Source organism: Corynebacterium argentoratense (assembly GCF_021491455.1).
GTDB lineage: Bacteria > Actinomycetota > Actinomycetes > Mycobacteriales > Mycobacteriaceae > Corynebacterium > Corynebacterium argentoratense_A.
In genome coordinates this window covers 115,344-230,686 of sequence record NZ_JAKETN010000001.1, presented here as the reverse complement: position 1 = coordinate 230,686, position 115,343 = coordinate 115,344, and the positions used below count along the sequence as shown (strand labels likewise).

Genomic DNA, 115,343 nt, shown 5'->3' with positions numbered 1-115,343 from the left:
AAATACCGTTTGCTGCAGACACTCGACGCCAGTGTTTCCGGCAAGCAATACTTAGATGCTTCCGTAGCCGAAGGACGCGGCGTCATCCTTGTGTTAACCCACTCCGGAAACTGGGACATGGCGGGCCTATGGTTGGCCAATTATGCCGGGGAATTTACCACCGTGGCCGAACGCCTCAAACCGGAAATTCTCTATCAACGTTTCCTCAGGTTTCGCCAAGGCCTAGGATTCCGTGTGCTGCCGCTCAGCGGGGGGCAACCCGCATACCCACAATTGCAGAACGTCCTTCGTTCTGGTGGAATCGTCTGCCTACTGGGAGAGCGAGACCTCAAACATAACGGTATGCCCGTAGAGTTCGGCTCTATGAAGGCAACCATGCCAACCGGTGCCGCAACCCTAGCCGCCGAAACCGACGCAGCCCTCCACGTTGCGCACTGCTTCTTCCAAGGACAACAGGGCTGGGGCTTCGACATCTCGCCGGAGCTCGATCGCCAGCTAATCCAACAGGGGACGGGTGCCACTCTGCAAGCCATCGCTGACCTCATGGTCAAACAGCTACGCCATCACCCAGAAGACTGGCACGTGCTGCAACCCCTCAGCCGACCGAACCCGAGCGCCCTCACCCGGGAGCAGGGATGAAAATCGGAATGGTGTGCCCCTATTCTTTCGATGAACCAGGGGGCGTTCAAGCGCATATCATTGACGTTGCTCAACACTTCATCAACAAAGGCCACGACGTCCGCGTCATCGGACCATGCAGCCCAGAAACCCCCGTGCCAAGCTTTGTTGTCAAAGGTGGCAAGTCCCTACCGATCCCTTACAACGGCTCCGTGGCCAGGCTATCGTTGGGTCCAGCAGTCGACCAAAAAATCGCCCAATTCATCGACGAAGGGCACTTCGACATCCTCCACATCCATGAGCCGAATTCCCCAAGTTTTTCCATGCGGGCGCTGAAACTAGCCCAAGGGCCCATTGTTGCCACCTACCATGCGTCCAGCTCGGGCTCGATGCTCCTCAAAGCAGCCGCACCGATGCTCCGCCCCCTCCTAGAAAAGGTACGTGGCGGTATCGCGGTGTCCGAAATGGCCAGGCGTTGGCAAGTACAGCAGCTCGGCACCGACCCCGTTTTAATCCCCAACGGAGTCGACACCTCGTTGTTCGTCGCTGCACGAAGTGAAGAAGAACCTACAAACGCTGGGGTAGTGCGCGTTGTTTTCCTCGGACGCATTGATGAACCACGCAAAGGACTTCAACTGTTGTTGGAAGCTCTAAGAATCGACCGCAATCGAAACAACCGCTCCGGCACGGAACCTGAACTTACAGTCGACGTCATTGGATCAGGAACTCCCATTGACGCCCCCGGGGTCACCTACCACGGGAAAGTTAGCGACGAAGAAAAAGCCCGATTGCTCGGGAAAGCCGACATCTACGTTGCCCCCAACACTGGTGGCGAAAGCTTCGGTATCGTCCTTGTCGAAGCCATGGCGGCAGGTTGTGCCGTCATAGCCAGCGACATCGAAGCGTTCAAAGCTGTGTGTAACACAGACAGTGACACACCAGCAGGCCTGCTATTTCGCAGCGGAGATAGCGAAAATTTGCAACAAGCATTGCGCCGCGCTGCCAACGACCCAGCCCTACGGCACCGACTAACACACGCAGGGCGCACCCGAGCAGAGCAATTCGACTGGGACCACGTAGCTACAAGTATCATGCGCGTCTACGAAACGGTCGCCGACGGCAGTGTCGTTAGCCTGGAAAAACCCCGCGAAAAAGCACTGAACGTACTCAAAACCGCGCGACTACAAGCTGCCTCGCCACCCCCAGCATCCGATGCCCACTGCCAGCGCGAGGAGGATAAACAATGAGCCCCACTGAAACCTCCACAGTTCTCGCAGCTGGCACCCTAGCCAACGCAGGGGTCATCGTCGCCACCCTCGCCCTCGTCGTGGGACTGACACTGCTTGCCACCTGGATGATTTTTAGCGCACAAAGGCTCAACCGTCTCCACGTGCGCACCGACGCAGCGCAGATCAAACTCCAAGCAGCACTAGACCAACGAGCAGCCATCATCGCCGCCATGGAACCCGCCCTACGAACACAAGCCCAAGCAGTGTCCCAACTACGCTTCGCAGACCACGGAGTAGAAGCCAGGGCCAACAAAGAACGAATATTCAACCAAGCCATAGCCCAGTCAGCTGTCGCCGACCACCCCGCAGTCGTCGACAGCCAAGCACGCGTCGACCTCGCCTTCCGCTTCTACAACGAAGCAGTCTCTGACACACGATCCCTACGACTCCGTCCAATGGTCAGGTTCCTCAAGCTCGCAGGAACCGCACCTTTGCCTGAATACTGCGACCTCAACGCGGCGTCATGAAACACAAACACTACAATCAGACACCGCCGCACACGCCAGATTCAAGCACAACCTAGTACACACAGGTGGGGGGAGACAGGGCTTCGATCCACGCGTCGGGTAGCATATTGTTCGTCACAGGACACGGGCAGCACGGTGAATGCGTTTTTGGCTTCTAAATGCCGCGCAGGATCCTGCCCCGCACGAGTAAAAACACCAGCACAGGAGACAGATTCCTTTGAGCACCTCCGCCGATCAGGCTGCCAACAACGCCCCCAACCGTGGTACCGCGCGCGTCAAGCGTGGGCTAGCTGAAATGCTGAAGGGCGGCGTCATTATGGACGTCGTTACCCCCGAACAGGCGAAAATCGCGGAAGATGCTGGCGCCACAGCAGTCATGGCGCTTGAACGCGTCCCCGCCGACATTCGCGCACAGGGCGGTGTCTCCCGCATGTCCGACCCCGACATGATCGAAGGCATCATCAACGCCGTATCCATCCCCGTCATGGCGAAAGCACGCATCGGCCACTTCGTCGAAGCCCAGGTGCTCGAATCCCTCGGCGTTGACTTCATTGACGAGTCTGAAGTTCTCACCCCTGCCGACTACGCCAACCACATCGACAAGTTCGACTTCACCGTCCCGTTCGTCTGCGGTGCTACCAACCTCGGCGAAGCACTACGTCGCATCAACGAAGGTGCCGCGATGATTCGCTCCAAGGGCGAAGCCGGCACCGGCGATGTCTCCAACGCGGTCACCCACATGCGCACCATCCGCGCAGAAATCAACCGTTTGCGCTCCATGGCTGAAGACGAGCTTTACGTCGCTGCAAAGGAACTGCAGGCACCCTATGAGCTCGTCCGCGAGGTTGCAGAAACCGGAACCCTGCCTGTCGTGCTGTTCACCGCAGGTGGTATCGCAACTCCCGCTGACGCCGCGATGATGATGCAGCTCGGCGCCGACGGCGTTTTCGTCGGCTCCGGCATCTTCAAGTCCGGTGACCCCGAGAAGCGCGCACGCGCCATCGTTCAAGCAACCCAAAACTTCGACGACCCTGCCACCGTTGCCCGCGTCTCTCGTGGATTGGGCGAAGCTATGGTCGGCATCAACGTCGACGAAATCCCCCAGCCCCACCGCCTTGCGGAACGTGGCTGGTAGAAACACGCTGTGTGCTATCAACCGCCGGTGGCTTTTGCCGGCGGTATGTGAGGTGAATTTTTATGACGCCATCGGATATGCGCTTAACAAAAACGCTCCGAGCGCTGCAGCTCGACTGCGTTGAAGAGTGCGTGCCCGATGGCGGGGATCAGACGCATCCGCTAGGCAACCTCATCAGCGACCAAAACCGGGGCGTTTTCCAAGTATATCGGGGGCGCCCCATCGAGTCCACATTGTGGAGGACCTTCGGCGGGCAGGTCGTCGCTCAAGCCCTGACTTCCGCTTTGCGCAGTGTGCACGATTCTTTTGCCCCGCAATCACTGCACGCTTATTTCCTTGCGCCCGGTAACCCCACTATCGACACCACATATGAAGTGGAAAAACTGCGTGACGGCCGTGGTTTTTGCTTCCGAAGTGTACGTGCCTACCAGGACCGTTTGGACGCCGAAGGCCAGCCGACGGGGCTACGGCGACTCATTTTCACCCTCCAATGCAGTTTTAAAAAACCGGGCGACGTCGGGCCTGATCATGGTGTTAGGCCTCCGGCGGTGTTTTTCGCTGGACCGGAATCTGTTGAGTCCGACTTCAGCCGCTTGACTCCAGAATTCGTGCAGCTGTTGCTACATGAGTGGACGGATTGGGATATACGTATCCTACCCAAACAACAACCCGACGATGACAACCTTCAGGCCTGGATTCGTTACAAGGGGCCGCGTCCGGCTGGCGACTTTCAGTACTTTGATGAAATGGCGTTGGCCTATTGCTCCGACATGACGGTGCTGCAAAGTGGATTTGTTCGTGCTGTTGAGGCCGCCGAGCACCCGGAGGCACTCAATGTTGATAAGGCCAGCTTGGACCATGCTGTGTGGTTCCAGCGTCCGATCAACGTGGGGGAGTGGCTGTTTTTGGACAAGCGCAGTCCGACGGGTTTCGGAGCGCGCGTATTTACAGAGGGCCGCTTCTATGACGCCCAAGGGAACATGGTGGCGGTGGTAACTCAAGAGGGGCTCGGTCGCTACACTTAGTGGCATGCTCATTGGTATTTTGGCCGTGCAAGGCGGCGTTCGGGAACATCAGCGCACTCTGGATGAATTGAACATCGAGCATAGGGCTGTGCGTCGCGTCGAGCACCTTGAGGGGCTCAACGGTTTGATTTTGCCGGGGGGTGAATCCACAACAATGTCGAAGTTGTTGGAGCTGGGTGGCCTTTTGGAACCGTTGCGATTGGCGCTGGCTCAGGGATTGCCTGCGTACGGAACGTGTGCGGGGATGATTCTTCTTGCTTCCCAGGTGCTCAACACACGTCCGGATGCGCACTGGTTGGGTGCTATTGATATGGACGTTCGGCGTAATGCTTTCGGGCGTCAGGTGGATTCTTTCGAAGCTGACTTGGATTTCGCCGGTGTCGAGGGCACAGTGCCTGCAGTGTTCATTCGTGCTCCGTGGGTTGAGCGTGTTGGTGATGACGTCGCGGTGCTCTCCCGCGTGCCGTCGGGTGAACACGCCGGCGCGATCGTGGGGGTGCAGCAGGGCAACGTTATGGCGACGAGCTTTCATCCCGAGGTGTCTGGCGATACTCGAGTGCACGCGTACTTTGCCTCTTTAGTTGAGCAAGCGGGCTATACCCATCCCTGATGATAGGTTCGCGGGTGCTGCCCGCGGCCTGGCGCGCGGGTTGGTTTCCTGGGCGCGCTATAGTTAACGGGTTAGAACGAGTGAAACATATATCGGAAGGTGACGTTACTTAATGTCCGGACACTCAAAATGGGCCACAACCAAGCATAAGAAGGCCGCTAACGATGCTAAGCGTGGCAAAGAGTTCGCCAAGCTGATTAAGAACATTGAGGTAGCGGCCCGCACCGGTGGCGGCGATCCTGCTGGAAACCCGACGTTGGATGACATGATCCGCAAGGCCAAGAAGGCCTCGGTTCCCAACGACAATATCGAGCGTGCCCGCAAGCGCGGCGCTGGTGAAGAGGCCGGCGGCGCCGACTGGCAGACCATCATGTACGAAGGCTACGGCCCTGGCGGCGTAGCCGTTCTGATCGAGTGCTTGACCGATAATCGCAACCGCGCAGCCACCGAAGTTCGTACCGCTATGACGAAAAACGGTGGCAACATGGCCGAGTCTGGTGCGGTGTCCTACCTGTTTACCCGCAAGGGCGTGGTTACCGTCGCCAAGGGCGATCTGACCGAGGACGATGTCCTTTTGGCAGTGTTGGAAGCTGGCGCTGAAGAGGTTAATGACCTGGGCGAAAAGTACGAAGTGGTTTCTGCTGCCGGTGACATGGTTGCGGTAAAGGAAGCACTGGTCGCCGCCGATATTGAAATTGACGAGGCGGATTCCGATTTCCGTGCATCGGTCGAGGTGCCCTTGGATGTCGATGGCGCCAAGAAGATGATCAAGCTCATCGACGCCCTTGAGGATTCCGACGATGTGCAAAATGTCTTCTCCAACATGGACCTCAGCGATGAGGTCGTCGCTGCACTTGACGCCTAGATCAGCCTCGTATTTCCCCCACGACAACTGCCAGAGGGTTGACCATTTATGGCAATGATGAACCTTGAGGGTCTGCGTGTAATGGGTATTGACCCTGGTCTGACACGCTGCGGACTGTCAGTTGTGCAGGCGGGCCGGGGCCGACAGGTTTTACCGATTGCCGTGGGGGTCGTGCGCACGCCGTCCGGTGATGATCTCACCGATCGCCTGCTGGGTTTGAGCGAAGGCGTTAACCAGTGGATGGACGATTACCAACCTGAGGTCGTAGCCATTGAGCGCATCTTCGAACGCAGCAACGTCTCGACTGTGATGCACACGGCACACGCAGTCGGGGTGCTTGTCCTCGCAGCAGCGCAACGGGGGATACCGGTACACATGTACACCCCCAGCGAGGTAAAAAAGGCCATTAGTGGAAACGGCCGGGCGGATAAAAAACAGATGACCGCCATGATCACTCGAATACTTGGGCTCAGCGAACCCCCACAACCTGCCGACGCAGCAGACGCCCTCGCGCTAGCAGTCTGCCACTGCTGGCGGGCGCCTCTACTAGCCACCGTTAAAGGATCAACGTACCAATGAACATGATCGCTTCCCTTCGAGGCACCGTCCTCTCGGTCGGGCTAAACAGCGCCGTCATCGAATGCGGTGGGGTCGGCTACGCGATTCTCGCCACCCCGCAAACCCTCGCCGCACTGCACAAAGGCCAAGAGCGTCATATTTTCACACAAATGGTGGTTCGTGAAGACGCAATGGTTCTCTACGGTTTTGCGGATACAGCAAGCCGAGACATTTTCAACACCCTGCAGTCGGTATCCGGGCTCGGTCCGAAACTAGCCCTCGCAGCTTTGAGTGTGTACACGCCTGAAGATCTCGCCACCCGCATCTCAACTAGCGATGTAAAAGGCCTGCAAAAAATTCCCGGTGTCGGCAAGCGAATGGCCGAACGCATGGTGGTCGACCTGAAAGACAAGGTCAAACTTTACGCAGCAGCACCCAGTACAACGAACGACGCTGGCTCGTTTGCGGCGAGCCCCGCGACGTCATTAGTAACAGAGTCAGTCGTGGAGGCACTGACGGGTCTAGGATTTACCGCAGCGCAGGCCGACAAAGCCGTAGCGACAGTGATCGCTAACCAGCCGGACGCTTCGACTTCAGAGGCGCTGCGCGCCGCCCTGAAAGTTCTGGGCAAATAAGCACACAGTGGAACCGCCCCATCCGACATCGAGCGAGGACATAACCACCAATGGCTGAGATTGAACGCACAGAATTCAACATCGCCCCCAGCGCGCGCACGCCCGCGTCGCAAAGGATAGACGGTTCCTCGCCCATCGAACCCACTGCCCAGAGCGAAGACAACGACATCGAATCCGGCTTGCGCCCGAAGAGCCTGTCGGAGTTCATTGGTCAGCCCAAGGTGCGCAACCAGCTTGACCTAGTGTTGACCGGTGCTAAACGACGCGGCGTCGTACCGGATCACGTGCTACTGTCTGGCCCCCCTGGCTTGGGCAAAACCACCATGGCGATGATCATTGCCCAAGAGCTTGGCTCGAGTTTGCGGATGACCTCTGGCCCCGCATTGGAGCGAGCCGGTGATCTGGCGGCGATGCTATCGAACCTGATGGAGGGCGACGTGCTGTTCATCGACGAAATTCACCGTATCGCCCGACCTGCGGAAGAAATGCTCTACATGGCTATGGAGGACTTCCGCATCGACGTGATCGTCGGCAAAGGCCCCGGGGCGACCTCCATTCCGCTTGAGATCGCGCCTTTCACATTGGTTGGGGCGACCACCCGCTCTGGAATGCTGACGGGCCCGTTGCGTGATCGATTTGGTTTTACAGCGCAGATGGAGTTTTATGACGTCGCGGACTTAACGAAGGTAGTCACGCGTGCGGCCCGAATCCTTGGGGTGGGCATTGACCCTGATGCAGCGGTTGAGATCGCCTCACGCTCGAGGGGGACACCGCGTATTGCCAACCGATTACTACGCCGCGTCCGCGACTATGCGGAAGTTCATGCTGATGGTCACATCGATTTGTCCTCCGCGCAGGCAGCGCTGGTGGTGTTTGACGTAGACGAGATGGGGCTTGATCGACTGGACAGGGCAGTACTGGATGCGCTGATCAATGGGCATGGGGGAGGGCCTGTGGGTGTGTCTACCCTTGCGGTCGCTGTGGGTGAGGAGCCCGCCACGGTTGAGGAGGTGTGCGAACCCTATCTGGTGCGTGCGGGCATGGTTGCACGCACCGGGCGTGGTCGTGTTGCCACTGCTGCTGCATGGCGACACTTGGGTTTGGAACCGCCCGAGGGCGCGATCGGTCTTTAGAATTCGCCCCCGGTGGGTAAAGCTCTGGCCAAATAGGGTAGGTTAAGTGTTTGGTCTTTGTCTTTTTTATAGACATTCTCTTTTCTTTATAAGGAGCTTTTCCCTTGGCACTCAATGATCGACAAGCCGGCCGTCCGGCGAGCGGGTCAGCTGCCTGGCCGAAGCGCGCGATCGCTTTGTTCGTCTTGCTTTTGGCCGTTATATATTCGCTGGTGTTTTTCACGGGTAACAAGCAGGCTATGCCGAAGCTCGGTATTGACCTTCAGGGCGGTACGCGCGTCACCCTCGTACCGCAGGGCGAGCAACCCACCCAGGACCAGCTCGCACAGGCCCGTGCGATCTTGGAAAAGCGCGTCAACGGCATGGGTGTTAGCGGCGCCAGCGTGGTGACAGACGGTAACACCCTCGTCATCACGGTGCCGGGTGAGGACACCTCTCAGGCTCGCACGTTGGGTGAGACATCCCAATTGGTCTTCCGTCCGGTGTCTGAGGGGGCTGGCGTTGATTATCAGTCTCTACCCAGTGCTGTTGAGCAGATGGCAACCCGCTGGGTCGACGCAGGTGTCATTTCCAAAGATGCTGCGCAAGAACGCGTCAACGCTATTTACGACGAGTTGAACTCGGCGCTTGCGAATGCCGCAGCTCAGGCTGGGGGAGAAGCCCCGGCGCAGCCAGAGAAATCCAACATCACTTTGAATGCTGAGGAACCTGCAAAACCGGAGAACTCCATCGAAGCGGCCGAGTTACGTTCAAAGCAGCTTGAGGTTCTTAAGGCTGATCGCCAATCGGAAAATCCAACCACACTGGCTGCTGCTTCTGCACTGATGGTGTGCAACGATGATCCCGATCCGCTGGCTGGTGCTGATAGCCCGGCCTTGCCCCTGGTGGCTTGTGATCCCACCTCGGGCCACAATCTAGTGCTGGAAGCATCACCATTGTTGAAGGGCCAGCAGGGTGTTGATGGCCAGCGACTGACTGGTTCCCAGATTGACACAGGTTCCCCGATCACCGGTGGTTTCAACCCGCAATCGGGCCAAAACGAAATTACCTTCCGTTTCAAGTCCTCTGATGGCAACGAAGGTGCGGCCACCTGGGCCCAGTTGACCAGTGAGAACATTGGCAAGCAGGTTGCTATTACCTTGGACTCCAAGGTGATTTCGGCCCCGGTGATGCGCTCGGCCATTCCGATCGGTTCCGCTACCTCCATCGACGGTAGCTTCACCACCGAGGAAGCAATCGCCCTGGCTAATAACCTGCGGTACGGTGCACTTCCGCTGTCCTTCGCCGGTGAAAATGGCGAAGTTGGTGGCACCGCCACCACGGTTCCTGCAACCTTGGGCTTGGCATCGCTTAAGGCCGGTCTGATCGCCGGCATTGTCGGTTTGATTCTGGTGAGCTTGTTCGCACTGGCCTACTACCGTCTGTTTGGCACCCTTGCCATCGCCTCCTTGTTCGCATCCGGTGCGTTCATTTACGGTGCGCTCGTGTTGCTGGGACGCTGGCTTGGTTACTCGCTCGACTTGGCGGGCGTTGCAGGTCTGATCATCGGTATTGGTACAACCGCCGACTCCTTCGTCGTGTTCTATGAGCGCATTAAGGACGAGGTTCGTGACGGTCGTACGTTCCGCTCCGCTGTGCCGCGCGCATGGAACCGCGCAAAGCACACGATCATGTCTGGCACGTTCGCATCGCTTATTGCAGCCGTCGTGCTCTATGTCGTTGCGGTTGGAGATGTCAAGGGCTTCGCCTTCACCCTCGGGTTGACGACGATCTTCGACCTCGTGATCACCTTCTTGGTCACGGCTCCGCTGCTTGTATTGGCTTCTCGCCGCGCGTGGTTTGCTCGCCCGGCAGTCAACGGCCTGGGCCGAGTGATGAAGGTCGCCCAGAAACGTCGCTCGCGTGGCGAGTCCTTCCCAGGCGACGCAGCGGTGTCTTCGACGTCACCAGCAACTGATGACCCCTCCACGTCTGGTACGGCCGGTACCACCGGTGCTAAGTAGAAAGGGGAGTAGCGATTATGAATACCACTCCTGACACAAAAGTTTCTGTCGCTCAAAGGATGCTGACCGGTGCAGGCGGTCTGGACTTTGTCGGACGCAGGAAGACCTGGTACTCGATCACCGCAGTCGTGATCGTAGTGTGCTTCGCCGCGATCATTCTGCGCGGTTTTTCCTTAGGAATCGACTTCTCCGGCGGTACTAAGATAAACATGCCGGCGGGCGGCATCAACCCAAGTTCGGTGTCGCAGACTTTTAAAGAGGCCACCGGTATTGAACCCGAGCAGGTTCAGGTCGTTGGTTCCGGCGAGTCTCGCATTTTGGAGATTAATTCTCAGCGCCTGGATCAGAGTCAGATTGACGCTGCGCGTCTTGCGCTATTTGATGCCTACCAGCCGAAGGATTCCACCGGCAAGGCAAGCCCGGACGCTATCGGCGATTCGACGGTGTCTGAGTCGTGGGGTTCTACGATTACCCACCGTATGCTGTTGTCGCTTGGCATTTTCCTCGTTTTGATCTTTGGGTACATCACCCTGCGCTTCGAGCGCGACATGGCTATTTCTGCTATCGCGGCTTTGGGCGTTGATGGCATCGTGATCGCCGGTATTTACGCGATCACCGGTTTCGAGGTAACCCCGGCGACGGTTATTGGTTGGTTGACCGTTCTGGCCTTCTCCCTCTACGACACGGTCGTGGTTTTCGACAAGGTGAAAGAGAACACCGCTGGATTCCTTGGGTCACGCCGTCGGACGTATGCCGAGTTGGCTAATACGGCGGTCAACCAGACTGTTATGCGTTCGATTTCTACGACACTATTTTCTGCTATCCCGATCGCGTCTTTGATGGTCGTGGCTGTGTGGTTGATGGGTGTGGGCACGCTGAAGGACTTGGCTTTGGTGCAGCTCATTGGCGTTGTTGAAGGTACGTTCTCTTCAATCTTCCTCGCCACCCCGTTCCTTGTATCCTTGAAGTCTAGGCAGGCAAAGATCCGTAAGCATGACGCTGCGGTGCTGCGCGCTCGCGGGGATATTGCTGACGAGTCAGGCGATTCGGTGGATGAGTCCGTGGATCTCTTCGAGGATTCGGACAAGCGTCATGTCTCGCTTGCTCAAGATCCGGATGCAGGTTTGACGTGGCGCCCCTAAAAGGCTTGCTTCGGCCTGTGCTTGCTCTGTGTTCGGCTGCCGCGTGTTTGTGTGCAGCGGCATGTTCGGAGCCAGAACCGGAGCGCCCCGATCAGTTTGGTTATGCGACGTCCGCCCAGTTTTTAACTGTTAATGCCGGTTCGGAGCTGGGGGCAACCACCGGCGCCGATGTTGTCGCTTCGCGGTTGTTTCCGGGCGTGTTCGTGCATGGCCCTGAAGGGCAGTTTATTCCCAACCGAGATTTCGCGACTGCTTCGGTGGTTGATGTTCCCGGTGTGGCTGGGCCTGCGCCGTTTTACAGCGGGGAGGGCCCGGTTCCGGATGCTCCAGCAGGTAGCGTCGTTGACTATGAGATCGCGCAGGGGGCGCGTTATTCCGATGGCGTCGAGGTGACCTGCGATGATTTTCTTCTTGCCTTCACTGCGGGGGTGATGAAGGAAACCTTCCATAGTTCCGTGCCTTTGATGCATCAGGTTGATCATGTGGATTGCGCACCGGGTGCCAAGAATTTTCGGTTGTTTTTCAAGCCCGGTTTGGGGTCGCGTTGGAGAGAGCTGTTTGCTCCCGGAACGGTGATGCCTTCCCACGTTGTGGCTCAGGCGGCTGGGCTGGATTCTCAGCAGCTCGTTGATGCTTTGGACCGACGTGATCCGGATGAGCTTGCCGCTGTGGCTGAGGCCTATGGTGCGGCGTTTAGGTTGGACGCACCGGAGGGGGTGTCTATCCCTTCGAGTGGGCCTTTCACGATTGAGTCCCGCACCCCAGAGGGGGCGTTGGTGCTGGTACGTAATGGGTCTTATCCCGGTGATCCTGCGGAACTCGACAAGGTGTACCTGTGGCCAGCGGGGACAAATGTTGCGGACTTGGCGGCCAATAATACTCTCGAGATCGCTGACCTTGTCGGTAGTGGTTTCCCAGAGTGGGTTGATCGCGACGATCCGAAGAATCGTTTCGATGTGCACTCTGTTGAGGGCGATCTTAACGAGGTGTTGGCTTTGGGTAACGCCGGCGTTTTTGCTAGTAATGCTGCCCGACGGGCTTTTGCTGCCTGTGTCGATCCGGTTGCTGTCGCAGCGGAGTCTTCGAAGGTCTCTGGCGTGGAGGTCGCGCCGATGGGTTTGCGTTTGACCACCGCGGACGATCCTATCAACGACAATCTTTCTGATATCTCCCAGGCGCACATCAGTGCTGACGTCGCGGGGGCTGAGGTTTTGAGGGACGCAACGGTGCGCATTGGGTATGTGGGTCCGGACCCGCGGAAGGCTGCAATGGTTCAGGCTATCGCGGCGTCATGCGCCCAAGCAGGTATTACGGTGGTCGATGTTTCTGATCAGGCGTCTTTGCCGAGTGATGTGATCAGAACTTCGGATGCATCCGATTATGGTTTCGGTGCAGCTCAGCCGGAGGACTCGGATACACAGTGGTCGCAGTCGTGGTCTGTGAGTGAAGTCATTGATGGGCCCGCGGACGCATTGTTGGTTGCTATTGACCCTTATTACTCGTATCCCACATCGAATGCCACGGTCAGCGATGTGGAGTCCCTGAGGGCAGAGGAGCAACGGCTGTGGTCGACGGTTCCCACCGTGCCCTTGGCTGCGCAACCGCGCACCGTTGTGTTTGACAGAAGGGTTGCTAACGTGGTGGCCCACACGGCTCTGGCCGGCATTGGTTGGAATATGGATCGTTGGGCTCAGGCCCAAGAAGGCGAGAAGGAATAGCATGAGCTTTTCTTGTGTACATGAGGCCTTGGACGCGCGCATACGGCGGGTCCCCGATTTCCCCGTGCCGGGGGTTCTTTTCGAAGATCTCACACCGGTTCTAGCAGATGCTGAGGCTTTTGCTCTGGTGGTTGATACGCTGGCTGAGCGTGTGAAGGAATGCGGCGCTGACTTGATCGCAGGCCTTGACGCCAGGGGTTTCCTGCTCGGTTCCGCAGTGGCGTACCGCTTAGGCCTAGGGATTCTGGCTATCCGTAAGGCCGGTAAGCTGCCCCCGCCAGTGTTCTCCCAAGAATATGCCCTGGAGTATGGCACTGCAGCGTTGGAGATTCCCCGGGACGATTCTCTTGTCAAGGGCAAGAGGATTGTGCTTGTTGACGACGTGTTGGCTACAGGTGGCACCCTCAGTGCTGCAGCGTCGTTGTTGGAACGGGCAGGTGCTGACGTTAGTGCTTGTGCCGTCGTGCTGGAGGTACCTGGCCTCGGCGGGCGTGAGGCCCTGGGGCAGACGCCCTTGATCGTAGTTGGTAATGATGACAGCAACGCTTTCCCCAATGTGTAGCGCTATCCAGTAGCGCGGTAGTGTGTAAGTGTAATATCCGTCACCTGGAGGTGGGTTGCCTGCATCCAGGGCTGATGGGGCCGCCCTATCGAGTGAAGAAAAGCAGGGGATAGTGATGCCAGAAGGTACAGGATCGCAATCTTCCCCACGGACTGGGAACAGCCGCGGCCACAAGGCCTTGCAATCGAAGCAGCAGGCAACCATGCTGAGCATGTCCGCACGCCTAGCGCGGAGCCTCACCGGGTCGCGTGTCAAGGCAAACCCTGTCCTTGACCCATTGGTGAGCATTCACCGCAGTATCCACCCCAAGGCCGACATTCAGGTTATTGAACGGGCCTACGAGACTGCCGAGCGCCTACACGAAGGGGTGTATCGCAAATCGGGTGACCCTTATATCACCCACCCGCTAGCGGTTGCGACCATTGCAGCGGAGATTGGCATGGACACCACCACGGTAGTCGCAGCATTGTTGCACGATACGGTGGAGGACACAGATTACTCACTCGATGACCTCACCGCCGACTTCGGGCCAGAGGTAGCCCGGTTGGTCGACGGGGTCACCAAACTGGATAAGGTGGCGCTCGGCGCAGCGGCAGAGGCCGAAACGATCCGCAAGATGATCGTTGCGATGAGCGAGGATCCCCGGGTACTCGTCATCAAAGTGGCCGACAGGCTGCACAATATGCGCACCATGCGTTTCTTGCCGCCGGAAAAACAGGCGAAGAAAGCCCGACAAACTCTTGAAGTCATCGCGCCGTTGGCTCACCGCCTGGGTATGGCTTCGGTGAAATGGGAGTTGGAAGACCTCTCCTTTGCGATCTTGTACCCCAAGAAGTACGAGGAAATTGTGCGTCTTGTCGCCGACCGTGCACCCTCGCGCCACCGTTATATGGAGGACGTCATCGATTCGCTATCGCGGGTGATGTCAGACAACCATATTGCAGCCGAGGTCATGGGCCGGCCGAAGCACTATTGGTCGATCTACCAAAAGATGATTGTCCGCGGACACGATTTTGACGAGATTTTTGACCTTGTTGGCATCCGTATCTTGGTCGATAACGTCAATAATTGCTACGCAGCGATCGGCGCGGTGCACTCTTTGTACAACGCGATGCCGGGCCGTTTCAAAGACTATATTTCCGCACCTCGCTTTGGCGTCTATCAGTCTTTGCACACGACAGTCATGGGCCCAGGTGGCAAACCGCTCGAGGTTCAGGTCCGCACCCACGAGATGCACTACCAGGCTGAATTTGGCATTGCCGCCCACTGGCGTTACAAGGAGACCAAGGGCAGCCACAAGGGTGATCAAGCAGAAGTCGACCAGATGGCATGGATGCGACAACTGCTGGATTGGCAAAAAGACGCCGCAGACCCCAACGAGTTTCTGGACAGTCTGCGCTACGACCTCACAGCAAAACAGATTTTCACGTTCACTCCAAAAGGTGACGTGGTTAACCTGCAGGTAGGCGCAACACCGGTGGACTTTGCCTACGCGGTGCATACAGAGGTTGGTCACCGCTGCATCGGCGCAAAAGTCAACGGTAAGCTTGTCGCCCTAGAGTCGTCGCTAAAGTCAGGCGACAGGGTGGAGATCTTTACCTCAAAGGATGTTCATGCCGGCCCCTCGCGGGACTGGATGGCTTTTGTGGTGTCCCCGCGGGCCAAGTCGAAGATTCGACAGTGGTTCGCAAAGGAACGCAGGGAAGAACACCTTGAAGAAGGCCGCGAGGCCATGGCATCCGAAATCAGCCGTGGTGGTCTACCGCTGAGTAAGCTCTACACTTCGCAGTCTATGAAAACGGTGGCGGGCGACCTTAACTACAACGATGTTGATGCACTCTACACAGCAATTGGTGCGGGTAGTATTTCGGCCCAGCACGTTGCACAGCGACTGGTCGCATTGTTCGGCGAAAAATCCTCTAACGATGTGGGAGCGGCCGGAAGCGGTATTCTGCAAGACCTGGTCAAGCAGCGGAAGGCTGGTGCGGATGATAGTGGTCTGTTAGTACAGGGGCAGCCAGATGTTCTCGCCAAGGTGGCCCAATGCTGCATGCCGGTGCCTGGGGACAAGATCTTCGGTTTTGTCACCAAGGGCGGCGGCGTTTCGGTTCACCGCGTGAACTGTACCAATGCCGAAAGGCTCCATCAGGAGCCCGAGCGCCTCATCGAGGTTACGTGGGCGGGGGAGTCTGGAAGCTCCGTCTTCGCCGCGACGCTCGGTGTTGAGGCATTGGATCGTCAGGGCTTATTGTTCGAACTGACGAGGGTTATTAACGAGCAACGCGTGGCCGTAGTAGCGATGACGAGTCGTTCATCCGACGATCATGTGGCTGTATGCACGTTCACTTTCGAAGTATCTGATACTAAGCAACTTGGATCGTTGATGACGCAGTTACGTAACATCGAGGGGGTTTTCGATGTCTACCGTGTGGCGTCCCCGGCGTAGCCGTTAAGTAGGCGGTGCCGCTATCAGAAGTGCGGGTCGGGAACCTTCCCAAGACATGAAAAAGCCGCGATGTGTGTTTACACATCCCGGCTTTTTAGGCGCTTTTAGAAGCGGGGTGCGAAGTTCTTGGCGAGCTTCTCAATAGCGGTCTGCATGGAGACGACTGCGGTGAACAGGGAAGCGATGATGCCGATGAGCTTAACGACCTCACCGATCTTGTCGGCCCAGCTGGTCACCTTGGACTTGCCGTCGTTGTCGCCGTCCTTGGAGGTCTCGGAGGAGCCCAGGGCGCCGGAGATCTTGGAGGAGGTGGAGTTATCCTTGTCCTTATCCTTATCCTTGTCCTTACCGGACTGGTCGTCCTGAGCGGCAGGAGGGGTGGCTGCGTTGCTCGGAGCAGCTGCAGGAGGGGTGGCAGCGTTGCTCGGAGCAGCTGCAGCAGGCTCGTCAGCGAAGGCCGGGGCAGTGTGAACGGTGCCAGCGGTCAGAGCGACCACAGCGGTAGCTGCGGTGAGGGTCTTGCGGATGTTGAGCTTCATGTAAAGCGTCCTTAAAAGTCGTAAAAACCGAAGTGGGCTGCTATCAAGGGTAACTGGTTTCTTAAAATCTTCAACCCTTGACGGGCCCACGGGTGATTCTAGCCTATCTTTTCCTGCGATGCAGTGCATCTAAGGCCGCCTGATGCCGAAAGCCTCCCTACACCTAAAGTCGCTGGTGACTGCTGGTTTAGGTGGGGAGGCTTGTCGGTGGCTTGGATGCTATTTGACGCTTGCAGAGTTGATTGTCACAGACTCGGCGGGGGTACCGTCGGTGGCGCTTTGACCATCACCGGATCCCGGCTCGATGCCGGCTTCTGCAACCTTGTCGATGACCTTCAGGCCCTCGTCGGAGATCGTGCCAACGTAGGTGTAATTGGGCGCCAAGGGGGAGTCTTCGTAGTTGAGGAAGAACTGTGAGCCATTGGTGTTTGGGCCACTGTTTGCCAGAGCGATGCTGCCGCGGGGGTAGGTCACCTGCGGGCTGGTGATACCTGCGTCGCCCACAGGGTATTCATCGTTGTAGCTAAAGCCGGGCCCGCCCACGCCATCGCCGTTGGGGCTACCGCACTGGAGGACGTAGATGCCATCAGTGGTCAGTCGGTGGCAGGTTTTGCCGTTGTAGAAACCAGTCTTTGCGAGGTGCTCGATAGCGTTAGCTGCGCAGGGTGCAGCGGCACGGTTCAAAGTGACGGGGATGTCACCCTGGTTGGTGGCGAAATCGATAGCCACCGTGCCGGTTGCCGGTACGTTGGTGCCGTTCGGTAGGTCTGCACTGCCTGCGTCCCCTGAGGGGGTGTATTCGCAGCTGACGGTCTCGGGCAGGGCCTGGCTGGGTTTCCCATCCAGTACTGTTGCTGCATCAGGTGCGGTGGACTCTGCGGCTGCGGTGTCTTGCTCGTTGTTGTCTGAAGAATCGCGGGTTGCGGCGAACCAGATGCCTCCGCAGATGATGACAAGCACTGCCAGGGCTGCGAAGACGACACCGAGCGGTTGTGTCTTCTCAGATCGATCGCGTGCTTTGAGTTCCTTGTTTAGTGCGTCCATAGCTTGGGCGCGGCGTTCTCGGTTGTTGCTCACCTGTTGGGCCTCACTGTGTTGGTTATCGTCTGGGTGGCACCCGTGTGTCCACGAGCTGTTGCACGAGCTTCGGCATGCATCCCATGACATCTTAGCGGCAGGCGGTCTATTGTTTTGAAGCATGGGAGAGTTGATCAAAGATGTGTCCATCGCTTGCGCGCCGTTAGGTCCGTTTCAGACGAACTGCTATGTGCTGTTTGTGGAGGATTCTTCGGGGGCTAAGCGTTGCGCGATTATTGACCCCGGGCTCGGCGCGCTGGCTGCGATCCAGGAAGAGATCGCTGCACAGGGTGCGGAGGTCACAGATGTATTTCTGACCCATGGGCACATTGATCACACCCGCGGTGCTGCCGAGGTTGCGCAGTTCTATGGCGTCGCTGTGTCGATTCATCCCGATGACGAATTCATGCTGACCAACCCTCACGAAGGTGTGAGCGCGCAGACCGCAGCATTGTTTGACGCCGCGTCGATGGACACGCCCCCGAATATTGTCCATGTGGTTGATGGTCAGCGTATTTCTCTTGCTGGTGTGGAGTTTCTAATTCGGCACGCCCCGGGGCATTCACCGGGTTGTGTCTTGGCGGTGGGCGAAGACCTAGTGTTTTCAGGTGACGTGTTGTTTAAGGGCTCCATTGGCCGCACGGATCTTCCGTATTCGGATCCCCAAGCGATGGAGCATTCTTTGGAAACGGTGGTGAAGAACCTACCCACCGATCTGCCGGTCCTGCCTGGCCATGGTCCGGCTACGTCGGTGATCGCCGAGCTGCGTTCTAATCCTTTCCTCGGAGCCCGCTAAGCCAAGTAGCACCGGTGGCGGGGCAGCAGGTTAGACTGTGTGCTTGTGACTGACGATGCTTCTAAGACAACTGCCCCCCAGGTAGACGCTGCGCGATCTGCCAAGAAGAAGAACAAGAGCTTTTCCGCGCCGAAGGGTGTTCCGGATTATGTGCCCTCCCGTTCAGCAACGTTTGTAGCGGTGCGTGAGGCCTTTGCCCAGAATGCGGCAGCAGCGGGTTTTGGCCACGTCGAGCTACCGGTCTTTGAAGACACCGAGTTGTTTGCCCGCGGCGTGGGGGAGTCCACCGATGTGGTGAGCAAAGAAATGTACACCTTTGAGGACCGCGGTGGGCGTTCCGTCACGCTGCGTCCCGAGGGCACCGCTGGCGTCATGCGCGCGGTGATTGAGCATGGCCTAGACCGCGGCCAGCTTCCGGCGAAGTTGTCCTACACGGGACCTTTCTTCCGCTATGAGCGTCCCCAAGCTGGGCGTTACCGCCAGTTGCAGCAGTTTGGTGTCGAGGCCATCGGCGTTGACGATCCAGCGTTGGATGCCGAGGTTATTGCTCTGGCGGATCGGTGCTTCCGTTCCATTGGCTTAGACGGTTACCGTCTGGAATTGACCTCTCTGGGGGATTCGACCTGCCGGCCCCAGTACCGACAGAAGCTTCAGGAGTTTCTGCTTGGACTGCCCTTGGATGAGGAAACCCGCCGTCGTGCTCAGATCAACCCGTTGCGCGTGCTCGATGATAAGCGCCCTGAGGTCAAAGAGATGACTGCGGAAGCTCCGCTGATGCTTGATCACTTAAGTGCCGATGCTGCCGAGCACTTCGATACCGTTCGCTCCTACCTGGATGCTCTAGGCGTTGATTATGTGGTTAATCCCCGTCTTGTTCGTGGTTTGGATTACTACACCAAGACCTGTTTCGAGTTCGTGCACGATGGGTTGGGTGCGCAGTCCGGAATCGGTGGTGGTGGCCGCTATGACGGATTGATGGCGGAGCTTGGCGGCCAGGATTTGTCCGGTATTGGTTTTGGTTTGGGGCTCGATCGCGCTCTGCTCGCCTTGGAGGCTGAGGGTAAGAGCTTTGGCCCGCAGTCGCGCGTTGATGTGTATGGCGTCGCGATGGGGCGCGATGCAAAGGCACAGATGGTGCACTTGATCAACCAGATCAGGCAGGCGGGTCTCCGGGCGGACATGTCCTATGGGGATCGCGGCCTGAAGGGTGCGATGAAGGGTGCTGATAGGGCGGGTGCCCGTTATGCTTTGGTCTTGGGGGACCAGGAGCTCGAGCACGGCACCGTGGTGGTTAAGGACCTTGCGGCCCACGAACAGGTTGACGTCGCGTTGGTTGATGTTGTGCAGGTTCTGCGGCGTCGTATGGGTTAATCCCGGTCGCGCTGTGGCGGTGGGGTCTGAAGCCCTGCTGCCAGGCCGCCAAGGTAGAGGCTGACCAGCTGATCGGTGATGCGCGGTTCCAAGGCTAGAATTCCTGGGACTGGGGGTCGGGTGACGGTGATCAGCCCGATGATGAAGGTGTTGTAGCTGATGTTTTCTGCTACAAGCCCATGGTCTTTTGCCTTGCGTAAGATGCGCTCGCCGTTGTGTTGCGTGTGATGGCGCAGTTCCGCGACGTTATCGGGCAATTTGCTAAGGTCATCGGGGGCGAAGGTTGATACGAGGTGTGAGATCCCCATATCGACTAGTTCGTTGACGTAGGTATTCCAGCTATCGGCGGGGTGCTCATCGAAGGATTCCAAGATCTCCTGCTGCAGAGCCAAAGCCTGTTCGAAGAAGTAGGCTCCACAGGCGTAGAGCAAAGCGGAGCGGTCGGGGAAATTGCGATAAAGGGTGGCGATCCCGACGCCGGCGCGTTCTGCGATGGTTTCAAGTGCAACGGTTTCTGGCTGCGTACGGAAGAGCTCGGCGGCTGCGGTGATGATACGTCGTCGTCGTTCGAGTGCGTCGCTGCGCATGCTGGCTCCTTGGTGTTGGTACTTGCGGCCGCACAAAAGTGATAGTTGCGCGTCCACTTATTGTGTTAGCTTAGGCGTCAATCGCCAATGCTGCAACGCCGGCTGGCACAATAGTGAAGATATGAGCACTTTTAACCGATCAGCATTGCAGCAGATCCGTGAGCAGGCCCAAGCAATCCTCAGCAACCGCGCGGAAGCGACCGCAGTTGTGTGGGAGCTGCAGCGCAACCCGCTGCCTGCGGCACTGCAGCAGCGACGCCGCGTCGGAAACGATAGTGCAAGCATCGAGGTCATTGCCCCCTGGGAGGTGACGTGGCCGGATTCCCTCTACGCCCGAGTCGAATTGGAACAGGGCAGTGTCGCCGGTTCAGGTGCCAATGTGGAGGTTGCGGTGAACGTGCTGAAAGCGTTTATCGAGCAGACTACTGGAGTGCAGCGGCTAGTCGACGATCTGTCTGCCGCCGACACCGTCGGCATGATGATTCCCCAGGTGTTCCACGGCTTCATCTCCGACGATGTTCTTGATGCTAACGATCTCAAAGGTGTAGCCATACGGGGGTTATCATGGTTGACCGGCTCCAGCAGCTCCAAGAAGCGTTCCCGCACCACCAGGTCGTCAGGTTCACGATCCGGTGTCTCAGCGGCCCAGGAAGCCGCATCGCAACTCAATTACCTGATGGGTAATCCCTCTTTCCGCAGCACAGAGAACGCTGCAGTTAGGGTGCTTGAGCTCGTTCGGCGCTCGAAAGAGATGCAGCGCAGGGTGCCGCCCACCCCCATTCCCAGCGCTGACAGTTTGGGATCTAGCTTCCAAGCGGCAGCCGCTCAAAGTCTTGGCACTGCGGTTGATAATCCGGACGTTGCCATCGAAGCCTTGCCACTGGATTCAGCTGGGCACGTCGTGCAGCAATTGGCTGAATTGGCGGCATCAACCGATTCGGAAGCCCGGCTCAAGTCCGAGGCCGAAGAAGTGCTGAAGCAACTCTATGAGCAGCACGCAATAATACTGATGGAGCAATTGCCACTCGACGCGCTGAAGGCTGTCACCAACGAACGTCTTCGCTTTGACGGTCTCGACGCTATTTCTGTACGCACGGTAGCGGATGTTTTACGCACGCCCACCCCAACGCTCATGAATGCACATGGGGTGGGGGAGCAGACTGCCAAACGGATGCGTGCTGCGGCGACCACCTTGTTCAAAGAGGCCTCGTCGACCGGCAGTCAGGCAACGAGCTTGAGCACCTTCGCCGATCACACGTCGCAGGTATCTCCCTCAGCTGAAGCGACCGCCTTGCTGCGCATTCTTGCGCGTTTCGAGCAGGTAAACAGCCTTGATCCCGTGCAGCGGGAGCGTCGCATGCGTCTGCAGCGCTATTTCTTCGGTTTGCGCCCTGATCAACTACTCGCCAGCGGATCGCCCCACCTATGGGTGTTGTCTCACGGTCATGGCGCGCTGGAGCAGTTCTATGATGACTTGTTGTGGGCGCGCAGTAACACAGAAATGCTGGCTGCCCGTAGCGCTGTGGATCCGGGGATAGGGGTGTGGCAGGACTACCGCACTAATCCGGCCCGATTCCAGCATCTGTTGACTTTGCTCCTTGACGAACCTGGGCAGGCTAAAGAGGATGGCGCTGTCCTTCATGACGCCGCCATCGTTGACCGGATACGCAGCTTGGAGCTTGATACGCGGCTGCTCAAGGACTTGTTCTTGCGTGGTTACCAATCGTATGGTGCCCGCTTTGCCTTGGTGCAGAAAAAGACGGTGCTGGGTGACGAGATGGGCCTGGGTAAGACTGTGCAGGCCATCGCGTTTGCGGCACACGTGTGCGCCACTGAGGCAGTGCCGGAGCTCAGCAGTCCGCTGGCTGGCGCATCAGGGGCTCCGGATTTGTCCGGGGTGGTGTTGCCACGGGTGCTGGTGGTGTGCCCCGCGTCGGTGATTATCAACTGGGTGCGCGAGGTTGCGAAGTTTAGCTACATGCCTGTGTTCAAGGCTCATGGGGACACGAAGGACGCAGCCGTGGCGGCATGGTTATCCCAGGGTGGTGTGCTGGTGTGTTCCTTCACGGGTTCGCGGACGCTGACGTTGGAGGGTGTGCGTTGCGTCATTGTTGATGAGGCGCACTATGTCAAGAACCCAGAGGTTAAGCGCAGCCTGCGGGTAGCAGAGCTTGTCAAGGATGCTGAATATGCGTTGCTGATGACTGGCACTCCGCTAGAAAACCGGGTGGAGGAGTTCGTCACCCTGGTGCGCTATGTGCAGCCCGAGTTGCTTAAACGGGGTATGGGCTCGATGGGGGCAGAGGACTTCCGCGCGGCTGTGGCGCCGGCCTATTTGCGTCGCAATCAGGCGGATGTTCTTGATGAGTTGCCGGATCGTGAGGATTCGATCGACTGGGTGGAGTTAAGTGATAGTGATGACGCCGCGTATAGGCAGGCGGTGGCGGCGGGTCACTGGATGCAGATGCGCCAGGCGGCCTACTTGGGCGATGGTGCTTGCGCGAAGGTCGAGCGCATCGCTGAGATTTGTGCTCAGGCGGGGGAGCACGGCCGCAAGGTGTTGGTGTTTAGCTTCTTCTTGGAGCCGTTGAATCGCATTGCGCAGGAGCTTGGATCCGCTAGTGGTCTTGAGGTTATTGGGCGGATTTCTGGCGCGCAGTCGCCGGCTGCTCGGCAGCAGCTTGTTGATGCGTTCACGCAGTTTGATGGGCCGTGTGTTCTACTGTCCCAGGTTCAGGCTGGGGGCGTTGGTTTGAACATTCAGGCGGCGAGCGTGGTTATTATTGCCGAGCCGCAGATTAAGCCTTCTGCGGAGTCGCAGGCGATTGCCCGCGCTTATCGCATGGGGCAGGTGATGAGTGTGCAGGTGCACCGGATTGCTGCTGCGGATACTGTGGACGAGCGCATCATGGAGATCTTGAAGGTTAAGTCGCAGGCTTTTGATGAGTTCGCCCGTGAGTCCGTGTCTGCGGATATTGATGACGCCGTGGATGTGTCGGAAGGCAAACTCGCCCGGGAGATTATTGCTGCCGAGCGAGAGCGTTTGGGGCTCCAACCCTAGGTTGGCGCCAGCGCAGGCTCTTGCCTGGCCCAAAGGGTGCGGCTTAGTTGTAGACGCCGCGGTTGAAGAAGTCACAGGATGCCATGCGGCCGCTGGTGTAGCCGGCGAGGAATGCCTGTTGGCGCTGCTCCGAGCTTCCGTGTGTGAACATATCGGGTCGGACTTTGCCGCTGGTGCGTTGTTGAATATTGTCGTCACCGACGGCCCGGGCTGTCGTTACCGCATCGTAGACTTGCGCTTCGCTGACGGGTTCGAGGAAGGCGTCTTGTCCCTTGTCCGCGTAGTGGGCCCAGATACCTGCGTAGCAGTCAGCTTGCAGTTCCACTTTGACTGCGGCGGAGTCTGCCCCGGGATTGTTGTAGTCGCTCAGCCCTAGGGTGCCTTCGATGTTTTGGATGTGGTGGCCAAATTCGTGGGCGACGATGTATTCCTGGGCGAATGGGGCGTCTTTACCGCCGAGCTGCTTGAGTTGGTCGAAGAAGCTCGTATCAAAGTAGGCGGTGCGGTCGCTGGGGCAGTAGAACGGGCCGGTGGCGGAGCTGGCCGCGCCGCAAGCAGTCTGGGTTGCACCCTTGAACAATGTGAGGCCCGGTTCGGTGTATTTCAGCTGCGCTTGTTGCGGTAACTGACTGGACCACACCTGGTCTAATGACGCCGCGGTGAACCACAGTCGACAGTCGTCGTATTTGTTTGCATCGGCGCCTGTTTGGCAGTGGTCGAAGGTTGAGGCATCCCCGGAGCCAACTTCGGCCGGCCCGGCTTGCTGCTGGTTGGAACCAAGGATCTGATCGAGATCTGCCGGGTTACCACCCATCAGCAAAAATAGTCCCACTAGTACCAGTGTGCCGATGCCGCCGCCCGTTGCGAGTTTTACCCCACCGCCCCCGCCGGATACGTTGCGGGTCGGCCGATTGAGCTCACCACGAAAAGTCATAAGCGTAAGCATATCAACCACCTATGCATTCGGAGGTGTAGTTCGTGCGGTAGGGTGGTGCGTTAGTGTTCATTTTGCGTGAAAGGAAGTAACAACGTGCTGCGCACCCATCTTGCAGGCGAACTGCGGAAAGAAACAGCAGGCCAGTCCGTCACCCTGACCGGCTGGGTTTCCCGGCGCCGCGACCACGGCGGCGTCATCTTTATTGATCTTCGCGATCGTTCGGGTGTCGCACAGGTTGTGTTCCGTAACTCCGAGGTCGCCGAGGCCGCCCACCTCCTGCGTAGCGAATACTGCATTCGGGTGACAGGCATAGTTGAGCTGCGTCCTGAAGGCTCCGAAAACCCGAACCTGAGCTCCGGCGATGTCGAGGTCAACGTCACTGACCTAGAGGTTCTGAACGAATCCACCGCGCTGCCCTTCCAAATCGAAGATGGTTACTCCGGCGAAGTGGGCGAGGAGACCCGCCTGAAGTACCGCTACCTGGATCTGCGTAGGCCTGCTCAGGCGGAAGCCCTCCGCCTGCGCTCGGCAGCTAACCGTGCTGCACGCGCAGTGCTCGACAAGCACGATTTCACCGAGATCGAAACACCTACGCTTACGCGCTCGACCCCCGAGGGTGCCCGTGACTTCCTGGTGCCCGCACGACTCAAGCCCGGTACTTTCTACGCATTGCCGCAGTCGCCCCAGTTGTTTAAGCAGTTGTTGATGGTTGCCGGCATGGAGCGCTATTACCAAATCGCCCGCTGCTACCGCGATGAGGACTTCCGTGCCGACCGCCAGCCGGAGTTCACCCAGCTTGATATCGAGATGAGCTTCGTGGACCAAGAGGACGTCATCGCCCTAGCGGAAGAGATCCTCAAGTCCCTGTGGGCGCTCATCGGCTACGACATTGCTACGCCGATTCCTCGCATGACCTACGCGGACGCGATGCGTCTGTATGGCTCCGACAAGCCCGACCTGCGTTTCGACATCCAGATTGTCGAGTGCACCGAGTTCTTCAAGGACACCACCTTCCGCGTGTTCCAAAACGATTATGTCGGCGCTGTCGTTATGGAGGGGGGCGCATCCCAGCCGCGTCGTCAGCTCGATGCTTGGCAGGAATGGGCTAAGCAGCGTGGAGCCAAGGGTCTGGCCTACATTCTCGTAGGCGAGGATGGCGAATTGGCTGGCCCGGTCGCAAAGAACATCACCGAGCAGGAACGCGCAGGCATCGCAGAGCACGTGGGCGCCAAGCCTGGCGACTGCATCTTCTTCGCCGCTGGCGATGCAAAGTCCTCCCGTGCGCTGCTTGGTGCTGCCCGTGGTGAGATTGCTCGCAAGCTCGATCTGATTAAGGAAGGCGATTGGGCCTTCACTTGGGTGGTCGATGCCCCGATGTTCGAGCCTTCTGCTGACGCCACTGCGTCTGGTGACGTTGCGCTTGGCCACTCTAAGTGGACTGCGGTGCACCACGCGTTCACTTCTCCCAAGCCCGAATCTCTGGACAACTTCGACACCGACCCCGGTTCTGCGCTGGCCTACGCTTACGACATCGTGTGCAACGGTAACGAGATCGGTGGTGGCTCGATTCGTATCCACCAACGCGATGTGCAAGAGCGTGTCTTCAAAGTCATGGGCATTACCGAAGAAGAGGCCCGCGAAAAGTTCGGCTTCCTGCTGGATGCTTTCGCTTTCGGCGCACCGCCTCACGGCGGCATTGCATTCGGTTGGGACCGTATCGTGAGCCTGCTCGGTGGTTTCGAGTCCATTCGCGATGTCATCGCCTTCCCGAAGTCCGGTGGCGGCGTCGATCCTCTCACCGATGCGCCCGCTCAGATTACCCCTGAGCAGCGTAAAGAATCCGGTATTGACGCACGTCCCAAAGCCGTTAAAAAGGAAACCCCTCAGCCTCAGTAGGTTGGGTAAAACCAAGGGTGTTGATGTGAGTTCTCTTCCTTCCTCCGAGCAGATCGCTGCGATCGCTCGCCAACTGTTGAGCGAGCGTTACGGCGAAGACATCATGTTTAATGACGTCGCTGAACTGACGGGATCATCCTCGTCGGTGGTGCTCCGCGCGAAGGTGGCCCCGACTGCCGTGCTTCAGCAGCGTTCCATCGTCATCAAGTACAGTCCCGCTTCTGGGGATCCGCTTGATGACGCCGCGCTGATCCGGGAGGTTGTGTCCTACCAGTTCACCACGGCTCTGCCGGAGGACGTTCGTCCTGGGCCGGTGCTGCTGGCTTACGATATTGACCACCGGATTCTGGTGATCTCGGACGCTGGTGAAGCCGATACCTTTGACCACCTGCTCGACAATGATGACTCTGCCGCTCGCGTGGCCTTGCTGAGGATTCTGGGGCAGGCAGTGGGGCGTATGCATGCGGGTACGGCACAGCGGGAGCAGAACTTTGAGATCCTGCTCAGCCGGATGCTTCAGCGGTACCCGGATACTCGGGAGCTGCACGAGCTCCGCGACGCTTCTTTGCTGGGTGCAATTGACGTCGGTATTGACTTGCTGAAAGCCTCACAGGTCCAGATCAGCCCGACCGTGTTCGAGTTGGCCCAGCAAGCCAAACGTCGGCTTTCCAGCGGTCAGCACCGAGCTTTCACGCCCTTCGACTTGTCTCCGGACAACATTATTTACGCTGATCGCACCGGCACCGAGCGTAGCGCCGTGGAACGCGTGAAGTTCCTCGATTACGAATGGGCGGGATTCCGAGACGCGACGTTCGACGTGGCTTGCGTGATCGCCGGGTTCCCGCAGTACTTGTTCAGCCGAACCCTCAATGCCGCAGAATCCGACGCGTTCATTCGAGCCTGGACTGATGAGGTTCGCGAGTTGTGGCCGAACGTTGACAATCGCGAGCGTCTTAATGCGCGCATCATCACCGCGCTGCTCGGGTGGGCCTTCGCCAGCGTGTCGTACCTGTATTACGGATCCATGTCCCAGTTGGTCAATCAGATGTCTTCCTCTTCCCAGGTGCAGTCCGGGCAGGCCGGAGACATCCCCTCTGCACAAGCCGAGGCGCTCGCCACCGCCACCTACGCTCTTGATGACGTTGACTACGATATCTTGATCGGCGGCTCCCTTGATTCGGTACTGAACGAGGGTGGAGATGCCCGCAAGGATCTTCACGAGACTTTCGCCGCGATTGTTACCTTCGCGCGTCGATGCGCGGAGGAACCGGCCGGCGATGACGCAGTGCTACACCAACAGTTCCTCGAGGTTGCCGATTTCGCCGCTGTTGTGTGCGCGCGTCTAGAGCAGCTGCGCTCATAGACACCTGCCGGGAGGACAAGGAGGGCTCGACATGAACACCCGCAATGGCGGCCGTGCCAGCGAAGACGATCTTTTCGGATCAACGTTGGCACAGCCCGACCAGCCTGGCGGGTCAGCACCACGAGGTTCTGCCCACCAATTTTTCTCCGCCGGTGCGAATGCGCCGTTGGCCGCCCGGATGCGACCTCGCACCATCGACGAGGTGGTCGGTCAAGAGCACATCCTCGGTCCGGGGAAGCCCCTGCGTCGCCTCATCGAGGGAGCAGGCGACACGTCAGTGATTCTGTATGGTCCCCCCGGCACGGGTAAAACCACTCTGGCGTCGTTGGTGAGTTCCGCCACCGGCCGTAGTTTCGTCGCGTTGTCTGCGTTGAATTCTGGCGTCAAGGAGGTTCGCGAGGTCATTGAGGACGCTCGTCGACGTTTGATCCACGGCGAACAAACTGTGCTGTTCATCGACGAGATCCACCGCTTCAGCAAAACCCAACAGGACGCCTTACTGGGCGCTGTCGAAAACCGTACGGTTCTGCTTGTAGCTGCTACGACTGAGAACCCGAGTTTTGCGGTCGTTTCGCCATTGTTGTCTCGCAGCTTGTTGTTGCAGCTGCATTCTCTTGACTCCGACGCCGTGGGCAAGGTGCTCGACCGCGCGGTGGTCGATGAGCGCGGGCTTGGCGGCGCTGTGTCCCTCGATCCGGCTGCACGCGATCACATCATTGCTTTATCCGGTGGGGACGCGCGACGCAGCTTGACGTATTTAGAGGCGATCGCCGAGACCGTGATGAGCAGTTGGGATTCCAGTGATGCTTCCGGCCCCATTATCACGGTCGAGGACGTTCGCTCCGGGATTAACAAGGCGGTCGTGCGTTACGACCGCGACGGCGATCAGCACTATGACGTCGTGAGCGCCTTCATCAAATCCATTCGGGGAAGCGACGTTGACGCCGCGTTGCATTATCTTGCGCGAATGATTGAGGCTGGAGAGGATCCCCGCTTCATCGCGCGCAGGCTTGTTGTTCAGGCCAGCGAAGACATCGGCTTGGCCGATCCCACTGCATTGACCACTGCGGTCGCAGCTATGCAGGCGGCTCAGTTTGTGGGGTTGCCCGAGGCGCGCCTTAGCCTCACTCAAGCAACAATTCACTTGGCGACGGCACCTAAATCGAACGCGGTGATCGCCGCGATCGATTCCGCAATCGCCGACGTGCGACAAGGCCTTGTTGGACCTGTTCCTCCTCACTTGCGCGATGGCCACTATGAGGGGGCGCAGCGATTAGGCAACGCCCAGGGCTACGTTTATCCCCACGATGACCCACGCGGCGTCGTTGCTCAACAATACTTGCCGACGCAGCCTGTGGAGCTCCATGAACGCACCTATTACACCCCGACCGGCAGGGGAAACGAAGCCACACTGACAAGCATCATTGGGCGCGTTAGGCGCATCATTCGCGGACACTAGAGGTATACGGGGTAGAGTAGTGCCGTTATATGTTGGCAACGACCTACCCCAAAGCGAGGACTATTCGCCGTGCAGACCCATGAGATCCGGGAACGCTTTATCCAACACTTCGTTAAGGCTGGACACCAGGAGGTCCCCAGTGCCTCCCTCATCCTTGACGACCCGAACCTTCTGTTCGTCAACGCCGGCATGGTGCCTTTCAAGCCCTACTTCCTCGGCCAGCAAAACCCGCCTTTCCCCAACGGCACCGCCACAAGCATTCAAAAATGTGTCCGTACCCTGGACATCGAAGAAGTAGGCATTACCACCCGCCACAACACCTTCTTCCAGATGGCTGGTAACTTTTCCTTCGGGCAGTACTTCAAGGAAGGCGCAATCACCCATGCGTGGGGACTTCTGACTGGCAGCCTTGAAGAAGGCGGTTTCGGCCTCGACCCGGAACGCCTCTGGGTCACGGTTTACCTCGACGACGACGAGGCGGCGGACATTTGGGAAAAGAAGATCGGACTGCCGGCCGATCGCATCCAACGCCTCGGAATGGCCGACAACTACTGGTCCATGGGCATCCCCGGCCCCTGCGGACCCTGCTCGGAAATTTATTATGACCGCGGCCCCGAGTACGGCAAAGAAGGCGGCCCCATCGCCGATGACAACCGATACATGGAGATTTGGAACCTAGTGTTCATGCAGAATGAACGCGGTGCAGGTATCGGTAAAGACAATTTTGAAATTCTCGGTCCCCTGCCGAAGAAAAACATCGATACTGGTCTTGGTGTGGAACGTGTCGCCTGCATTCTCCAAAACGTCGACAACGTGTACGAAACCGACCTTCTGCGCCCCGTCATCGACGAGGCAGAGAAGCTAACCGGCTCCACATACGGCGCCAAGCATGAAGACGACATCCGCTTCCGAGTGATCGCCGACCACTCCCGCACGGCGATGATGCTCATCCTAGACGGCGTTGTTCCCGGCAACGAGGGGCGCGGTTACATCCTCCGTCGTCTGCTGCGTCGCATCATTCGCTCCGCGCGACTACTCGGTGCACAAGGCGCGACCATGAAGCAGTTCATAACGACCATCATGGACACCATGACGCCGTCCTACCCCGAGATCGCTGACAACCGCGAGCGCATCCTCCAGGTCGCCGTCAACGAAGAAAAAGCCTTCCTGCGCACACTCGAATCCGGCACGCACCTGTTTGAACAGGTCGCCGCATCCACATCTGCTGAAGGCAGCACTGTGGTCCCCGGTGAGCAAGCGTTCACCCTGCACGACACCTATGGCTTCCCGATCGACCTCACGATGGAGATGGCAGCAGAAGCCGGCCTTACCGTCGACCGTGACGGCTTTGAAAAACTCATGGCCGAACAGGTCGCCCGCGCTAAGGCAGACTCCCGCGCCAAGAAGCATGGCCACACCGATCTCAGCCTGTACCGAGAGTGGGTTGATGAGCATCCCACCCGCTTCGTCGGGTTCGACACCCTCAGCAATGACGCCCGTGTGCTTGGTCTCGTCAAGGGCGGTGCAAAGACCTCCGAGGTGACCGCCGGCGACGAGGTTGAGGTCATCCTGGATGAATCCTCGCTGTACGCGGAAGCCGGCGGCCAGTTGGGTGACCGTGGGCTTATTCGCACCGGCGATGGCCTGGTCCGTATTAACGACGTTCAAAAAATCGGCAAAAAGCTGTGGATTCATAAGGGTGTCGTCGAGGACGGCCACCTGGAGGTCGGCCACCAGGTTCGTGCCGAGGTTGACCCCGCGTGGCGTCACGCAGCACGCCAGGCGCACTCCGGCACACACCTGATCCATGCGGCGCTTCGCCAGGTTCTGGGGCCCACTGCGGTACAGGCAGGTTCCTTGAACAAGCCGGGTTACCTACGCTTCGACTTCAACTATGCGGAAGCCTTGACGCCTTCGCAGCTTGAAGAGATCCAGGCCATCACCAACCAGGCTGTCGATACCGACTACCAGGTAAACACCATCGAGACCTCTCTGGAAGAGGCCAAGGCCATGGGTGCCATGGCGCTGTTTGGCGAGAACTACGGCGACATTGTCCGCGTGGTCGAAATCGGTGGGCCGTTCTCTATGGAGCTGTGTGGCGGTACCCACGTGGCTCATTCTTCACAGATCGGCCCTGTGGCAGTGCTGGGTGAGAGCTCCGTCGCGTCTGGTGTGCGCCGCATTGAGGCGTACTCCGGCCTGCATTCCTTTGACTATCTGGCCAAGGAACGGGCGCTGGTCAACGGTGTAGCCGGAATGCTGAAGACACCCAGCGAAGAACTCCCCGAGCGCATTGCGCAGCTGACGGACAAGCTCAAGGCTGCAGAGAAGAAGATCGCCGAGCTCGGTCGCCAGCAGTTGCTCTCTCAAGCATCCCGCTACCTGGATGACGCACGAGTGGTCGGCAACGTCACCTTGGTTTCTGCGATCGTGGAAAATGCCGCAGATGCCGGCGATCTTCGCCAGCTGGCCACCGACTTGAAGGGACGCTTGGCTGCTCGCAACGACACCGCTGTGATCGTTCTCGGATCCAGCAACGGGGAGAAGCTCCCCTTCGTGGTCGCGGCAACCCCCGCTGCCGTCGAAGCAGGAGTCAAGTCCGGTGACTTGGTCAAACTTGTTGGTGGTTACGTCAATGGTCGTGGTGGCGGTAAGCCCGACATGGCCCAAGGCTCCGGTTCAGCTGCTGGCATCGATGATGTTACTGCGGCCTTCCGCACAGCTTTTGACGCGGTAGCAGACGCACTCGCAACCTTCTAGCCGCAACCTGAGGATTGTTAACGATGAGCCGAGGCCGTAAGCACACGTTCCCAACGCCCGACACTCCCGGCGCAGGCGACCCAGGTAGGGGCCGCAGGATTGGCATCGACGTCGGCTCCGTGCGCATCGGCGTAGCCTATTCCGATCGTGATTGCTTGATGGCTAACCCTTTGGAAACTGTTCAGGCAGGGCCCCACGCCGCTGATCGAGTCGCCGAACTCATCCGCACCTACGAGGCAGTGGAGGTGATCATCGGCCTTCCACGTACGTTGAAAGGGCGTGGTTCTGACAGCGTCAACAAAGCGGTTGAGTTTGCTGATGCTTTGAAAAAAGCACTTGAGCAGCGTGGTGTAGGTCCCATACCTAGCCGGTTTGCAGATGAGCGCCTGACCACAGTGATTGCCCAACAGGCCCTCAAAACCTCTGGGCGCAGTCAAAAGAAGGGCCGGGCGGTCATCGACCAGATCGCGGCTACTGCCATCCTGCAGCATTGGCTGGATTCTCGCTCCCGCTATCTCGCACAACAGTCCACCGCGGAAAGGTCCATCGATACCCATGAATAGCAACTCGCCCAAGCGGCAAACGATCAGTATGCATCCAGTGCATGTGAAGCGGCGGCAGCGCGGACTTGCGGTGATCATCGCGACCCTCATTGTGCTTATCGGCGCGACAATCTACATCGCAGTGGAGCGTTCCAACGTGAGAAACCCTGGTGATTTCGAAGGCGATGGCAATGGGGTAGTGGAGATGGTCGAGGTCGAACCCGGTTCCTCTGTCAGCGCCGTCGGTCCCGAGCTTGAACAACGCGGGATTGTTAAGTCCAATGCCGCGTTCCAGAGTGCTGCCGCTAATGAGCCGAAGGCCGCACAGGTGCCACCAGGGGTGTATCGCCTGCAGCAGCACATGTCCGCTGCCGCTGCAGTGGCCGCATTTGTTAACCCGGCCAACAGGGTGAAGTCTCTGGATATCGCCAACGGGGCCACATTGATGGATGTTCGTGTGGTTGGAGGCAGCGTCCGACCCGGTATTTTTAGCCAGATTCACGACGTCATGTGCGCCCAGGCACCCGATAATTGCCTGAGCGTAGATGAACTCGAAGACGTCGCGGCCAATGTTGATCCGGCCGCGCTCGGTGCACCGCAGTGGGCACTAGAAAAGGTTCGCGCCCAGGGCGCTAACCCGCGCCGTTTGGAGGGTTTGATTGAACCCGGCGAGTATGTGTTGTCGCCCAATTCAACTGCCCAAGAGATCCTCACGCAGCTACTGACTGCCTCGACCAAGTCCTACAACGAGACAAACATTGTGGAGCGCGCGCAGGCCATTGGCTTGACCCCCTACGAGTTGTTGACCGCGGCGTCATTGGTGGAGCGTGAGGCCCCTGCGGGAGACTTCGACAAGGTTGCCCGCGTGATCCTCAACCGCTTGGACGAGGACATGCAACTGGAATTCGACTCGACGGTTAACTACGACCTCGAAGACCAAGAGGTAGCAACCACCGACGAGGATCGGGCCCGCGAGACCCCGTGGAATACCTACGCCAAGGTGGGGCTGCCGGATACTCCGATCGCTTCCCCCTCCTTGGATGCTATTAAGGCGATGGAAAACCCGGCCGATGGCGATTGGTTGTTCTTCGTGACCGTTGATCAGAAGGGCATGACGGAATTTAACCGCACCTTCGAAGAGCATCAGCAGGCGACCCAGAAGTCAATCGACAACGGTGTGTTGGATTCCAACCGCTAGATTCGCGCGCGTCTGCGGCAGGATACACTTTTGTCATGTCGACAGCTTCGGATGATCTTTTTCAATTGATGACGCCGCGTCGGGCTGCGGTGCTCGGTAGCCCGATTGCTCATTCATTGTCACCGTTGCTGCATAACGCCGGCTATGCAGCAGCGTGCATTGAGTCCCAGTGGTCATATGGTCGCGTGGAGCACACGGGGGAGGGACTCTCGGGTTTCCTTGAGGGACTTGGGCAAGAGGTTCGGGGTCTGTCTGTGACCATGCCGGCAAAATTCGCCGCATTGGAGTGCGCCGATCACGTCAGCGATGTGGCCCGTACGGTGGGTGCTGCGAACACGCTGGTGCGGGATGGCTCGGGGTGGTTTGCCACCAATACTGACGTCGCGGGCGTACGTGGCGCGATTGAGGAACTGTGGTCGTGTGCTGAGCGAGATGCGAAAGGCGCTGCTGTTCAGGAGCTGCGTGGTTCCAGGGTCGTTGTGGTGGGTGGGGGCGGGACGGTCCGGCCGGTGTTGTTCAGCCTGGGCATTGATTTTCGCGTTGGCGAAGTCGACGTCATTAATCGGAGCGATAAATCGGCAGATTTACGTGACGTCGTCGAGGCCGCTGGGCTGAACATGCGTTTCCACACTTTCGATCAGTTGTGCTTGTCTGGGGCTGAACCCTCGCAGGGCCAGCAAGGGTTGGCAGAGTTGGTCAAGGGCGCAGCACTGGTGGTTTCTACGGTGCCTTCCGCTGCGTTGAAGGGCTTGGAGCAGGACTTGGCGCAGGCCCCGGTATTCGATGTCATCTACGACCCGTGGCCCACCCCGCTGGTGCTCGCGGCTCGCGCAGCTGGGTGGCCTGCTGTGGGCGGTCACGCGATGCTTGCCCACCAGGCTTTTGAGCAATTCGAGTTGTTCACCGGGGTGGATGCCCCGAGGGCTGCGATGCGTGCAGCGTTGGATCACCACCTGGGCACTGCGGGGTAGTTCGTGGATGTTCCTGGGTGGGTGTTGGCGGGGGCGGCGGCCTGTGTGGTGGTGTGGGCCGTCGTGCTTAGTGCTTATGACATCATGCGTAGGCGTTTGCCGAATATCGGAACATACACCGGGGCGGTTGTCGCGCTCGTTGCGTCAGTGGGTACGGGCAATCCACGGTGGCTGCTCGGCGGCCTGGCGTGGGCTGGCCTGTACGCGTTGATGCGCGCTCTAAGCCGCCTGCGCAGTCGGGTGCGAAGGACTAGCCGCCGCGCTCGCCGTGCCGCAGCGTATTCGTCTGCGTTCGGGTTGGGCGACATTAAACTCGGTTTTTCTACCGGTACCTTGGCCGCCGCCGTGTCACCCGAAGCTGTGGTAGTAGCAATCGTTGCGGCACAACTGTTGACGGTGATTGTGGGTGTAGTGACGCGCAGGGCAACTGTCGCCCACGGACCTATGATGCTGCTGGCTGCACTGGGCGTGGCGGCCTACGGGTTAGGGTGGGGAGCCCCCGTTGATGCGCTCGCCCCGGGCTTCGTGAGACAATAGCGGACATGCTTCGATGGACAACTGCCGGCGAATCGCACGGACAAGCACTCATCACCACGATCGAGCACATGCCTGCAGGTGTTCCCGTTACCCGGGAGGACATCTCTTATCAGCTTGCGCGCCGCAAGTTGGGTTATGGGCGCGGTGCTCGCATGAAGTTTGAGGCCGACGAGCTCACCCTTCTGGCGGGCATTCGTCATGGTCTGACCTTGGGTAGCCCCATTGCGATCATGATCGGTAACACCGAGTGGCCCAAGTGGACGACCATCATGTCACCCGATCCGATCGACATGGAGGATCCCGATGTCCGCGCGGCGATGGAGTCTGGTCGCGGCGCGTCGCTGACACGGCCTCGCCCGGGTCATGCTGACTTTTCCGGCATGCTGAAGTACGGCTTTGACGAGGCCCGCCCGGTGTTGGAGCGTGCTTCTGCTCGCGAGACCGCCGCCCGCGTCGCCGCAGCAACAGTCGCTCGCAATTTCTTGCGCGAGACTTTGGGCGTTGAGGTTTTCAGCCACGTGTTGTCAATTGGCCGCTCCGAGCCTTATGCCGGGCCGACTCCGACTTTTGATCAGCTTGAAGCCATCGACAGTTCACCGGTGCGCGCCGCAGATGCGGCAGCGGAGCAGTCCATGGTGGAGCAGATCGAGGTGGCGAAGAAGGCCGGCGATACTCTCGGCGGCATTGTCGAGGTTGTTGTCGATGGCCTGCCGATTGGCCTGGGGTCGCATATCAGCGGCGAGGATCGTTTGGATGCCCAGCTTGCTGCTGCCGTCATGGGCATTCAGGCGATTAAGGGTGTGGAGATCGGCGACGGTTTCGAGGAAGCTCGGCGTCGCGGCTCTGAGGCTCATGATGAGATGGTGCGTACTGATGACGCCGCGTCGGTTACGCGTTTGAGCAACCGTGCAGGCGGGCTGGAAGGCGGAATGACTAATGGTCAGCCACTTATCGTGCGTGCTGCGATGAAGCCCATCTCTACGGTGCCCCGTGCGTTGAAGACGGTGGACATGGCCACTGGGCAGCCCGCGTCTGCGATTCATCAGCGCTCTGATGTGTGCGCCGTTCCTGCCGCTGGCGTTGTGGCGGAGGCGATGGTCGCGTTGGTGCTGGCGCGCGCTGTGCTCGCCAAGTTTGGGGGCGATAGCCTCGACGAAACTCGCCGAAATATTAATAGCTATCTTGAGGAAACTGATCGTCGTCTCCGTTTCGATAACGGTGCATAGGTCCTCCTAGGAGTGATGGAAGATGCCCAAACCTGTAGTGGTGTTGGTCGGCATGCCGGGCTCTGGCAAGACGACTATTGGTCGTCGTTTGGCCACGGCGCTCAATGTGGCCTGTGTTGATTCTGATGTGTTGATCGAGCGGCGTTTTTCCTCCCCTTGTTCCGAGGTGTTCAGCTCTTTGGGCGAGGAGAAATTCCGCGAGGTCGAGGCGGAGGTTATTGCCGAGGCCTTGACGATCGGTGGTGTGTTGTCTTTGGGCGGCGGGGCGGTGCTTACTGAAAGTACCCGTGAACTGTTGTTGGATCATGACGTCGTGTGGATCGACGTCAGCGTGGAGGAAGGTGTTCGTCGCACAGCTAACGACACCTCCCGTCCCGTGCTGGCGGCCGCTGATCCGAAGGCCCGTTACCGTGCACTTCACGAGCAACGGCGCCCGTTGTATTCCGCCGTTGCGGGTTACCGGGTGCGCACCGATGGCAAGCGCCCGCAGGCGATTGTTGCCGATATCCTCGCGCAACTTGATGCCGTGAAAGACTCCCTCAAAGATTCAGTAAAGGACGACCATGCCGATCGTTAATGTTAGGTCCGCTTCTGCCTACGAGGTGGTTATCGACCATGGCTTGGCGCCGCGCATCGCTGAGTGTGCTGCCAAGGCCCCGGGTGCAACCAAGGTGGCTATCATTCACCAACCGGGCGGGGCTACTGACCTATTGTCTCGGCTAGAGGCGGCCATCCAACACAACGGTTTGGAATGCCATATGCTGCCCATCCCCGACGCAGAGGCCGCGAAAACCGTTGCTACCTGCGCCACCCTGTGGGACGCTTTGGGCGCTGCGGGCTTTGGGCGACGCGACGTCATTATTGGTTTTGGTGGGGGAGCGGCCACAGACCTTGCCGGGTTCGTCGCAGCAACCTGGATGCGTGGAATCAAGGTGATCCAGGTACCGACCACGCTGCTGGCAATGGTTGACGCCGCGGTCGGCGGGAAGACAGGAATCAACACAGCGGCAGGTAAAAACCTCGTCGGTTCCTTCCACGAGCCCTATGCGGTGTTTATTGACCTTGATGCCATCGCAACCCTGCCGAAGGACGAACTCGTTGCCGGTTCGGCGGAGATCATCAAGACCGGTTTCATCGCAGATCCAGTGATTTTGGAACGTTACGAATCCGACCCACAGGCCTGCCTGCGTGTTGATGGCTACCTGCCGGAATTGATCGAACGCAGCGTGTCGGTGAAAGCCAGCGTTGTGGCGAGCGACCTGAAGGAATCCGGCCTTCGGGAAATCCTCAACTACGGCCACACATTCGGCCACGCCGTCGAGCTGCGGGAGAAGTTCCAATGGCGCCACGGTCGTGCTGTCGCAGTCGGGATGATGTTTGTGGCCAACCTTGCGCATGGCCGCGGCTTGATCGACGATGCTTTGCTGCAGCGGCACCGCACACTGCTCCAGGCCATAGGGCTGCCCACCACCTACGAGCAAGGCTTTTTCGAAGAGCTCTTGGACGCGATGGGCCGCGATAAGAAGAATCGCGATGGTCATATCCGCTTCGTCGCATTGACAGACGTCGGTGAAACCACCCGCATTGAGGATGCCAGCCTTGATGAACTACGCGATGCATACGCGGCCTTAGCCGACTGACCCACACATATGCCCATGAACATTTTCCAGCGTTAAGGAACCGCATGCTGATCTACGTACTCAATGGACCAAACCTCGACCGATTGGGCAAGCGCCAGCCGGACATCTACGGCAGCACCACGCTTGAGGACGTACTCGAAGGGGTACAGCAGCGAGCAGCTGAGCTCGGGGCGGAGCTTGTCTGCGTGCAAAGCAACCACGAGGGTGTCTTGATCGACGCCGTGCATGAGGCCGCCGACAAGCAGGCTGCGGTAATCATCAACCCCGGTGGTTTTACGCACACCTCGGTGGCTCTGCGTGACGCGCTGGCGGAAATTGCTGATGGTCAGGGGTTCGTGGAGGTGCATATCTCCAATGTGCATGCCCGCGAACCCTTCCGTCACCACAGTTACCTAAGCCCGATTGCCAGGGCAGTGATCGCTGGATGCGGCATTCATGGATATGAGTTAGCATTGCGTTACTTATGTGCCGAGTGCAGCTAGTGCACCACTAGCCCGCACTTTGGCCACAACTTTTAAAGAATGGACCCCACGATGACGATGCTTGCAGACACCCGTTTTTCTAACCGCCGGCGCGCCCTTGCCGCGCAATTGGCTGCGTTGCGGATCGATACGGTACTGGTCACCCACCTTAAACACGTTCGCTACCTGTCCAACTTCAGCGGCTCCAACGGTGCCGTGTTGCTTAACAAAGACCTCTCCGCAACGATCGCTACAGATGGTCGCTACCTGACGCAGATCGAAGAGGAGGTCCCCGACCTCGAAAAAGTCATCGTTACTAAAGCTGTCGACCTCGAACTGCTCAGCAGCATCGCAGGGCCCCGCAGAGTCGCCTTCGAGGCTGATTTTGTCAGCGTCAAGCAGTTGGAAGCCCTGCAGGAGGCAGCCCCCGAGGATGTCACCCTGGTGCCGATTTCCGGTGTCATCGAGGACATCCGCCTGCGCAAGGACCCTCTCGAGCTGGATCGCTTGCGTGGCGTTGCAGCGCTCGCATCCCAGGCATTTGAAGACATGCTCGCCGCAGGCGAGGTAGCTGCAGGCCGCAGCGAACGACAGGTCGCCGCCGACCTCGAGTACCGCATGCGTCTGCTCGGCGCCGAGCACCCGAGTTTCGACACCATCGTCGCTTCCGGGCCCAACTCCGCCAAACCCCACCACGGGGCAGGTGACCGCATCCTGGAGCAAGGCGACCTTGTCACGATCGACTTCGGCGCACACGACCGTGGTTTCAACTCGGACATGACCCGCACACTCGCCGTCGGCGAGCCCGATCCATTCCTCAAAGAAATTTATGACGTCGTGTTGGCCGCTCAACTAGCCGGCGTTGAGGCCTCCACACCTGGAACGCCGCTGAAGGACGTTGACGCCGCCGCCCGCGACGTCATCAATGATGCTGGTTATGGTGAGTATTTTGTTCACTCCACCGGGCATGGCATTGGTTTGGACGTACACGAAGCCCCCTATGCGTCGAACCGCAACGGCAGCGGTGAGCTCGAGCCAAGTATGACGCTAACGATCGAGCCCGGCATTTATGTGCCCGGCCGTGGGGGAGTCCGGATCGAAGACACCCTGATCATTCGTGAAGGCGCACCGGAAATCATCACGAAAGTCGGCAAAGAGCTGCGCATCGTGTAGAGTAGCCTCTTGGTTTTTTAATACTTATATAGAGGGAGTTTCAGCCAGTGGCAACCACCGCCGACTTCAAAAATGGTCTCGTGCTAAAGATCGACAACAAGCTTCAGCAGATCATCGAATTCCAGCATGTCAAGCCGGGTAAAGGCCCCGCATTCGTGCGCACCAAGCTCAAGGACGTTGTCTCCGGCAAGGTGACCGACAAGACCTTCAACGCTGGTGTGAAGGTAGAGACCGCAACGGTTGACCGCCGCGACATGCAGTACCTCTACAACGACGGCACCAGCTTCGTCGTCATGGACACCAAAACCTACGAGCAGATTGAATTGGCACCCCACCTTTTCGGTGACGCCGGCCGATTCTTGCTGGAAGAGACCACCGTCCAGGTTTCCTTCCACGAAGGTGAACCCCTTTTCGCTGAGCTCCCGATCTCCGTCGAGCTCAAGGTTGAGCACACCGATCCCGGCCTGCAGGGTGACCGCTCCACCGGCGGTACCAAGCCCGCTACCCTCGAAACCGGCGCTGAGATTCAGGTACCCCTGTTCATCGAAACCGGTAATGTTTTGAAGGTTGACACCCGCACGGGTGAGTACCTCTCGCGCGTGAACAACTAAGCGTGGAGAATTCACAGGTGGATCAACAGTCCAGCCGCGTTCCGCGGCAACGCCGCCGGGGCTCACGCTACCGCGCCCGTGCGCATGCAGTGGAGATTGTGTACGAAGCGGAGCTTCGCGATATCGACCCTGTGGCTATCGTCCAGGATCGCGAGACTCTGTCCTCGCTTCCGATTCCCGAGACCGCTCCGGTACGCCCCTACACCAGAGAAATTGTGACCGGGGTAGCGACCGAGTTGGATGCTGTGGACGACGCTATTTCGGCGCACTTGTCCGCTGAGTGGACTTTGGAACGCATTCCCGCCATGGACCGTGCTATCTTGCGCGTGTGTGCTTGGGAACTGCTGTATAACAACGAGGTCGATGCGGCGGTGTCGCTGACCGAAGCGGTGGAGCTTGCTACCCAGTACTCCACTGCGGTTGCACCTGACTACGTCAATGCTGTGCTTGATGCGATGGCTAAACGCAGCGATGAGGTTGTCGATGCGCGTGCCTTGAATACCGTCTCCGAACTACCGGGGGAATTTGAGGCAGGCGATGTTGAGCTTGTCGAGGCCGCTGAGCCAGCCGATCAAGACGCTCTACCTGACGCGGATGCCTCGGAACCGCATCCTGAGGACTGATAGAAGCGAAAGCATCTAAAGGCCCTAGCTAGGTAACTAGTTAGGGCCTTTAGCGTCGAGGCTCCTGGCCTCAGTGGACCAAGAAGCCGTAGGAGCTATTGGTTTAGTCTGTGGTGCGTAGTGCTTGAATCGCCTGCTCCAGGCGCTGCTGGATCAGTAGCGTGTAGTCAACGCTTGAGCGCAGGGCTTGGATGAGCTGTTGATCGTTCATCCCGGCACCGACAATTGTTTCCCGTTCGACTCGAAGCAGCAGGTTGTCCGCCCTATCGAAAATGCAGCATTTCGCCCCGAATTCCATTGCGTTGGCTTGGTTGCATGCTAGGTAGGGGACAGGGTCGCCTTCTTGGCTCGGGATGTCTAACTGACGGTCTGCCCTGACAACGAGAAATGCGCCACCCATGAGCGCGAAGCACATGTTGTACCCGTTGAGGTTAGCGGTGGCCACTTCGGCGTTCATGACCTCTGGGGCATCGGGCTGTTCAACCTCGTGGGTCTGGAGGGTCACTCCGAAGCTTTCCATGGCCTCGCACAGACGCTGCATGGTGACTTCGACGTTTCCTGGGGTGCTGGCCAAGCCAGACGTAGCGTGAGGGTCAGTCATGGTTTTTTCTGTCCTTTAGCATCGGCTGGGTTGATGGCGTTGGGCAATTGGGTTTCAAGCCACGCGCAACACCGCCGCCCAAGTTCAATAGTGGTTGTAATGAATGCGCCGAGTTGGTTGTCGCTCAACCCTGCATCGACGATCGCCGAGCGGTGCATGCGTAACGCGAGGTAGCCTGCGTGATCACCGCCGGGTTCGATGAAGTGCAGGGCTGGTGTGATGTTGTGGAGGTTCCATTCGTTGCATGCCGCGAGTACCAGGGGTGCGTCTTGCGCTGGCACGGCGCTAGACCACACGGCTTCGCTAACCAACTGCTGGGGCTGTTGCGGAATGTCTAGAACGGAGAAACCGAAGGTGACCTCCGGATATGCGTAGGCCACGGTGGTCCCACTGAGCGTCGCGGTGACACCCAGTTTGTCTGCGAATGCGCGGACGCGGGCAGCGTCGACCGGGGTGCAGGCATCGGCGTGCGTGCTGTCATTGGTGGCGTCAGTCGGCATGGGTGCCTTCCTTATCGTGGTGCAGTAGTTCTTCGCCCCCAAGCTCGTGGGCGAGGCAGGTTTCAATAGTGCTGTGGCGGAACTGGTGACCGAGGTCGTTGAGGCGTTCTGGGAGCACGCGTTGGTTCGCCAGTGCGAGTTCTTCTGCCCCCTCGGTTCCAAGAAGCAGCTTGGGGCCGATCGAGGGAATGGGAATGATGGTCGGTCGCTTCAGTTCGGCGCCAAGTGCCGCGACCATTTCAGTATTGGGCACGGGATTGGGTGCGGTAGCGTTTATTGGCCCCTCGAGCGCGGGGTCTATGGCTGCCCGCATGTAAATGTCGGTTAGGTCATCCAAGCTGATCCAGGAAAACCATGGGTTACGCTCACCAAAAGGCCCACCCAAACCGGCGCTGAACAGCATTTTGAGCACTGCGAGCACTCCGCCGTTGGCTGCTAGAACGACGCCTGTACGAATGTTAACGACGCGTTTACCAGCCTCGCGGGCGGGGTCGCAGGCGGCTTCCCAATCCTTAAATACTGTGGCGAGAAAACCTTCGCCGGGCTCAGAGTTTTCAGTGAGTTTTTCTTCGCCCCTGTCTGCACCATAGAAAACGATCGCACTGGCGCATACCATCGTGGCGCAGCGAGGACTCGATGCGACGACTTCAGCGAGCTTGGCGGTGGGGTATACCCGGGAATCGTAGATGGCCTTTTTGTGCTCATCGTTGAAACGACCGAGCAGCGGTTCGCCAGCGAGGTGGATCAGGACGTCGACATCATCGAGAAGATCTGGGTCGGGGCGCTGGGGGTTCCAATGGCGTTGTCCAGGTTTGGCATCGCCTCGAACCAGCTGAATGACTTTGTGCCCGGCTGTGGTGAGTTGAGCTGTCAGCGCGCGGCCAACCAAACCCCGCGAGCCGGTGACAGCAACGGTCAGCGGCCGAAGACTGTGATTATCGGGTAGACCCAGTGACAACACAGAGGGCAGTGCCTCGGAGTCAGTTGAGGGATCAGCGTACATGGACTCTGGTGCGGTCGCGTTTATGCGCGCTAGAGCGTTGAGGTCGCCGACCAGTGCGTGCTGGCGGAAGGCAAACAGACTCTTGAGTGCCTGTGCCGGTACTCGCGTGCTCACGCTGTCGGTGATGGTGGTGCCGTGGGGCCCTTCATCTTTAAAGGTGTGGACGTGGCGCCACTGGGAGAAAAGCTTAATTGGCGCACTGGTGCAGACGTCGACGAATCGATGGCCTTTTCGGTAGCCCGCTAATTCATGCTGTGCATCCCAGACGAGTCCGGCCGGCAGACTGAATCGGGTGAGACCGCTGGCTAGGTTGTCTGCTTGTTGAACCGGCTGCATAGGCACGTTGCGTGGGGTTAGTCTGACGACTGCCCCTGGCATGCTGTGCCAGTCCCATACGATGTTGCGCGGGTAGGGGATGAAGTGGCTGGTTTCGATACTCACCCCACCCATTGTGCACGAAAGCGTGCGGGGCGTGGGCAGGCACACACAAAGATGGGGTGGTTAGAGTACGCCTGTGCTGATAATGTTGGATGCTGTCAGACATCCTTTAACGGACCGCACTGAGAGGCGGGGAAGGAGGTCACGATGAGCGACATTGAACGTGTCGATGTCACTGAGCTGCTGTCTGCAGATGATGTGTCTCGAACGATCGCGCGCATCGCGCACCAAATTATAGAAAAGACTGCTCTCGACGCCCATGGCGCAGGGAAAGTCGTGTTGTTGGGTATTCCCTCTGCGGGTGTTCCCTTGGCCCGCCGTTTGGCGGATAAAATTTCGGAATTTTCGGGGGTGGATGTTCCGACTGGGGCAATTGATGTCACCTTGTATCGTGACGATCTGCGTTCAAAACCCCACCGCGCTTTGCAGCCGACGTACATTCCGGATTGTGGAGTGGATGGCGTCACGGTCGTCTTGGTCGATGACGTGCTGTACTCGGGACGCACGATTCGCGCGGCTTTAGATGCGCTGCGTGACGAGGGACGTCCTGAAGAGATCCAGCTCGCCGTGCTCGTGGATAGGGGACACCGCCAACTACCCATCCGCGCAGATTACGTGGGCAAAAATATTCCTACTTCCCGTGCTGAAGACGTTGAGGTCCGCCTGGAAGAGATCGATGGTGATGACGCCGTGGTGCTGCTGCGGCACTCCGCACGATCGGCCGGCGATAGCTGCGAGGCACAACAGAATCGAGAACAGCTCTGATGAAACACCTGCTTAACATTGGGGATCTGTCAGCCGATGAAATCATCGGCTTGATGGATGAGGCCGATCGCTTCCGCGAAGCTTTGTCAGATCGGGAGGTTAAGAAGCTTCCGACCTTGCGTGGCCGCACGATCTTTACCCTCTTCTACGAAAACTCGACGCGAACCCGTTCCTCTTTTGAAACTGCGGGAAAGTGGATGAGCGCGGATGTGATCAACATTTCTGCTTCCTCTTCTTCCGTAAAAAAAGGCGAGTCACTCAAAGACACCGGCCTGACGTTGCGCTCTATCGGGGCAGATGCGATTATCATCCGCCACCCTTCTTCCGGTGCCGCCCAGCAATTGTCTGAGTGGGTGGTTGATCCAGCGACAGGCGTGGGACCCAGCGTGATTAACGCCGGTGATGGCGCGCACCAGCATCCAACCCAGGCTTTGCTGGATGCGGTCACCATGCGTCAGCGTCTCGGCCGCATCGAGGGCCTCAAGGTAGTTATTGTGGGCGATTGCTTGCATTCGCGGGTTGTTCGTTCCAACGTTGACCTTTTGACTACCCTCGGCGCGGAAGTCGTGCTGGTCGCACCCCCGACGTTGATGCCCGCAGGGGTGGAAACCTGGCCGGTGCGCACCAGTTTCGACATGGACTCAGAGCTTCATGACGCCGATGTGGTGATGATGTTGCGTGTGCAGCAGGAGCGCATGCTGGGTGGTTTCTTCCCCTCACATCGCGAATACGCAACGCTGTATGGGCTGTCCAAAGAGCGTTTGGCACGACTGCAGCCACACGCTGTGGTGATGCACCCCGGCCCGATGCTGCGCGGTATGGAAATTAACTACGCGGTGGCTGACGCCCCGCAATCTGCAGTGCTACAACAGGTAAACAATGGCGTGCATGTCCGCATGGCCGTGTTGTTTAGCTTGCTTGTCGGCGGAAACACCAGCGAAGGGACCTTCTAGTAATGAACACAGCAGATTCGCAACCAGTCGGCAAGAGCAACGCCGATAACGCAGCATCCTACCCAGCTACTGGCACCTTGGCTGCCCCCTTTGCCGGCACCGTGTTGATCCGCAACGTTAAACCCTACGGTGAGACCGACGGCGTCAATATTGTCATTGAAGATGGCGTGATCACCGATGTCGACGCCGCGTCGGATACTCAGGCTGATCGCGTCATCGAAGGCAAGGGCGCGGTATTGTTGCCCGGCCTGGTCGACATTCACGTTCACCTGCGCGAGCCAGGCCGGGAAGACACCGAAACCATTGCAACCGGTTCCGCAGCCGCAGCCAAGGGCGGATTCACAGCGGTGTTCACCATGGCTAACACCATCCCCGTCATGGACCAGCCGATTATCGCGGAATCCGTGTGGGCCAAAGGCCAACAGATCGGACTGTGCGACGTTCACCCCGTCGGCTCCATTACTAAAGGTCTGCAAGGTAAAGAGCTCACTGAATTCGGCATGATGGCTCGCTCCGAAGCCAAGGTGCGCATGTTCTCCGACGACGGTCTCTGCGTGGCTAACCCGCAGCTCATGCGTCGCGCGATTGAGTATTCCCGCGCTGCCGATGTGTTGCTCGCCCAACACTGCGAAGAACCTCATCTGACTGAGGGGGCAGTAGCTCACGAAGGCGACATGGCGGCACGTCTTGGCCTTCGCGGTTGGCCGCGTGCAGCTGAGGAAATGATCGTCGCCCGCGACGCGCTACTCGGCCGGGACTACGGAGGCCGCGTACATATCTGCCATGCCTCCACCACCGGAACCGTCGAACTCCTCAAATGGGCCAAGAGCCAAGGCATCTCATTGACCGCTGAGGTGACACCGCACCACTTGATCCTCACCGACCAGCGCCTAGACACCTACGATGGCGTTAATCGCGTCAACCCACCCCTGCGTGAAGAGCACGACACCATCGCTCTGCGGGAAGCGCTGCTTGACGGCACCATCGACTGCGTCGCAACCGACCACGCGCCCCACGGCAGCGAAGACAAGTGCTGCGAATTCGAAAAGGCCCGCCCAGGCATGCTCGGGCTGGAAACCTCTCTGGCCATCATCGCTGACCTCTTCGTCAAGCAGGGTCTTGCTGACTGGCGTTTCGTAGCGAAGGTCATGTCTGAGCGACCCGCCGAAATCGTTCGCCTGCCCGGCCATGGTCGACCGATTGCAGTGGGGGAGCCCGCGAACCTCACCCTTGTCGACCCCAACCACACGTGGGTTGCCAACGGCGAAGATATGCGCTCGAAGTCCAACAACACGCCTTACGAGGGCATGGAATTTAGCACCCGCGTTACCGCCACGGTGCTTCGCGGACACGTGACATACAGCCTCGAAGACGACCAGCAGGCTCAGGCCGAAGCAGAACCGCGAGTAGAAGGAAAATTGCAGTGAGTGCCCAGCACAACCAGAAAGATGACACAGTGACAGACAAGTTCACCCCCGCGATCGTGGTTCTCGCCAACGGCAAAACCTACCGGGGCTTCGCCTTCGGTGCGCAAGGCACAACACTCGGTGAAGCAGTCTTCACCACCGGCATGACCGGTTACCAGGAAACCATGACGGACCCGTCCTACCACCGTCAGATCGTCGTGTGCACCGCACCACAGATCGGTAATACTGGCTGGAATGATGAAGATGGCGAATCCCGTAACGACCAGATTTGGGTTGCTGGCCTAGTTATCCGCGACCTAGCCCAGCGCGTATCCAACTGGCGTTCTGCGCGTAGCCTCGAAGAGGAGATGAGGGCGCAGGGCATTATCGGTATCCGCGGCGTCGATACCCGAGCACTCACCCGTGCGCTGCGCACCGAGGGCTCCATCGCGGCTGGTATTTTCAGCGGCCAGGACGCTGCGCGCAGCGAGGAAGAACTACTTGAGATCGTGCGCTCCCAACCCTCGATGCAGGGCGCCGATCTGGCTGGTGATGTGTCTGCTGACGACACCTACATCGTCGAACCAGAAGGCGAAGCCCGCTTCACCGTGGTCGCCTTCGACATGGGCATCAAAACCAACACGCCCCGTAATTTTGCCGCTCGCGGTATCCGCACCGTAGTTGTTCCTGCCAATACCGACTTTGACAAGATCAAGGAACACAACCCGGACGGCGTCTTTGTCTCCAATGGCCCTGGCGACCCAGCAACTGCCGACGCCATGGTCGACGTGGTTCGGGAAGTTCTCGCAGCCAAAATTCCTTTCTTTGGCATCTGCTTCGGCAACCAGATCCTCGGCCGAGCACTTGGCATGGAAACCTACAAACTCAAGTTCGGCCACCGCGGCATTAACGTGCCGGTGATAAACCACCTCACGGGCAAGATCGACATCACCGCCCAAAACCACGGTTTTGCACTTAAGGGCAAGGCTGGCGAAGTGTTCGACACTGACTTCGGCCCTGCACAAGTGACCCACACCTGCCTCAATGACGACGTCGTTGAGGGCGTCGCCCTTGTCGATGGCAGCGCTTACTCGGTGCAGTACCACCCAGAAGCCGCCGCGGGCCCCCACGACGCAAACCCCTTGTTCGACCAATTCATCGCCCTCATGGAAGGTGCCAAGTAAATGCAGAAACGCAACGACATCAACCACGTTCTCGTCATCGGTTCTGGCCCGATCGTCATCGGCCAAGCCTGCGAATTCGACTACTCCGGCACCCAAGCCTGCCGAGTGCTCAAAGAAGAAGGCCTGCGGGTCACGCTGATCAACTCCAACCCGGCGACGATCATGACCGACCCGGAGTTCGCCGACCACACCTATGTCGAACCCATCCAGCCGGAATACATCGAGAAGATCTTCGAGCGCGAAATCGAGCAAGGGCACCCCATCGATGCGGTGCTCGCAACCCTCGGCGGGCAGACAGCTCTCAACGCAGCCATCGCACTCGATCGCCGCGGCAGCCTGAAGAAGTACAACGTTGAACTCATCGGTGCCGACATCGACGCCATCGAACGTGGTGAAGACCGTCAGAAGTTCAAAGATATTGTCGCCAAGATCGGTGGAGAATCCGCACGGTCCCGGGTCTGCCACAACATGGAAGAAGTCCGTGAAACCGTTGCAGAACTTGGTCTGCCGGTCGTGGTTCGTCCCTCGTTCACCATGGGTGGTCTAGGCTCAGGCCTTGCCTTTACGGATGAAGATCTCGAACGCATCGCAGGTGGTGGCCTCGCAGCCTCCCCCGAAGCCAACGTTCTGATTGAGGAATCCATCCTTGGTTGGAAGGAATACGAGCTCGAGTTGATGCGCGACGCCAACGACAACTGCGTCGTGGTCTGCTCCATCGAAAACGTGGATGCACTTGGCGTGCACACCGGCGACTCCGTCACCGTCGCCCCCTCCATGACCCTGACCGACCGTGAGTTCCAGATCATGCGTAACCAGGGCATCGCTATTCTTCGAGAGGTTGGTGTGGACACAGGTGGTTGCAACATCCAGTTCGCCATCAACCCCACAGATGGCCGTCTGATCACTATCGAGATGAACCCGCGCGTGTCGCGTTCCTCCGCCCTGGCTTCCAAGGCCACCGGCTTCCCGATCGCAAAAATCGCCGCGAAGCTAGCCATTGGTTACACCCTTGATGAGATCACCAACGACATCACTGGTGTAACCCCTGCAGCCTTCGAACCCACACTCGACTATGTCGTCGTCAAGGCGCCTCGCTTCGCCTTTGAAAAATTCGTCGGCGCAGACGACACCCTGACCACAACGATGAAGTCCGTGGGTGAAGCCATGGCCTTGGGCCGCAACTACATTGCCGCTCTCGGCAAGGTCATGCGTTCGCTGGAAAACAAGCAGAATGGTTTCTGGACGGTTCCCGACGAAAGCTTCGCAGGGGAGCGCGCCGGAGACAAAGCCGCTGTGCTTGAAGACCTCAAGCGTCCTACCGAAGGGCGCCTCTACGATGCTGAGCTAGCGCTACGCCTTGGCGCTACCGTCGATGAGGTTTACGAGGCCTCAGGCATCGACCCGTGGTTCCTCGCTGAACTGAAGAATCTGGTCGATTTCCGACAGGTGCTTATCGACGCCCCCGTTCTTGACCAGGATCTGCTGCGCACCGCAAAGTACTTCGGCCTGTCCGATAAGCAAATTGCCGCTTTGCGCCCAGAATTTGCAGGCGAAGACGGCGTGCGCCGCCTGCGCTGGTCCCTGGGTATTCGTCCGGTATTCAAGACCGTCGACACCTGTGCCGCCGAGTTCGAAGCCAAGACCCCTTACCACTACTCGGCCTACGAGCTTGATCCCGCTGCGGAATCTGAGGTCGCCCCCCAGACCGAGCGTGAGAAGGTCATCATCCTCGGCTCCGGCCCCAACCGCATCGGCCAAGGCATCGAGTTCGACTACTCCTGTGTCCACGCAGCACTCGAGCTGTCCCGCGTTGGCTACGAGACCGTCATGGTCAACTGCAACCCCGAGACCGTCTCCACCGACTACGACACCGCTGATCGTCTCTACTTCGAGCCCTTGACGTTCGAGGACGTCATGGAGGTCTACCATGCTGAGTGCGAGTCTGGCACAGTGGCTGGCGTCATCGTTCAGCTCGGCGGCCAAACCCCGCTTGGGCTAGCAGAGCGCCTGCGCGACGCAGGCGTTCCCGTAGTCGGCACCAGCCCCGAAGCCATCGACCTCGCCGAAGACCGTGGTGAATTTGGTGAAGTTCTGCGCAAGGCGCAACTTCCCGCGCCAGCATTCGGCACCGCGACGTCATTTGCAGAAGCAAAGGCAGTGGCCGAAGGCATCGGCTACCCGGTGCTCGTGCGCCCCTCCTACGTTCTTGGCGGCCGCGGGATGGAAATTGTCTACGATGAGGCCTCACTCGAGGACTACATCAACCGCGCAACCGAAATCACCTCTGACCACCCGGTCCTAGTCGACCGCTTCCTGGACAACGCTATCGAGATCGACGTCGACGCCCTCTGCGACGGGGAGACCGTCTACCTCGCCGGCGTGATGGAGCACATCGAGGAAGCCGGTATTCACTCCGGTGACTCCGCGTGCGCCCTGCCTCCGATGACGCTCGGTGAAGAAGACATCGAAAACGTGCGCCGTTCCACCGAGGCCCTGGCTCATGGCATCGGGGTGAAGGGCTTGATGAACGTCCAGTTCGCTCTGAAGGACGACATCCTCTACGTCATCGAGGCCAACCCCCGCGCATCGCGCACCGTGCCCTTCGTCTCCAAGGCGACGGGTGTGCCGCTAGCCAAGGCAGCATCGCGCATCATGCTCGGTGCGACCATTCCTGAGCTTCAGGCGGAGGGCATGATTCCCACCGATCACGACGGTGGCTCCCTGCCGCTGGATGCACCCATCGCGGTGAAAGAAGCGGTGCTGCCCTTCAACCGTTTCCGCACGTGGGAAGGCCACATGCTGGACACCTTGCTCAGCCCTGAGATGAAGTCCACCGGTGAGGTCATGGGCCTGGCAGACAACTTCGGTGCCGCATATGCTAAGGCTGAAGCCGGTGCCTATGGCGCGCTGCCCACCGAGGGCACAGTGTTTGTCTCCGTCGCTAACCGCGACAAGCGCACCTTGATTTTCCCAATCCAGCGTCTTGCTGCTTTGGGCTTCCGCATGCTGGCCACCGCCGGTACCGCCCGTATGCTGCGCCGCAATGGTGTCGAGTGTGAAACCGTGTTCAAGCAGTCCGACATCAAGCGCATGCAAGAGTCCGGAGAGAACCCAGACGCACGCTCCATCGTCGACATCATCAAGGCCGGCGAAGTGGATCTGATCCTCAACACGCCCGCTGGATCCTCCGGTGCTCGCCACGACGGCTACGACATTCGCGCTGCAGCGGTCAACGGCGGCGTCACCCTGGTCACAACCGTTCAGGGCGTCACAGCAGCTGTGCAGGGTATTGAGGCCCTGCGCGCCGGTGACTTGTCCGTTCGCGCTTTGCAGGAGATCGACCACTCCGGCGACAAAGCCCCCGAGGAACAGGTGCAGGCCTAATGTCGGGGCACACTGTCACTTTTGGTGATCGTCTTGTTGAGCTAGCCGGCAAGCGGGGTGGCCGGCTGTGCGTCGGCATCGATCCTCATGCTGCGCTGCTCGAAGCGTGGGGATTGGGTGTTGACGTCGCGGGCTTACGCACCTTCACCCAGATCTGCGTGGAGGCATTCAAAGACACCGCGGCTTTCGTCAAACCCCAAGTGGCTTTCTATGAGACCTTCGGCAGCCAAGGGTTCGCGGTGTTGGAGCAAGCTATCGCAGACCTGCGGGAAGCCGGCGCCTTGGTTGTCGCCGATGCTAAACGCGGCGACATCGGCTCGACCATGGCCGGTTATGCGACGGCCTGGCTGGATGACTCCAGCCCCTTGTGCAGCGATGCGGTGACTGTGTCTCCGTTCCTCGGCTACCACAGCCTGGACCCCGTGTTAGAGCAAGCGGAGGCTACCGGTCGCGGGGCATTCGTACTGGCTGCTACCTCCAACCCGGAGGGCCGTCAGGTCCAAGACACGCTCAACCCCCGCGGCGTCAGCACCTCGCAGATGATGGTTGATTGCGCGGCAGAGTCCAATGCGCCCCATAGGCAGCAGGGCAGTGTTGGCAATGTGGGCGTGGTTGTTGGCGCGACGCTGGATAATCCACCGGCGTTAGATAAGCTCAATGGGCCCATTTTGATGCCTGGTGTGGGTGCTCAGGGCGGTAGCGCGCAGGACGTCGCCCGCATTGCAGGGGACTGCGCGCACCTGGTGTTCCCGAACGTTTCCCGAGGCATCCTTAAGCACGGCCCCGATGTCGACGCTCTGCGTGCAGCCGTAGAGCAAGCAGCAGCGGACTTCCCCGTCGGGTAGAGTGCGTGCTCATCGAGCGCCCACCCAGTGCACTGTGCTGGGTGGGCGCTTGTGACGAAGGGTTGAGATGTCCGCTAGCGGCCAAACACCATCGCCACGATCAACATTGCTGGTAGAGCGATGAACGTCGACAATAAGATGACATCGCGGGCCACCACCGTCCCCTTTTGGTATGTGACGGCGTAGTTGTAGACATTTTGCGCGGTGGGCAGTGCAGCGAGGATGATGGAGGCATAGAGGGCATCGCCACGCAAGCCCAGGGCCAACGCGACGAGTGCGGAAAACACGGGCATTCCTACAACCTTCAGAGCGGTTCCGATGAGGGCAGCGCGTCTATAAGTAGGCTCAGAGAGAGGGCGGGCGTCACGCAGCGATGCTCCGAAGCTCAAAAGAATCATCGGGATGGACGCGCCGCCTAACAGGTGCAGAGGCTCCCAGATGAATTCTGGAACCGACCATTGTTCGAGCGACACCACCAGTCCAGCTGCAGTGGCTATGACGATCGGGCTGACTACTGCCTGCCTCACTGCAGCGAGAGCCTTCCCAGGAGCGATGAGCGCGAGGATAACCGGGGTAAAGACAACCAGTTGGAGCACCAAAAGGGGAGGCACGTAGGCGGCGTTGCCTAGCACGTAGATCCCAACGGGAAGACCGATGTTGTTCGAATTAACGTAAGCGGTGGATGCCGCCCCCATGACTGTGCTGCCTTTGTCGGAGGGGAACCACTTGAAGGCTAGCAACACAAAGACCCCTGCTGTGAGGATGGCGCTAAGTGCCTGCACACCGATGACGGGGGAAAACAAGTGGTGGGCGGGGGACTGTGCAACGACGGTGAACAACAGCGCAGGTGTGGCGGCGAAAAAAGCCACCCGGTTGAGCACCAACCTTTGGTCATCCCCACCGATGATGCGCAGGCGGGCGAGGACATAGCCGACAGCTATCACCGCAAAGATGATGCTAAAACCCTGGATAACGCCGATCACCCATTCAACAATAGCCTGTGGAGGGGCAGATCTAGGGGGATGCAACACGCGCGAACGCGGTGAAAAAGCGGTGAAAATGGCGGCGCAAAACCGCAGTTCAGCGACGATTTTTCAACGCAATAGAGAGTCTGAAGCAAGGCAGTGAGCTGGCATAATGGGGTAGCGACCTGTGTTTTTATGATGATGGTGCTACACTGATCCAAGCTTCGTGGAACACACCGTTGCAATTTAGATGCAATGGTCGACCTTTGACTCAAAGGCGCTATGCTGTGTGTCCGCGACGGTGCGTCCCATAAATCTTGGGCGCTCACCGCAGCTATTAACAATAATCCCCGGTTATATAACCGCAATCTAGATGGAGGAACCCCGTGGCCCTTCCCAAGTTGACCGATGAGCAGCGCAAGGAAGCCCTCGCGAAGGCCGCTGAGGCACGCAAGGCACGCGCAGAGCTGAAGGAAAAGCTCAAGCGCGGCGGCACCAACCTTAAGGAAGTTCTCGAGCAGGCTCAGACCGACGAGATCATCGGCAAGACCAAGGTGTCCGCACTGCTCGAGGCTATGCCCAAGGTAGGCAAGGTCAAGGCTAAGGAGATCATGGAGGAGCTCGAGATTGCTTCGACCCGTCGTCTTCGTGGCCTGGGCGAGCGTCAGCGCCGCGCCCTCCTCGAGCGCTTTGGCTTCGGCGAATAATTACGCGAGGTAACACAGGTATGTCCGGCGATTCTCAGGGCTCGCTAGTTGTCCTAGCTGGCCCTTCTGCCGTGGGTAAATCTACGGTTGTCCAGCGTCTTCGCGAGGAAGTTCCCGGTCTATACTTTTCGGTATCCATGACGACCCGAGCGCCTCGCCCCGGCGAGGTCGACGGTGTCGACTACTTCTTTGTGACGAAGGACGAGTTCCAGCGTCGCATCGATAACGGCGAAATGCTCGAATGGGCTGATATCCATGGAGGCATCCAGCGCTCCGGCACTCCCGCAGAACCTGTACAGCAGGCCCTAGACGAGGGGCGCCCGGTGCTCGTTGAAGTTGACCTTGTGGGTGCTCGCTCAATCAAAGCCCTTCGCCCCGATGCCGTAACCGTGTTCCTTGCTCCACCGTCCTGGGAGATCCTCGTCGAGCGTCTCACCGGGCGTGGCACCGAAACGCCAGAGGTGATTGAACGTCGCCTCGCCACCGCCAAAGCTGAGCTCGCTGCTCAAGACGAGTTTGATAGCGTGGTGGTCAACGAAGACGTCGACCGTGCAGTCAACGAGCTTCGCTCAATTCTTCTTAAACCAACCGATAAGGCTTAATGTGACAAACGTCCTTAACCAAGAAAATTCGGTCAACGATGCCATCTTCGATGATCCGATTGGTATTACCGCACCGCCGATTGACAACCTGCTGAAGAAGGTTTCTTCCAAGTACGCGCTTGTCATCTTCGCCGCCAAGCGGGCCCGTCAGATCAACAGCTACTACCACCAGTCTGACGAAGGTGTCTTCGAGTTCGTTGGGCCTCTCGTTACCCCCAAGGACAACGAAAAGCCCCTTTCCATCGCGCTCCGCGAAATCGACCGCGGCTTGCTCGAACACGTCGAAGGCTAAAACTAGCGTGGTCGCACACTGCGGCATGCGTTAGCTCCTCGTAGCTTTTGATCACTATGAAACCTCCCCGCGGCAAAGCGCCCCGGGGAGGTTTTTTTAAAACCCACCACCCAAGGTCTCCGGACTCCCCGCTGTCAATGAGGAAAAACATGAGTGAATCCGCAACAAAGCAACCCACAGACAAGCCCGGACGCTTGAATGTGGTGGTCGGCGTGGCGGGGGGAATCGCCGCATACAAAGCCTGCAACCTGATTCGCCTGTTCAAAGAACAAGGCCATGAAGTCACCGCAGTGCCCACAGAGTCTGCGCTTCGTTTTGTTGGTGCCGCTACCTTCGAAGCTCTATCGGGAAACCCGGTCTCAACAACCGTGTTTGATGCGGTTGACGAGGTTCGCCACGTCTCCGTGGGTAAAGATGCTGACCTGTTGGTCATAGCGCCGGCTACGGCTGACCTTATTGCCCGGCTGGCTGCCGGTCGCGCCGACGATCTGCTCACAGCAACCGCGCTGATGGCAACCTGCCCCGTCGTCGTGGCACCAGCGATGCACACCGAAATGTGGCAGCATCCAGCGACCCAAGCGAATGTGGCTACCCTGCGCGAACGCGGCGTCATCGTCATTGATCCCGCCCATGGCCGGTTGACAGGCAGTGATTCCGGACCGGGCCGCTTGCCGGATCCAGAGCAAATCCATCAGCTAGCACTGGCAGCGGTGGACGGCGCTAATTTTGCACGAGACCTCGACGGTCGAAAGGTTGTCATCACAGCTGGCGGCACCGTTGAAGACATCGATCCGGTGCGTTTCATCTCTAACCGGAGCTCGGGCAAGCAAGGCTTTGCGCTAGCCGAAATGGCGGCCCAGCGGGGCGCAGAGGTGGTGCTGATCACCGGCAACGTCGATGACATGCCCGCTCCGATTTCGGCGCGAATCGTCCCTGTTCGTTCAGCTCAAGACATGCTTGATGCGGTACGCGCGGAAGTGTTTGCCGATGGCGCGGCTGCAGCAGACGTGTTGGTTATGGCTGCTGCAGTAGCTGACTACCGGCCCGCAGATACCGCGACGTCAAAAATCAAAAAGGGCAGTGCCGATGAACTGCGCAGTATCGAGTTGGTGGAAAATCCGGACATCCTTGCGACTGTCGTGAAACAACGCGACGCGGGCGACAACCCCAACCTCACGATCGTCGGGTTCGCGGCCGAAACAGGCGACGATAAGCACAGCGCGCTCGAATATGCACAGCAGAAGATCGTCCGCAAAGGGTGTGATGTGTTGATGTGCAATGAGGTAGGTGTCAATAAGGTCTTTGGGCAACCGACCAACGCAGGCTGGCTGGTTAACAAAGACGGCGGATATACCGACGTTGAACGCGCATCCAAGCTGGTCGTCGCATCGGCAATTCTCGACAGCTTGCACATCTAGACCGCTTGGTCTAAATTGGCTACGAACACCTTAAGCGCTTCACCTCGCGCCGCACACAGCGGCTGGAAGGACCAACCCCGTGGCTGACAACGCCAACAACGCCAACACAGTGCGCCTATTCACCTCCGAATCGGTCACCGAAGGACACCCGGACAAGATCTGCGACGCGATCTCCGACACTATCCTCGACGCCATGCTCGCAGTCGACCCCCACTCGCGCGTCGCCGTTGAAACCGTAGTCACCACCGGTCTCGTCCACGTCGTGGGTGAGGTTCGCTGCGACGGCTACGTCGAAATCCCCCAACTGGTCCGCAACAAGCTCCGCGACATCGGCTTCACCTCCTCTGAGGTTGGCTTCGATGGCACCACCTGTGGCGTGACCGTCGCCATCGGCGAGCAGAGCCAGGAAATCGGCGCAGGTGTTGACGCCGCGCTCGAGGTACGCAGTGGCGAAAACGCCGAGGTGGAAGACCAAAACGGCGCGGGTGACCAAGGCCTGATGTTCGGCTACGCCACCGACGAGACCCCAGAATTTATGCCGCTGCCAATCTCCCTGGCCCACAAGCTGGCACGTCGCCTGACCGAAGTCCGTAAAGAAGGCATCGTTGACCACCTACGCCCCGACGGTAAAACCCAGGTCACCCTGGCCTACGATGATGCCGGTGTGCCGCTCTACATCGACACCATCGTTATTTCGACCCAGCATGACCGGGGCATCACCCAAGACTGGTTGTACACCCAACTACTGGACAACGTGGTTAAGCCCGTTGTCGAGGCAAGCAAACTGTCGAATCTCCTGGGCGAGCATTTCAAGCTGCTGGTCAATCCGTCCGGCTCCTTTATCCTCGGTGGACCCATGGGCGACGCAGGTTTGACCGGACGCAAGATCATCGTCGACACCTACGGCGGCATGGCACGCCACGGTGGCGGCGCTTTCTCCGGCAAGGACCCCAGCAAGGTCGACCGCTCCGCCGCGTACGCGATGCGTTGGGTTGCCAAAAACATCGTCGCAGCTGGCTTGGCACACCGCGCCGAGGTTCAGGTTGCCTACGCCATCGGTCGAGCCAAGCCCGTCGGGCTCTACGTCGAAACCTTCGGCACCGCCCAGCAGGGGCTCACTGACTCCTGCATCCAGGCTGCAGTGGAGAAGGTGTTCGACCTTCGTCCCGCAGCAATCATCCGGGAGCTTGACCTTCTGCGCCCGATGTACGCGCAGACCGCAGCCTATGGGCACTTTGGCCGCGATGACCTCAACGTTCCCTGGGAGCAAGTCAACCGTGTTAATGAGCTCAAGGCTGCAGCAGGTATCGCCTAACGCTTTCGCTGTATCCGTGTAAACTATCGGGCTTATGGCATCAACTCCGCGCGTCCCCGCCTCAGACAGGCCGGTGGCGCGCGTTGTTCCATTGTTGGGGCTTCCGCAGCTGGACCGCTTTTATGACTATCAGGTCCCGGAGGATTTAAGCGCCGCAGCCCAGCCGGGTGTGCGTGTTCGCGTCCGTTTTGCTGGCCGCAAGGTTGACGCCCTGATCATTGAGCGCCTGTCAGACACCGATCATAACGGTGAGCTTGCGTGGATTGACCGGGTGATATCCGAGCTGGTGGTCTACCCGCCGGCTACCGCACGGCTGGTTGATTCCTTGGCCCTGCGCTATGCCGGAACTCGAAGCGACATTATTCGCGCCGCCATTCCGCCACGCCACGCCACTGCAGAAAAGGCCGCACTCGCATCAACCACAACATGGGAGGAACTGGGCGAGGTATCCGAACCGGATTTGTCCGACTGGATGGCCTACGCCCATGGTCAGTCTTTTGTTGATGCTGTTTTGGGTGGCGCGCCTGCGCGTGCTGCGTGGCAGATGTTGCCCGGACAGGAGTGGCTGCAAGCGCTGGGCGCACTCATAGTCAAAACTGCCTTGGTCGGGGGCGGCGTTTTGGTGGTGGTCCCGGATCAGCGAGATGTTGACCGTTTGCTCACTGCCTGTACGCAACACGTGAGCCCTAAACACATCACGGTGTTTCACTCCCAGCTTGGCCCGCAGGCCCGCTACCGGCGCTTTGTGGATATTTTGCTGGGCCGGTCGAGGATCGTCATCGGTACGCGTAGTGCGGCTTTCGCGCCTGTGGCGGACTTGCGGCTGGCGGTGCTTTTGCACGACGGCGACGATAACCTGGTTGATCCGCGCGCCCCGTATGTACATGCCCGTGAAGTGTTGACCACCCGTAGCGCGCAATCGGGCTGCGCGATGATCATTGGTGGCTTTCATCGTACGGCCGAAACCCACCTGTTGGTTGAGCGTGGCTGGGCGCATAATCTAATTGCCCCGACCCCGGTTCTACGTGCCGTGTGCCCACGGATTCGCGCAGTGGGGGACAATGACGCCGCGTTGGATCGGGACCCACGCGCGCGCACCGCCCGCATTCCCGGCGTGGCCTTTGCAGTGGTTCGTAAGGCCCTGGAGTCTGGGGCGCCGGTGTTGTTCCAGGTGCCGCGCAAGGGCTATGTCCCGACGCTTGCGTGTGGGAGTTGTCGGGAGCCAGCACGTTGTAGGCACTGCCACGGCCCTTTGAGCCTGCCGCATGCCGAGGGCGATGAACCAGTCGCGCCGACGTGTCGGTGGTGTGGTCGTGCGGATGCTCGCTATCGGTGTCCTGAGTGTGGCGCGATGCGGCTGCGCGCGGTAGTGATCGGTAGTGAGCGCACAGCCGAAGAACTCGGTCGGGCTTTTCCCGGCTATCCTGTTGTCGCTTCGGGAGGTTCCCATGTGGTGGGCGAGGTGGCAGATAGCCCACGCATTGTGATTGCGACGCCAGGGGCTGAGCCTGTTGCCGAGCAGGGATATGGCGCCCTCGTCATCCTGGATACTTGGGCTTTTCTGGGCCAGCAAAATCTTCGGGCCGGTGAGCAAGCGTTGGGGCGTTGGATGAACGCGGCGTCATTGGTCCGACCCTACGAGCGTGGGGGAGAGGTCGTCGTTGTGGCAGACCCGGGTCTTGCGGTGGTGCAGTCCCTCATTCGTTTTGACGCTGCGGGTGCTGCTGCCCGTGAGTTTGCTGAACGTGCAGATACTCACCTTCCGCCGGCCGCGCACATGGCCGCGGTGGATGGACCAGAGCACTCCCTCGGCGTGTTTTTTGATGCGCTGCAGCAGAGCTCCGAGCTTCCCGAAGGCACGGAAATCCTCGGGCCTGTCGATCTACCACCCGGAACGACACTGCCAGGCGATTACGATGCGCGAACCTACGGGCCCGCGCAACGCATGCTGGTTCGCTGTCCCTTGGCGTCACGCAATGCGTTGGGCAAAGCATTGAAATCGGCGCTCGTTCAGCGGGCAGTACGCAAAGAAAACCTGCCACTGCGCGTGCAGGTAGACCCGCTGAACATCGGCTAGTCGCTGTACAGACGGGAATGACAACGCGCATGTGGCGGCGCGCTAGGATGGTCGGCATGAGTATTCGCCCCGTCCGTCTATTCGGTGACCCGGTGCTGCGTACGCGCGCAGAGGAGGTCACATCCTTCGATGACACCCTGGAACAGCTCGTCAGCGACATGCTCGACACGATGGATGAACAGCAGGGGGTGGGCCTGGCCGCAAATCAGATAGGCGTTTTGCGCCGAGTCTTCGTCTACGACTGCTCCCATGAGGTCCCAGGTGCTAGAGGGCACGTGATCAATCCAGTCTGGGAGCCCATCGACGCCAGCGAAGTCGACGAAGTCAAGGGCGCCGACTACGACCAGGGCGAGGCAATAGAAGGAGAACCCGGCAAGGTTCTCGTCCGCGAAGGTTGTCTGTCCATCCCCGGTGTGTACGAAGAGGTTGAACGGCATGAGGCCGTGATTGTTCGCGGCGTCACTAAGGACAATGAACCCGTGGAGTTTAAGGCTAAAGGCCTGCTTGCGCGCTGCATTCAGCATGAGACCGACCACCTCGATGGCGTACTCTTCCTGCAGCGCCTCACCCCGGAACGCAGGAAGCGCGCCATGAAGACGATTCGCGAATCGGAGTGGTTTTTCTAATGCGTCTTGTCTTTGCAGGCACCCCCGAACCCGCCGTGGTAGCCCTCGAAGCACTACTGGCCTCCGAGCATGAGGTTGTCGCTGTTTTGACCCGCCCCGATGCTCGGCGGGGGCGCGGCCGCAGCCTACAGCCCTCACCAGTGGCCCAGTGTGCCTTGGACCATGGTATTGAGGTCCTGCGCCCCACCAGCCTCAAAGCAGACACGGATGATGGGATGGAGGTTCGGCATAAGCTTGAGCAGCTTGTCCCCGACTGCATTCCCGTGGTTGCTTACGGCAACCTCATCACCCCGGACCTACTGGATCTCGCACCCCACGGATGGGTGAATCTGCACTTCTCCCTGTTGCCGCAGTGGCGGGGCGCGGCCCCCGTACAAGCCGCGATTAAAGCTGGTCAAACCAGCACTGGCGTGTCTACCTTCCGCATCGACGAAGGGCTGGACACTGGCCCTGTGATCGCCATGCGCGAGTACGCGATCGAAGGCACTGATACGGCAGATGATCTGTTGACGCGCTTAGCTTATCGCGGGGCGGAGCTGCTCGTCGACACGATGGACCAGTTGAGCCAGGGGACAGCCGCGCTGCGTGCACAGTCTGGCGAGGCGAGCTACGCACCAAAGATCACCAAAGAGGATGCCCGCATCGACTGGAATCAATCGACGAACGCGGTTGATTGCGCCATTCGTGCGCACACGCCGGCTCCCGGTGCGTGGACGCAATTGGGGGATCAACGCTTCAAGATCGGCCCGGTTATACCCGCGCAGGAGCCTGGCTTAGAGCCGGGGCTGATTAAGACGACCAAGTCGGCGGTGTTTGTCGGCACTGGAGATGGTGCTGTTCAGCTGGGCGTGCTGCAGGCGCCGGGTAAGAAAATGGTGGCTGCTGAGGACTTTGCGCGCGGCACCAACATTGATGGGATGAGGTTTTCTTAAACATGGCTGGTGGCTTTCGTTCTCGCTCCACTCAGAGGCAATCATCGAATAGGTCGGCCGGGCATACACCAGCCCGGGAGACCAACTCGAACCAGCGCCGATCCGGCAATCGAGCGTCAAGCACATACGCCCGAGGCAACCGTGACTCCAACGATCGTGGCTCGAACAAGGCGCAACGCGGCAGGGTAGATGCACCGCGTATCGTTGCCGTCCGCGCCTTGATTGAGGTCAGCGAGCACGGAGCCTACGCCAACCTGGTCTTGCCGAAACTGCTGCGAGCTGAAAAGCTCAGCGGCGTCGATGCCGCGTTCGCAACCGAGCTTCTTTATGGCACGTTGCGTGCTCAGGGGATTGTTGACGCCGTGTTGGCCAAGGTGTCCAGCCGGCCGCTGCAGTCCTTGGCCCCGGAGGTGCGGGCGGCGTTGCGCCTGGGTGTGTACCAATTGTTGTTCACCCGGGTGGGGCAGCATGCAGCCGTGGACACGACCGTGGAATTGGTGGCTTACCTCGGGCAGGAACGGGCCCGAGGCTTCGTCAATGGCATTTTGCGGACGGTCACTCGCACCCCCGTTGAGGTCTGGCTTGATCGACTACAACCGAGCACCGAGCTTGGACGTTTGGCGTTTCGACACTCCCACCCCGAGTGGATTGCTCAGAGCTTCGCTCGAGTCTTGGGCATGCATGACCTTGAGGCAGCGCTCGAGGCTGATTCGCAACGGCCGGTTGTTCACTTGGCGGCCCGCCCCGGCGAGCTCAGCGCTGAAGAGCTTGCTGTACTGATCGGTGGAGAAGTGGGGGCCTACAGCCCCTACGCCGTCTACCTTGAATCCGGCGACCCCGGAGACTTGGAGCCCGTCAAGCAGTCACTCGCCCAGGTTCAGGATGAGGGCAGCCAGGTCATTGCCCGTGCGCTCGCAGAGGCCCCCACAGTCGGTGGGGACTCTGGGCGCTGGCTGGACTTGTGCGCAGGACCCGGCGGCAAAGCAGCGTTGCTGGGTGGGCTGGCACGCGTCGACGGGGCCCGGGTGGACGCCGTTGAACCGGCAGCCCACCGTGCGGCACTCGTGGAAAAGTCCTGTGAGGGCCTTCCCGTAAACGTGCACGTCGCCGATGGGCGCGACAGCGGGCTAGCCAAGGGATATGACCGTATTCTGGTCGATGCACCATGCTCTGGCCTGGGGGCCCTCCGCCGACGCCCGGATGCGCGCTGGCGCAAACAGGAATCAGACATCGAGGAACTCACAGGCCTGCAGTACGCGCTGGCCTCCGCCGCGCTTGATTTGCTGCGCCCCGGCGGCGTCATGGTTTATTCCACCTGTTCGCCAGATCTGCGTGAAACGCGTGGGATTGTCGACCAGCTGCTAAAAGCCAATCAGGGGCAGGTGGAGGAGCTAGACGCACACCCGCTTGCGTGCGACATGGAGGACCTCGGTAGATATCCGAGTGTCCAGATGTGGCCGCACAAGCACGGCACAGATGCAATGTTCTTCTCGGTGCTGCGCAAACTCTAAAACACGTAGGCGCGATACTGTTCTACACTCTGAGGTATGTCTGAGCGCACAGCACCGATTATTTCCCCTTCCATCCTCGCAGCCGATTTTTCCCGCCTCGGCGAGCAGATCGCAGCAGTGTCCAACGCCGACTGGATCCACGTCGATGTCATGGATGGGCACTTCGTCCCGAACTTAAGTTTCGGCGCTGACATCACTGCCGCAGTGTTCCGCTCGACGGACCTGCCGCTGGATGTCCACCTGATGATTGAAAACCCAGAGAAGTGGGTGGACAACTACATCAAAGCTGGTGCCTCGTGCGTGATCTTCCATGTGGAAGCTACTGAGGATCCGGTGGCTTTGGCCCGCCATATTCGCGCAGCGGGTGTGCGCGCGGGCTTCTCCCTACGCCCGGGAACCGACATCGAACCCTACTTGGAGGTTCTGGACGAGTTCGATCTGGCTCTGGTGATGAGCGTCGAACCCGGTTTCGGTGGACAGTCGTTCATGCCGGATCAACTAGACAAGGTCCGTAAGCTCCGCGACGTCATTGATAGCCGGGGTTTGTCGACGTTGATCGAGATCGACGGCGGCATTTCCCGCGAGACCATTGCTTCTGCTGCCGCCGCAGGTACCGATGCTTTCGTGGCCGGTTCAGCTGTGTTCAAGTCGTCGGACCCGGGTGCGGAAGTCGATGCGTTGCGCCAGTGCGCGCAGGACGCTGCGCGTGGGTAATTCAACGCCCTCGGATGATCGGGGTAAGCTTAAATGCCGTGACTAACGAGCAGCCCCATGTCTCTGTTGACGAGCAGCTAGCCTATGCCGCTGCTGACCCATCCACTACCACCAACAAACCGTGGGAATTGGTGGTGACGTCGCGTCGCTTGAAGTTCATCGCAGCCGGCGCGATCGTCGTGGTCATGGCCGCGCACATTTTCTTGGCTGTGGTGGTTGCCATTGGGGACACTGGTGCGACCGTCACGACGGTCGATCAGTGGGCGTTCGTCGGTATCGGGATCATTATTTCTCTGTGCTGTCTGGGGATTACGCGTCCTCGGGTACGTGTGAATTCCGATGGGGTAGAGGTCCGCAATTTCATCGGCACCCGTTTCTATCCCTGGGACTTGGTTTATGGTTTGTCCTTCCCGAAGGGCGATCACTGGGCTCGACTCGAGCTGCCGGAATTTGAGTACGTCGCCATGTGGGCGTTCTTCGCCGCGGATGGCGAGCGTGTGATGAAGGCCGTCGCCGATTTCCGCGCCCTCGAAGATCGCTATATGCCGGAGGACTAAACGCTGTGGCTGATCCTTCCACCTATCGCCCGGCCCCAGGTACGATTCCGACGGAGCCGGGCGTTTATCGTTTCCGTGATGCTGACGGCCGAGTCATCTACGTGGGTAAGGCGAAAAACCTCCGGGCTCGACTGTCTAACTATTTCCAGGATCTTTCTCAGCTGCATCCTCGGACCCGTCAGATGGTGACTACCGCGGTCGGGGTGACGTGGACTGTTGTTGGCAGTGAGGTCGAGGCCCTTCAGCTGGAGTACACCTGGATTAAAAAGTACGATCCGCGTTTCAACGTGAAGTATCGGGACGATAAGTCTTATCCGATGCTTGCGGTGTCTGTTGGACAGGAGTTTCCCCGGGCGTGGGTCTATAGGGGGCCGCAGCGTAAAGGTGTTCGCTATTTTGGGCCTTATTCGCATGCGTGGGCTATTCGCAAAACCCTGGATTCCTTGATTCGCGTATTCCCTATGCGTACCTGCTCACAGGGCGTTTTCCGGCGTCATAATTTGTTGGGTCGGCCGTGTTTGCTGGGGCATATCGATAAGTGCGCCGCGCCGTGTGTGGGCAGGGTCTCCGAGGCTGAGCATCGCGAGATCGTTGATGGTCTGTGTGCCTTTTTGGCTGGGTGCACGGGGCCTGTGGTGGCGTCGTTGAAGGAGCAGATGCATCAGGCGGCAGAGGAGCTTGATTTTGAGCGTGCTGCTCGTTTGCGTGATGACCTCGGAGCCATTGAGAAGGTGATGGAGCGCCAGGCGGTCGTTTTCGGTGATGGCACTGATGCTGACGTCGTGGGCGTTGTTGCGGATGAGTTGCAGGCGGCGATTCAGGTGTTCCATGTGCGCCAGGGGCGTATTCAGGGCCAGCGTGGTGTTGTGGTGGAGCTTCCCTCCAGTGAGGACGGTTCCGAGGGCATTGGTGTATTGTTGGAGCGCTACCTGACGCAGTTTTATGGCGATGCAGTGGCGCACGCCGAAGAGGCGGGGGAGGATGCGTCGGGGGTTGTTCCGCGCTCGGTGTTGGTGAGCCACGAGGTTGCGGAGCGCGCGGTGGTGGAGCAGGCGCTTGCGCAGTGGCGTGGTTCTTCGGTGGAGGTCCGTGTTCCGCAGCGGGGTGATAAGCGTGCGTTGATGGAGACTGTGGTGGCGAATGCGTCGGAGTCTTTGCGTCAGCATAAGTTGCGGCGTGCGGGTGATTTGACTGCTCGTTCGGCGGCTTTGCAGCAGATTCAGGACTTTTTGATGCTGGATGACGCCCCGTTGCGGATTGAATGTGTGGATATTTCGCATATTCAGGGCACGGATGTTGTGGCCTCGTTGGTGGTTTTTGAGGATGGTTTGTCGAAGCGCTCGGATTATCGGCGTTTTAAGATTCGCGAAGCGGCCGGCGATGGGCATTCCAATGACGTCGCGTCGATTGCGGAAGTGACGCGGCGTCGTTTTGAGCACCATGTGTCGCCGCCGGTTGAGGACGAGGGAGAGCGTCGCCGCTTTGCGTATCCGCCGAATCTGTACATCGTCGATGGTGGTAAGCCGCAGGTTAATGCGGCCGCTGCCGTGTTGGAGGAGTTGGGTGCCTCGGATGTGGCGGTGGTTGGTTTGGCCAAGCGCTTGGAGGAGGTCTGGGTGCCGGATGATGATTATCCGGTAATTTTTCCGCGAACCTCCGAGGGCCTGTTTTTGCTGCAGAATGTGCGTGATGAGGCTCACCGTTTTGCGATCACGTTCCATAGGCAGCAGCGTTCGTCGCGGATGAAGGCCTCTGTGCTTGATGACGTCGCGGGGCTTGGGGATGCGCGTCGTGCGGCGTTGATTAAGCATTTTGGCAGCGTGAAGAAGTTGCGTGAGGCTTCGGTGGCTGACATTGAGGCCGTCAGTGGTTTTGGTCCGAAGTTGGCTGCGTCGGTGTTTGAAGCGCTGCATGATGAAGGGGCTGGCGGCTAGACTGTTGCCTATGAGTGCTCCGGCTTTGAAACCCGTTCCGATGTCACCCGATTCGACGAATCCTGTGTTGGTCACTGGTATGTCGGGGGCTGGTTTGTCCTCGGCGGCGCGGGTGCTGGAGGATTTGGGTTGGTATGTGGCGCACAATCTTCCGCCGGAGCTGATTGTCAGCTTGGTCAAGGTCGCTACTCAGGGGGCGCATTCTGTGGAGCGTGTCGCGGTTGTGTCCGATGTCCGCACGCGCGAGTTCACGGGATCGATTGACACGGTGATTTCCCAGTTGAAGGCGGAGGGGATTAACCCGACGGTGCTGTTTATGGAGGCCCGTGATGATGTGCTTGTGCAGCGTTTCGACACCGTGCGCCGGACGCATCCTTTGCAGGGCTCGGGCACGTTGCTCACTGGTATTGAGCGTGAGCGGGAGCTGTTGTCGAAGCTTCGCGAGGATGCCGACATTGTGATCGACACGTCGAATTTGTCTGTGCATGATCTGCGCCGGGCGATTGAGTCGAGTTTTGCGTCTGCCGATGACAAGCGTCAGCACGTGACTATTCAGTCTTTCGGTTTTAAGCATGGTGCTCCGCAGGACGCTGACATTGTGGTGGATATGCGTTTCTTGCCGAATCCCTATTGGGTGGAGGAGCTTCGCCCCTTCCGTGGGGTTGATCGCCCTGTGTCGAATTATGTGTTGGGTGAGCAAGCAGCGCAGGATTTTTTGGATAATTTTGTGCGGATGTTCAGCACTATGACTGACGGTTACCTGCGCGAGGGAAAGAGCTTCATCACGGTCGGCGTTGGTTGCACGGGTGGGCATCACCGTTCGGTGGCGGTTGCGGAGGAACTCGCTCGGCGGCTAAGCGCCAATGAGCGTTTGGATGTGTCTGTGACGCACCGCGATATTGCGCGAAACTAGGGGAGCGTCGTGGGTAGTTGTGCTTCTAGTGGGCCTCGGTCAGTGGCGTGCTTGGGGGGTGGCCATGGCCTGTTTCAAACGTTGACCGCTGCGAAATTGCTTGAACCTGATGCGATTACTGCGGTGGTGACTGTTGCTGACGATGGTGGTTCTTCGGGCCGCATTCGCCGGGAGATGGACACTATTCCGCCCGGGGATTTGAGGATGGCCTTGGCTGCGCTGTCTCCCGATACTCCGCAGGGCAATCTCTGGGAGGAGACATTGCAGCATCGTTTTGGTGGCCACGGTGCGCTGGCCGGGCATGCGTTGGGCAACTTATTGTTGGTGGGCTTGTCGGATGTTTTGGGCAGTCATGTCCAGGCCCTTGATATGCTGGCGTCGATGCTGCACTCCCGTGGCCGCGTGCTGCCTGTGTGCCCGATTCCTTTGGATATTGAGGCTGACGTCGCGGGGCTTGAGGATGATCCCCGGATGATGCGGGCTGTGCGTGGTCAGGTTGCTGTGGCGACTACGCCCGGGGAGGTTCGCCGAGTACGGGTAGTACCTGAGCAACCTGCTGCAACACCTGAGGCTTTGTTGGCGATTATGGAGGCCGACTTGGTGACGTTGGGCCCGGGTTCTTGGTTTAGTTCGGTTATTCCGCACTTGCTCGTGCCGGAGATTGTGGAGGCGTTGAACGATACGACTGCGCATCGGGTGGTGGTTCTTAACCTGACGTCGGAGCCAGGGGAGACCCAGGGTTTTTCCACCGAGCGACATATTCATATGTTGCGCCAGCATGCGCCGATGCTGCGTCTGGATACGGTGTTGGTTGATTCTTCGACGATGTTGTCCCGTAGCGAGCGGGAGCATGTTGTGAGGGCTGCGGAGTCTATTGGTGCTCGCGTCGAGTTCGCTGATCTCACCTTGGTGGAGGACGGACAGCAGGGGCGTGATTCGGTGTCATGGAAGTCGCCGCGCCACGACCCGCGCAAACTAGCAGCCGCGCTAGCAGCCCTTTAGGCCTAGCTGCGGGTTGCCCGGTAGTGCACGTGTATGCCCGATTGGGGGACGCTGCTGTGCACTGTGGGGTAGCATGTGAAAGCTGTTCTTTGCCGCGAGCGTCGCGGCTGTTGTTGAGGTGAAAGAGGGATGTGTGGCGATGGTTGCTTTAACCGCCCAGGTCAAAGATGAGCTGGCGGCTGCCGCTGTGACACGCCCGTCGGTTCGTGTGGCGGAGCTTGCCACGTTGATTCGTTGTGCTGGCTCTGTTGAGCTTCCAGAGCCGGGGGTTCCGGGTTCTTCTGTGGCGGCGTTGACTATCGAGCTCGATCGCGAGGCTGTTGCCCAGCGCGTTCAGGACGTCTTATCTAGTGAGTTCAACAGGAAGGTGTCCGTTTCTTCGGCACCAGATGGTAGCCACCGTAAAGCAACTGTGTACACAATCCACACCGAAGACAAGGTTGAAGACTTGCTGCGCCGGGTGGGTTTGGTCAGCCGCAACGGTCTGTATGTTGTGGGTCTGCCCCCGCGCGTTGTCAGTGGCACGGTAGCTGACGCCGAAGGGGTGTGGCGTGGGGCGTTTATGGCGCGCGGCGTCGTCACTGATCCGGGACGCGTCAGTGGGCTAGAGGTTATCTGTCCGTGCCCGGAGGTAGCCCTGGCGCTTGTGGGTGCCGCTCGTAGGCTGGGTATAAGCGCCAAGACCAAGGAGTCACGGGGGCAGGATCGCGTTGTGGTGCGGGATTCTGACGCCGTGGGTGCTCTGCTGACCCGCATGGGTGCGCAGGTGTCGCGCCTACAGTGGGAATCGACGCGCGCGGAGCGTCAAACTCACGCTCCGGCTCATCGCTTGGCCAATTTTGATGATGCGAATTTACGGCGTTCTGCGCGGGCGGCTGTGGCTGCGGCTGCGAGGGTGGAGCGCGCCCTGGCCATTTTGGGTGATGACGTCCCGGAACACCTTGCGGAAGCTGGATCGCTGCGCGTCGAGCACCGTCAGGCTTCTTTGGAGGAGCTCGGCCGTTTGGCGGACCCTCAGATGACGAAAGATGCTGTCGCTGGACGCATCCGCCGTTTGTTGTCGATGGCGGATAAGCGGGCTAAGGACATGGGCATCCCGGATACTCATGCCGCTGTCACAGAGGAATTGCTCAACGACGTTTAGCCTGAACACTCAGGCAGGCCAAACGGGCCAGAAGGGCCAGACGGGTCAAACGGACACAGTGTGGAATCCAACGCCCGAGAAATGTTGAAACATGTCCGATTGTGTGGGAATTGTGACTATTCTCACCACCCTTTTTTGGGCTGTTTTTAAGATCTTGACCTGGCCTTTTAAGCTCAACTCCCGTTCGTCTTCTGAAAACGGGCATAAATCGGACGCCATCTCGTGCAGAAGCGGGTAAGGCTGGGCTACAGTTGGAATTACCGGGATGGACAGCCCCCCAGGCACAGTAGTCAACCGGCAAGTGTTGGGGCTAAGAGCATCCTAAATGGACAAGTTCCACAACCTTCTCAAGGAGAACATCGTGACCGTTCGCGTTGGTATTAACGGCTTTGGCCGCATTGGCCGCAACTTCTTCCGCGCAGCACGCCTGCGTGGCAGCGACTTCGAGATCGTCGCTGTTAACGACCTCACCGACAACAAGACTCTGGCTCACCTGCTGAAGTTCGACTCCACCCTGGGCCGCCTGGATGCTGACGTTACCTTCGACGATGAGTCCATCACCGTCGATGGCCACCGCATCTTCGTCTCCGCAGAGCGCGACCCGAAGGACCTCAAGTGGGCCGAGCACAACGTCGACATCGTGATTGAGTCCACCGGCTTCTTCACCGACGCTGAGGCTGCGAAGGCACACCTTGCTGCCGGCGCCAAGAAGGTCATCATCTCTGCCCCCGCTAAGAACGAGGACGCAACCTTCGTCGTCGGTGTGAACCACACCGATTACGATCCGGAGAAGCACAACGTCATCTCCAACGCATCCTGCACCACCAACTGCCTGGCTCCGATGGCCAAGGTCCTCAACGATACTTTCGGTATCCAGCGCGGCCTGATGACCACCGTCCACGCGTACACCGGCGACCAGCGCCTCCTCGACGCTCCGCACCGCGACCTGCGCCGCGCACGCGCCGCAGCCATCAACATGGTGCCTACCTCCACCGGTGCAGCTAAGGCTGTCGCCCTGGTCCTGCCCGAACTCAAGGGCAAGCTGGACGGCTACGCAATGCGTGTTCCCGTTCCGACCGGCTCCGCAACCGACTTGACTTTCACCGCTGAAAAGCCTGTGAGCGTCGAAGAAGTCAACGCTGCTATCAAGGCTGCTGCCGAGGGCCCCCTCAAGGGCATCCTTGCTTACTCCGAAGAGCCCCTGGTGTCCACCGACATCGTCACCGACCCCCACGCATCCATCTTCGATGCTGGCCTGACCAAGGTCATCGGCGACCAGGTCAAGGTCGTGTCTTGGTACGACAACGAGTGGGGTTACTCCAACCAGCTCGTCACCCTGACCGAGTACGTTGGCGAGCGCCTCTAGTTCTTCACTAGGCTAATAAGCATGCAGAGCCCGCACGAGTTTCCACTAGGAAGCCCGCGCGGGCTTTGTACGTTTACGCCCACGGCGTCATCGCGTCACGACGCCTTAGTTGCCGCAACCGCACTCTTTGGACGGTCCCCGTGGCACCACTACAACAAAAGGATCAATCATGGCTGTTAAAACGCTGCAGGACCTGCTCAACGAAGGCGTCGACGGACGTTACGTCCTCGTTCGCTCTGACTTCAACGTTCCCCTCGACGACAACGGGGTAATTACCGATCCCGGCCGCATCACCGCCTCACTGCCCACCCTTAAAGCACTAGCTGAGGGCGGAGCCAAGGTGGTCGTTATGGCTCACCTGGGCCGCCCCAAGGGCGAAGTTAACCCGAAATTCTCCCTGGCGCCCGTGGCAGAAGCCCTGTCCGACGCTCTCGGTCAGTACGTCGCCCTGGCTTCGGATGTTGTAGGCGAGGACGCCCACGAGCGCGCCAACGGCCTCACCGAGGGTGACGTGCTGCTGCTCGAAAACGTTCGCTTTGATCCCCGGGAAACCTCCAAGGACGAAACCGAGCGCGGCGAATTTGCCGATCAACTAGTCGCCCTCGTTCCCGACGGTGTGTTCGTCTCTGACGGCTTCGGTGTTGTCCACCGCGCACAGGCATCTGTCTACGATGTGGCCCAGCGCCTTCCGCACTACGCCGGCAACTTGGTCGGCAAGGAAATCGACGTCCTCAAGAAGGTAGCCGAACAGCCCGCCCAGCCCTATGTCGTGGTTCTCGGTGGCTCCAAGGTCTCTGACAAGCTCGGCGTGATCGAAGCGCTGTCTTCTAAGGCAGACAAGCTCATCATCGGCGGTGGCATGTGCTACACCTTCCTCGCAGCACAAGGCTACAACGTACAAAAGTCGCTCCTGCAGGAAGAGATGATCGACACCTGCAAGGACCTTCTCGTCCGCCATGGCGACAAGATCGTCCTCCCCGTCGATCTTGTCGCTGCCGAAACCTTCGCTGCTGACGCAGCCAACGAGGTCGTCGCACTCGATGCCATCCCCGAAGGCTGGATGTCTCTAGATATCGGACCTAAGTCTGTCGAACTGTTCGCTGAGACCCTCAAGACCGCCAAGACGGTCTTCTGGAATGGCCCCATGGGTGTATTCGAATTCCCTGCCTTCGCAGCAGGCACTCGCGGCGTTGCACAGGCCATCATTGACGCAACAGCTCAGGGCTGCTTCAGCGTTGTTGGCGGCGGCGACTCCGCAGCCTCCGTCCGCGTACTCGGACTCGACGAAGCAGGCTTCAGCCACATTTCCACCGGCGGTGGCGCATCCCTCGAGTACCTTGAGGGCAAGCAGCTGCCAGGCGTTGCTGTACTCGCCTCCTAAACCCCAAACCCCTAACCCATCAAGGAGAACCCCATGGCCCGTAAGCCACTCATCGCCGGCAACTGGAAGATGAACCTCAACCACCTCGAGGCTATCGCGACCGTCCAGAAGCTCGCCTTCGCACTTCCGAAGGAATACTACGAGGCAGTAGACGTCGCCGTCACCGTCCCCTTCACCGACATCCGCTCCGTGCAAACCCTCGTCGAAGGCGACAAGCTGCAGGTCACCTACGGCGCCCAGGATGTGTCCCAGCACGCCTCAGGCGCCTACACCGGCGAAGTCTCCGCAGAAATGCTCGCTAAACTCGGCTGCACTTGGGTGGTTGTTGGTCACTCGGAACGTCGCGAGTACCACGGCGAAACCGACGAGGTCGTTGCTGCCAAGGCCAAGGCCGCACTAGGCCAGGAGATCCACCCCATCGTCTGCGTCGGCGAACCGCTGGAGATCCGCGAAGCTGGCACCCACGTCGACTATGTCGTCACCCAGCTGAAGGCCTCCCTGGCTGGGCTCAGCGCAGAGGACTTGTCCAAGACCGTCATTGCCTACGAGCCCGTCTGGGCGATCGGCACCGGCAAAGTTGCCTCCGCAGCCGACGCCCAGGAAGTCTGCCATGCTATTCGCGCAGCTGTCGAAGAGCTCGCCGGGGCAGATGTTGCCGCTGGCATCCGCATCCTCTACGGCGGCTCCGTCAAGGCTGACTCGGTTGCGGAAATCGTTGGACAGCCCGACGTCGACGGCGGCCTGGTCGGCGGTGCTTCGCTTGACGGCGAGGCCTTCGCCAAGCTGGCAGCCAACGCCGCACGCTAGATCAACCCACACGTAGGCCGCAGGTATGTTCACACGCCCCGGCCTACGTGAATCTTTATGCTCCGGTGGGCTATACTCGTCGGAGTCCGATTTTTACTCGCAGAGATAAGCAGGTTTTAACTTTTATGGCACTGACTCTTCAGATCATCCTCGTCGTGTCTAGCCTCGCTATGACCATGTTCGTCCTTCTACACAAGGGCAAAGGCGGCGGCCTGTCCAGCCTCTTCGGCGGCGGTGTCCAGTCCAGCCTCTCCGGTTCTACTGTGGTTGAGAAAAACCTTGACCGCATGACGATCATCATGGCGATCATCTGGATTGCCTGCATCATCGGCCTGAACCTTCTCCAGGCATACGCTTAAACTGCACCTTAAAATGAATGCCTCTACCAGGATCTACCTGGTAGAGGCATTCATTTTATTATCTACACGGTGGCGGCGACTGGTGGCTGCGGCGGGGGAGTAAGCACCATGCCACGGCGCACCAACACCACACAGCACACCAAAGCAACGATAGCGCTCACCCCTTGAATGTCCCCCAATGCGCTGAGAACAGGATTAGACGCGAAACCTCGATCGGGATCGGCCAACCAGTTCGGGCCAGCCCCTTGTATGAGGAGCAGCAGCGCGAACCACCACTTGTATTCCCAGCCGCGAGCAAACTGAACCGCAACCAAGGGAACAAGCACACTAATAATGGCCCAGTGGTGGGTAACCGCGTAGGGCTGCGCCGTGCACACCAGCAACGCAAACACGAACAACACGCCCAGCTGGTCACCACGCCGAGTCAAAGCAATCAACGCATACATGGCCATAATCACCAGCACCGCAGCGAGCGCAACCCACACCCCCACAAACAGTGGAGTATCCGGAGTCAAACCATGTCGGCTAAGCAAGCCCGTCAGCGCCTGATTGCGGAAAAAGGACTTATCCCCGGCACGGTTAGTGTCCAGAACAATTTCAGTCCAAAACAGTCGACTATCCGCGGGCCTAGCCACAAAACCGATAAGGATGGTTGCTACCAGAGTGACGATAGCGCGCACGATGCTGGCGACGTCCTTGCGCAAAGCAAGAATCAACAGGAAAACCAGGGGAGTGATCTTGATACCTGCGGCAATGCCGATTAGAACCCCGCGGAAGCGACGCGGCGTCATACCTGCCAAATCCGCGACAACCAGAGCGACCAAAACGATATCAACCTGGCCGAAGAACAAACCGTTACGAATAGGCTCAATCCATAAACTGATACCAAGCAGGCACGCAGCCCACCACCAAGCCTCATCCTTGTCTAAACGAGCAAGGCGCAAGCCGCCATAAATTGTCACAGCGACACTCAACGCCTCCACAGCAGCCCACGCAAGCTGCAAAGGAATAGCCCCAAACACAGACATCGGAGCCATCAACAAGGCAGCAAAAGGAGGATAAATAAAAGCAAAGCCAGAGCGAGTATGGAAACCGTCAAACAGAGGCTCGCCGCTAACGATGGCAAACCCGGCGTCCTGAAATACCTGCAAATCCATCTGGAAGCCGTTGTATGCCATGCTCACAAGCATGCCCACATACACGAGGCTGAAACCCAATCCGACACTAGCCAGTATCGAATGCTTGTTAATGCTCAATACACACCCTTTTAATCCGTGATCGCTTCAAGAGGCTTAGTGCGGGCAGCCCGTGTGCCAGGAATAACAGCCGCTAGAACACCAATGACACCCGAAGCCACAATCATCCACGCCATATTGGCCCAAGGTATAACGATGCTATCGAGGCCCTGCCCAGACAGTGTAGTGACGAAACACCAGCCGACGCCAAGACCGATGGCGGCGCCGACCAGCGCACCAAACACCGCGATATTAGCAGACTCGATGTAAATCATTCGTCTGATTTGGCTGCGCAGCATACCCACCGCACGCAGCATGCCGATCTCTTGTCGCCGTTCAATCACGCTCAAAGCAAGCGTGTTGATAATGCCCAGCACCGCGATGATCACCGACAGACCCAGCAGGCCATAGAGGACACTCAGCATCGTCGAAACCGTCTTAACGGACTCACCCTTGTACTCTTCCTTATCCTGCACGCTAATAGTCATATAGGGCTTCGTCACGGCCTCGACTTCGGAGCGGACCGCAGATGCGGTAGCGCCCTCGTCCAGTGTGAGGAACGCGAAGGCCACCGGAAGGTCTTCACCCGGCGCAATCTCCCGAGCGACGGCGGGACTGATGAAACCCTGGCCCAGGATCGGATTGTCTTTAAACACGCCGCCTACAGGTCGCGTCACAGTGTTGTTAAGGTGCTTGAGCTCAACCTCGGGCACCCCGGCTGCCTTAAACGCATCACTTACTGTGGTGTTGACCACCAGATCAGAATTGAGCTCGCCAGAGACTTTGTCTACCTCAACGGCCTTAGTGACATCGCCGTCGATAATGGGCAACATGCTTGGGCCCAGCGGGCTAGCCAAAGACATCTCTTGTGCACTGCCGGGGATAAACGCGCTAGTAACGACATCGCGTACACCGTCCACGTCGCGAACCTTATCGATGGCATCGCCTGGAATCGAAAGATTGCTGCCCTGAGGAGTAGTCAGCAACAGCTCTGCCTTAAGCCCCGTGTCCAACATGTCGGACAGTGAGGATCGCATCGTAGCCCCCAGCATTCCGATGGAAGACACCATCATCAAACCGAGCGTGAGTGCGAAGGCTGTAGCAGCAGTCCGACGGGGATTACGGCGAGCATTGGTCGAAGCCAAGTGGCCTACGCGACGGAATGGAAGGCCAAGGACCCGACCAATACCTGCAACGAGGGGAATAGACAATAGCGGCAAAATCAGCCAGGTTCCGATGATGATGGCAAGGGCTGCGACCCCAATGGTGATTGCACGGGGTTGGACCTCCGCGTCACTGTAAGCGGCCAGAATGGATGCCACTGCACCGCCTATAACTAGGACACCACCGACAATGCTGCGGGGCATCAGCGAGCGCACGCTGGTTTGCTCTTGGGAACGCATAGCCCTCACGGGATGCACCCTGCCAGCTGCGCGCGCCGGAGCCCACGCCGACACAACCGTCACCAGGGTGCCCACGACCAGCGGAGCGATAATACCCTGGGGCGACAGGGACAAACCCGCATCCGGCAAACCAAGGGACTTGGCTTCCATCAGCGCAGTCAGGGCTTTCACCAGCCCCATGCCGGCGACAATGCCCAGCAATGAGCCGAACAGGCCGACGACCACGGCCTCGAACACCACTGAACGAGTAATCTGCTTGCGCGAAATCCCAATGGCGCGGAGCAACGCAAACTCGCGGTTACGCTGCGCCACAATCATCGCGAAGGTATTGGAAATAATGAAGGTGCCAACGATCAACGCGATGCCCGCAAACGCCCACAGGAAATAATTAACGAAGCTCAGAGCCTTCTTAATAGTGTCTGTCAGTTGCTCCGCCAACACCTTGGCGTCCGCAATTTTCTCTTCGGGGAATATTTTCGCGACGTCATCACGAAAAGCCTTTGTTGCTGCCTCGTCGTGATCCTTGAGCTCAATGCTGACGCTAGACACGTGGGTGCCATCAGTGAACTCGCGGACGAAGTCAGACTCCGGGTAGAGCAAACCGCTCCAGCCACCAGTGGACGTGGGGTAGTGGTAGATGCCGCTGACCGGTACCTCGCTGCGACCCTTCGGCGTGATCACGGTTAAGATGTCACCCGGTTTGATCCCATTGAGCTCGGCAGTGCGGTCATTGATAGCAACCTGACCCGGCTCTGGATAACTACCCTCAGTCAGTTCAAATTGCTTATTAGTCGCAGCCCCCGGAACATAGGCCAACGCCTCAGACGGGGCACCGCCGCTGCCCTCAAGGCGCTCACCCTTATCGTTACCGACAACCACAGTGACATTGCTGGCGCTGATAGAGACAGACTCCACGCGCGGATCTTTACGCAGCTTCTCTGCCTCGGCATAGCTAATGCCCGCCGGATTCTTATCCTGCTGCACCACAACATCAACATCATCGAACGCCGTCGACACAACGGATTCGAAACTGTTCTGCAACGTCGCTGTGAACATCGAAGAACCAGCGATGAAAGCAGTACCCAACACCACCGACAACAAAGTCAAAAACAAACGAACCTTGTGGGCCGCGATGGTGCGGAGTGAAATAGTACGCATAGGGGAGGAAGCCATTTAGACCTCCTCAATCTTCGCCATGACCTTCAAAATGTCATCGACAGAAGGCTGCCGAATATCTTCAACCAACTGACCGTCCGCCAAGAAGACAACACGGTCGGCGTAGCTCGCAGCTCTGGGATCGTGGGTCACAATGACCACCGTCTGACCAAGGTCATCCACAGCGGCGCGAAGGATACCTAGCACCTCGCTCGACGCATTGGAGTCGAGATTACCGGTCGGTTCATCACCGAAGATGATCTCCGGCCGGGAAATAAGGGCTCGGGCCACCGCCACGCGCTGCTGCTGGCCGCCAGACAACTCGTTCGGGCGATGCTTGAGTCGCTTATCCAAACCCAGTCGGCTGGTGACCTCTTTAAACCATTGCTCATCGACCTTCCTGCCTGCAATATCCACCGGCAAGGTGATGTTTTCAGCAGCGGACAGCGTAGGCACCAAGTTGAAGGACTGGAACACGAATCCCAAACGGTCCCTGCGTAGAGTGGTGATCTGCTTATCCTTCAGCGTCGACAGGTCCGTGTCACCAATGTAGGTGTGGCCCTCGGACACGGAATCCAGACCAGCCATGCAGTGCATCAACGTGGACTTGCCGGAACCCGAAGGCCCCATGATGGCGGTGAACTCGCCCTTATGGAATTCAATATTGACGCCGCCCAACGCGGTCACAGCCGTGTCGTCCTTGCCGTAACGCTTGACGACATTTTCTGCGCGGGCCGCGATCTCCGCACCGGGGGCGGCGGATAGAGCGTCTTCGCTAATAAACACGGTAGTTTCGATCCTTCCTCGGACTTCACCGACCGGCCATTGGTTGCGGTCAGCACCCTCGATGGCCTTGGCTGCGGCCTCTGCTTTTTCGGAGCCACTGATCAGCAGCCACACGTGATCGGCGCTGTTGATAGCAGGAAACGTCAAGGTACCCCTGCGGGCCGGCGGCTTGGGGGAGTCAGTAACAGCAAGCGTCAGCGCGTCCTGCTCTTTGGTCGCGTCCGACCCCGGGAATAGTGAATTGATGTGCCCCTCGTGCCCCATTCCTAGAAGATGCAGATCAAACCCGCTGGGCGCGAACTCCAACAGGGCCTCGGCATAGGCCTCAGCGCGTTCCGCGAGTTCTTCGGCGTTGCCATCCAAGCCCCAACCATGAATGTTGGACGCGGGGATATCCACGTGGTTGAGCAAAGCTTCGCGAGCCTGCCCTTCGTTGGATTCCGGATCACTCACAGCAACATCCCGCTCGTCGCCGAAGAACACCTGCACACGAGACCAATCGATGGAGGCAATGGGGAAACTATCCGCCTGTGCGCGCGACGCGGTGTCAAGCTCAGCGATGCGCCGCAACATAGCGATTCCCGCAGTGCCCCCGGTAAGCACGACGCTGAAAGACTGCTCCGGCGGGCGGCTATCTAAGGTGCTGCAGGCCAGCTCGACGAATTGCCGAGCAGCTGCATCAACAAGCTGGTCGAGGTCTGCGAAAGCGCTGACCTTGGGGGATGGGGTGTCGGTGGTGCTCATCTGATTCACAGGATCCTTCGGAAAGTTAGCGGTCGGCGAGTTCTGCCGCTTGGTGGCTAGGTACTACTGGGCGCTGAACGTATCAACGTAACGGACGCGACTCAAGCCGCGCAGCGCACGACCATATGCCCGATCGGGGTCGAGGTGGCGTAGCTCCTCAGCAAGACAGTCCGACTGGGAACGTCGGCTCAAAGCCACCAGAGCCGGAGGTCGGCCGGGCATATGCACCGACAGGGTGGTGGCATCTTCGACTTCGATGGTGATAGTTGAGGACGTGCGCATGATCTCCACCTTGGTGATGGCGATACAGGGGTTGCCCTCTTCATCGACCGGAATGGCCGGCTGGCCTGTGGATTCCCGAACAATGTTGACGCCTAGGCGATCAGCGAGCCAACCGGCAGCAAGATCAACACTGGGGGAGTCTGCGGGACCAAACACGCGCCCGTCGACGATCTCCTCGTGCGGGGGCTGATCCATGGTTGCAGCCACCACCCCGCGCCACGGGGTAATCCGCGACCACGACATATCCGAATCGCCCGGAGTGTAGTTGTTTCGGCGACGGTAAATACTATCGACCGGTGGATCAAACAAAGCATCCGTAATCCGGCGCTGAGCTAAAGCGCCGATGGGGTCGACCGAAGGATCGATCGGCGCGGCAGCAGGCCACCAGGCAACCACTGGGGTGTCAGGCAGCAACAGCGAGCGAACAACAGCATCCAGGTGGCGGGCGACGTCACCGCGCAAATGCATCACCACTAGTTCAGAGGCCCCGGCATCACCCCCCAGGTGGATATCAGCGTCGACACCCGCGGTATCCGCGTCTGGGTCGGCAACCAACATGAGCACGCGGGAAGGGTGCTCACGGGAGGCGTCATTGGTTGCTGTAATCAGGCAGTCGATATCGTCATCGGGGCTGCACACAACGATCAGGGTGAGGACGCGTCCTGTGGTCACCTGGGTGCCCAGCTGCTTGGCGATCGCTGAAGAGTCAGTGTCTTCGAGGTGGATTAACATCGCTGTACTCCGTTAGCTAAAAGGTGACTATGGACGGCGCCAGACACGGCCTTCGCGGGCCATCATCCGGGTTGCTGATTCCGGCCCCCACGTACCGGCGGGGTATTGCTCGGGCTTCCCTCGCTGCGCCCAGTACTCGAGGATAGGATCCAGGATCGCCCAGGATAGTTCCACCTCTTCGTTGGTGGGGAACAAGGATGCCTCGTCCAGCATGACGTCCAAAATCAGACGCTCGTAAGCCTCGGGGGACTCTTCGGTGAAGGCCTCGGAGTAGGAGAAATCCATGTTGACGTCGCGAACCTCCATCGTGGAGCCAGGCACCTTCGACCCAAAGCGCATCAGCACGCCCTCGTCGGGTTGTACACGGATGACCACCGCATTGTTGGAGGCTTCCTCCCCAGCCGACTCTTCGCTAAAGGGCGGATGCGGGGACGGTTTAAACACCAGCGCGATCTCGGTGACGCGGCGCCCCAAACGCTTTCCTGTGCGCAGGTAGAAAGGAACGCCGTTCCAACGACGCGACTTAACCTGCAAGGTACACGCCGCATAGGTTTCCGTGGCGGACTCGGGGTCGAATCCTTCTTCCTCTCGGAGCCCCTGGACATACGTCGACCCTTGCCAGCCTGCAGAATATTGGCCCCGGGCAGTGGTCTTCGCTAGGGGATAGACGGGGCTCGTAGCACGGAGGACCTTCACCTTTTCTGCCTGGAGTTGCGCCGGAGTGAAGGCGATGGGTTCCTCCATCGCAATAAGGGCCAACAACTGCAGCAGGTGATTCTGGATGACGTCGCGCGCTGCGCCGATACCGTCGTAATAGCCTGCGCGTCCGCCCAGGCCGATGTCCTCAGCCATGGTGATCTGCACGTGGTCAATGAATTGGTTATTCCACAGGGGATCGAACAACTGGTTGGCGAACCGCAGCACCATGATGTTCTGGACGGTCTCTTTACCCAGATAATGGTCGATTCGGAAGACTGAGTCCTCGGGGAATACCTGGTTAACTATCTTATTGAGTGCCCGCGCGGATTCCTGGTCGTGACCGAACGGCTTTTCAATGATCACGCGGCGCCAATGATCCTCGGTAGCCTGAGCCATCCCCGAGCGATCCAACTGGTGGCATACGTCGGCAAAAAAGTCAGGCGGGACAGACAAGTAGAACGCCCAGTTACCGGCGGTGCCGCGGGTTTCGTCGAGAGACTGCAACGTGCTTGCCAGGTTGTCGAACGCGGCGTCATCGTCGAAGTTTCCCTTGCAGAACACCATGCCTTCCGTGAGTCGCTTCCACACGTTGTCCTGGAACTCAGTACGCGCACCCGCCTTGACGGCATCGAGTACGTAGTCCTGGAACTCTTCGTTGCTCCAATCACGGCGCCCGTAACCCACCAAGCAAAACCCCGGCGGTAGGAGGCCCCGGTGAGCAAGATCGTAAATTGCCGGAAGTAGCTTTTTACGCGCAAGATCGCCTGTTACACCAAAGATGACCATCCCGCACGGGCCAGCGATGCGGGGCAGCCGTTTATCATCAGAGTCTCTCAGCGGGTTGAACCACGGGGCGCTATCTTGAGCACCAGTCAGAGAATTACTCACGGATTTGTCTGTCTCTTTCGATCGACTGTGTTAACTGCGCTAGAGGCGCTGTGCAATGGTGTCGAGCAGTTGCTGCCAACTGTCAACGAATTTCTCCACGCCTTCGCGCTCGAGGACATCGAAGACGTCATCAAGATCGATGCCTACCGCGCGCAATTGTTGCATAACCTCGGCAGAATCATTAGACACCAAGGTCTTACCGTGCAGATCATCGGCCGCAAGCACGGCATCGATGGTTGACTCAGGCATCGTGTTCACAGTGTCCGGGCCGGCAAGTTCAGAAACATACAGTGTTGCTGGGTAGTCGGGGTTTTTCACGCCAGTAGATGCCCACAATGGTCGCTGGACGTTAGCGCCGCGAGGAAGATCACCCATCGCCTTGGCGCGGCTGAACAATTCACTAAAGGCAGCGTAAGCCTGCTGAGCATTAGCAACACCCGCCTTGCCGCGAAGCGCCAAGGCTTCGTCCGTACCAATGGCCTCGAGACGGCAATCAATCTCCACATCCACTCGGGACACGAAGAACGACGCTACCGAGAAAATCTTGGAAACATCTAAACCTGCGTCGTGCGCACGTCGAATACCTTCAATGTAGGCATCAACCACTTCTCGGTAACGCTCCACCGAAAAGATCAGGGTGACGTTCACGCTGATGCCATTGGCGAGCGCCTCCGTGATCGCCGGCAGGGACTGCTTGGTAGCGGGAATCTTGATCATCGCGTTGTCCCGACCAACGGCTTCCCACAGCTGCTTCGCCTGGTTCACAGTCGCCGCAGCGTCCTCAGCATAGCGGGGGTCGACCTCGATGCTCACCCGACCGTCAGCGCCAGCCGTTGCACGGTGAACGGGCGCGAACACATCGCACGCAGCCGCGACGTCATCAATTGCCATTGCAAACACGGCCTCGTCTGCAGCAGAACCACGCTGCTTAAGCTGCGCAATTTGCTCGTCGTAGGCGTCGGACTCTCCACCCATGGCCGCTGCAAAAATAGCAGGATTGGTGGTGACGCCAACAATGTTTTTGCTGTTGATGAGCTCGGCGAGGTTTCCACTGTTGATGCGGTCTCGAGACAAGTCATCCAGCCACGTCGAGGTACCGAGTGCGGACAGTTGCGCAATCTGATTGCTCATCGTGCGGCCTCCATGGATGCGCGAGCGGCATCGACCACAGCCTGTGCGGTGATGCCGAACTTCTCAAACAATTCTTCAGCCGGCGCAGATGCACCGAAGTGCTCCAGTGATACCGGCACACCGGCATCACCCAGCCAGCGGTACCACGGCATGGCGATCCCGGCCTCGGCAGACACGCGGGCGCGAACAGTCGGGGGCAGGACCTCATCGATGTAGGACTGCGGCTGCTCCGCGAACCAGTCCATGCACGGAACGGAGACAACGCGTGCGCGAATGCCGTCCTTTGAGAGCGTGGCTGCTGCTTCAACCGCGAGCTGCACCTCAGAGCCACTGGCCATCAGCACAACCTGCGGATCCTCCACATCCACCAAGACATAGGCACCCTTAGAGACTCCCTCGAAAGCCTTTTCCTTTGTGCCTTCCAGCACGGGAACGTTCTGGCGGGTCAAGGCCAAGCCCTTCGGGCCTTCCTGGTATTCCAGCGCAGCCTTCCACGCAGCCGCTGTCTCATTGGCGTCGGCAGGGCGCAGCAGAGATACGCCGGGGATAGCGCGCAGTGCGGCAAGCTGCTCGATCGGCTGGTGGGTCGGGCCATCCTCACCCAAACCGATGGAGTCGTGGGTCCATACGTAGTAAGCATCGGTACCCATCAGTGCGGCCAAACGCACAGCCGGGCGCATGTACTCGGAGAAGATCAGGAAGGTGCCGCCATACATACGGGTCGGGCCGTGCAGGGCAGCCCCGTTGATGATTGCGCCCATTGCGTGCTCACGGATGCCGTAGTGAACATTGCGTCCGTAGGGCGACGTAGTCCACGTGTCCGTTGTGATCTCCTCGGGGCCGAAGGAATCAGCGCCCTTGATGACGGTGTTGTTGGAACCAGCGAGGTCTGCAGAGCCTCCCCACAGCTCGGGGAGGGCCGCAGCTGCGGCTTGGATGACGGCCTCGGATGCCTTGCGGGTGGCCACGCCCTTGGGGTCTGCATCCCAGGTGGGCAGCGAGTCTGCCCACCCCTGCGGCAGCTCACGTGCGGTCGCACGATCGAGCAGCGCCTTGCGTTCTGGATGCGCTTCAGCCCACTGATCAAAACGGTGTTGCCACTGAGAGTAGCGTTCAGCGCCCCGCTTACGAAGCGCACGGGTGTGCTCGAGCACTTCATCGGACACTGCGAAATCGACTTCGGGATCGAAGCCTAAGAACTGCTTGGCGCTAGCGATCTGCTCTGCTCCGAGCGCTGCGCCGTGAACCGAGCCGGTATTCATCCGCGGGGCAGGGTAGCCGATCACGGTGCGCAAACGAATGAAAGTAGGGCGAGGGTCGGACTGAGCCTTAGCTACAGCGTCGAGAATGCCTTCGACGTTTTCACCACCATCGACTTCCAGGGTCTGCCAACCGTAGGCCTTGTATCGGGCGACAACATCCTCAGTGAAGGCGATGCGGGTGTCTTCTTCGATGGAAATGCGGTTGTCGTCCCAGAAGACAATCAAATTGCCCAGCTGTTGGGTTCCAGCGAGGGAGCACGCCTCTGCGGTGACGCCCTCTTGAACATCACCATCAGAGCAGATCACGTAGATAAAGTGGTCAAACAGGGACTCGCCGGCGGGAGCCTCCGGATCGAAAAGCCCGCGTTCGCGGCGTGCGGCCATTGCCATACCAACGGCAGAAGCCAAGCCCTGGCCCAATGGTCCGGTGGTGATTTCGACGCCATCAGTGTGGCGGTACTCGGGGTGACCGGGGGTCAGTGCACCCCAGGTGCGCAAGGCTTTAAGGTCATCAAGCTCCAGTCCGTAGCCACCGAAGAACAGCTGGATGTACTGGGTCAGGGAAGAGTGGCCGCAGGACAGCACGAAACGGTCGCGCCCCATCCACTCCGGATGAGCCGGATCAACGTTCATCACCTTTTGGTACAAGGTGTATGCCAGCGGTGCAAGGCTCATCGCAGTGCCAGGGTGGCCGGAGCCACATTTTTGAACGGCGTCCGCTGCAAGTAGCCGTGCGGTGTCAACAGCCTTCGAGTCGACTGGAGACCAATCGGAAGGATACGAGGGTTTTAGGAGACCCTGCAGGTCAGCGGGAAGCTGATCGATAATATCCTGGGCATTATGGGTGGTTTTATCGCTCACTATGGGTGGCTCCCTCGATCAAATCGGGTGTAACTTTTACTCGGCCCAGCTTAGCAGCAGCAGCCGTATGCAGCCCCACGAGTACAGTGCGCCGAACCACTGCCATAGCCCCCTCGTTGTGTCTGAGTCGATATAAGCAACACAAACGGCTAGCATGTCCTAGTTAGCACTTGTAACCACGAACCGCACCGACCGTGCGCTGGAGGAAAATCCCTTGGAGACAATCAAGGCCTATTTTGCGCTCACGAAGCCTAGGGTCATTGAGCTGCTCCTGGTCGCCACATTCCCAGCAATGCTGCAGGCCGACCGCGGCGAAAACCACATCGCTCTCATCTTGCTGACCGTGATCGGCGGGTGGATGGGCGCTGCTGCAGCAAACACCTTCAACATGATCGCCGATTCCGACATCGACAAGGTCATGAAGCGCACCGAACGGCGACCGCTGGCAAAGCACACGGTATCCAACCGCAATGCCACCATTTTCGCCTGGTCGTTGACCGTCATTAGTTTCTTCTGGCTCTGGTTGCTGTGTCATTCGCTACTAGCGGCACTGTTCGTCATGGCGACAATCGCTTTCTACATCTTCGTCTACACCAAGTGGCTTAAGCGTTCGACGCCGATGAATGTCGTGTGGGGCGGCGCTGCTGGATGTATGCCTGTGATGGTCGGTTGGGCAGTCATCGTAGACAACCTACCTGCGGGACAGCCCCACAACTGGTGGCAAGCCATCGTGCTGTTCCTCATCATCTTCTTCTGGACGCCGCCGCACACCTGGGCTCTAGCGATGCGCTACCGGGAAGACTATGAGGCCGCAGGGGTTCCAATGATGCCGGTCGTGAAAAAGCCCCTTGAGGTCACCAAGCAGATCATCGCGTACACAGTGGCAACGGTGTTGACCACCTTCGCTTTGCTTCCTGCCGCCGGTTGGCTCTACGCAGTGGTCACGGTCGCAGCCGGCGCATGGTTTACCTGGCTAGCGGTTAGCCTCCACCAAGGCGTCAAAAAAGGCGTCGAGGTCCGCCCCATGCGCCTATTCATCATGTCCAACAACTACCTGTCGGCTGTGTTCCTAGCGCTGTCGATCGACGCCCTGCTAGGCCTACCCACCCTGATCTAAAAGCCAGGTAGCTAGGTCCCCGCCACAAGGTCCGTGGGGCGGTTAGCGTGAGACCCTCAACACAACCGAACCAGTCGTGCGGCGCTGTTCCAGCTCACGGTGAGCCACCGCGGCGTCATCAAGATCAAACTCGGCACCCACCCGCACATCTAAAGTGCCATCGACAATCATTTGCACGACAGCCTGGGCACGATATGCGAACTCGCCTGGCTCGCTGGTCCACGCTCCGATGCTCGGGCGCGTGAGGAAAATAGAACCGTGCGCATTCAGCTCCTGCGGATCCAGAGGCTCCACCGGCCCGGAAGCAGCACCGAACAAACACACCGTGCCACGTGTGCGCACAGCATCGAGGGAGTGCTGGAATGTATCCTTACCCACCCCGTCGTAAACAACATCCACGCCGCGGCCATCAGTCAGTTCACGAACGCGTTCCGCAAGGTCGTCGCCGTAGCGTAGAACGTCATCCGCACCAGCTTCGCGCGCTAGGGCCTCTTTATCGTCGGTGGACACCACTGAAATAACGCGGGCGCCACGTGCCTTCGCCATCTGCGTGGCCAGCAAACCAACGCCGCCCGCGCCAGCAGTCAACAAGCAGGTCTGGCCTTCCTGCAACGCGAACACCCCATCAGTCAGGTAGTGCGCCGTAATGCCCTGGAGCAACATTGACGCCGCGACCTCCGGCTTTACCTGCTCTGGCACGGCCACCAAGCGATCACGGGGGACACACACCTGCTCCGCATAAGAACCAAACGCGTCACACCAGGCGACGAGCGTTCCTTCGGCGATCTCGCCTCGAGGATCATGAAGTACTCGGCCCGTACCCTCGAACCCGGGGGTCAGCGGGAGTTCATGGGGATAGACGCCTTCGCGGAAATACACGTCAATAAAATTCACCCCGGCGACGTCGACGGCCACAAGGACCTCCGAGTCGCTCGGGGTGGGGGCATTAATTTCTGAAGGGACCAGAACCTCTGGTCCACCATGCTTGGAAACAACGATAGCCTTCATGGCTACCCAGACTAGCGCCTAAGCCACGCGCCTGCGGCCGAACGCGAAAACAAAACCGGTGTAGGCAGTCACCACGCCGGACAAACCCACGTGGAAGGGGACAGTCCACCGCGGAACACCCCAACGATATTGGATGATTCCGATAGCCGCCTGCACGACGATGAAGGCAATGAGCACGCAACCGTAGCGCAGGGCACGGCGGGCGGCCTCGGGATTGTCACCCAGCACGGAGCCCTTGATCGCTGCCACCGCGTACAGGGCAACAATCAAGCCGATTGTTAGGCCCAGGTAGAGGTACATGAAGTGGGCGTGAACATGCGCGATCTCGGCGAGATCAATGGTCAAGCGTGAGCTTTCAGTCACGTCTGCGTCGCCTGCATGTTGTCCTGCACCCGTCACCATTGTGCCTGTCCCCAACACCAAAGCCAATGACGCCGCGGAGCCTACAGCCAGCCAACGCAACGGTTCAGGGAAGAAGGCGACACGGTGCCCTTCATCGGGTTCCTGAACACGAACCCATGCGACTGCTGCAGCCCACACCAAGATCATCGATGGCAAGAAGTGCATGGCAACCGACCACCATTGAAGCTTAAGCAACACAGACATTGCGCCCAGCAGGGCTTGGATGACCACGCCAACAAACTGGAACACCGCGTGGTAGCGCAACTCACGGCGGCGACCACCAGCGAATACCGCATACCAAAAAGCGACAGCGCCAGCAGCAACGACAAAGGTCAGTAGACGATTGCCCCACTCAATCGCTTGGTGGAGCCAAGGGGCCGCCCCGGCAACGGGGACCAGAGAACCTGGGTGGCAATTAGGCCAGGACACGCAGCCCAAACCAGATCCCGTCACGCGCACAAGTGAACCGGTGAACACAATCCCGGCCTGGAAGACAAGCAGCACCATCGCTGCTCTCATCTGCCCCTTCTGACTACGTAAAGAAGACAAAAAACGCTGGACAAACTGGGGTTTTTTATCAGTCACGTTAAACAGCATAGACGCAGGCACACCCCTGAAGCACCCAAGGACACCCCAGCTACAAGAAGAAATCTATGTGAACTTAAACAATCGGGTGGCGGCGACCGATCCGACCAGCACCCATGCGCCAATGATCACGCATTCAACCACTGGAATATGCCCCGCGAACGCGGACTCGAGGCCTTCAGCAAGAGCCACGCTAGGAACAAGCTCAAGCCATAGCGGGGGAGTAGCCCCCAAACGGATCGTCGCATAAGAAGCAATACCGACGAATAAGAACCACAGAAGGTTACCGAATGCAAGCACAAACTCAGAGCCAAGGGTGCCGCCCAGAAGCAAACCGAGCGCGCAGAAAGCTGCGACACCCAGAATCAAGACCACCGCGGCCAACGCGACATCAACAGGCGCGGCTCGCCATCCCAACACCACGGCAGTCACACCCAAGATGAGAGTTTGTACCGCAGCGACGGCAAGCACGGCCGTGACCTTGCCGGCAATAATGGTCCACGGGGGAACACCGGAAGCGCCGATGCGTTTAAGCGCACCATAACGACGGTCGAAAGCCACAGCGATGGCCTGCCCCGTGAAACCCGAACTCATGGCAGAAATCGCTAGGGTCAGGGGGAAAACAACATCCAACCCCATTTCCACCACGTCGAAAACGGTGAGGGCTACAAGAGATACAAAGGGGATTACCAGGCTGAGCAGTTGTTGCTCTCCATGGCGTAGAAAAAGTTTCGATTCGATAGCCGCCTGCGCCCGCACCATAGAGGCCGTGGAAGCCCTGCGGGGATCGGGTGCGAAAGAAACATCATCGAAGCGACCGCGACCGTGCGTCGTTGGGGTAGTCATGGTCTAGTTCCTCATCTCTCGCCCGGTGATGGACAAAAATACATCTTCCAGGGACTGTTGATCAGTGCCCAGGTGGCGGATCAAGCAACCCTGCTCGGCCGCTGCATTAGCTACCGAAGCAATTAATTCAGGAGTTATACCTCCGCCGCACTCCAGGCGGTAGGTCGAGGGCCTGACAGCACCTAGGGATACTCCGGGAACGGCCCGTTCGAAGGCCTCAGGGTCTAGGGGGGTTGTTGTTTCCAAAGAGATGATGCTGCCGGCACCCTGGGTCCGCAGCTGTGCTGGAGTACCTTGCGCAACTACTCGGCCTTGGTCGATGATCACCACGTGGTCGGCGAGCGCTTCAGCTTCATCCATGAGGTGGGTCGTCAACACTATGGTGACGCCGTCCTCACGCAGCCTGCTTATCAATTCCCAGACTGCCAGTCGCGATTGCGCATCCATACCGGCGGTAGGTTCATCGAGGAATACGAGCTCCGGTCGACCCACAAGCGCGCAGGCTAGAGACAGTCGCTGCTGCTGGCCTCCAGAAAGCCTTCGGAAAGAGGTTTTGGCGTGCGCGGATAGCCCTACGGCGTCCAGCAGCCATTGTTCATTTAAGGGATTGGCACTATAGGAGGCCACCAGGTGAAGCATCTCGGCAACCCTGATCCCTGGGTAGGCTCCACCGCCTTGGAGCATGATGCCGATGCGGCGGCGAACTTCATTGGCCTGTGTACTTGGATCGAGGCCGAGCACCCGGATCTGACCCGAGGTCGGTTTGCTGAACCCTTCGCACATCTCAATGGTGGTTGTTTTCCCGGCTCCGTTGGGGCCAAGTAGCGCTAACACGGAGGCTCGGGGCACGCTGAGGGACAGTCCATCCACCGCCGTGAAGTCACCAAATCGCTTAACGACGTCGCGTAGCTCTAGGGCCGCAGGGCGTTGTGCCGTTGCTGGTTGAGAGGCCTGTAAGGCTGCGGTGGATATAGGCATGTCAGTCACGACAGACAAGTTTAGGCCAGGATCTTGCGAAACAGCCACCAGGCGCACAGCATAAAGCTGAGGTACACCAGAAGCGCACCGAGATAGATGCTCAATACGGTGCCGGGTTGGAGCGCCAAACCTCTAGGGAGGACGAAGAAGCTCATTAATGCCGAATAGACAATAACGGGGATGCGGAACACTGGCCGGTTGGCCCATGCGGCAAGCGGAACCACTGCCCACAGCACATACCAGGGGTGGACTACAGGGAACAGCACTACGAGGACCAACGTGGACACGCCAAGACCGCCCAGGGGGTGGATTCGTCCGAGGTAGGTCGCAATGAGCAGTCGGAGGGTTAGTGCTGCCCCCACAACCATGCCGACTCCACGGGTGAAAATAGCGATGCTGTCAATGTGGTCCCCAAGACCGAGGTGCATTCCCAAGGTGCCGGCCCCTACCGCTGCGTTGGTGGTCATAGACATCCAGCTGCGGATGGTTGCTGCGCCGCCTTGGCCGCTAATCCACCCGGTGCCAATGCCCGTTACAGCAGTAACCAAGACAACAGAGCCAACCAAGCATAGTGCTTCGAATACTGCTGCGCCCGACAGTGCAATCCATTGCGGCACCTCACGTGCGCGCAGCACTCGAGCAACGGCCATCCCGAGAAAACCTAGACCGATGAAGCCGGTGACCTTGACCATGCCACCGCAGGAGATTAGGGCAGAGCCGCACAGAAGCCAGACAAAGGCGTCACCGCGAAGCCCCATGTTTAGGTGGTCAATGCCGCGCAATCCGCATTCCAAGCCGGCGAGGGCGCAGCCAAGCATGATGGTCTCGTTGTGCACGCCCCCCACGAGATGTAGCAGTGCTAACGGATTGAGAATGGCCAACCAGAGTGTGGCCTGCGCGCTCACACCGCAGCGTTTAGCTAATCGGGTGAGCGCCCACGCGGTGACAACCATTGCGAGAATGGACACCAGGCGATGAACGAACACTGCGGCCACGATGTGATCATGTGTCACCCGAGATATTGCTTCGGCTATGCCCAAGGCAACGGGCCCATAGGGGGAAGGGGAGTGCGCCCAAATGTAAGGCACAGAACGCACCAGTGGGTTGTCGACTACGAGGAGGTCAGCAGGGCCCCCGGAATATGGGTCAAGGCCCTGTGCTGCGATAGACCCTTGGGCCAAATAGGAATAGACATCTTGGCTGAACAACGGGGCGGTCAAAATAATCGGAGCTACCCACGTGATGAAGGTTCTCTTAACTAGAGACTTCGAAGCACGCGGGCGAATTTTGTCTGCGGTTGTCAGCGCGACGCCTACGAAAGGAATAGCCAGCAGCCAGGCGGTCACCAATAATCCAACGCCGACCATTGTTACCATGGACGAGGTTTGAAGCAGCCGCCCCATGATGCTTCCTCCGGGAAAGCTCCAGTACCTGTTATCGACCACAGGTAGCGCCCCGGCACCCAGCCCGCCGAGACCGATCAGCAAGGCCCCGAGCGTTCCCAGCCAACGCAAAATGTTGAAGCGAACGGTTTCGGCAATGGTGAGGTCTCGATAGCCCCGGGTTGGAGCTGTGGTGGGGGCGGCAGGCCGGTTTTCCACGTGCAGCGTGGAGGTCTTCGAACCCAAGGCTCCCAGCGAGGGGAGGTCGCGTTGAAGATAGCGCCAGGCGCGCTGCAGGGGGGAAATGCTCACCCGCACTAGTGTATAGAATTTCCCTCTCAACTGGGCAATTGGCGCAACACACGGAATTAAGGAACACTGGTGTTGTCTAATTTTCCGATACCGTCCCTCGACGGGCTTTTCACACCTTGAGCATTGAGGACTTTTGAAGCAGGCGAACGCGCGCGCGACGAACGCGAACATGCAGGGCGACAACATGGGTAACCATGTATCCTCGCCCACTTCGGCGCACACGAATACCCGCAGTCAAATCCTCCTCCTACTGCTACACGGTGGCCCTTTGAGTGCGGCCGACATCGGAAATGAACTCGGCCTTTCGGCCGCAGGTGTCCGTCGCCACCTGGACAACCTTGTTGACGAAGGCTCTGCAGAATTCTTCCACCCACGCGCCCCACATGGTGGGGCTGGCCGTAGCCGGGGTAGGGGTCGGCCTGCAAAGCTTTTTAAACTGACTGATGCTGGGCGAGCCCACTTTGGTCACAATTACGACTCGCTGGCGGCAGCTGCGTTGCGCTCGTTGCGTGAAGCCGGTGGGTCCGACGCAATCTATGCCTTCGCTCGCAGCCGGGTGGAGGATATAGTGGGCGAACTAACCCACGACACCGACCCACATAGGGAGTCGACTTTGGCCACAGCCCGGGCCCTCGTCGACAAGTTCGCTGAGCACGGCTATGCAGCTTCGCTCGGTGACACCAACAACGGTGTGCAGTTGTGCCAACACCATTGCCCAATTTCAGCAGTGGCAGCGGAGTTCCCAGAGCTCTGCGAGGCCGAACACGACGTGATTGCTGAACTTCTCGGCACACATATTCAGCCTCTAGCTTCCATTGCGGAAGGCCATGGCATTTGTACAACGCACATCCCTTTGAACGTCGTTCAACCACGAACCCGACAGCACTGCTGTTCGGACGCGGACGGCGACGGCGTCACACATTCGGATTTAAACACTTAACACACTTGAAAGGAGCGGACGATGACTCAGAGTCAAACAACTGTGGACGCGCCAAAAACTGACGAGGAAATTATCCAGTCAATTGGTGCGTATAACTACGGCTGGCATGACCCAGACGTCGCTGGTGCCTCCGCACAACGAGGCCTCAACGCTGATGTCGTAGCTGACATTTCCGCCAAGAAGAACGAACCACAGTGGATGCTTGACACTCGCTTGAAGGCTCTGAGCATCTTCGACAAGAAGCCCCTTCCTACGTGGGGTGCTGACTTGTCGGACATCGATTTTGACAACATCAAATACTTCGTCCGCTCAACTGAGAAGCAGGCCACCAGCTGGGAAGAGCTTCCCGAGGACATTAAAAACACCTACGACAAGCTAGGCATTCCGGAAGCCGAGAAACAGCGCCTCGTCGCGGGTGTCGCAGCCCAATACGAGTCCGAGGTCGTCTACCACCAAATCCGCGAGGATTTGGAGGAAAAGGGCGTGATTTTCGTCGACACCGACACCGCGCTACGCGAGCACGAAGCGCTGTTCAAGGAGTACTTCGGTACGGTTATTCCTGCAGGTGACAACAAGTTCTCCGCGCTGAATACCGCAGTGTGGTCTGGTGGCTCCTTCATCTATGTCCCCAAGGGTGTCCATGTGGACATTCCGCTGCAGGCGTACTTCCGCATTAACACCGAGAACATGGGTCAGTTTGAGCGCACCCTGATCATCGTCGATGAGGACGCTTACGTTCACTACGTCGAGGGCTGCACCGCGCCGATTTATAAGTCTGATTCTTTGCACTCCGCCGTGGTGGAGATCATTGTGAAGAAGGGCGGTCGCTGCCGCTACACGACCATCCAGAACTGGTCGAATAACGTCTACAACTTGGTGACTAAGCGTACCAAGTGCGAAGAGGGCGCCACCATGGAGTGGGTCGATGGAAACATTGGTTCCAAGGTGACGATGAAGTACCCGGCTGTGTGGATGACTGGTCCGTATGCCAAGGGCGAGGTGCTGTCTGTTGCGATGGCCGGCGAAGGCCAATTCCAGGACACCGGCGCCAAGATGGTGCACATGGCACCGCACACTTCCTCGAATATTGTGTCGAAGTCGGTTGCGCGTGGTGGCGGTCGCGCCGCTTACCGCGGGTTGGTTCAGATCAACAAGGATGCCCACCACTCGACCTCGAACGTTGAGTGCGACGCCTTGCTGGTTGACAACATCTCACGTTCGGATACCTACCCATACAACGACATCCGCAACGATCACGTGTCTCTTGGCCACGAGGCTACTGTCTCTCAGGTGTCTGAAGATCAGCTGTTCTACCTAATGAGCCGTGGTATCCCCGAGGACGAAGCTATGGCGATGATCGTTCGTGGTTTCGTGGAGCCTATCGCTAAGGAGCTCCCAATGGAGTACGCGCTGGAACTCAACCGCCTGATTGAACTGCAGATGGAAGGATCGGTGGGCTAACAACCATGCAGGAAACTGAAATCACCATGCCGGTGAAAAACGCCACGTACCACAACAACAAGGGTGACCTCTTCACCTCTTTCAACGTCGAGGACTTTGACGTGCCCAAGGGACGCGATGAGGTGTGGCGCTTTGTGCCCCTGCGTTCTCTGCGCGGTCTTCATGATGGCACTTTCGCCGAAGCTGTCAGTCCTGACGTCGCGGTGGATGTTCCTGAAGGCGCCGACCTCACTGTCGAGCGCGTCTCGGTCGATGACGATCGGATTGGTCGTGCCGGCGGCGCGGTTGACCGCGTTGGTGCACAGGCGTGGACTGCTGCCGAGAAGGCAACGCTGGTGACTGTGAAGAAGAACGCGGTTGTCAACGAGCCCATCACCATTACTGTCACGGGGCGCGGGGACGGTGTGACGTCCTTTGGTGCACTAACCATTGACGTGGAGGAGGGCGCCGAGGCGTTCGTCAACCTTCATTTTGTTGGTTCCGGTACCCATGCTGACAACCACGAATACCTGGTGGGCGACAATGCTCGTCTGACCGTTGTTGTGCACGAGGATTGGAATGATGACGCCGTGCACCTCGCCGGCGAGAAGGCTGTCCTTGGCCGCGATTCTTACTTCCGCCACAATGTCGCCTGCTTCGGTGGCGAACTGGTGCGACTCGTTCCCTCTGTGCGCTTCACCGCGCCCGGTGGCGACGCGGAAATGCTCGGCGTGTACTTCGCCGATGCAGGGCAGTTCTTTGAACAGCGCCTGCTGGTGGACCACGCTGTCGCCAACTGCCGTTCCAACGTGATGTACAAGGGCGCACTGCAAGGCGAGGGCGCCCGCACCTCTTGGGTGGGCGATGTGCTTATCCGCTCCAATGCGCAGGGCACGGACACCTACGAGGTCAACCGCAACCTTGTCCTCACCGAGGGCGCCCGTGCAGACGCTGTGCCCAACTTGGAGATCGAAACCGGCGAAATCGCTGGTGCTGGCCATGCTGCGACCGTTGGACGTTTTGATGACGAGCAGCTGTTCTACCTGCTGTCGCGCGGTATCACTAGCGAGCAAGCCCGCAGACTTATCGTTCGTGGCTTCTTCTCTGAGGTCATTGGCCGCATCCCGGTGCCGGCCGTACGCGATGCACTCGAAAGCCGAATCGCTGAAGAACTCGAACAAACGGAGCTGTAAACGCATTCGCGCTCAACGCAGCGCTAACGGATACATTCATTCACTGGGATCATAAGGAAACACACATGAGCACTCTCGAAATCAAAAACCTTCACGCAAAGGTCGTCACCAACGATGACGAAGCAGGCAAGGAAATTCTCAAAGGCGTCAACCTCACCATCAACTCTGGTGAAACCCACGCCATCATGGGCCCCAACGGCTCCGGCAAATCCACCCTTTCCTACACCATCGCAGGTCACCCCAAGTACGAAGTGACCGAGGGCGAAGTCCTACTCGACGGCGAGAACCTTCTCAACATGGATGTCGATGAGCGCGCCCGCGCTGGCCTCTTCCTGGCTATGCAGTACCCCGTCGAGGTACCCGGCGTGTCCATGGCTAACTTCCTGCGCACAGCAGCATCCGGAATCCGTGGCGAAGCTCCCAAGCTCCGCGAATGGGTTAAGGAAGTCCGCGAAGCAATGGAAGAGCTTTCCATCGACAAGTCGTTCTCTGAGCGAAGCGTTAACGAGGGCTTCTCGGGTGGCGAGAAGAAGCGCCACGAGGTTTTGCAGCTTGGCCTCCTGAAGCCTAAGTTCGCCGTGTTGGACGAGACCGACTCCGGCCTAGACGTCGATGCACTCCGCGTCGTATCCGAGGGCATCAACCGTTACAAGGAGCGCGAAAACGGTGGCGTTTTGATGATCACCCACTACAAGCGCATCCTCAACTACGTGCACCCCGACTTTGTTCACGTGTTCGCCGACGGCAAGATCGTCACCTCTGGTGGCCCCGAACTTGCTGACGAGCTCGAAGCACACGGTTACGATCGCTTCATCAAGTAACATGAGCACCCCAGCGTTCACTCTCCCGGATGGCAGCCTGAACACCGCCGCCATCCGGGAGGAGTTCCCGATCCTCAGCACACGCGTGCGCGGCGGCCAGACGCTCGCTTACCTTGATTCGGGCGCGACGTCACAACGCCCACGGTCAGTGTGGAAGGCCGAAGAGGAATTCGTGCTGGGAACCAACGCTCCGGTTCACCGCGGCGCCTACCAGCTAGCAGAATTAGCGACCGATGCGTACGAACAAGCACGTGCGGACATCGCCGCATTTGTCGGCGCCAGCAGCCAGGACATTTCCTTCTGCAGCAACGCCACTGCAGCACTGAACACGATCGCCTATTTCTTTAGCGACTCCCGTTCGGGTGACAAGAAAGCGAGCCGCACGCAGGACGCCACTGCCGCCAACCCCCTTGCGGTCGGGCCGGGCGACACCATAGTGGTGACCGAACTTGAGCACCACGCCAACCTAGTACCCTGGCAGGAACTAGCACGGCGTACGGGGGCGACTTTACGCTGGTTGAGCGCCACCGTGGACGGGCGCATCGACCTTGACTCCCTGGCCTTCGACGCCAGCGTCAAGGTGGTTGCCTTCACCCACCAATCCAACGTCACCGGCGCTATCACTGACGTCGCCGCGATGATGGACAAGGTTCAGCGCGAAGCACCCCAGACACTTACCGTGCTTGACGCCTGCCAATCCGTGCCGCACATGCCCGTTAACTTCGCGGAACTCGGCGTAGATTTCGGAGCTTTCTCCGGGCACAAGATGTGTGGTCCCACCGGCATCGGCGTCTGCTACATCGCGCCCAAGCTGCGTGACAAGCTCCCTCCGGTTACCTTCGGGGGAAGCATGATCGAAATCGTCCGTATGGAGCATTCCACCTATCAACCGGCTCCGGAGCGTTTCGAAGCCGGCACCCAGATGAACAGCCAGGTGGTCGCTCTTGGCGCTGCGGTGAGGTTTTTGAGCTCCATCGGTATGGATGCCATCAGCGCTCACGAGCACCAGCTGGTGAGCTACGCCATTGAGCAGCTCACAGCTATCGACGGTGTGCGTATCGTTGGGCCTACGGACATGACGTTGCGGGGTAGCGCTGTCAGCTTCCTGCTGGAAGGTGTGCACCCCCACGACATGGGCCAGATTCTGGACTCCGAAGGGGTCGCCATCCGCGTCGGCCATCATTGTGCTTGGCCTGCGCACCGTACTCTGGGAGCACAAGCAACCGCCAGGGCATCGTTTTACCTCTACAACACGCGTGAAGAAGTCGATAGGCTTGCCGCCGCGGTTAGGAAAGCAAAGGAGTTTTTCGGTGAACATTGAGCAGATGTACCAAGAGGTCATCCTTGATCACTATCGGCATCCACAACATGCAGGCCTCCGGGATAACTTCAATGCCGAGGTGCACCACGTCAACACCTCCTGTGGCGACGAGCTAACACTCCGCGTGCACCTGTCGGAAGACGGCACAACCGTTGAAGACATTTCTTATGACGCCGAGGGCTGCTCGATCTCGCAGGCATCGACCTCTGTCATGGCTGAGGAGATCGTCGGCCGTCCTGTGGAGGAGGCCATGGCCAAGCTCGCGGAGTTCGAAAAGATGATTACCTCCCGCGGCAAGGAACAGGGCGATGAGGATCTGATCGGCGACGGCGTGGCCTTTTCTGGCGTTGCGCAATACCCAGCGCGCGTCAAATGTGCACTGCTGGGCTGGAAGGCCTTCCAGGCGGCCACGGCAGAAGCACTCGACGAACAATAGCCCCCCTTCCTAAGACCTACTTTTCACAGGAGTACCATGACCTCGGAAGAACCCACAAACACCACCGAAGATTCAGATGTCCAGCCCAAGGAGCTGCGGGAACGCCCCGACACCCAGACTCCTGAGGATCTTGCGCGCGCAAGTGACGTGGAAGAGTACATGCGCGACGTCATTGATCCAGAGCTGGGGATCAATGTTGTTGATCTGGGTTTGGTCTACGACATTTGGATTGAAAATGGCACGGAGGCCGTCGTCAACATGACGCTTACCTCGCCGGCGTGCCCATTAACTGATGTCCTGGAGGATCAGGCAGAGGCTGCTGTTGTGGGCAATGGTGTAGCCACCAAGCTCACGCTGCAGTGGGTGTGGATGCCACCGTGGACGCCCGCGATGATCACTGAGGAGGGTCGCGAGCAGCTGCGCGCCTTGGGCTTTAGCGTGTAGTTGTCCACCATGCCTTTATGCGGGTTGCGACCAGCTTGAGTAGTACCAGCGGTAGCAGGCCCGCAAAGCGCCACGGGGAGACCCATGGTGTGATGAAGTCTTGGAATTGTCCGCCAGGCAACATCAGTGACGCCTGGACGAGTTCCAATTGGTGTCCACGTGCACCGAGGAATTCCATGGCCCATGTGCAACCGCGCCGTAGTGCTCTGGTTGCGCGTGCGTGCGCAGCCAGCCACGGTACCGGTGCTGCTGGTTTGTGTCCTTGGGTGATGACGTCGCGGTGGTCCATCAACCATCGAACGTAGGCGTCTGCGTAGTGTGCGCTGGTTGCAAGGCTGTAGCCGGACATGGGGTCAATGAATCCCGCCCGCGCTCCAAAGGCCAGCACTCCGTTGGGCGTGCGGTCAGTCAGAGGGGTGTGCAGGGGGATGAATACTTTTTCGACCGGCCCGTCGGGTGTGGGGTGGGGGATGTCGAGTACATCGATGATTCGTGCGTGAAGTCGTTGCTCTAGTTGCTTCCAAGTGGTGGGTGCACCCAAGAGCAGCGTTTCTTCGATCAGTAGGCCCTGGGGCGTGAGCACGACATATCCGAAGGTCTCGGTGCTGTGTGGGGGTTCGTCGTGCGGGGTGTGTGCCCAGGGCGTGTGGAAGTCCATCCAGCGTGCGTTGTCCTCGTGTTTGGGAAGATTTGTGAACACTAGGCCGTAGGCTTGCTGGACGACTGTCGCTTCATCGCCACTAGGCTGTTCGGGGGTTGCGCCAGTGCAGTCGACAATGGGCGCTGTGATGTTGTGTCCTGCCACGCGCACGCTGGTGGGGGAGAGGATTGTCGCCTGGACCGCAATGGTGTCGAAGGTGATCAAGCGTGACCGTGTGCGTTGGTTGTTGAGGATCAGGTAGCGGCCGGGCAGCTTGCGTGATGTGCCGTTGGCGTGCACGCGGGCGGGTGTTGAGGATGCGCCGTCGGTGGGCAGCCATGGTGGTACCTGGTAGTCCCATATGCCGTAGGTGTTGTTCCATTGTGGTGTGGGGTCGATTCCGAGGACACGGAGGCCGGCGTGGGTTGCGCGTGATCCCAGCATGCAACCCGCCGGCCCGAGCCCGATGATCACCAGGTCATAGGGCTTTGTCAGGTCGGGGACCGGCTGTTGTTGCGGTATGGCCTGTGGTGCACTGTCCATGGTGTGACTATAACCGGGGGTAGTGCGCTGCCGCAGCCGGGTTCTTTTAGCACGTGTGCGGCTACTTATAACGTGGGGATTCTCATTTAGTGTTCAAAAACCGGTGGTTAAACCCGCCAACCCCATCCCCTCGACGCCACCGGTCACGCCGCTGAAGCCTGCAGGCACAACTGCAACACCAGCCAACGCGACGTCATCAAGCACACCAAATGATGATGCCGCCGCCACAACAGCTGCGGCCGCCGAACTCAGCGCAACCACTGAGCCCCAAGGAAGCTGGCTACGTGGCCTGCTCATCGGCATCGGAGGAATGTGCCTACTGATCGCCGCAGTGGTATTTGGTGCCTCAATCCGCAAACCCTAAAAGCAGGCGGTAGAGTAGCACCCTGTGATTGTCACCAACGACCTCGAAGTACGCGTCGGCGCCCGAACATTGCTCAACGCCCCTGGACAACTGTTACGGGTGCAGCCCGGCGACCGCATCGGGCTCGTTGGGCGCAACGGTGCTGGTAAAACAACCACTATGCGTATCTTGGCGGGGGTGGGCGAGCCCTACGGGGGCACTGTCATCCGCTCCGGTGACATCGGCTACCTGCCGCAGGACCCCAGGGAAGGCAACATCGAAGTCACCGCCCGCGACCGAGTGCTGTCGGCCCGCGGCCTGGACCAAATCATGACGTCGATGGATCGCCAACAAGACATCATGGAAACCACCAGCGATGACAAGAAACGCGACGCCGCAATCCGCAAATACTCCAGGTTGGAAGAGCAATACCATGCGCTCGGCGGCTACGAAGCCTCCAGCGAAGCAGCCCGCATCTGCGACGCTCTGGGGCTCGAAGCGCGGATTCTGGATCAGCAGCTTAAAACCCTGTCGGGTGGACAACGACGCCGCGTTGAACTGGCGCGGATCCTTTTCGCGGCGTCACAAGGTTCAGGAAAATCCACAACGACCTTGCTGCTGGATGAGCCAACCAACCACCTTGACGCAGACTCAATCTCCTGGCTGAGGGAATTCCTCAAAAAACACGAAGGTGGGTTGATCATGATCTCCCACGACGTGGAACTGCTCGAGGCAGTGTGCAACAAAGTGTGGTTCCTCGACGCCGTGAGAGGCGAGGCAGACATCTACAACATGGGCTGGAAAAAATACCTCGACGCGCGTGCGACCGATGAAGCACGCCGACGCCGCGAACGCGCCAACGCCGAAAAGAAAGCCGCAGCGCTACGCCAACAAGCCGCCAAGCTTGGGGCAAAAGCCACCAAGGCTGCAGCAGCCAAGCAAATGCTGGCCCGGGCGGAAAAAATGGTGGAGCGCACCGACGATATCCGCCAGGCTGATAAGGTGGCCCATATTTCCTTCCCCGAACCCGCACCCTGTGGAAAAACGCCACTCAATGCGACCGGGTTAACGAAAATGTATGGCTCGCTCGAAGTGTTTGCGGGCGTAGACCTCGCCATTGATAAAGGTTCGCGAGTCGTGGTCCTTGGGTTCAACGGCGCGGGTAAAACAACTCTGCTCAAGCTGCTGGCCGGCGTGGAACGAACAGACGGCGAGGGTGGAATCGTCAGCGGGCATGGCCTGAAGATTGGCTATTTTGCTCAGGAACACGACACGATCGATGGCGATCTGTCGGTGTGGGAGAACACGATCCGGGCCTGCCCGGATGCAGGGGAGCAGGACTTGCGTAGCCTCCTTGGCGCATTCATGTTTTCAGGCGAGCAACTTGAACAACCCGCCGGCACCCTATCCGGTGGTGAAAAAACCCGTCTCGCGTTGGCCGCCTTGGTTTCCTCACGCGCGAATGTACTGTTGCTCGACGAGCCCACCAACAACCTGGATCCCATCTCGCGTGAACAGGTCCTTGATGCCTTACGCTCGTACACGGGCGCCGTCGTGTTGGTCACCCACGATCCGGGTGCTGTCCGCGCGCTCGACCCCGAACGCGTGATCGTGCTTCCCGATGGGGTGGAAGACTTGTGGAACGACGACTACATGGAGATCGTTGAGTTGGCCTAAGGCACGGCCTATCGCCAATCTGGCGACCCGATAAGAAAACATACCGGTTGGTCTGATAAGTTCATCAACGTTTGGGTCTCTAGTCGAGCTACCGCCCAGGTAAGTCATTGAACATTCTTCAATAAAGGACACCCGTATGAGCCAGGCACCTGCGCGTGTGACATGGACCGGGCGCAGTATGTTCCTCTTCGCTGCTATCGGTTCTGCAATCGGTCTTGGAAATATTTGGCGCTTTCCCTACATCGCCTACGACAATGGCGGCGGAGCATTCCTCTTGCCCTATGTTGTTGCTCTGATTACAGCCGGCGTTCCAGTTCTCGTACTGGATTATGTGCTCGGTCACCGCTTCCGCGGTGCCGCCCCCTTGGTTTGGAGGCGTATCTCTCGACGCACAGAGAGCATCGGCTGGGTGCAGACAATCATCACCTACATTATCGCTGTGTACTACGCAGTAGTTTTGGCTTGGTCTGCGATCTACACTTGGTTTTCGCTCAAACTCGCGTGGGGTGATGATCCTGAGGCTTTCTTCTTGGGCTAATTTCTCCACGCTGACAATGAATCCATCAATTCGACGACTGTGGTGTGGCCCATTGCTATCACCCTGGCGGTCATTTGGGTTCTCATTATCGCAGTCATGGCCCTAGGTGTACGTAAGGGAACGGGCATGCTTTCAGGTGTTTTCGTCCCGACTTTGATCGTCCTCTTCCTCATTTTGGTGGGCCGCTCACTGTTTCTACCCGGCGCAGGCGAAGGGCTCGAAGCCTTCTTCACCCCTCGCTGGTCGGCACTAGCCGACCCCACCGTATGGATGGCGGCCTATGGGCAGATTTTCTACTCTCTAGCAATCGCCTTCGGCATCATGATGACGCAAGCAAGCTACCTCAAGCGCCGCTCAAACCTTTCGGGACTGGGCACCGTCGTAGGACTGTCCAACTCCGGTTTCGAAGTCTTGGCGGGTATCGGCGTGTTCGCCACCCTCGGTTTTATGGCCTCTACCTCTGGCGTCGCGGTTGATGAGGTCGCAACCTCAGGCATCGGCTTGGCGTTCATCGCTTTCCCAACCATCATCAACCAAATGCATGGCGGCCCGCTGTTCGGTGTCCTGTTTTTCGGCTCCCTATTTATCGCTGGTTTTACCTCGCTGGTCACCATCGTCGAAGTCGTTGTCTCCAGCTTCCAAGACAAGTTCCGTCTTGAACGTCGCACAGCATCCATCGCTGTGGGCGTGGCATGCGCGATCCCATCTCTGATACTGTTCCCCGTCACCACCGGGCTAGGGTCCTTGGATATCGTCGACAAATTCGTCAATGTGTTGGGCATTGTGCTCATCGCTGTAATATCTACCGTCACTATCGGGTGGGTACTCAAGCGGACCCCCGAATTACGTGCCCACGTCAACGCTGTTTCTTCGCTTCAGCTTGGCCGTTGGTGGGATTTCAGCCTGACGGTGATCACGCCCCTCATCCTAGGTATCACATTCGTCCTGGAAGTTCGCCTATTGCTGATCGAAGGCTACGGCGGCTACGCATCCCAAAAAGTGGTCATCTTCGGCTGGATACTTGGATTAGTGCTGTATCTGGGGGCCTTTGGCTTGTCGCGTATCCCGTGGCCTCGGGGCACCATCGTTGATGGTCCTCCCGCCGGTGACTTCGGTGTGCCACTCACTGGCAGGGGAGCTCCCTTCGGACAGCACCTGGTAGACCCCCAAGCAGACGCAGCACACATGCAGCTCAAGCCTGAGTTCGCGAAGGAGTCCTAGACAATGAGTACTACAGCACTAGTGATGATGCTCGTCTACCTTGCGGTTGTCTGGGGGCTTCTAGCTGTGGCCGCATACCACCTGGGCAAAACTGAGGACGACAGCTGTGGCACCCTCGGATCCCGGGATCTAGACGCGCTACCCCAATATCAACCCTGAGCTGCCTCAAGGCGTAGCTAAGTGACATCAACGGGGGTAAGGTGGCCGCATGGCACCTTTGCCCCCGTCATTGAGCTATCCCGAGTCCCTAAGAGGCAGTACGCTATCCCTTCTCAAGCAGGATCTTGGCATCGAAGCCAAGTCTGTGTCTTCTGGCGCTACCCGGACGCACGTGCCGAGCGGTTTTCTGACGCTGAAACACTCGAAGCTGTTGGGCTATGGCCCGCAGCGTTGGGAAGAAGCAGCTAGGAACATCTTTTCCTGGAGGATGCACAATAGCCTTCCTCTACTCCGCACTGATGCTGCAGAGCTTAGTGAAGACAGCTCAGGGCGCACTGTTGGTCTACATATCGGCCCTATATATGCTGAATGCATCATTGTGGACGTCGAGCGTATCGAGCACCAATGGGCTTGTTTTAGCTACGGCACGACCGACAAGCACCCGGAGCGAGGCGAAGAATGCTTCGCCGTGTCAATGGACAAGCGAGGGGCCGTGAAAGGCTACGTATACGCGGTGTCGAAGCCAAAACGGCTTATCGGTTACCTCGGCGTGCCCGCCCAGCATCTCGCAGCGAAACTCTACCTCCGAGGCATGTAGCGGGTCGAGAAATTATGTAGCAGGCGTGCGCTGGTGTCGACAGCATAGCGCGCAGCTTGGCTGTTGATCCTACGTTTTTCCGCCGGGTCAAAGTAGCCTTCGTTTTTGTAAATGTCGAGCCGCTGGGCAAAGCTGTCATGGTCGAGCTCGGGGTGAAACTGCGTGACGTAAACATTCTCACCAGTTTTGAACATCTGAATCGGGCACTGTTGCCCTGTGGCAAGTACGGTGGCTGACTCGGGCAGTGTAGCGCAATTCTCTTTGTGCCCAACCAGTGCGTAAAACTCCGATGGAAGCCCCTCACATAAGGGATCTGCCTGGCCCTCAGCGGTTAGGGAAACAGCCACAGCTGCGGGTTCCTCCGCATAAGCCCTATCAAGCTCAGCATCTATAGCCGTGCCAATAATTCCCACCCCGTAGCATGCGCCGAAGGTAGGGAAGTCTTTCTCAATCAACTGGGCTGCGAGCTTCACGAGGTCGGCTTCAACGCGGCGTTGAAGCTCCGACTTATCCGTATCAGTGTTGTTGAACGGGCCACCACCCAAAATGACGCCCGCGTAGTCCTCGAGGCACACATCTCCAAGAGGTGCCTGATCAACCCTGTGCTATACCAACTGTGACGGGGCGATGCGAAGGCAGTCGACAAAAGAAGCGTACTCAGCCTCGGCTGCCAGTGTTTCAGGCCTGGTCGATAGAAGGAGGAAGGGGCGCATGGTGGAGCCTCTGGGGTTTAGGTGGTGCAGTAACGGACGAAGTTGCGCAAGATCTGGTTAGCGTACGTCGTGTCGATTTCAGGCAGTGAGGACACGATGCTGTCGTAGGCTTCCGGGCTGAAATAGCCGTAGTCTTTGTAGAAATCCATGCGGTTTTTCATAGCGATGGCGTCCATGTCGGCATGGAATTGGCATGCCCACGTGGTGTCATTGGCGCGGACCATCTGCACAGGGCATGTTTCGCCGGTAGCAAGAACGACGGAGTGAGCGCCCACCACAGTGACGTTTTCGGTGTGGCCAGTCAGCGCAGTGAACCTTTGGGGAATGTCGCTGAGCAGCGGATCTAGGGCGCCCAAAGGGGTGATTTCAACGGTGGTTGGGCCGGCAGACTCTGGGTGGGTGTGGCCCACTGCTCCTCCGTCGAGGTGCGCGATGAGGCCGTTGCCAAAACAGACGAACATGACGGGGGTCTTGCTGTCGATGAGTTCCGCAAGCAGCTCGTGAACATGCAGTTGTTCTTCGCTGTACTCGGGAGAACTGATGTTAAAAGGGCTACCGCCCACAAAGATACCGTCGTAACCTGACAGATCAGGCAGCTCTGCCTGGGGGGAGTCGATCATTACTTGGTCTAATTCTTCGGGTGCTAAACCAGCGGCGGTGAGAAAGTCGCGGTGTTCCGCTGCAGCTATGGTTTGTCCGTGGCGTGGTGACACTAGCAAGAATGATCGCATACCAAGCAGTCTACAGGTGGGGCGAGAGCCCTTACCCCATCAATGCTTACGTACGGAGTCCTCAACAAGGTCGAGCACTTGCACCAGCTCGCTGGTGTTTTCACCAGAGGCGAGGCGGGAGATAAAACCGTCCATCACGGTGTCGAGATATACCTGCAACACGCCGACGGGTACGTCGTCGCGCATGCGGCCGGCGGCAGCGTTTGCTTGCAGCCTGCCCCTCACGGCGTCATCAAGGACAGCCTGGTGTTCGCGCCACCGCGCGGAGAACGCGGCGTCGGTGCGCAGTAAACGGGTGATCTCTAGGCGGGTGGACAACCAGTCGTAGCGCTCGGGATGGGTGAGCATGTCCCGCATGACCTCGACGAGGCCTTCTCCGGCGACCACTTCAGCCATTCGGGCGGCGTCTTCGCGCGCAAGGGCCAGAAAAAGGTTTTCTTTGTCCGTGAAATGGTGGAAGATTGCGCCGCGGGATTTTCCCGTTGCGATTTCGAGGCGGCGGACGGTCGCGCCTTCGTAGCCGTATTCGGCAAAGCAGCGGCGGGCGCCTTCTAGAATGTCATGTCGCCGCTGGTTAAGGTCAGCGTCACTGACTTTTGGCACTGCCATTCTCCTCGACTTGTGACTGGTTGATAAAGCACCCCCGCCCACCAGTGACACCGTGTGGCGCAGTGGTGGGCGGGAGGTGCGGCGTCACAATGATTAATGACGCCGCGTCAGGCGCAGGCTCTAGGCCTTAGCCATGTTGCGAAGCACGTACTGGAGGATACCGCCGTTGCGGTAGTAGTCGGCTTCACCGGGGGTATCGATGCGGACAACCGCGTCGAACTCGACGGTGGAACCGTCTTCCTTGGTTGCAGTGACGTGAACGGTCTTCGGGGTGGTGCCGTTGTTGAGCTCCTCGATACCTTCGATGTCGAAGACCTCGTGGCCGGTCAGGCCGAGGGACTCGTGGGACTCGCCAGCGGGGAACTGCAGCGGGATGACGCCCATGCCGATGAGGTTGGAGCGGTGAATACGCTCGAAGCTCTCGGTGATGACAGCCTTCACGCCGAGCAGGTTGGTGCCCTTGGCAGCCCAGTCGCGGGAAGAACCGGTGCCGTATTCCTTACCACCGAGGACGACCAGCGGGATGCCGGCTTTCTTGTAGTTCTCGCAAGCATCGAAGATGAAGGCCTGGGGCTTGTCATCCTTGGTGAAGTCAAGGGTGTAGCCACCGGCGATGTCAACGAGCTGGTTCTGCAGGCGGATGTTGGCGAAGGTGCCGCGCATCATGACCTCGTGGTTGCCGCGACGCGAACCCAGGGAGTTGTAGTCGTTGCGTGCCACGCCGTTTTCATCCAGGTATTGCGCGGCGGGGGTGCCGGGCTTGATGGAGGAAGCGGGGGAGATGTGGTCGGTGGTGACGGAGTCGCCCAGCTTGGCAAGGACGCGTGCGCCCTTGATGTCCTTGACGGGCTCTACTTCCATGGTCATGCCATCGAAGTAGGGTGCCTTACGGATGTAGGTGGACTTCTCGTCCCATGCGAAGGTCTTGCCTTCGGGGGTGGGGAGGTTCTGCCACTGCTCATCGCCCTTGAACACGTCAGCGTAGTCAGCTTCGTAGAGTTCGCGAGAGATGGCCTGCTCGATGGTGGCTTCGATTTCCTCAGTGGAGGGCCAGATGTCGGTCAGGAAGACGTCGTTGCCGTCCTGGTCCTGGCCGAGCGGCTGGGTCTGGAAGTCGAAGTCCATGGTGCCGGCGATAGCGTAGGCGATCACCATGATCGGGGACGCGAGGTAATTCATCTTCACGTCGGGGGAGATACGACCCTCGAAGTTGCGGTTACCGGACAGCACTGCGGTAGCGGTGAGGTCGTGCTCGTTGATGGCCTTGGAGACCTCTTCGGGCAGGGGACCGGAGTTACCGATACAGGTGGTGCAGCCGAAACCAGAGAGGTAGAAGCCCAGAGCCTCGAGATCCTTCCAGAGGTCAGCGCGCTTGTAGTAGCCGTCGACGACCTGGGAGCCGGGGGCACAGATGGTCTTGACCCAAGGCTTTGCCTTCAGGCCCTTCTCCGCTGCCTTGCGTGCGATCAGGCCTGCGCCGATCATCACGGAGGGGTTGGAGGTGTTGGTGCAGGAGGTGATGGAGGCGATGGCCACCATGCCGTGGTCGAGGGTGTATTCGCCACCGTTGGGGGACTTCACGACGACCGGCTTGGAGGCACGGCCCTTAGCACCTACAGCTGCGGACTCACCGTGGCCTTCGCGGGAGGAGTTGAAGCTCGGCGCGAGGTTGGCGCCGTCTTCCTGGTCTTCACCTTCGCCGCCCATGCGGATTGCGGCCGGGGACTCGTCCTCGGTTACCGGATCGGAGCAGTAGGTGGGCAGGTCCTTGCGGAACTGTTCCTTCGCCTCGGACAGCAGGATGCGGTCCTGGGGACGCTTCGGGCCAGCGATGGAGGGAACCACGGTGGACAGGTCGAGTTCGAGGTACTCGGAATACTCGGCCTCGGGGGTGTTCTCGTCCAGCCACATGCCCTGTGCCTTGGCGTAAGCCTCAACAAGTGCGACCTGCTCTTCGGAGCGGCCGGTAAGGCGCATGTACTTGGTGGTCTCTTCGTCGATCGGGAACATGGCACAGGTGGAGCCGAACTCTGGGGACATGTTGCCGATGGTGGCGCGGTTGGCCAGCGGAACGGCCTTGACGCCGGAGCCGTAGAACTCGACGAACTTCTGGACAACACCGTGCTGGCGCAGCATTTCGGTGATGGTAAGAACGACGTCGGTTGCGGTAACGCCAGCGGGGATCTCGCCAGTGAGCTTGAAGCCAACGACGCGGGGGATCAGCATGGAGACGGGCTGGCCAAGCATTGCTGCTTCAGCCTCGATGCCGCCAACACCCCAGCCCAGGATGCCGAGGCCGTTTTCCATGGTGGTGTGGGAGTCGGTACCGATGCAGGTGTCCGGGTATGCGAGGCCCTCATTATCGAAGACGACGCGAGCCAGGTTTTCGATGTTGACCTGGTGGACGATGCCGGTTCCCGGAGGAACGACGCGGAAGTTGGAGAATGCCTTGGAGCCCCAACGCAAGAACTGGTAGCGCTCTTCGTTGCGCTCGTACTCGATTTCGACGTTCTTGGACAGAGCGTCGTCGGAACCGAATGCTTCGATGATCACAGAGTGGTCGATGACCATCTCGGCGGGGTTGAGGGGGTTGACCTTATCGGGGTCGCCACCGAGGGTCTTGACGGCTTCGCGCATAGTTGCCAGGTCGACAACACAGGGAACACCGGTGAAGTCCTGCATGAGGACACGGGCCGGGGTGAACTGGATTTCAATGCTGGGTTCAGCAGATGCATCCCAGTTGGCGATAGCCTCGATGTGCTCAGCGGTAATGTTGGCGCCATCTTCGGTGCGCAGCAAGTTCTCGCCAAGAACCTTGAGAGAGTACGGGAGTTTCTCCATGCCCGGAACAGCGTTGAGGGCGTAGTAGTCGTAGGACTTGTCGCCAACCTCAAGGGTGCTCAGGGCATTGAAGGAGTTTTTGCTAGCAGTCATAGTTGTTAGCTCCACTTCCTATGTAGGTGCAGTAGTTGTTTCGGTATCAGTACGCGGGGCTACTTGGGCTGGGCCTCGCGCACGTCCTGGAATCAATATAACAGTACGAGCGTTCTGTTGCTTAATTTTGGGGGTGCCTCGGGGTGTGTCGCATGAATAAGCCCGGGGGAGTTTCTAATATCAGAAGCATGATTCCCGATTTCGTTAATGTTGACGACCTTGCCCAACAGCTCGAGTCGGGTGATGTTGCGGTCGGACTCGATCCGGCCACCGCATCGGGTATCGACCCAGAGCAAGTTAAGAACGAAATCAGCCCATTGGCGGAAGGTTCACCGGTGGGGGATATCGGCGTTGTCTACCTCGACCGCACACCTGCAATGACTGCAGATCTACGCGATATTGCTCAGGAACTCTCCACTAAGGCACCCCAGGACATCATTATCGTAAGAGCCCCCGGTTCGGGCGCCGTCGTTTCCGACAATTACTCACGGGCAGATTTGGAAACAGCCCAACACGCGCTGCTATCACACCCAGAGTTATCGACGGGTCTACAGGCGTTCACAGACACCCTGACACACCAGTCAACCCCGTGGCCTTTAATTAATGCCGGCATCGCTGCTGTGGCAGCTACCGCTGTCCTCATAGCGTTCATGTGGGAACGCCTCCACAGCGCAACATAGTCAAGCCTCAACGGTTGACAAACGAGGGGTCGACACGCGCGACACCAAAGGCCCCGAAGCTTCCAATGGGGGATAGATCCCCAAAATTGCACCCTTGCAACTCTAATTCGTGTTGAAGATCACAACTTTTTACGGCGTGTCGAACAATGCAGGTCACGCGCATGTCAATTCGAAAAATTGTGCACTAAAGCCACATCACCCCACGTTAAAGCTGCTACTCAAAGGGACTGCTGTTACTTAAGTGGCATAAGGTTCTAACTGTTCACTCGTGTGAGTCGAGTTGACTCGGATTCTAATACCATCCCAGTCAAGTCCATGCACTGCACTTCAGGTAAGTGGGGAAGCTTTCCTGCGGTCACGCCCGCACGAGTGAGCACAGAAGTCAGGGCGCAGGCCTTGACTGCCTTACGTTGTCTACCGCAGGAGCTTTTTCGTGCTTTTCGCCTCGCACCGTGCTGATAGCACCCCACGCGCCCGCTTCGCTGACCGCTTTATCAACAAGCAGACCACGAGCAGCCGCCAGATACTCACCGCATTCACACTGTCGGTCGCACTAACCGCAACCAGCCTGCCTGCCTACGCTCAGCCGACCAACCCCGACGACGCGCACATTGCTCAAGCCCACAGTGACGTGGACTCGCGCTCTGCAGACGTCGCATCGCTCGCGACGTCATTGTCTCAAACCGAGGCTGAGATCGCGCGCCTGGAAAACGAAATGGGTGGCCTTCGCGAAGCAGTCAATAAAGCATTGGTTGACTTGCACGACGCCCAAGCAACCGCCGAACGCGCCCGACAGGACGCAAAGGCAGCTCGCGCGGAGCTTGACGATACGCAAGCAAAGATGACGAAAGCTCAGGCCACCCTCGATGAAATTTCTCGGACGGCCTACCGTGGCGGTGGAGCAGGTGCCCCCATCGGAGAGATTTCCGGTTCCCGCAACAGCGAGGACAGCCTAGACCGCCAGACATTCCTGCGCGTCCAAACTGAGAAGCAACGCGCAGCTATCGCCGAACTCGATCGCCTGCGCACTGAAAGAGCCAACAACGAATCAGCACTTCGCGAAGCCCGCAAGGTCGCCGAAAAACGCGAGCAGGAAGCTGCCGATGCAGAAGCCCACGCACGCCAAGCTATCGAAACCAACGGCGCCGCCCTACAGTCAAAGCAGGCCCAACGCACGCAGCTTCTAGAGCAACGCGATAACGCCCAGAACCAGCTCGATTCCGCCCGCGGAACTGTCGGCACCCTGGAGGGACAACGCCAGGAATACCTCGACTACGAGCGTTCCAAGCAGCAAAAGGCTGAGGCCGAGCAGCAGGCACGCGAAGCCGAGGCAGCCACCGACCAAGCCCAGCAGCAGGCGCAGCAAGCACAACAGGAAGCAGCAGCCGCAGCACGGGCCGCTGAAGAAGCTACAAAGGCTGCACAAGAGACAACCCCCGAACAAGGCCTCAGTGCCCAAGAGCTCGAGCCACAGCGCAAGGCCCAGGAAGCAGCCCGCAAGGCAGCAGAGGAAGCCGCAGCCAAGAAGGCTGATGCCGAGCGCGCCGAGGCAAAGGCCGCCCAGCGAGCAGAAGCCGAAGCACAAGCCCAACAGGCACGCGAAGCCGCAGCTGCTGCCGCTAGCGCCGCTGCCGCAGCAGTCATCGCTGCGACCGCCCCGAGCCACACCGCGCTGGATAACCCATACCCGACGGATGAAGAGGCTGCCGATGCGGTTGTCGCGGCACAGCAGCAGCCGACCGCAGGCAACGATACTGCTCCGGGTGGCACTGACAGCCAGACCACCGAAGGCACAACCGACGGCGACAACGACGTCATCGGCGGGCTCATTAATCTGCTCGACCAGATCACTGAAGGCACGACCACGGCACCTCAAACCGCGCGCGACGTCACTGCCGCTACGAGACAGGTTGTGTCAGGCAGCCGGGACGAGAAAATTGAGGCCGTCATCAACCGGGCAATGTCACAGCTGGGCACCCCTTACGCTTGGGGTGGCGGCGACGCCAACGGTCCGACCCTCGGTATTCGCGACGGTGGAGTGGCTGATGCTCACGGCGACTACAACAAGTACGGCTTCGACTGCTCTGGCCTGGTTCTCTACGCTTTCGCAGCGGCGGGTATTTCCCTTCCGCACTACACCGGCTACCAGTACCAGCACGGAACGAAGGTATCGCCCAGCGATATGCAGCGCGGCGACCTGATCTTCTACGGCCCGAATGCTGAAAACCACGTCGCTATTTACCTTGGTGATGGCCAGATGATTGAGGCTCCCCAGTCCGGTTCTACGGTGAAGATCAGCCCGGTGCGTTGGGGCGGTATGAGCCCCTACGTTGTGCGCATGATCTAACTCCAGGCTGGTTTTTAACGTCGAGGTCAGTTAGCTCGGTCATCCTTAGTAGCCCGTTGCGTTTGCAGCGGGCTACAGTGCTATACATGCCCGAAAAGCACACTATCGACCCAGTGGACAATCATCCTTTTGATGGACTACTGCTTTTATCCTTTGGTGGCCCTGAAGGCCACGAGGACGTGCGACCTTTCTTGGAAAATGTCACCCGGGGGCGGGGTATCCCACCTGAGCGCCTGGATGAGGTGGAGGAGCACTATCACCACTTCGGCGGAGTGAGTCCTCTGAATTCCCTCAATCGCGAAATTATCGACCATGTCGAGCAGGAGCTTCGCACTCGGGGGCGTGATCTGTCGGTTTTCTTCGGCAACCGCAATTGGCATCCTTTCGCTGAGGATACGGTGGAGCAGATGGTGGCGGCCGGCCACCACAGGATTGCTGTGTTCGCGACCTCTGCGTGGGGTGGGTATTCGGGTTGTCGGCAGTATCACGAAGATATCGCCCGCTGTATGCAGCACCTGGAGCAGCGCGGCCTAGCCGAGGGCGTTCAGATGGTGAAGTTGCGGCAGTTCTTCGACCACCCGAGGTATATTGATGCGATGGTCGACGCGGTGGATGAGGCCTTAGCGAAGGTGCGTGCTCACGGGCGCGGCGATCGTATTCGTTTGGTGTTTACCGCCCACTCCATCCCTTTGTCCGCGGATCGATCGTCGGGTGTGGATTCCGACGGCGCCTTGTATTCTTCCCAGATCCGTTACGCCTCGGAGTTGGTTGCCCAGCGCTGTGGTTTTTCTCCGATTGATGACGCCGCGTCGGCTGTTGGTGCGCACGCTGCTGACGGTTTCTACGATGTGGTCTGGCAATCCCGGTCGGGTCCTGAGCATGTGCCGTGGTTGGATCCTGATGTGGTGGATCATATTGCGGCGATTCATGGGGACGTTGATGCTGCGGTTGTGTGCCCGATTGGTTTTGTCTCAGACCATATTGAGGTGGTGTGGGATTTGGATTCGGAGTTGCAGCAGGAGGCCGCCGATTTCGATATTGATATTGTGCGTACCCGAACGGCGGGTCCAACGGCTGATTTCGCGGCGATGGTTGTGGATTTGCTGGAGGAGCTGGAGTCCGGGGCCCCCGTTGCACGCGTTGATAGCACACGACCTGGTGGCGCCTCGGATGTTCCTGGTGGGGTTCCGGCGCTTCGCGGGTGTACGGCTAATGGTGAGCCGTGCGCACAGGGGTGCTGTGCCCCGAGGAAGCGACCGGCTGCACATGGTGAGGCTAGGCCTGGCGCTTAGCCGGAGTGCGGGGCGCCGGGGCACGAACTTAGGGCCGTGCGTATCGTCGCATGTCGCGGGCAGCATATTCGACGCCTGTGATGCGCGCTCGGCGGATGTGTCGCCACAGCGGGATAAGTTCTGTGTCGACGCTGTGTTCGCCCATGCGATCGCCGACGGTTTCAATGATCGCTGCGACGCGGTCTGCGCGGGCGAATAGCTGGGCGGCTCTGCCGGGGGTTGCGTCGGGCAGGCCTGGGGTGTCGTAGAAGTCGCTTAGCGCGCCGACGGTAAGTCGAGGGTTGTGAAGGGCGTCGGTGCTAAACCCTTTGGCTTCGATCATGTCGGCTGCTGCTGCGGTGGCTTGCGCGAGTAGTCTGTCTGCGTCACCGGGCATGAGGTAGTCGGACGGTGGTAGCACTCCGGGGTCGACCAGATCCCATTCTGCCGGCCGATGCGGGTCCAGTTCTGCCAATGCGGGCGGGGTGTCTACCTCTCTGAGCAGCAGGGCCTCGTGTGGGTGTGCTCCTTTGGAAATGATGACGCCGTGGGGGCCGGGGTCGCCGGGGCCACTCAGCGCCAGCCGGACGAGCGGTTGTTCCATTGGGGCCTGGGCGTGGGCGGCGTCAAGAAGCGCGCGAATGTGGGCGAGAAGGGTGAGGTCGGTGGGGCCGCCGAGGGCGAGCATGGCGTCGGTAAAGTTGTCTGTCGAGGTGTGGTGGAGGTGCCAGGCGGCGAGCCACACTGCGATGTTTTGTGCTGGCGAATAGACCTGTGAGCGGAAATCCATAAGGATCAATAGCCTAGCGGATAAGGTAGTCAGTCATGACTGGCTTTGATCGTTATGGTGGCGACATTTTGAAGGGGCATTCTCGTCGAGCTCCTACGGAGTATCCGAAGGTTCCCGCTGAGCCTGGGCTTGTTGTTGAGGTTCGCGCGACGGGTTTTGTTGGGGCGGTCACCGGTTTTGAGCGCACTTATGATGGTGATTTTGTGCGCTTGGAGGATCGCCATGGGCGGGAGAATCTGTTTAAGCTGCGCGAGGGTGCGTTTATGATCGATGGTCGTATTGTGACTCTCACGCGTTATGTCACTGACCAGGCTCGGCAGTTGGCCCAGGCGATGAAACATTCGAATTCTGGTTCCCGCCGCATGGCACAGGTGGAGGCTAAGGTTGCGGCCCCGTCGCGTATTTGGGTTGAAGGTATTCATGACGCCGCGATTGTGGAAAAGGTGTGGGGTCATGACTTGCGCGTGGAGGGGGTTGTGGTGGAGTTTTTGGAGGGCTTGGATAATCTTCCGGAGCGCTTGGCGGAGTTTGGCCCTTCGGAGGGTCGGCGGGTCGGGGTTTTGGCGGATCACTTGGTCAGTGGTTCTAAGGAGACCCGCTTGACGGAGTCGGTGGGCCCGCATGTGTTAGTCACGGGCCATCCTTTTATCGACATTTGGGCGGCGGTCAAGCCGGAGCGTTTGGGCATCAAGCAGTGGCCGGAGGTTCCCCTGGGTGAGGATTGGAAGACTGGTATTTGCCGCAGGCTTGGTTGGGGTGACACTCGCGAGGGCTGGAACCGAGTGTATTCCGCCGTGAATTCCTTTAGGGATTTAGATTCAACCCTAATTGGGGCGGTGGAGCGTTTGGTCGATTTTGTTACTGTGCCGGAGATTCGGAAGGAAGATCTTCTGTAGCCCGGGCTAGTAGTCGTACTGCCAGCCGCCACCCCTGGGTTTCTGCCACCCATCCGGCGGCTTGGAGGCGTTGGGAGACGGCTTGTTTGCTAACACCCAGTTCTGCGGCAGCTTCGGTTTGGGTGAGGCCTCTGCGGATCATCGAGGTAGCTTCGCGGCCTTCGGGGGTACGTTTGCTTAACAGGAAGGTCAGTAGTTCGAAGGTGGCAGCGATGTCTTCGCTCAGTCCTTCGGCGGAGTCGATGGGGCTGACGTAGACCTTGGCGGCCTTGGGGGACTTGCCTAAAGCCTTGTGCGCTTGAGTTTGCGCGACGGTATCGAGGGGGCTGACACCAATGCCGATAGCCCATTCGCCTGCGGCTAGCAGTGCCATGGTGATGTCTGTAACGGACTCAGGTGTTGTGAGCGTTGCTGCGATCTCTTCAATCCCGACCACTTCCACTTCTGGGACACCGGGCAGCTGGGAGAGCGCAAGCGCGGATCGTTTAACCAGTTCGGCCCGGCGTGTGGCGTGGCCACGGTAGGTGGCGTGAAGAGCGTACATGCCGTCAATCCTAGCGGCTTGATTACCCCTTATGCCACGGGGAGCTTGTAGTCCAGAGCCAACCCGATGAGGCCGAGGGTGAGCAGCACTCCGGTTACGCCAATCAGCGCCGGGTTGGCCGCACCAGTGAGGGCATCCCCGATGAAAACGGTGGCGATGGTGGCCGGCGCCGAGCCAACGAAGGTGGCAATAACGAAATGCTTGAGGGACACCTGGGTAAACGATGCCGTGAGGTTGAGGACGAAAAAAGGCACAGCACCGATCATCCTGAGCGAAGCGATAGCCAACCACCCGCGAGTTTTCAGGCGCGCATTGATCGCGTCGATGGTGCGTCCGTTGATGCGGGCACGCGCGGCGTCATTAACGAAAAATTTTCGGATGCCCCACAAAGCTAGACCGCCGGAAATTGTAGTGGCACTCAGGGCAACGACGCAGCCCGCTGCGGGCCCGAACAAGATGCCGGAGCTGAGTGTCAAAAAAGTCCGGGGGATAGGGAATTGGGTGATGACTATATAGAGAAGGAAAAAGACGGGAAGCAGCCACCAGTCGGCTTGATCGGCGTAGGCGCGCACCTGGGATAGCGGTGGCGTGTCTACAAAGAAGACTGCATAGACGCCGACTGCCGCGATGGCAGCGAGGGCGACTTTTTTACCCAGCGAGAGTGACGCCAGTGCACGCACTAGCTGTTGCGCGAGGCGTTGGAGCACCTGCCGCGCGGACTGCGCGTGATGCACGGTGTGCTGGAATCCTTTCACGTCTAGAGACCTTAGCCTGTGGCGCGTGGCTTGTTTTGCTGGCGCCACCATAGTCGGGATGACGGCATGCGATGTGCCCTCCGGCAGCCAGTACGAAAGTGGCAACGGCCACACTTGGGGTGTGAGGGGCGGCTGAGTTGGGCGTGGAGCGCGCAGCAGCGCTACTATATGGGAAGGAGTTGTGGCCTACTCTACCTTCTTATCGCACGGAGGGTT

General features: G+C 59.0%; 104 protein-coding genes (1 of these 104 only partly in view). 76 read left to right on the top strand and 28 right to left on the bottom strand.

What is annotated here, in order from left to right; genetic code table 11:
* The 15 genes from L1C91_RS01040 to L1C91_RS00970 all read left to right on the top strand — a co-directional run.
* Window positions 1–639: the 3' portion of a phosphatidylinositol mannoside acyltransferase gene (locus tag L1C91_RS01040; protein WP_234857595.1), read on the top strand. The gene continues 294 nt to the left of window position 1, outside the view; 639 of the gene's 933 nt are visible here — the last part of the coding sequence; its start codon lies beyond the left edge, outside the window; the stop codon is at window positions 637–639.
* On the top strand, window positions 636–1,865 hold the full coding sequence (locus L1C91_RS01035; protein WP_328219562.1) for a glycosyltransferase family 4 protein: 1,230 nt from the start codon (window positions 636–638) through the stop codon (window positions 1,863–1,865). Before L1C91_RS01040 ends, L1C91_RS01035 begins: the two co-directional genes overlap by 4 nt.
* Window positions 1,862–2,374, top strand: a complete 513-nt coding sequence (locus L1C91_RS01030; protein WP_234857594.1) for a hypothetical protein — start codon at window positions 1,862–1,864, stop codon at window positions 2,372–2,374. Before L1C91_RS01035 ends, L1C91_RS01030 begins: the two co-directional genes overlap by 4 nt.
* A gap of 217 nt (window positions 2,375–2,591) precedes the next feature.
* Window positions 2,592–3,509 carry a pyridoxal 5'-phosphate synthase lyase subunit PdxS gene (pdxS, locus tag L1C91_RS01025; RefSeq protein ID WP_268836175.1) on the top strand — a complete coding sequence of 306 codons (918 nt, stop codon included), beginning with the start codon at window positions 2,592–2,594 and terminating at the stop codon, window positions 3,507–3,509.
* 62 nt (window positions 3,510–3,571) lie between these two features.
* A complete protein-coding gene (locus L1C91_RS01020; protein ID WP_234857593.1) occupies window positions 3,572–4,534 on the top strand; it encodes an acyl-CoA thioesterase in 963 nt (320 codons plus the stop codon).
* A gap of 4 nt (window positions 4,535–4,538) precedes the next feature.
* Window positions 4,539–5,144 (top strand): pyridoxal 5'-phosphate synthase glutaminase subunit PdxT, encoded by a 606-nt coding sequence (gene pdxT, locus L1C91_RS01015; protein ID WP_234857592.1) that lies wholly within the window; start codon window positions 4,539–4,541, stop codon window positions 5,142–5,144.
* Window positions 5,145–5,256: 112 nt separating this feature from the next.
* Window positions 5,257–6,009: a YebC/PmpR family DNA-binding transcriptional regulator gene (locus L1C91_RS01010; RefSeq protein WP_234652220.1), complete on the top strand. Its 753-nt coding sequence runs from the start codon at window positions 5,257–5,259 to the stop codon at window positions 6,007–6,009.
* A gap of 57 nt (window positions 6,010–6,066) precedes the next feature.
* Window positions 6,067–6,588 carry a crossover junction endodeoxyribonuclease RuvC gene (gene ruvC / locus L1C91_RS01005; protein WP_041747504.1) on the top strand — a complete coding sequence of 174 codons (522 nt, stop codon included), beginning with the start codon at window positions 6,067–6,069 and terminating at the stop codon, window positions 6,586–6,588.
* A gap of 2 nt (window positions 6,589–6,590) precedes the next feature.
* A complete protein-coding gene (ruvA, locus tag L1C91_RS01000; RefSeq protein ID WP_234857847.1) occupies window positions 6,591–7,202 on the top strand; it encodes a Holliday junction branch migration protein RuvA in 612 nt (203 codons plus the stop codon).
* A gap of 50 nt (window positions 7,203–7,252) precedes the next feature.
* The gene (ruvB, locus tag L1C91_RS00995) at window positions 7,253–8,335 is read left to right on the top strand and encodes a Holliday junction branch migration DNA helicase RuvB (protein ID WP_234857591.1); all 1,083 of its coding nucleotides are present in this window, start codon (window positions 7,253–7,255) and stop codon (window positions 8,333–8,335) included.
* 239 nt (window positions 8,336–8,574) lie between these two features.
* Window positions 8,575–10,338 carry a protein translocase subunit SecD gene (gene secD / locus L1C91_RS00990; protein WP_234857846.1) on the top strand — a complete coding sequence of 588 codons (1,764 nt, stop codon included), beginning with the start codon at window positions 8,575–8,577 and terminating at the stop codon, window positions 10,336–10,338.
* Between the two features lie 17 nt (window positions 10,339–10,355).
* Entirely contained in the window at window positions 10,356–11,480 is a 1,125-nt protein-coding gene (secF, locus tag L1C91_RS00985; protein ID WP_234857590.1) for a protein translocase subunit SecF, read from the top strand.
* 17 nt (window positions 11,481–11,497) lie between these two features.
* Window positions 11,498–13,198, top strand: a complete 1,701-nt coding sequence (locus L1C91_RS00980) for an ABC transporter substrate-binding protein (RefSeq protein ID WP_234857589.1) — start codon at window positions 11,498–11,500, stop codon at window positions 13,196–13,198.
* A 1-nt stretch (window position 13,199) separates the two neighbouring features.
* Window positions 13,200–13,760, top strand: coding sequence for an adenine phosphoribosyltransferase (locus L1C91_RS00975; RefSeq protein ID WP_234857588.1), 561 nt, complete (start codon window positions 13,200–13,202; stop codon window positions 13,758–13,760).
* A gap of 115 nt (window positions 13,761–13,875) precedes the next feature.
* Window positions 13,876–16,206 carry a RelA/SpoT family protein gene (locus L1C91_RS00970; protein ID WP_419178685.1) on the top strand — a complete coding sequence of 777 codons (2,331 nt, stop codon included), beginning with the start codon at window positions 13,876–13,878 and terminating at the stop codon, window positions 16,204–16,206.
* Window positions 16,207–16,310: 104 nt separating this feature from the next.
* Here L1C91_RS00970 and L1C91_RS00965 read toward each other — a convergent pair whose 3' ends face one another.
* A complete protein-coding gene (locus L1C91_RS00965) occupies window positions 16,311–16,745 on the bottom strand; it encodes a hypothetical protein (protein ID WP_234857586.1) in 435 nt (144 codons plus the stop codon).
* Window positions 16,746–16,964: 219 nt separating this feature from the next.
* Window positions 16,965–17,822, bottom strand: coding sequence for a peptidylprolyl isomerase (locus L1C91_RS00960; RefSeq protein ID WP_234857585.1), 858 nt, complete (start codon window positions 17,820–17,822; stop codon window positions 16,965–16,967).
* A 121-nt stretch (window positions 17,823–17,943) separates the two neighbouring features.
* Here L1C91_RS00960 and L1C91_RS00955 point away from each other — a divergent pair, with 121 nt between their 5' ends.
* Together L1C91_RS00955 and hisS are read left to right on the top strand one after the other, a co-directional pair.
* A complete protein-coding gene (locus L1C91_RS00955) occupies window positions 17,944–18,618 on the top strand; it encodes an MBL fold metallo-hydrolase (protein ID WP_234857584.1) in 675 nt (224 codons plus the stop codon).
* A gap of 45 nt (window positions 18,619–18,663) precedes the next feature.
* On the top strand, window positions 18,664–19,989 hold the full coding sequence (hisS, locus tag L1C91_RS00950) for a histidine--tRNA ligase (RefSeq protein WP_234857583.1): 1,326 nt from the start codon (window positions 18,664–18,666) through the stop codon (window positions 19,987–19,989).
* On the opposite strand, the gene L1C91_RS00945 is transcribed toward hisS, so the two are convergent.
* Window positions 19,986–20,576: a TetR/AcrR family transcriptional regulator gene (locus L1C91_RS00945; protein WP_234857582.1), complete on the bottom strand. Its 591-nt coding sequence runs from the start codon at window positions 20,574–20,576 to the stop codon at window positions 19,986–19,988. The genes hisS and L1C91_RS00945 overlap by 4 nt on opposite strands.
* Window positions 20,577–20,697: 121 nt before the next feature.
* Here L1C91_RS00945 and L1C91_RS00940 point away from each other — a divergent pair, with 121 nt between their 5' ends.
* Window positions 20,698–23,637: a DEAD/DEAH box helicase gene (locus L1C91_RS00940; protein WP_234857581.1), complete on the top strand. Its 2,940-nt coding sequence runs from the start codon at window positions 20,698–20,700 to the stop codon at window positions 23,635–23,637.
* A 43-nt stretch (window positions 23,638–23,680) separates the two neighbouring features.
* Here L1C91_RS00940 and ypfJ read toward each other — a convergent pair whose 3' ends face one another.
* On the bottom strand, window positions 23,681–24,571 hold the full coding sequence (gene ypfJ, locus L1C91_RS00935; protein ID WP_234857580.1) for a KPN_02809 family neutral zinc metallopeptidase: 891 nt from the start codon (window positions 24,569–24,571) through the stop codon (window positions 23,681–23,683).
* A 96-nt stretch (window positions 24,572–24,667) separates the two neighbouring features.
* Here ypfJ and aspS point away from each other — a divergent pair, with 96 nt between their 5' ends.
* The 15 genes from aspS to nusB all read left to right on the top strand — a co-directional run bounded on the left by aspS (window position 24,668) and on the right by nusB (window position 41,034).
* Window positions 24,668–26,470 (top strand): aspartate--tRNA ligase, encoded by a 1,803-nt coding sequence (aspS, locus tag L1C91_RS00930; RefSeq protein ID WP_234857845.1) that lies wholly within the window; start codon window positions 24,668–24,670, stop codon window positions 26,468–26,470.
* 25 nt (window positions 26,471–26,495) lie between these two features.
* A complete protein-coding gene (locus L1C91_RS00925) occupies window positions 26,496–27,833 on the top strand; it encodes a phosphotransferase family protein (RefSeq protein ID WP_234857579.1) in 1,338 nt (445 codons plus the stop codon).
* 31 nt (window positions 27,834–27,864) lie between these two features.
* A complete protein-coding gene (locus tag L1C91_RS00920; RefSeq protein ID WP_234857578.1) occupies window positions 27,865–29,292 on the top strand; it encodes a replication-associated recombination protein A in 1,428 nt (475 codons plus the stop codon).
* A 69-nt stretch (window positions 29,293–29,361) separates the two neighbouring features.
* Complete coding sequence (gene alaS / locus L1C91_RS00915; RefSeq protein WP_234857577.1) at window positions 29,362–32,052, top strand: alanine--tRNA ligase; 2,691 nt, start codon at window positions 29,362–29,364, stop codon at window positions 32,050–32,052.
* A gap of 23 nt (window positions 32,053–32,075) precedes the next feature.
* Complete coding sequence (gene ruvX, locus L1C91_RS00910; RefSeq protein ID WP_234857576.1) at window positions 32,076–32,615, top strand: Holliday junction resolvase RuvX; 540 nt, start codon at window positions 32,076–32,078, stop codon at window positions 32,613–32,615.
* Window positions 32,608–33,792, top strand: coding sequence for an endolytic transglycosylase MltG (mltG, locus tag L1C91_RS00905; protein WP_234857575.1), 1,185 nt, complete (start codon window positions 32,608–32,610; stop codon window positions 33,790–33,792). Before ruvX ends, mltG begins: the two co-directional genes overlap by 8 nt.
* Window positions 33,793–33,827: 35 nt before the next feature.
* Complete coding sequence (locus tag L1C91_RS00900) at window positions 33,828–34,763, top strand: shikimate dehydrogenase (protein ID WP_419178684.1); 936 nt, start codon at window positions 33,828–33,830, stop codon at window positions 34,761–34,763.
* A gap of 3 nt (window positions 34,764–34,766) precedes the next feature.
* Window positions 34,767–35,300, top strand: a complete 534-nt coding sequence (locus L1C91_RS00895; protein WP_234857574.1) for a prepilin peptidase — start codon at window positions 34,767–34,769, stop codon at window positions 35,298–35,300.
* 5 nt (window positions 35,301–35,305) lie between these two features.
* Window positions 35,306–36,526, top strand: coding sequence for a chorismate synthase (aroC, locus tag L1C91_RS00890; protein WP_234857573.1), 1,221 nt, complete (start codon window positions 35,306–35,308; stop codon window positions 36,524–36,526).
* A 22-nt stretch (window positions 36,527–36,548) separates the two neighbouring features.
* Window positions 36,549–37,103: a shikimate kinase gene (locus L1C91_RS00885; protein ID WP_234857572.1), complete on the top strand. Its 555-nt coding sequence runs from the start codon at window positions 36,549–36,551 to the stop codon at window positions 37,101–37,103.
* Window positions 37,090–38,166: a 3-dehydroquinate synthase gene (gene aroB / locus L1C91_RS00880; protein ID WP_234857571.1), complete on the top strand. Its 1,077-nt coding sequence runs from the start codon at window positions 37,090–37,092 to the stop codon at window positions 38,164–38,166. Before L1C91_RS00885 ends, aroB begins: the two co-directional genes overlap by 14 nt.
* A gap of 44 nt (window positions 38,167–38,210) precedes the next feature.
* Complete coding sequence (aroQ, locus tag L1C91_RS00875; protein ID WP_234857570.1) at window positions 38,211–38,648, top strand: type II 3-dehydroquinate dehydratase; 438 nt, start codon at window positions 38,211–38,213, stop codon at window positions 38,646–38,648.
* A gap of 39 nt (window positions 38,649–38,687) precedes the next feature.
* On the top strand, window positions 38,688–39,800 hold the full coding sequence (locus tag L1C91_RS00870) for an aminopeptidase P family protein (RefSeq protein ID WP_234857569.1): 1,113 nt from the start codon (window positions 38,688–38,690) through the stop codon (window positions 39,798–39,800).
* A gap of 47 nt (window positions 39,801–39,847) precedes the next feature.
* On the top strand, window positions 39,848–40,411 hold the full coding sequence (efp, locus tag L1C91_RS00865) for an elongation factor P (RefSeq protein WP_020976343.1): 564 nt from the start codon (window positions 39,848–39,850) through the stop codon (window positions 40,409–40,411).
* A 17-nt stretch (window positions 40,412–40,428) separates the two neighbouring features.
* Window positions 40,429–41,034 carry a transcription antitermination factor NusB gene (gene nusB, locus L1C91_RS00860; protein ID WP_234857568.1) on the top strand — a complete coding sequence of 202 codons (606 nt, stop codon included), beginning with the start codon at window positions 40,429–40,431 and terminating at the stop codon, window positions 41,032–41,034.
* A 103-nt stretch (window positions 41,035–41,137) separates the two neighbouring features.
* Here nusB and L1C91_RS00855 read toward each other — a convergent pair whose 3' ends face one another.
* Genes L1C91_RS00855 through L1C91_RS00845 form a run of 3 tightly spaced genes read right to left on the bottom strand, consistent with a single transcriptional unit; the run spans window position 41,138 to window position 43,579 of the window.
* The gene (locus tag L1C91_RS00855; protein ID WP_234857567.1) at window positions 41,138–41,635 is read right to left on the bottom strand and encodes a YbjN domain-containing protein; all 498 of its coding nucleotides are present in this window, start codon (window positions 41,633–41,635) and stop codon (window positions 41,138–41,140) included.
* A complete protein-coding gene (locus L1C91_RS00850; RefSeq protein WP_234857566.1) occupies window positions 41,632–42,135 on the bottom strand; it encodes a YbjN domain-containing protein in 504 nt (167 codons plus the stop codon). The genes L1C91_RS00855 and L1C91_RS00850 overlap by 4 nt, the downstream gene beginning before the upstream one ends.
* Window positions 42,125–43,579, bottom strand: coding sequence for a TIGR01777 family oxidoreductase (locus L1C91_RS00845; RefSeq protein ID WP_234857565.1), 1,455 nt, complete (start codon window positions 43,577–43,579; stop codon window positions 42,125–42,127). Before L1C91_RS00845 ends, L1C91_RS00850 begins: the two co-directional genes overlap by 11 nt.
* Window positions 43,580–43,723: 144 nt before the next feature.
* On the opposite strand from L1C91_RS00845, the gene pyrR reads away from it, so the two are divergent.
* Genes pyrR through pyrF form a run of 6 tightly spaced genes read left to right on the top strand, consistent with a single transcriptional unit; the run spans window position 43,724 to window position 52,113 of the window.
* On the top strand, window positions 43,724–44,341 hold the full coding sequence (gene pyrR / locus L1C91_RS00840; protein ID WP_234857564.1) for a bifunctional pyr operon transcriptional regulator/uracil phosphoribosyltransferase PyrR: 618 nt from the start codon (window positions 43,724–43,726) through the stop codon (window positions 44,339–44,341).
* On the top strand, window positions 44,341–45,294 hold the full coding sequence (locus L1C91_RS00835) for an aspartate carbamoyltransferase catalytic subunit (protein ID WP_234857563.1): 954 nt from the start codon (window positions 44,341–44,343) through the stop codon (window positions 45,292–45,294). Before pyrR ends, L1C91_RS00835 begins: the two co-directional genes overlap by 1 nt.
* A gap of 2 nt (window positions 45,295–45,296) precedes the next feature.
* Window positions 45,297–46,721 carry a dihydroorotase gene (locus tag L1C91_RS00830; protein WP_234857562.1) on the top strand — a complete coding sequence of 475 codons (1,425 nt, stop codon included), beginning with the start codon at window positions 45,297–45,299 and terminating at the stop codon, window positions 46,719–46,721.
* Window positions 46,718–47,884 (top strand): glutamine-hydrolyzing carbamoyl-phosphate synthase small subunit, encoded by a 1,167-nt coding sequence (gene carA, locus L1C91_RS00825; protein WP_234857561.1) that lies wholly within the window; start codon window positions 46,718–46,720, stop codon window positions 47,882–47,884. Before L1C91_RS00830 ends, carA begins: the two co-directional genes overlap by 4 nt.
* Entirely contained in the window at window positions 47,885–51,268 is a 3,384-nt protein-coding gene (gene carB / locus L1C91_RS00820; RefSeq protein ID WP_234857560.1) for a carbamoyl-phosphate synthase large subunit, read from the top strand.
* The gene (pyrF, locus tag L1C91_RS00815) at window positions 51,268–52,113 is read left to right on the top strand and encodes an orotidine-5'-phosphate decarboxylase (RefSeq protein WP_234857559.1); all 846 of its coding nucleotides are present in this window, start codon (window positions 51,268–51,270) and stop codon (window positions 52,111–52,113) included. Before carB ends, pyrF begins: the two co-directional genes overlap by 1 nt.
* A 74-nt stretch (window positions 52,114–52,187) precedes the next feature.
* Here pyrF and L1C91_RS00810 read toward each other — a convergent pair whose 3' ends face one another.
* On the bottom strand, window positions 52,188–53,096 hold the full coding sequence (locus L1C91_RS00810; RefSeq protein WP_234857558.1) for an AEC family transporter: 909 nt from the start codon (window positions 53,094–53,096) through the stop codon (window positions 52,188–52,190).
* A 368-nt stretch (window positions 53,097–53,464) separates the two neighbouring features.
* Between L1C91_RS00810 and mihF the strand changes: the two genes are divergently transcribed.
* The 19 genes from mihF to secG all read left to right on the top strand — a co-directional run bounded on the left by mihF (window position 53,465) and on the right by secG (window position 72,735).
* Window positions 53,465–53,785, top strand: a complete 321-nt coding sequence (mihF, locus tag L1C91_RS00805) for an integration host factor, actinobacterial type (protein WP_020976331.1) — start codon at window positions 53,465–53,467, stop codon at window positions 53,783–53,785.
* A gap of 20 nt (window positions 53,786–53,805) precedes the next feature.
* Window positions 53,806–54,387 carry a guanylate kinase gene (gene gmk / locus L1C91_RS00800; RefSeq protein WP_234857557.1) on the top strand — a complete coding sequence of 194 codons (582 nt, stop codon included), beginning with the start codon at window positions 53,806–53,808 and terminating at the stop codon, window positions 54,385–54,387.
* A 1-nt stretch (window position 54,388) separates the two neighbouring features.
* Entirely contained in the window at window positions 54,389–54,679 is a 291-nt protein-coding gene (gene rpoZ / locus L1C91_RS00795) for a DNA-directed RNA polymerase subunit omega (RefSeq protein ID WP_234857556.1), read from the top strand.
* A gap of 149 nt (window positions 54,680–54,828) precedes the next feature.
* Window positions 54,829–56,097 (top strand): bifunctional phosphopantothenoylcysteine decarboxylase/phosphopantothenate--cysteine ligase CoaBC, encoded by a 1,269-nt coding sequence (coaBC, locus tag L1C91_RS00790; protein ID WP_234857555.1) that lies wholly within the window; start codon window positions 54,829–54,831, stop codon window positions 56,095–56,097.
* A 79-nt stretch (window positions 56,098–56,176) separates the two neighbouring features.
* Window positions 56,177–57,412, top strand: a complete 1,236-nt coding sequence (gene metK / locus L1C91_RS00785) for a methionine adenosyltransferase (RefSeq protein WP_234857554.1) — start codon at window positions 56,177–56,179, stop codon at window positions 57,410–57,412.
* Between the two features lie 34 nt (window positions 57,413–57,446).
* Window positions 57,447–59,489, top strand: coding sequence for a primosomal protein N' (locus L1C91_RS00780; protein WP_234857553.1), 2,043 nt, complete (start codon window positions 57,447–57,449; stop codon window positions 59,487–59,489).
* A 56-nt stretch (window positions 59,490–59,545) separates the two neighbouring features.
* Window positions 59,546–60,115: a peptide deformylase gene (locus tag L1C91_RS00775; RefSeq protein ID WP_234857552.1), complete on the top strand. Its 570-nt coding sequence runs from the start codon at window positions 59,546–59,548 to the stop codon at window positions 60,113–60,115.
* Complete coding sequence (gene fmt, locus L1C91_RS00770) at window positions 60,115–61,047, top strand: methionyl-tRNA formyltransferase (protein WP_234857551.1); 933 nt, start codon at window positions 60,115–60,117, stop codon at window positions 61,045–61,047. Before L1C91_RS00775 ends, fmt begins: the two co-directional genes overlap by 1 nt.
* Before the next feature lie 2 nt (window positions 61,048–61,049).
* Window positions 61,050–62,558, top strand: coding sequence for an RsmB/NOP family class I SAM-dependent RNA methyltransferase (locus L1C91_RS00765; protein ID WP_234857550.1), 1,509 nt, complete (start codon window positions 61,050–61,052; stop codon window positions 62,556–62,558).
* Window positions 62,559–62,594: 36 nt separating this feature from the next.
* Window positions 62,595–63,272, top strand: a complete 678-nt coding sequence (rpe, locus tag L1C91_RS00760; RefSeq protein WP_234857549.1) for a ribulose-phosphate 3-epimerase — start codon at window positions 62,595–62,597, stop codon at window positions 63,270–63,272.
* A gap of 38 nt (window positions 63,273–63,310) precedes the next feature.
* The gene (locus L1C91_RS00755; RefSeq protein ID WP_234857548.1) at window positions 63,311–63,829 is read left to right on the top strand and encodes a PH domain-containing protein; all 519 of its coding nucleotides are present in this window, start codon (window positions 63,311–63,313) and stop codon (window positions 63,827–63,829) included.
* 5 nt (window positions 63,830–63,834) lie between these two features.
* Window positions 63,835–65,763: an excinuclease ABC subunit UvrC gene (gene uvrC / locus L1C91_RS00750; protein ID WP_234857547.1), complete on the top strand. Its 1,929-nt coding sequence runs from the start codon at window positions 63,835–63,837 to the stop codon at window positions 65,761–65,763.
* Between the two features lie 10 nt (window positions 65,764–65,773).
* Complete coding sequence (gene rapZ, locus L1C91_RS00745) at window positions 65,774–66,676, top strand: RNase adapter RapZ (RefSeq protein WP_234857546.1); 903 nt, start codon at window positions 65,774–65,776, stop codon at window positions 66,674–66,676.
* 9 nt (window positions 66,677–66,685) lie between these two features.
* Window positions 66,686–67,678: a gluconeogenesis factor YvcK family protein gene (locus L1C91_RS00740; RefSeq protein ID WP_328219561.1), complete on the top strand. Its 993-nt coding sequence runs from the start codon at window positions 66,686–66,688 to the stop codon at window positions 67,676–67,678.
* Between the two features lie 139 nt (window positions 67,679–67,817).
* The gene (gene whiA, locus L1C91_RS00735) at window positions 67,818–68,822 is read left to right on the top strand and encodes a DNA-binding protein WhiA (RefSeq protein WP_234857544.1); all 1,005 of its coding nucleotides are present in this window, start codon (window positions 67,818–67,820) and stop codon (window positions 68,820–68,822) included.
* Between the two features lie 361 nt (window positions 68,823–69,183).
* Window positions 69,184–70,188: a type I glyceraldehyde-3-phosphate dehydrogenase gene (gene gap, locus L1C91_RS00730; RefSeq protein ID WP_234857843.1), complete on the top strand. Its 1,005-nt coding sequence runs from the start codon at window positions 69,184–69,186 to the stop codon at window positions 70,186–70,188.
* A 169-nt stretch (window positions 70,189–70,357) separates the two neighbouring features.
* Window positions 70,358–71,569 (top strand): phosphoglycerate kinase, encoded by a 1,212-nt coding sequence (locus L1C91_RS00725; protein ID WP_234857543.1) that lies wholly within the window; start codon window positions 70,358–70,360, stop codon window positions 71,567–71,569.
* 33 nt (window positions 71,570–71,602) lie between these two features.
* Complete coding sequence (gene tpiA / locus L1C91_RS00720) at window positions 71,603–72,376, top strand: triose-phosphate isomerase (protein WP_234857542.1); 774 nt, start codon at window positions 71,603–71,605, stop codon at window positions 72,374–72,376.
* Window positions 72,377–72,501: 125 nt separating this feature from the next.
* A complete protein-coding gene (gene secG, locus L1C91_RS00715; protein ID WP_234857541.1) occupies window positions 72,502–72,735 on the top strand; it encodes a preprotein translocase subunit SecG in 234 nt (77 codons plus the stop codon).
* Window positions 72,736–72,797: 62 nt separating this feature from the next.
* Here secG and L1C91_RS00710 read toward each other — a convergent pair whose 3' ends face one another.
* The 7 genes from L1C91_RS00710 to tkt form a co-directional block, all read right to left on the bottom strand.
* Window positions 72,798–73,991 carry a glycosyltransferase family 87 protein gene (locus tag L1C91_RS00710; RefSeq protein ID WP_234857540.1) on the bottom strand — a complete coding sequence of 398 codons (1,194 nt, stop codon included), beginning with the start codon at window positions 73,989–73,991 and terminating at the stop codon, window positions 72,798–72,800.
* 11 nt (window positions 73,992–74,002) lie between these two features.
* Window positions 74,003–76,546, bottom strand: a complete 2,544-nt coding sequence (locus L1C91_RS00705) for an ABC transporter permease (protein ID WP_234857539.1) — start codon at window positions 76,544–76,546, stop codon at window positions 74,003–74,005.
* Window positions 76,547–78,058, bottom strand: a complete 1,512-nt coding sequence (pgl, locus tag L1C91_RS09530) for a 6-phosphogluconolactonase (protein ID WP_419178683.1) — start codon at window positions 78,056–78,058, stop codon at window positions 76,547–76,549.
* A 63-nt stretch (window positions 78,059–78,121) separates the two neighbouring features.
* Window positions 78,122–79,072: a glucose-6-phosphate dehydrogenase assembly protein OpcA gene (locus tag L1C91_RS00690; RefSeq protein ID WP_234857538.1), complete on the bottom strand. Its 951-nt coding sequence runs from the start codon at window positions 79,070–79,072 to the stop codon at window positions 78,122–78,124.
* 27 nt (window positions 79,073–79,099) lie between these two features.
* Entirely contained in the window at window positions 79,100–80,659 is a 1,560-nt protein-coding gene (gene zwf / locus L1C91_RS00685) for a glucose-6-phosphate dehydrogenase (protein WP_234857537.1), read from the bottom strand.
* A 39-nt stretch (window positions 80,660–80,698) separates the two neighbouring features.
* Window positions 80,699–81,790 (bottom strand): transaldolase, encoded by a 1,092-nt coding sequence (tal, locus tag L1C91_RS00680; protein ID WP_234857536.1) that lies wholly within the window; start codon window positions 81,788–81,790, stop codon window positions 80,699–80,701.
* Entirely contained in the window at window positions 81,787–83,877 is a 2,091-nt protein-coding gene (gene tkt / locus L1C91_RS00675) for a transketolase (RefSeq protein WP_419178692.1), read from the bottom strand. Before tkt ends, tal begins: the two co-directional genes overlap by 4 nt.
* Window positions 83,878–84,112: 235 nt before the next feature.
* On the opposite strand from tkt, the gene L1C91_RS00670 reads away from it, so the two are divergent.
* Window positions 84,113–85,030, top strand: coding sequence for a heme o synthase (locus L1C91_RS00670; protein WP_268836229.1), 918 nt, complete (start codon window positions 84,113–84,115; stop codon window positions 85,028–85,030).
* A 42-nt stretch (window positions 85,031–85,072) separates the two neighbouring features.
* On the opposite strand, the gene L1C91_RS00665 is transcribed toward L1C91_RS00670, so the two are convergent.
* The 5 genes from L1C91_RS00665 to mptB form a co-directional block, all read right to left on the bottom strand.
* Window positions 85,073–86,038: a quinone oxidoreductase family protein gene (locus L1C91_RS00665; protein ID WP_234857534.1), complete on the bottom strand. Its 966-nt coding sequence runs from the start codon at window positions 86,036–86,038 to the stop codon at window positions 85,073–85,075.
* Window positions 86,039–86,056: 18 nt separating this feature from the next.
* Window positions 86,057–87,025 (bottom strand): COX15/CtaA family protein, encoded by a 969-nt coding sequence (locus L1C91_RS00660; protein ID WP_234857533.1) that lies wholly within the window; start codon window positions 87,023–87,025, stop codon window positions 86,057–86,059.
* A 66-nt stretch (window positions 87,026–87,091) separates the two neighbouring features.
* On the bottom strand, window positions 87,092–87,871 hold the full coding sequence (locus L1C91_RS00655; RefSeq protein WP_234857532.1) for an ABC transporter permease: 780 nt from the start codon (window positions 87,869–87,871) through the stop codon (window positions 87,092–87,094).
* Between the two features lie 3 nt (window positions 87,872–87,874).
* On the bottom strand, window positions 87,875–88,849 hold the full coding sequence (locus tag L1C91_RS00650) for an ABC transporter ATP-binding protein (protein WP_234857840.1): 975 nt from the start codon (window positions 88,847–88,849) through the stop codon (window positions 87,875–87,877).
* 20 nt (window positions 88,850–88,869) lie between these two features.
* Window positions 88,870–90,543, bottom strand: a complete 1,674-nt coding sequence (gene mptB / locus L1C91_RS00645; protein ID WP_234857531.1) for a polyprenol phosphomannose-dependent alpha 1,6 mannosyltransferase MptB — start codon at window positions 90,541–90,543, stop codon at window positions 88,870–88,872.
* Window positions 90,544–90,727: 184 nt separating this feature from the next.
* On the opposite strand from mptB, the gene L1C91_RS00640 reads away from it, so the two are divergent.
* The 7 genes from L1C91_RS00640 to L1C91_RS00610 all read left to right on the top strand — a co-directional run bounded on the left by L1C91_RS00640 (window position 90,728) and on the right by L1C91_RS00610 (window position 97,138).
* Window positions 90,728–91,483, top strand: coding sequence for a helix-turn-helix transcriptional regulator (locus tag L1C91_RS00640; RefSeq protein WP_419178682.1), 756 nt, complete (start codon window positions 90,728–90,730; stop codon window positions 91,481–91,483).
* Window positions 91,484–91,504: 21 nt separating this feature from the next.
* Window positions 91,505–92,944 (top strand): Fe-S cluster assembly protein SufB, encoded by a 1,440-nt coding sequence (gene sufB / locus L1C91_RS00635; protein ID WP_234857529.1) that lies wholly within the window; start codon window positions 91,505–91,507, stop codon window positions 92,942–92,944.
* Between the two features lie 5 nt (window positions 92,945–92,949).
* Window positions 92,950–94,116 carry a Fe-S cluster assembly protein SufD gene (sufD, locus tag L1C91_RS00630; protein ID WP_234857528.1) on the top strand — a complete coding sequence of 389 codons (1,167 nt, stop codon included), beginning with the start codon at window positions 92,950–92,952 and terminating at the stop codon, window positions 94,114–94,116.
* Between the two features lie 65 nt (window positions 94,117–94,181).
* On the top strand, window positions 94,182–94,937 hold the full coding sequence (sufC, locus tag L1C91_RS00625; RefSeq protein WP_234857527.1) for a Fe-S cluster assembly ATPase SufC: 756 nt from the start codon (window positions 94,182–94,184) through the stop codon (window positions 94,935–94,937).
* Window position 94,938: 1 nt separating this feature from the next.
* Entirely contained in the window at window positions 94,939–96,258 is a 1,320-nt protein-coding gene (locus tag L1C91_RS00620) for a SufS family cysteine desulfurase (protein ID WP_234857526.1), read from the top strand.
* A complete protein-coding gene (sufU, locus tag L1C91_RS00615; RefSeq protein ID WP_234857525.1) occupies window positions 96,248–96,694 on the top strand; it encodes a Fe-S cluster assembly sulfur transfer protein SufU in 447 nt (148 codons plus the stop codon). The genes L1C91_RS00620 and sufU overlap by 11 nt, the downstream gene beginning before the upstream one ends.
* Before the next feature lie 36 nt (window positions 96,695–96,730).
* Window positions 96,731–97,138: a metal-sulfur cluster assembly factor gene (locus tag L1C91_RS00610; RefSeq protein WP_234857524.1), complete on the top strand. Its 408-nt coding sequence runs from the start codon at window positions 96,731–96,733 to the stop codon at window positions 97,136–97,138.
* Here L1C91_RS00610 and L1C91_RS00605 read toward each other — a convergent pair.
* The gene (locus tag L1C91_RS00605; protein ID WP_234857523.1) at window positions 97,128–98,321 is read right to left on the bottom strand and encodes a lycopene cyclase family protein; all 1,194 of its coding nucleotides are present in this window, start codon (window positions 98,319–98,321) and stop codon (window positions 97,128–97,130) included. The two genes, L1C91_RS00610 and L1C91_RS00605, sit on opposite strands and share 11 nt — an antisense overlap.
* Window positions 98,322–98,424: 103 nt before the next feature.
* Here L1C91_RS00605 and L1C91_RS00600 point away from each other — a divergent pair, with 103 nt between their 5' ends.
* The 6 genes from L1C91_RS00600 (at window position 98,425) to L1C91_RS00575 (ending at window position 102,857) form a co-directional block, all read left to right on the top strand.
* On the top strand, window positions 98,425–98,685 hold the full coding sequence (locus L1C91_RS00600; protein WP_234857522.1) for a hypothetical protein: 261 nt from the start codon (window positions 98,425–98,427) through the stop codon (window positions 98,683–98,685).
* Between the two features lie 24 nt (window positions 98,686–98,709).
* Window positions 98,710–100,341: an ABC-F family ATP-binding cassette domain-containing protein gene (locus L1C91_RS00595; protein WP_234857521.1), complete on the top strand. Its 1,632-nt coding sequence runs from the start codon at window positions 98,710–98,712 to the stop codon at window positions 100,339–100,341.
* Between the two features lie 136 nt (window positions 100,342–100,477).
* A complete protein-coding gene (locus tag L1C91_RS00590; RefSeq protein WP_234857520.1) occupies window positions 100,478–100,879 on the top strand; it encodes a hypothetical protein in 402 nt (133 codons plus the stop codon).
* Between the two features lie 39 nt (window positions 100,880–100,918).
* Window positions 100,919–102,100, top strand: a complete 1,182-nt coding sequence (locus L1C91_RS00585) for a hypothetical protein (RefSeq protein ID WP_328219560.1) — start codon at window positions 100,919–100,921, stop codon at window positions 102,098–102,100.
* Between the two features lie 3 nt (window positions 102,101–102,103).
* Entirely contained in the window at window positions 102,104–102,259 is a 156-nt protein-coding gene (locus L1C91_RS00580) for a methionine/alanine import family NSS transporter small subunit (protein WP_234857519.1), read from the top strand.
* Between the two features lie 49 nt (window positions 102,260–102,308).
* The gene (locus L1C91_RS00575) at window positions 102,309–102,857 is read left to right on the top strand and encodes a DUF1990 domain-containing protein (RefSeq protein ID WP_234857518.1); all 549 of its coding nucleotides are present in this window, start codon (window positions 102,309–102,311) and stop codon (window positions 102,855–102,857) included.
* On the opposite strand, the gene L1C91_RS00570 is transcribed toward L1C91_RS00575, so the two are convergent.
* The 4 genes from L1C91_RS00570 to acnA all read right to left on the bottom strand — a co-directional run bounded on the left by L1C91_RS00570 (window position 102,839) and on the right by acnA (window position 107,844).
* Window positions 102,839–103,432 carry a glutamine amidotransferase-related protein gene (locus L1C91_RS00570; RefSeq protein ID WP_234857517.1) on the bottom strand — a complete coding sequence of 198 codons (594 nt, stop codon included), beginning with the start codon at window positions 103,430–103,432 and terminating at the stop codon, window positions 102,839–102,841. The genes L1C91_RS00575 and L1C91_RS00570 overlap by 19 nt on opposite strands.
* A gap of 155 nt (window positions 103,433–103,587) precedes the next feature.
* Window positions 103,588–104,301 (bottom strand): glutamine amidotransferase, encoded by a 714-nt coding sequence (locus L1C91_RS00565; protein WP_234857516.1) that lies wholly within the window; start codon window positions 104,299–104,301, stop codon window positions 103,588–103,590.
* Between the two features lie 39 nt (window positions 104,302–104,340).
* Window positions 104,341–104,904 (bottom strand): TetR/AcrR family transcriptional regulator, encoded by a 564-nt coding sequence (locus L1C91_RS00560; protein ID WP_234857838.1) that lies wholly within the window; start codon window positions 104,902–104,904, stop codon window positions 104,341–104,343.
* A 126-nt stretch (window positions 104,905–105,030) separates the two neighbouring features.
* A complete protein-coding gene (acnA, locus tag L1C91_RS00555) occupies window positions 105,031–107,844 on the bottom strand; it encodes an aconitate hydratase AcnA (protein WP_234857515.1) in 2,814 nt (937 codons plus the stop codon).
* 188 nt (window positions 107,845–108,032) lie between these two features.
* Between acnA and L1C91_RS00550 the strand changes: the two genes are divergently transcribed.
* The 3 genes from L1C91_RS00550 (at window position 108,033) to L1C91_RS00540 (ending at window position 112,163) form a co-directional block, all read left to right on the top strand.
* The gene (locus tag L1C91_RS00550) at window positions 108,033–108,524 is read left to right on the top strand and encodes an Rv1476 family membrane protein (RefSeq protein ID WP_234857514.1); all 492 of its coding nucleotides are present in this window, start codon (window positions 108,033–108,035) and stop codon (window positions 108,522–108,524) included.
* 433 nt (window positions 108,525–108,957) lie between these two features.
* Entirely contained in the window at window positions 108,958–110,871 is a 1,914-nt protein-coding gene (locus L1C91_RS00545) for a DIP1281 family NlpC/P60 protein (RefSeq protein WP_234857513.1), read from the top strand.
* Between the two features lie 86 nt (window positions 110,872–110,957).
* Window positions 110,958–112,163, top strand: coding sequence for a ferrochelatase (locus L1C91_RS00540; protein WP_234857512.1), 1,206 nt, complete (start codon window positions 110,958–110,960; stop codon window positions 112,161–112,163).
* 28 nt (window positions 112,164–112,191) lie between these two features.
* Here L1C91_RS00540 and L1C91_RS00535 read toward each other — a convergent pair whose 3' ends face one another.
* Window positions 112,192–112,932, bottom strand: coding sequence for a hypothetical protein (locus tag L1C91_RS00535; RefSeq protein WP_234652327.1), 741 nt, complete (start codon window positions 112,930–112,932; stop codon window positions 112,192–112,194).
* A 35-nt stretch (window positions 112,933–112,967) separates the two neighbouring features.
* On the opposite strand from L1C91_RS00535, the gene L1C91_RS00530 reads away from it, so the two are divergent.
* On the top strand, window positions 112,968–113,828 hold the full coding sequence (locus tag L1C91_RS00530; RefSeq protein WP_234857511.1) for a DUF3097 domain-containing protein: 861 nt from the start codon (window positions 112,968–112,970) through the stop codon (window positions 113,826–113,828).
* On the opposite strand, the gene L1C91_RS00525 is transcribed toward L1C91_RS00530, so the two are convergent.
* Together L1C91_RS00525 and L1C91_RS00520 are read right to left on the bottom strand one after the other, a co-directional pair.
* On the bottom strand, window positions 113,791–114,372 hold the full coding sequence (locus L1C91_RS00525) for a MarR family transcriptional regulator (protein ID WP_234857510.1): 582 nt from the start codon (window positions 114,370–114,372) through the stop codon (window positions 113,791–113,793). The genes L1C91_RS00530 and L1C91_RS00525 overlap by 38 nt on opposite strands.
* 29 nt (window positions 114,373–114,401) lie before the next feature.
* On the bottom strand, window positions 114,402–115,127 hold the full coding sequence (locus tag L1C91_RS00520; protein WP_234857509.1) for a TVP38/TMEM64 family protein: 726 nt from the start codon (window positions 115,125–115,127) through the stop codon (window positions 114,402–114,404).
* Window positions 115,128–115,343 lie beyond the last annotated feature (216 nt).

Excerpts from the sequence above, each read along its gene's own strand:
- L1C91_RS00765 (WP_234857550.1), top strand. The coding sequence starts at position 61,050 with ATGGCTGGTGGCTTTCGTTCTCGCTCCACTCAGAGGCAATCATCGAAT.
- L1C91_RS00940 (WP_234857581.1), top strand. The coding sequence starts at position 20,698 with ATGAGCACTTTTAACCGATCAGCATTGCAGCAGATCCGTGAGCAGGCC.
- L1C91_RS00535 (WP_234652327.1), bottom strand. The coding sequence starts at position 112,932 with ATGGATTTCCGCTCACAGGTCTATTCGCCAGCACAAAACATCGCAGTG.
- secD (WP_234857846.1), top strand. The coding sequence starts at position 8,575 with ATGCCGAAGCTCGGTATTGACCTTCAGGGCGGTACGCGCGTCACCCTC.
- L1C91_RS00900 (WP_419178684.1), top strand. The coding sequence starts at position 33,828 with ATGTCGACAGCTTCGGATGATCTTTTTCAATTGATGACGCCGCGTCGG.
- gmk (WP_234857557.1), top strand. The coding sequence starts at position 53,806 with ATGTCCGGCGATTCTCAGGGCTCGCTAGTTGTCCTAGCTGGCCCTTCT.
- sufD (WP_234857528.1), top strand. The coding sequence starts at position 92,950 with ATGCAGGAAACTGAAATCACCATGCCGGTGAAAAACGCCACGTACCAC.
- L1C91_RS00920 (WP_234857578.1), top strand. The coding sequence starts at position 27,865 with ATGAACACCCGCAATGGCGGCCGTGCCAGCGAAGACGATCTTTTCGGA.
- L1C91_RS00525 (WP_234857510.1), bottom strand. The coding sequence starts at position 114,372 with ATGTACGCTCTTCACGCCACCTACCGTGGCCACGCCACACGCCGGGCC.
- L1C91_RS00530 (WP_234857511.1), top strand. The coding sequence starts at position 112,968 with ATGACTGGCTTTGATCGTTATGGTGGCGACATTTTGAAGGGGCATTCT.
- pgl (WP_419178683.1), bottom strand. The coding sequence starts at position 78,058 with ATGAGCACCACCGACACCCCATCCCCCAAGGTCAGCGCTTTCGCAGAC.
- coaBC (WP_234857555.1), top strand. The coding sequence starts at position 54,829 with ATGAGTGAATCCGCAACAAAGCAACCCACAGACAAGCCCGGACGCTTG.
- mltG (WP_234857575.1), top strand. The coding sequence starts at position 32,608 with ATGAATAGCAACTCGCCCAAGCGGCAAACGATCAGTATGCATCCAGTG.
- aroQ (WP_234857570.1), top strand. The coding sequence starts at position 38,211 with ATGCTGATCTACGTACTCAATGGACCAAACCTCGACCGATTGGGCAAG.
- whiA (WP_234857544.1), top strand. The coding sequence starts at position 67,818 with ATGGTTGCTTTAACCGCCCAGGTCAAAGATGAGCTGGCGGCTGCCGCT.
- L1C91_RS00775 (WP_234857552.1), top strand. The coding sequence starts at position 59,546 with ATGAGTATTCGCCCCGTCCGTCTATTCGGTGACCCGGTGCTGCGTACG.
- secF (WP_234857590.1), top strand. The coding sequence starts at position 10,356 with ATGAATACCACTCCTGACACAAAAGTTTCTGTCGCTCAAAGGATGCTG.
- L1C91_RS00610 (WP_234857524.1), top strand. The coding sequence starts at position 96,731 with ATGACCTCGGAAGAACCCACAAACACCACCGAAGATTCAGATGTCCAG.
- L1C91_RS01035 (WP_328219562.1), top strand. The coding sequence starts at position 636 with ATGAAAATCGGAATGGTGTGCCCCTATTCTTTCGATGAACCAGGGGGC.
- L1C91_RS00580 (WP_234857519.1), top strand. The coding sequence starts at position 102,104 with ATGAGTACTACAGCACTAGTGATGATGCTCGTCTACCTTGCGGTTGTC.
- pyrR (WP_234857564.1), top strand. The coding sequence starts at position 43,724 with ATGAGCGACATTGAACGTGTCGATGTCACTGAGCTGCTGTCTGCAGAT.
- L1C91_RS00540 (WP_234857512.1), top strand. The coding sequence starts at position 110,958 with ATGCCCGAAAAGCACACTATCGACCCAGTGGACAATCATCCTTTTGAT.
- ruvB (WP_234857591.1), top strand. The coding sequence starts at position 7,253 with ATGGCTGAGATTGAACGCACAGAATTCAACATCGCCCCCAGCGCGCGC.
- aroC (WP_234857573.1), top strand. The coding sequence starts at position 35,306 with ATGCTTCGATGGACAACTGCCGGCGAATCGCACGGACAAGCACTCATC.
- sufC (WP_234857527.1), top strand. The coding sequence starts at position 94,182 with ATGAGCACTCTCGAAATCAAAAACCTTCACGCAAAGGTCGTCACCAAC.
- L1C91_RS00975 (WP_234857588.1), top strand. The coding sequence starts at position 13,200 with ATGAGCTTTTCTTGTGTACATGAGGCCTTGGACGCGCGCATACGGCGG.
- acnA (WP_234857515.1), bottom strand. The coding sequence starts at position 107,844 with ATGACTGCTAGCAAAAACTCCTTCAATGCCCTGAGCACCCTTGAGGTT.
- sufB (WP_234857529.1), top strand. The coding sequence starts at position 91,505 with ATGACTCAGAGTCAAACAACTGTGGACGCGCCAAAAACTGACGAGGAA.
- pyrF (WP_234857559.1), top strand. The coding sequence starts at position 51,268 with ATGTCGGGGCACACTGTCACTTTTGGTGATCGTCTTGTTGAGCTAGCC.
- L1C91_RS00650 (WP_234857840.1), bottom strand. The coding sequence starts at position 88,849 with ATGCCTATATCCACCGCAGCCTTACAGGCCTCTCAACCAGCAACGGCA.
- L1C91_RS00655 (WP_234857532.1), bottom strand. The coding sequence starts at position 87,871 with ATGACTACCCCAACGACGCACGGTCGCGGTCGCTTCGATGATGTTTCT.
- fmt (WP_234857551.1), top strand. The coding sequence starts at position 60,115 with ATGCGTCTTGTCTTTGCAGGCACCCCCGAACCCGCCGTGGTAGCCCTC.
- L1C91_RS00565 (WP_234857516.1), bottom strand. The coding sequence starts at position 104,301 with ATGCGATCATTCTTGCTAGTGTCACCACGCCACGGACAAACCATAGCT.
- ruvC (WP_041747504.1), top strand. The coding sequence starts at position 6,067 with ATGAACCTTGAGGGTCTGCGTGTAATGGGTATTGACCCTGGTCTGACA.
- L1C91_RS00605 (WP_234857523.1), bottom strand. The coding sequence starts at position 98,321 with ATGGACAGTGCACCACAGGCCATACCGCAACAACAGCCGGTCCCCGAC.
- L1C91_RS00575 (WP_234857518.1), top strand. The coding sequence starts at position 102,309 with ATGGCACCTTTGCCCCCGTCATTGAGCTATCCCGAGTCCCTAAGAGGC.
- tpiA (WP_234857542.1), top strand. The coding sequence starts at position 71,603 with ATGGCCCGTAAGCCACTCATCGCCGGCAACTGGAAGATGAACCTCAAC.
- ruvA (WP_234857847.1), top strand. The coding sequence starts at position 6,591 with ATGATCGCTTCCCTTCGAGGCACCGTCCTCTCGGTCGGGCTAAACAGC.
- L1C91_RS00830 (WP_234857562.1), top strand. The coding sequence starts at position 45,297 with ATGAACACAGCAGATTCGCAACCAGTCGGCAAGAGCAACGCCGATAAC.
- L1C91_RS00955 (WP_234857584.1), top strand. The coding sequence starts at position 17,944 with ATGGGAGAGTTGATCAAAGATGTGTCCATCGCTTGCGCGCCGTTAGGT.
- L1C91_RS00885 (WP_234857572.1), top strand. The coding sequence starts at position 36,549 with ATGCCCAAACCTGTAGTGGTGTTGGTCGGCATGCCGGGCTCTGGCAAG.
- tal (WP_234857536.1), bottom strand. The coding sequence starts at position 81,790 with ATGAGCAATCAGATTGCGCAACTGTCCGCACTCGGTACCTCGACGTGG.
- L1C91_RS01030 (WP_234857594.1), top strand. The coding sequence starts at position 1,862 with ATGAGCCCCACTGAAACCTCCACAGTTCTCGCAGCTGGCACCCTAGCC.
- rpe (WP_234857549.1), top strand. The coding sequence starts at position 62,595 with ATGTCTGAGCGCACAGCACCGATTATTTCCCCTTCCATCCTCGCAGCC.
- L1C91_RS00550 (WP_234857514.1), top strand. The coding sequence starts at position 108,033 with ATGATTCCCGATTTCGTTAATGTTGACGACCTTGCCCAACAGCTCGAG.
- pdxT (WP_234857592.1), top strand. The coding sequence starts at position 4,539 with ATGCTCATTGGTATTTTGGCCGTGCAAGGCGGCGTTCGGGAACATCAG.
- ypfJ (WP_234857580.1), bottom strand. The coding sequence starts at position 24,571 with ATGACTTTTCGTGGTGAGCTCAATCGGCCGACCCGCAACGTATCCGGC.
- L1C91_RS00965 (WP_234857586.1), bottom strand. The coding sequence starts at position 16,745 with ATGAAGCTCAACATCCGCAAGACCCTCACCGCAGCTACCGCTGTGGTC.
- rapZ (WP_234857546.1), top strand. The coding sequence starts at position 65,774 with ATGAGTGCTCCGGCTTTGAAACCCGTTCCGATGTCACCCGATTCGACG.
- ruvX (WP_234857576.1), top strand. The coding sequence starts at position 32,076 with ATGAGCCGAGGCCGTAAGCACACGTTCCCAACGCCCGACACTCCCGGC.
- L1C91_RS00665 (WP_234857534.1), bottom strand. The coding sequence starts at position 86,038 with ATGAAGGCTATCGTTGTTTCCAAGCATGGTGGACCAGAGGTTCTGGTC.
- L1C91_RS00945 (WP_234857582.1), bottom strand. The coding sequence starts at position 20,576 with ATGCGCAGCGACGCACTCGAACGACGACGACGTATCATCACCGCAGCC.
- L1C91_RS00870 (WP_234857569.1), top strand. The coding sequence starts at position 38,688 with ATGGACCCCACGATGACGATGCTTGCAGACACCCGTTTTTCTAACCGC.
- L1C91_RS01020 (WP_234857593.1), top strand. The coding sequence starts at position 3,572 with ATGACGCCATCGGATATGCGCTTAACAAAAACGCTCCGAGCGCTGCAG.
- L1C91_RS00850 (WP_234857566.1), bottom strand. The coding sequence starts at position 42,135 with ATGCCGACTGACGCCACCAATGACAGCACGCACGCCGATGCCTGCACC.
- aroB (WP_234857571.1), top strand. The coding sequence starts at position 37,090 with ATGCCGATCGTTAATGTTAGGTCCGCTTCTGCCTACGAGGTGGTTATC.
- L1C91_RS00640 (WP_419178682.1), top strand. The coding sequence starts at position 90,728 with ATGGGTAACCATGTATCCTCGCCCACTTCGGCGCACACGAATACCCGC.
- L1C91_RS00855 (WP_234857567.1), bottom strand. The coding sequence starts at position 41,635 with ATGACTGACCCTCACGCTACGTCTGGCTTGGCCAGCACCCCAGGAAAC.
- L1C91_RS00590 (WP_234857520.1), top strand. The coding sequence starts at position 100,478 with ATGAGCCAGGCACCTGCGCGTGTGACATGGACCGGGCGCAGTATGTTC.
- L1C91_RS00970 (WP_419178685.1), top strand. The coding sequence starts at position 13,876 with ATGCCAGAAGGTACAGGATCGCAATCTTCCCCACGGACTGGGAACAGC.
- L1C91_RS00835 (WP_234857563.1), top strand. The coding sequence starts at position 44,341 with ATGAAACACCTGCTTAACATTGGGGATCTGTCAGCCGATGAAATCATC.
- L1C91_RS00725 (WP_234857543.1), top strand. The coding sequence starts at position 70,358 with ATGGCTGTTAAAACGCTGCAGGACCTGCTCAACGAAGGCGTCGACGGA.
- L1C91_RS01010 (WP_234652220.1), top strand. The coding sequence starts at position 5,257 with ATGTCCGGACACTCAAAATGGGCCACAACCAAGCATAAGAAGGCCGCT.
- L1C91_RS00690 (WP_234857538.1), bottom strand. The coding sequence starts at position 79,072 with ATGTTAATCCACCTCGAAGACACTGACTCTTCAGCGATCGCCAAGCAG.
- L1C91_RS00780 (WP_234857553.1), top strand. The coding sequence starts at position 57,447 with ATGGCATCAACTCCGCGCGTCCCCGCCTCAGACAGGCCGGTGGCGCGC.
- secG (WP_234857541.1), top strand. The coding sequence starts at position 72,502 with ATGGCACTGACTCTTCAGATCATCCTCGTCGTGTCTAGCCTCGCTATG.
- carB (WP_234857560.1), top strand. The coding sequence starts at position 47,885 with ATGCAGAAACGCAACGACATCAACCACGTTCTCGTCATCGGTTCTGGC.
- L1C91_RS00620 (WP_234857526.1), top strand. The coding sequence starts at position 94,939 with ATGAGCACCCCAGCGTTCACTCTCCCGGATGGCAGCCTGAACACCGCC.
- L1C91_RS00705 (WP_234857539.1), bottom strand. The coding sequence starts at position 76,546 with ATGGCTTCCTCCCCTATGCGTACTATTTCACTCCGCACCATCGCGGCC.